The organism is Streptomyces sp. NPDC050759, from assembly GCF_044456945.1.
Taxonomy (GTDB): Bacteria; Actinomycetota; Actinomycetes; order Streptomycetales; family Streptomycetaceae; genus Streptomyces.
Genome location: NZ_JBITGI010000007.1, coordinates 57,672 through 171,728, shown reverse-complemented (window position 1 = coordinate 171,728; position 114,057 = coordinate 57,672). Strand labels below are relative to the sequence as shown.

Annotated in this window: 97 protein-coding genes and 10 pseudogenes (2 of these 107 running past the window's edge); 61 read left to right on the top strand and 46 right to left on the bottom strand. The window is 70.0% G+C overall.

All coding sequences use genetic code 11. The features are described from left to right. Both ACIBJB_RS22230 and ACIBJB_RS22225 read left to right on the top strand, forming a co-directional pair. Positions 1-882: the 3' portion of a hypothetical protein gene (locus tag ACIBJB_RS22230; protein ID WP_398932827.1), read on the top strand. It extends 204 nt beyond the left edge of the window; the window shows 882 of its 1,086 coding nt (coding positions 205-1,086); its start codon lies off the left edge, out of view; the stop codon is at positions 880-882. Positions 883-1,012: 130 nt separating this feature from the next. Further along, positions 1,013-1,594, top strand: coding sequence for a GNAT family N-acetyltransferase (locus ACIBJB_RS22225; RefSeq protein ID WP_398932826.1), 582 nt, complete (start codon positions 1,013-1,015; stop codon positions 1,592-1,594). Between the two features lie 29 nt (positions 1,595-1,623). Here the strand turns inward: ACIBJB_RS22225 and ACIBJB_RS22220 are convergent, their stop codons facing one another. Further along, positions 1,624-3,150, bottom strand: coding sequence for an amino acid permease (locus ACIBJB_RS22220; protein ID WP_398932825.1), 1,527 nt, complete (start codon positions 3,148-3,150; stop codon positions 1,624-1,626). A 256-nt stretch (positions 3,151-3,406) separates the two neighbouring features. Between ACIBJB_RS22220 and ACIBJB_RS22215 the strand changes: the two genes are divergently transcribed. The 3 genes from ACIBJB_RS22215 (at position 3,407) to ACIBJB_RS22205 (ending at position 5,972) form a co-directional block, all read left to right on the top strand. Next, the gene (locus tag ACIBJB_RS22215) at positions 3,407-3,997 is read left to right on the top strand and encodes a PadR family transcriptional regulator (RefSeq protein WP_398932824.1); all 591 of its coding nucleotides are present in this window, start codon (positions 3,407-3,409) and stop codon (positions 3,995-3,997) included. A gap of 212 nt (positions 3,998-4,209) precedes the next feature. After that, a complete protein-coding gene (locus ACIBJB_RS22210; RefSeq protein ID WP_398932823.1) occupies positions 4,210-5,199 on the top strand; it encodes an ATP-binding cassette domain-containing protein in 990 nt (329 codons plus the stop codon). Next, positions 5,196-5,972, top strand: a complete 777-nt coding sequence (locus ACIBJB_RS22205; protein WP_398932822.1) for an ABC transporter permease — start codon at positions 5,196-5,198, stop codon at positions 5,970-5,972. The genes ACIBJB_RS22210 and ACIBJB_RS22205 overlap by 4 nt, the downstream gene beginning before the upstream one ends. 97 nt (positions 5,973-6,069) lie before the next feature. On the opposite strand, the gene ACIBJB_RS22200 is transcribed toward ACIBJB_RS22205, so the two are convergent. Continuing rightward, positions 6,070-6,915, bottom strand: coding sequence for a siderophore-interacting protein (locus ACIBJB_RS22200; protein WP_398932821.1), 846 nt, complete (start codon positions 6,913-6,915; stop codon positions 6,070-6,072). A gap of 93 nt (positions 6,916-7,008) precedes the next feature. Then, positions 7,009-7,938: a 5'-3' exonuclease H3TH domain-containing protein gene (locus ACIBJB_RS22195; RefSeq protein ID WP_398933042.1), complete on the bottom strand. Its 930-nt coding sequence runs from the start codon at positions 7,936-7,938 to the stop codon at positions 7,009-7,011. A 194-nt stretch (positions 7,939-8,132) separates the two neighbouring features. On the opposite strand from ACIBJB_RS22195, the gene ACIBJB_RS22190 reads away from it, so the two are divergent. The 4 genes from ACIBJB_RS22190 (at position 8,133) to ACIBJB_RS22175 (ending at position 13,376) form a co-directional block, all read left to right on the top strand. Further along, a complete protein-coding gene (locus ACIBJB_RS22190; protein ID WP_398932820.1) occupies positions 8,133-9,200 on the top strand; it encodes a glycine betaine/L-proline ABC transporter ATP-binding protein in 1,068 nt (355 codons plus the stop codon). Further along, positions 9,193-11,799, top strand: a complete 2,607-nt coding sequence (locus ACIBJB_RS22185; protein ID WP_398932819.1) for an ABC transporter permease/substrate binding protein — start codon at positions 9,193-9,195, stop codon at positions 11,797-11,799. The genes ACIBJB_RS22190 and ACIBJB_RS22185 overlap by 8 nt, the downstream gene beginning before the upstream one ends. A gap of 294 nt (positions 11,800-12,093) precedes the next feature. Beyond that, on the top strand, positions 12,094-12,663 hold the full coding sequence (locus ACIBJB_RS22180; protein WP_398932818.1) for a helix-turn-helix domain-containing protein: 570 nt from the start codon (positions 12,094-12,096) through the stop codon (positions 12,661-12,663). After that, entirely contained in the window at positions 12,660-13,376 is a 717-nt protein-coding gene (locus ACIBJB_RS22175) for a helical backbone metal receptor (protein ID WP_398932817.1), read from the top strand. The genes ACIBJB_RS22180 and ACIBJB_RS22175 overlap by 4 nt, the downstream gene beginning before the upstream one ends. On the opposite strand, the gene ACIBJB_RS22170 is transcribed toward ACIBJB_RS22175, so the two are convergent. Then, a complete protein-coding gene (locus tag ACIBJB_RS22170) occupies positions 13,288-14,412 on the bottom strand; it encodes a TDT family transporter (protein ID WP_398932816.1) in 1,125 nt (374 codons plus the stop codon). The two genes, ACIBJB_RS22175 and ACIBJB_RS22170, sit on opposite strands and share 89 nt — an antisense overlap. Before the next feature lie 70 nt (positions 14,413-14,482). On the opposite strand from ACIBJB_RS22170, the gene ACIBJB_RS22165 reads away from it, so the two are divergent. Beyond that, positions 14,483-15,409: a LysR family transcriptional regulator gene (locus tag ACIBJB_RS22165; RefSeq protein ID WP_398932815.1), complete on the top strand. Its 927-nt coding sequence runs from the start codon at positions 14,483-14,485 to the stop codon at positions 15,407-15,409. Between the two features lie 217 nt (positions 15,410-15,626). On the opposite strand, the gene ACIBJB_RS22160 is transcribed toward ACIBJB_RS22165, so the two are convergent. Beyond that, positions 15,627-16,319 carry a gamma-glutamyl-gamma-aminobutyrate hydrolase family protein gene (locus ACIBJB_RS22160; RefSeq protein ID WP_398932814.1) on the bottom strand — a complete coding sequence of 231 codons (693 nt, stop codon included), beginning with the start codon at positions 16,317-16,319 and terminating at the stop codon, positions 15,627-15,629. 67 nt (positions 16,320-16,386) lie between these two features. Then, positions 16,387-17,124: a FadR/GntR family transcriptional regulator gene (locus tag ACIBJB_RS22155; protein ID WP_398932813.1), complete on the bottom strand. Its 738-nt coding sequence runs from the start codon at positions 17,122-17,124 to the stop codon at positions 16,387-16,389. A 95-nt stretch (positions 17,125-17,219) separates the two neighbouring features. On the opposite strand from ACIBJB_RS22155, the gene ACIBJB_RS22150 reads away from it, so the two are divergent. From ACIBJB_RS22150 to ACIBJB_RS22135, 4 genes are read left to right on the top strand one after another with little or no spacing between them, the layout of a single operon-like run. Beyond that, positions 17,220-18,578: a glutamine synthetase family protein gene (locus ACIBJB_RS22150; RefSeq protein ID WP_059207870.1), complete on the top strand. Its 1,359-nt coding sequence runs from the start codon at positions 17,220-17,222 to the stop codon at positions 18,576-18,578. A gap of 11 nt (positions 18,579-18,589) precedes the next feature. Further along, positions 18,590-19,972 carry an aldehyde dehydrogenase family protein gene (locus tag ACIBJB_RS22145; RefSeq protein ID WP_398932812.1) on the top strand — a complete coding sequence of 461 codons (1,383 nt, stop codon included), beginning with the start codon at positions 18,590-18,592 and terminating at the stop codon, positions 19,970-19,972. Continuing rightward, entirely contained in the window at positions 19,969-20,760 is a 792-nt protein-coding gene (locus ACIBJB_RS22140) for a 3-oxoacyl-ACP reductase (RefSeq protein ID WP_398932811.1), read from the top strand. The genes ACIBJB_RS22145 and ACIBJB_RS22140 overlap by 4 nt, the downstream gene beginning before the upstream one ends. A 21-nt stretch (positions 20,761-20,781) precedes the next feature. Then, a complete protein-coding gene (locus ACIBJB_RS22135; protein ID WP_398932810.1) occupies positions 20,782-21,549 on the top strand; it encodes a DUF2510 domain-containing protein in 768 nt (255 codons plus the stop codon). A gap of 1 nt (position 21,550) precedes the next feature. On the opposite strand, the gene ACIBJB_RS22130 is transcribed toward ACIBJB_RS22135, so the two are convergent. After that, a complete protein-coding gene (locus tag ACIBJB_RS22130; protein ID WP_398932808.1) occupies positions 21,551-22,753 on the bottom strand; it encodes an amino acid deaminase/aldolase in 1,203 nt (400 codons plus the stop codon). Positions 22,754-24,341: 1,588 nt separating this feature from the next. Between ACIBJB_RS22130 and ACIBJB_RS22125 the strand changes: the two genes are divergently transcribed. Then, on the top strand, positions 24,342-25,145 hold the full coding sequence (locus ACIBJB_RS22125; RefSeq protein WP_398933041.1) for a hypothetical protein: 804 nt from the start codon (positions 24,342-24,344) through the stop codon (positions 25,143-25,145). Continuing rightward, entirely contained in the window at positions 25,142-26,326 is a 1,185-nt protein-coding gene (gene mycP, locus ACIBJB_RS22120; protein WP_398932807.1) for a type VII secretion-associated serine protease mycosin, read from the top strand. Before ACIBJB_RS22125 ends, mycP begins: the two co-directional genes overlap by 4 nt. A 13-nt stretch (positions 26,327-26,339) precedes the next feature. Here mycP and ACIBJB_RS22115 read toward each other — a convergent pair whose 3' ends face one another. Beyond that, the gene (locus ACIBJB_RS22115) at positions 26,340-27,338 is read right to left on the bottom strand and encodes a serine hydrolase (protein WP_398932806.1); all 999 of its coding nucleotides are present in this window, start codon (positions 27,336-27,338) and stop codon (positions 26,340-26,342) included. 150 nt (positions 27,339-27,488) lie between these two features. On the opposite strand from ACIBJB_RS22115, the gene ACIBJB_RS22110 reads away from it, so the two are divergent. After that, positions 27,489-28,220 (top strand): SseB family protein, encoded by a 732-nt coding sequence (locus ACIBJB_RS22110; protein ID WP_398932804.1) that lies wholly within the window; start codon positions 27,489-27,491, stop codon positions 28,218-28,220. A 1-nt stretch (position 28,221) separates the two neighbouring features. Here the strand turns inward: ACIBJB_RS22110 and ACIBJB_RS22105 are convergent, their stop codons facing one another. Beyond that, entirely contained in the window at positions 28,222-28,596 is a 375-nt protein-coding gene (locus ACIBJB_RS22105) for a DUF1844 domain-containing protein (protein ID WP_398932803.1), read from the bottom strand. 332 nt (positions 28,597-28,928) lie between these two features. Between ACIBJB_RS22105 and infC the strand changes: the two are divergent. The 10 genes and pseudogenes from infC (at position 28,929) to ACIBJB_RS22055 (ending at position 39,696) form a co-directional block, all read left to right on the top strand. Beyond that, positions 28,929-29,625: pseudogene (gene infC, locus ACIBJB_RS22100) on the top strand (translation initiation factor IF-3). 110 nt (positions 29,626-29,735) lie between these two features. After that, complete coding sequence (gene rpmI, locus ACIBJB_RS22095; RefSeq protein WP_057614273.1) at positions 29,736-29,930, top strand: 50S ribosomal protein L35; 195 nt, start codon at positions 29,736-29,738, stop codon at positions 29,928-29,930. A gap of 101 nt (positions 29,931-30,031) precedes the next feature. Further along, positions 30,032-30,415, top strand: coding sequence for a 50S ribosomal protein L20 (rplT, locus tag ACIBJB_RS22090; protein ID WP_020132316.1), 384 nt, complete (start codon positions 30,032-30,034; stop codon positions 30,413-30,415). 97 nt (positions 30,416-30,512) lie between these two features. Beyond that, entirely contained in the window at positions 30,513-31,358 is an 846-nt protein-coding gene (locus ACIBJB_RS22085) for a TrmH family RNA methyltransferase (RefSeq protein WP_398932802.1), read from the top strand. Between the two features lie 48 nt (positions 31,359-31,406). Continuing rightward, complete coding sequence (locus ACIBJB_RS22080) at positions 31,407-32,519, top strand: ATP-binding protein (protein ID WP_398932801.1); 1,113 nt, start codon at positions 31,407-31,409, stop codon at positions 32,517-32,519. A gap of 151 nt (positions 32,520-32,670) precedes the next feature. Beyond that, a complete protein-coding gene (gene pheS, locus ACIBJB_RS22075; protein WP_212672070.1) occupies positions 32,671-33,792 on the top strand; it encodes a phenylalanine--tRNA ligase subunit alpha in 1,122 nt (373 codons plus the stop codon). Next, positions 33,792-36,290, top strand: coding sequence for a phenylalanine--tRNA ligase subunit beta (pheT, locus tag ACIBJB_RS22070; protein WP_398932800.1), 2,499 nt, complete (start codon positions 33,792-33,794; stop codon positions 36,288-36,290). The genes pheS and pheT overlap by 1 nt, the downstream gene beginning before the upstream one ends. A 161-nt stretch (positions 36,291-36,451) precedes the next feature. Further along, positions 36,452-37,537 carry a PP2C family protein-serine/threonine phosphatase gene (locus ACIBJB_RS22065; RefSeq protein ID WP_398932799.1) on the top strand — a complete coding sequence of 362 codons (1,086 nt, stop codon included), beginning with the start codon at positions 36,452-36,454 and terminating at the stop codon, positions 37,535-37,537. Positions 37,538-37,741: 204 nt separating this feature from the next. Then, complete coding sequence (locus ACIBJB_RS22060) at positions 37,742-39,082, top strand: transcriptional regulator (protein ID WP_306984057.1); 1,341 nt, start codon at positions 37,742-37,744, stop codon at positions 39,080-39,082. A 74-nt stretch (positions 39,083-39,156) separates the two neighbouring features. After that, on the top strand, positions 39,157-39,696 hold the full coding sequence (locus ACIBJB_RS22055; protein WP_037715720.1) for an NUDIX hydrolase: 540 nt from the start codon (positions 39,157-39,159) through the stop codon (positions 39,694-39,696). A 34-nt stretch (positions 39,697-39,730) separates the two neighbouring features. Here the strand turns inward: ACIBJB_RS22055 and ACIBJB_RS22050 are convergent, their stop codons facing one another. Both ACIBJB_RS22050 and ACIBJB_RS22045 read right to left on the bottom strand, forming a co-directional pair. Further along, a complete protein-coding gene (locus ACIBJB_RS22050) occupies positions 39,731-39,988 on the bottom strand; it encodes a hypothetical protein (protein ID WP_057614266.1) in 258 nt (85 codons plus the stop codon). 210 nt (positions 39,989-40,198) lie between these two features. Then, positions 40,199-41,074 (bottom strand): 3-hydroxybutyryl-CoA dehydrogenase, encoded by an 876-nt coding sequence (locus tag ACIBJB_RS22045; protein WP_387727736.1) that lies wholly within the window; start codon positions 41,072-41,074, stop codon positions 40,199-40,201. Positions 41,075-41,256: 182 nt separating this feature from the next. On the opposite strand from ACIBJB_RS22045, the gene ACIBJB_RS22040 reads away from it, so the two are divergent. Continuing rightward, positions 41,257-42,516, top strand: coding sequence for a glycoside hydrolase family 10 protein (locus tag ACIBJB_RS22040; RefSeq protein WP_398932798.1), 1,260 nt, complete (start codon positions 41,257-41,259; stop codon positions 42,514-42,516). Here ACIBJB_RS22040 and ACIBJB_RS22035 read toward each other — a convergent pair. Then, entirely contained in the window at positions 42,485-42,685 is a 201-nt protein-coding gene (locus ACIBJB_RS22035) for a DUF1918 domain-containing protein (protein WP_037715145.1), read from the bottom strand. The two genes, ACIBJB_RS22040 and ACIBJB_RS22035, sit on opposite strands and share 32 nt — an antisense overlap. Positions 42,686-42,779: 94 nt before the next feature. Then, a complete protein-coding gene (locus ACIBJB_RS22030; RefSeq protein ID WP_398932797.1) occupies positions 42,780-43,691 on the bottom strand; it encodes a DMT family transporter in 912 nt (303 codons plus the stop codon). Between ACIBJB_RS22030 and ACIBJB_RS22025 the strand changes: the two genes are divergently transcribed. The 3 genes from ACIBJB_RS22025 to ACIBJB_RS22015 all read left to right on the top strand — a co-directional run bounded on the left by ACIBJB_RS22025 (position 43,690) and on the right by ACIBJB_RS22015 (position 46,278). After that, complete coding sequence (locus ACIBJB_RS22025) at positions 43,690-45,153, top strand: PLP-dependent aminotransferase family protein (protein ID WP_398932796.1); 1,464 nt, start codon at positions 43,690-43,692, stop codon at positions 45,151-45,153. The genes ACIBJB_RS22030 and ACIBJB_RS22025 overlap by 2 nt on opposite strands. Before the next feature lie 17 nt (positions 45,154-45,170). Beyond that, positions 45,171-45,611 carry a GNAT family N-acetyltransferase gene (locus tag ACIBJB_RS22020; protein WP_398932795.1) on the top strand — a complete coding sequence of 147 codons (441 nt, stop codon included), beginning with the start codon at positions 45,171-45,173 and terminating at the stop codon, positions 45,609-45,611. Between the two features lie 73 nt (positions 45,612-45,684). Beyond that, complete coding sequence (locus ACIBJB_RS22015; protein WP_398932794.1) at positions 45,685-46,278, top strand: histidine phosphatase family protein; 594 nt, start codon at positions 45,685-45,687, stop codon at positions 46,276-46,278. 31 nt (positions 46,279-46,309) lie between these two features. Here ACIBJB_RS22015 and ACIBJB_RS22010 read toward each other — a convergent pair whose 3' ends face one another. After that, complete coding sequence (locus ACIBJB_RS22010; protein ID WP_398932793.1) at positions 46,310-46,804, bottom strand: DUF6314 family protein; 495 nt, start codon at positions 46,802-46,804, stop codon at positions 46,310-46,312. Between the two features lie 138 nt (positions 46,805-46,942). On the opposite strand from ACIBJB_RS22010, the gene ACIBJB_RS22005 reads away from it, so the two are divergent. Then, entirely contained in the window at positions 46,943-49,420 is a 2,478-nt protein-coding gene (locus tag ACIBJB_RS22005; protein WP_398932792.1) for an alpha-L-arabinofuranosidase C-terminal domain-containing protein, read from the top strand. On the opposite strand, the gene ACIBJB_RS22000 is transcribed toward ACIBJB_RS22005, so the two are convergent. Then, positions 49,407-49,844 (bottom strand): carboxymuconolactone decarboxylase family protein, encoded by a 438-nt coding sequence (locus ACIBJB_RS22000; protein WP_398932791.1) that lies wholly within the window; start codon positions 49,842-49,844, stop codon positions 49,407-49,409. The genes ACIBJB_RS22005 and ACIBJB_RS22000 overlap by 14 nt on opposite strands. Positions 49,845-50,027: 183 nt before the next feature. Here ACIBJB_RS22000 and ACIBJB_RS21995 point away from each other — a divergent pair, with 183 nt between their 5' ends. Then, positions 50,028-52,610 (top strand): YfhO family protein, encoded by a 2,583-nt coding sequence (locus ACIBJB_RS21995; RefSeq protein ID WP_398933040.1) that lies wholly within the window; start codon positions 50,028-50,030, stop codon positions 52,608-52,610. A 124-nt stretch (positions 52,611-52,734) separates the two neighbouring features. On the opposite strand, the gene ACIBJB_RS21990 is transcribed toward ACIBJB_RS21995, so the two are convergent. The 4 genes from ACIBJB_RS21990 to ACIBJB_RS21975 all read right to left on the bottom strand — a co-directional run bounded on the left by ACIBJB_RS21990 (position 52,735) and on the right by ACIBJB_RS21975 (position 56,548). After that, a complete protein-coding gene (locus tag ACIBJB_RS21990) occupies positions 52,735-53,445 on the bottom strand; it encodes a hypothetical protein (protein ID WP_398932790.1) in 711 nt (236 codons plus the stop codon). 228 nt (positions 53,446-53,673) lie between these two features. Continuing rightward, a complete protein-coding gene (locus ACIBJB_RS21985) occupies positions 53,674-54,057 on the bottom strand; it encodes a RidA family protein (protein WP_398932789.1) in 384 nt (127 codons plus the stop codon). A gap of 60 nt (positions 54,058-54,117) precedes the next feature. Beyond that, on the bottom strand, positions 54,118-55,611 hold the full coding sequence (locus ACIBJB_RS21980; protein ID WP_398932788.1) for a carboxylesterase/lipase family protein: 1,494 nt from the start codon (positions 55,609-55,611) through the stop codon (positions 54,118-54,120). A gap of 22 nt (positions 55,612-55,633) precedes the next feature. Further along, the gene (locus ACIBJB_RS21975; protein WP_398932787.1) at positions 55,634-56,548 is read right to left on the bottom strand and encodes an MBL fold metallo-hydrolase; all 915 of its coding nucleotides are present in this window, start codon (positions 56,546-56,548) and stop codon (positions 55,634-55,636) included. A 688-nt stretch (positions 56,549-57,236) separates the two neighbouring features. On the opposite strand from ACIBJB_RS21975, the gene ACIBJB_RS21970 reads away from it, so the two are divergent. Continuing rightward, positions 57,237-57,644 (top strand): hypothetical protein, encoded by a 408-nt coding sequence (locus ACIBJB_RS21970; RefSeq protein ID WP_398932786.1) that lies wholly within the window; start codon positions 57,237-57,239, stop codon positions 57,642-57,644. 20 nt (positions 57,645-57,664) lie between these two features. On the opposite strand, the gene ACIBJB_RS21965 is transcribed toward ACIBJB_RS21970, so the two are convergent. Further along, entirely contained in the window at positions 57,665-59,914 is a 2,250-nt protein-coding gene (locus ACIBJB_RS21965) for an FUSC family protein (protein WP_398932785.1), read from the bottom strand. 310 nt (positions 59,915-60,224) lie between these two features. Here ACIBJB_RS21965 and ACIBJB_RS21960 point away from each other — a divergent pair, with 310 nt between their 5' ends. Further along, entirely contained in the window at positions 60,225-63,008 is a 2,784-nt protein-coding gene (locus tag ACIBJB_RS21960) for an AAA family ATPase (protein ID WP_398932784.1), read from the top strand. A gap of 346 nt (positions 63,009-63,354) precedes the next feature. Here ACIBJB_RS21960 and ACIBJB_RS21955 read toward each other — a convergent pair whose 3' ends face one another. The 3 genes from ACIBJB_RS21955 to ACIBJB_RS21945 all read right to left on the bottom strand — a co-directional run bounded on the left by ACIBJB_RS21955 (position 63,355) and on the right by ACIBJB_RS21945 (position 66,426). Continuing rightward, positions 63,355-64,818, bottom strand: a complete 1,464-nt coding sequence (locus ACIBJB_RS21955) for a UvrD-helicase domain-containing protein (protein WP_398932783.1) — start codon at positions 64,816-64,818, stop codon at positions 63,355-63,357. A gap of 294 nt (positions 64,819-65,112) precedes the next feature. Next, positions 65,113-65,991, bottom strand: a complete 879-nt coding sequence (locus ACIBJB_RS21950) for a DUF6083 domain-containing protein (protein WP_398932782.1) — start codon at positions 65,989-65,991, stop codon at positions 65,113-65,115. A gap of 162 nt (positions 65,992-66,153) precedes the next feature. Then, a complete protein-coding gene (locus tag ACIBJB_RS21945; protein WP_398932781.1) occupies positions 66,154-66,426 on the bottom strand; it encodes a helix-turn-helix transcriptional regulator in 273 nt (90 codons plus the stop codon). Positions 66,427-67,041: 615 nt separating this feature from the next. On the opposite strand from ACIBJB_RS21945, the gene ACIBJB_RS21940 reads away from it, so the two are divergent. The 4 genes and pseudogenes from ACIBJB_RS21940 (at position 67,042) to ACIBJB_RS21925 (ending at position 69,621) form a co-directional block, all read left to right on the top strand. Continuing rightward, complete coding sequence (locus ACIBJB_RS21940) at positions 67,042-67,602, top strand: hypothetical protein (RefSeq protein WP_398932780.1); 561 nt, start codon at positions 67,042-67,044, stop codon at positions 67,600-67,602. A gap of 225 nt (positions 67,603-67,827) precedes the next feature. Then, positions 67,828-67,977, top strand: a pseudogene (locus ACIBJB_RS21935) (hypothetical protein); the annotation flags it as partial. 1,200 nt (positions 67,978-69,177) lie between these two features. Then, a complete protein-coding gene (locus ACIBJB_RS21930; RefSeq protein ID WP_398932779.1) occupies positions 69,178-69,267 on the top strand; it encodes a transposase family protein in 90 nt (29 codons plus the stop codon). A 48-nt stretch (positions 69,268-69,315) separates the two neighbouring features. After that, entirely contained in the window at positions 69,316-69,621 is a 306-nt protein-coding gene (locus ACIBJB_RS21925; protein ID WP_398932778.1) for a hypothetical protein, read from the top strand. 595 nt (positions 69,622-70,216) lie between these two features. Here ACIBJB_RS21925 and ACIBJB_RS21920 read toward each other — a convergent pair. The 6 genes from ACIBJB_RS21920 to ACIBJB_RS21895 all read right to left on the bottom strand — a co-directional run bounded on the left by ACIBJB_RS21920 (position 70,217) and on the right by ACIBJB_RS21895 (position 77,346). Beyond that, a complete protein-coding gene (locus ACIBJB_RS21920) occupies positions 70,217-71,278 on the bottom strand; it encodes a catalase family protein (protein ID WP_398932777.1) in 1,062 nt (353 codons plus the stop codon). A gap of 265 nt (positions 71,279-71,543) precedes the next feature. Further along, positions 71,544-73,148 (bottom strand): cation acetate symporter, encoded by a 1,605-nt coding sequence (locus tag ACIBJB_RS21915; RefSeq protein WP_398932776.1) that lies wholly within the window; start codon positions 73,146-73,148, stop codon positions 71,544-71,546. Then, positions 73,145-73,495: a hypothetical protein gene (locus tag ACIBJB_RS21910; RefSeq protein WP_398932775.1), complete on the bottom strand. Its 351-nt coding sequence runs from the start codon at positions 73,493-73,495 to the stop codon at positions 73,145-73,147. The genes ACIBJB_RS21915 and ACIBJB_RS21910 overlap by 4 nt, the downstream gene beginning before the upstream one ends. A 534-nt stretch (positions 73,496-74,029) precedes the next feature. Beyond that, the gene (locus ACIBJB_RS21905) at positions 74,030-75,421 is read right to left on the bottom strand and encodes a PucR family transcriptional regulator (protein WP_398932774.1); all 1,392 of its coding nucleotides are present in this window, start codon (positions 75,419-75,421) and stop codon (positions 74,030-74,032) included. Positions 75,422-75,449: 28 nt separating this feature from the next. After that, positions 75,450-75,911 (bottom strand): flavin reductase family protein, encoded by a 462-nt coding sequence (locus ACIBJB_RS21900; RefSeq protein ID WP_398932773.1) that lies wholly within the window; start codon positions 75,909-75,911, stop codon positions 75,450-75,452. Between the two features lie 70 nt (positions 75,912-75,981). Next, a complete protein-coding gene (locus tag ACIBJB_RS21895) occupies positions 75,982-77,346 on the bottom strand; it encodes a PucR family transcriptional regulator (RefSeq protein WP_398932772.1) in 1,365 nt (454 codons plus the stop codon). Positions 77,347-77,489: 143 nt separating this feature from the next. On the opposite strand from ACIBJB_RS21895, the gene ACIBJB_RS21890 reads away from it, so the two are divergent. Together ACIBJB_RS21890 and ACIBJB_RS21885 are read left to right on the top strand one after the other, a co-directional pair. Next, entirely contained in the window at positions 77,490-78,692 is a 1,203-nt protein-coding gene (locus ACIBJB_RS21890; RefSeq protein WP_398932771.1) for an acyl-CoA dehydrogenase family protein, read from the top strand. A gap of 66 nt (positions 78,693-78,758) precedes the next feature. Next, on the top strand, positions 78,759-79,337 hold the full coding sequence (locus ACIBJB_RS21885; RefSeq protein WP_398932770.1) for a VOC family protein: 579 nt from the start codon (positions 78,759-78,761) through the stop codon (positions 79,335-79,337). Between the two features lie 776 nt (positions 79,338-80,113). Here the strand turns inward: ACIBJB_RS21885 and ACIBJB_RS21880 are convergent. The 3 genes from ACIBJB_RS21880 to ACIBJB_RS21870 form a co-directional block, all read right to left on the bottom strand. Beyond that, positions 80,114-80,533 (bottom strand): hypothetical protein, encoded by a 420-nt coding sequence (locus tag ACIBJB_RS21880; RefSeq protein WP_398932769.1) that lies wholly within the window; start codon positions 80,531-80,533, stop codon positions 80,114-80,116. Between the two features lie 574 nt (positions 80,534-81,107). Next, positions 81,108-81,590, bottom strand: a complete 483-nt coding sequence (locus ACIBJB_RS21875) for a hypothetical protein (RefSeq protein WP_398932768.1) — start codon at positions 81,588-81,590, stop codon at positions 81,108-81,110. 311 nt (positions 81,591-81,901) lie between these two features. Beyond that, positions 81,902-82,249 carry a hypothetical protein gene (locus tag ACIBJB_RS21870; protein ID WP_398932767.1) on the bottom strand — a complete coding sequence of 116 codons (348 nt, stop codon included), beginning with the start codon at positions 82,247-82,249 and terminating at the stop codon, positions 81,902-81,904. Positions 82,250-82,772: 523 nt separating this feature from the next. Here ACIBJB_RS21870 and ACIBJB_RS21865 point away from each other — a divergent pair. From ACIBJB_RS21865 to ACIBJB_RS21850, 4 pseudogenes are all read left to right on the top strand, one after another. Continuing rightward, positions 82,773-82,906 (top strand): annotated as a pseudogene (locus ACIBJB_RS21865) (IS5/IS1182 family transposase); the annotation flags it as partial. Positions 82,907-83,008: 102 nt separating this feature from the next. Continuing rightward, a pseudogene (locus ACIBJB_RS21860) lies at positions 83,009-83,268 on the top strand (methionine adenosyltransferase domain-containing protein); the annotation flags it as partial. Between the two features lie 449 nt (positions 83,269-83,717). Next, positions 83,718-83,867 (top strand): annotated as a pseudogene (locus ACIBJB_RS21855) (DUF4396 domain-containing protein); the annotation flags it as partial. A gap of 118 nt (positions 83,868-83,985) precedes the next feature. Continuing rightward, positions 83,986-84,675 (top strand): annotated as a pseudogene (locus ACIBJB_RS21850) (LuxR C-terminal-related transcriptional regulator); the annotation flags it as partial. A gap of 80 nt (positions 84,676-84,755) precedes the next feature. On the opposite strand, the pseudogene ACIBJB_RS21845 reads toward ACIBJB_RS21850, so the two are convergent. After that, positions 84,756-85,653 (bottom strand): annotated as a pseudogene (locus ACIBJB_RS21845) (IS256 family transposase); the annotation flags it as partial. A gap of 289 nt (positions 85,654-85,942) precedes the next feature. Here ACIBJB_RS21845 and ACIBJB_RS21840 point away from each other — a divergent pair. From ACIBJB_RS21840 to ACIBJB_RS21820, 5 genes and pseudogenes are all read left to right on the top strand, one after another. Continuing rightward, positions 85,943-87,586, top strand: a complete 1,644-nt coding sequence (locus ACIBJB_RS21840) for a thiamine pyrophosphate-binding protein (protein WP_398932766.1) — start codon at positions 85,943-85,945, stop codon at positions 87,584-87,586. A gap of 27 nt (positions 87,587-87,613) precedes the next feature. Continuing rightward, positions 87,614-88,429: an SDR family NAD(P)-dependent oxidoreductase gene (locus ACIBJB_RS21835; RefSeq protein ID WP_398932765.1), complete on the top strand. Its 816-nt coding sequence runs from the start codon at positions 87,614-87,616 to the stop codon at positions 88,427-88,429. Positions 88,430-88,925: 496 nt separating this feature from the next. Beyond that, a complete protein-coding gene (locus tag ACIBJB_RS21830; RefSeq protein WP_398932764.1) occupies positions 88,926-89,819 on the top strand; it encodes a fumarylacetoacetate hydrolase family protein in 894 nt (297 codons plus the stop codon). A gap of 89 nt (positions 89,820-89,908) precedes the next feature. Further along, positions 89,909-90,327 (top strand): annotated as a pseudogene (locus ACIBJB_RS21825) (alpha-hydroxy-acid oxidizing protein); the annotation flags it as partial. Positions 90,328-90,413: 86 nt separating this feature from the next. Next, on the top strand, positions 90,414-91,904 hold the full coding sequence (locus tag ACIBJB_RS21820) for a long-chain fatty acid--CoA ligase (protein ID WP_398932763.1): 1,491 nt from the start codon (positions 90,414-90,416) through the stop codon (positions 91,902-91,904). A gap of 304 nt (positions 91,905-92,208) precedes the next feature. Here the strand turns inward: ACIBJB_RS21820 and ACIBJB_RS21815 are convergent. Together ACIBJB_RS21815 and ACIBJB_RS21810 are read right to left on the bottom strand one after the other, a co-directional pair. Then, a pseudogene (locus ACIBJB_RS21815) lies at positions 92,209-92,352 on the bottom strand (TetR/AcrR family transcriptional regulator); the annotation flags it as partial. 15 nt (positions 92,353-92,367) lie between these two features. Then, positions 92,368-93,051 carry a TetR/AcrR family transcriptional regulator gene (locus tag ACIBJB_RS21810; protein ID WP_398933039.1) on the bottom strand — a complete coding sequence of 228 codons (684 nt, stop codon included), beginning with the start codon at positions 93,049-93,051 and terminating at the stop codon, positions 92,368-92,370. Positions 93,052-93,162: 111 nt separating this feature from the next. On the opposite strand from ACIBJB_RS21810, the gene ACIBJB_RS21805 reads away from it, so the two are divergent. The 5 genes from ACIBJB_RS21805 to ACIBJB_RS21785 are packed head-to-tail and all read left to right on the top strand — an operon-like array spanning position 93,163 to position 99,267. Then, positions 93,163-94,305: a VOC family protein gene (locus tag ACIBJB_RS21805; protein WP_398932762.1), complete on the top strand. Its 1,143-nt coding sequence runs from the start codon at positions 93,163-93,165 to the stop codon at positions 94,303-94,305. After that, positions 94,302-95,240 carry a fumarylacetoacetate hydrolase family protein gene (locus ACIBJB_RS21800; protein ID WP_398932761.1) on the top strand — a complete coding sequence of 313 codons (939 nt, stop codon included), beginning with the start codon at positions 94,302-94,304 and terminating at the stop codon, positions 95,238-95,240. The genes ACIBJB_RS21805 and ACIBJB_RS21800 overlap by 4 nt, the downstream gene beginning before the upstream one ends. Positions 95,241-95,273: 33 nt before the next feature. Further along, positions 95,274-96,926, top strand: a complete 1,653-nt coding sequence (locus tag ACIBJB_RS21795; protein ID WP_398932759.1) for a bifunctional 3-(3-hydroxy-phenyl)propionate/3-hydroxycinnamic acid hydroxylase — start codon at positions 95,274-95,276, stop codon at positions 96,924-96,926. After that, positions 96,923-98,920: an acetoacetate--CoA ligase gene (locus ACIBJB_RS21790; protein ID WP_398932758.1), complete on the top strand. Its 1,998-nt coding sequence runs from the start codon at positions 96,923-96,925 to the stop codon at positions 98,918-98,920. Before ACIBJB_RS21795 ends, ACIBJB_RS21790 begins: the two co-directional genes overlap by 4 nt. Further along, a complete protein-coding gene (locus ACIBJB_RS21785) occupies positions 98,917-99,267 on the top strand; it encodes a DoxX family protein (protein WP_398932757.1) in 351 nt (116 codons plus the stop codon). The genes ACIBJB_RS21790 and ACIBJB_RS21785 overlap by 4 nt, the downstream gene beginning before the upstream one ends. 70 nt (positions 99,268-99,337) lie before the next feature. Here the strand turns inward: ACIBJB_RS21785 and ACIBJB_RS21780 are convergent, their stop codons facing one another. Further along, positions 99,338-99,523, bottom strand: coding sequence for a hypothetical protein (locus ACIBJB_RS21780; protein ID WP_398932756.1), 186 nt, complete (start codon positions 99,521-99,523; stop codon positions 99,338-99,340). A gap of 309 nt (positions 99,524-99,832) precedes the next feature. On the opposite strand from ACIBJB_RS21780, the gene ACIBJB_RS21775 reads away from it, so the two are divergent. Then, complete coding sequence (locus ACIBJB_RS21775; protein WP_398932755.1) at positions 99,833-100,078, top strand: hypothetical protein; 246 nt, start codon at positions 99,833-99,835, stop codon at positions 100,076-100,078. A gap of 228 nt (positions 100,079-100,306) precedes the next feature. Here ACIBJB_RS21775 and ACIBJB_RS21770 read toward each other — a convergent pair whose 3' ends face one another. The 5 genes and pseudogenes from ACIBJB_RS21770 to ACIBJB_RS21750 form a co-directional block, all read right to left on the bottom strand. Continuing rightward, positions 100,307-101,371 carry a hypothetical protein gene (locus ACIBJB_RS21770; protein WP_398932754.1) on the bottom strand — a complete coding sequence of 355 codons (1,065 nt, stop codon included), beginning with the start codon at positions 101,369-101,371 and terminating at the stop codon, positions 100,307-100,309. After that, a complete protein-coding gene (locus ACIBJB_RS21765) occupies positions 101,368-102,543 on the bottom strand; it encodes a DUF4331 family protein (protein WP_398932753.1) in 1,176 nt (391 codons plus the stop codon). The genes ACIBJB_RS21770 and ACIBJB_RS21765 overlap by 4 nt, the downstream gene beginning before the upstream one ends. Positions 102,544-102,577: 34 nt before the next feature. Next, positions 102,578-102,736, bottom strand: coding sequence for a hypothetical protein (locus ACIBJB_RS21760; protein ID WP_398932752.1), 159 nt, complete (start codon positions 102,734-102,736; stop codon positions 102,578-102,580). Positions 102,737-102,962: 226 nt separating this feature from the next. Beyond that, a complete protein-coding gene (locus tag ACIBJB_RS21755; RefSeq protein ID WP_398932750.1) occupies positions 102,963-103,334 on the bottom strand; it encodes a hypothetical protein in 372 nt (123 codons plus the stop codon). A gap of 319 nt (positions 103,335-103,653) precedes the next feature. Beyond that, a pseudogene (locus ACIBJB_RS21750) lies at positions 103,654-103,946 on the bottom strand (2,3-dihydroxybiphenyl 1,2-dioxygenase); the annotation flags it as partial. A 131-nt stretch (positions 103,947-104,077) separates the two neighbouring features. Here ACIBJB_RS21750 and ACIBJB_RS21745 point away from each other — a divergent pair. After that, entirely contained in the window at positions 104,078-104,713 is a 636-nt protein-coding gene (locus ACIBJB_RS21745; protein ID WP_398932748.1) for a TetR/AcrR family transcriptional regulator, read from the top strand. 9 nt (positions 104,714-104,722) lie between these two features. Here the strand turns inward: ACIBJB_RS21745 and ACIBJB_RS21740 are convergent, their stop codons facing one another. Continuing rightward, entirely contained in the window at positions 104,723-105,505 is a 783-nt protein-coding gene (locus tag ACIBJB_RS21740; protein ID WP_398932747.1) for a DUF2993 domain-containing protein, read from the bottom strand. After that, the gene (locus ACIBJB_RS21735; RefSeq protein ID WP_398932746.1) at positions 105,436-106,197 is read right to left on the bottom strand and encodes a TetR/AcrR family transcriptional regulator; all 762 of its coding nucleotides are present in this window, start codon (positions 106,195-106,197) and stop codon (positions 105,436-105,438) included. Before ACIBJB_RS21735 ends, ACIBJB_RS21740 begins: the two co-directional genes overlap by 70 nt. 194 nt (positions 106,198-106,391) lie before the next feature. Between ACIBJB_RS21735 and ACIBJB_RS21730 the strand changes: the two genes are divergently transcribed. Continuing rightward, complete coding sequence (locus ACIBJB_RS21730; protein WP_398932745.1) at positions 106,392-107,999, top strand: MFS transporter; 1,608 nt, start codon at positions 106,392-106,394, stop codon at positions 107,997-107,999. A gap of 419 nt (positions 108,000-108,418) precedes the next feature. On the opposite strand, the gene ACIBJB_RS21725 is transcribed toward ACIBJB_RS21730, so the two are convergent. After that, positions 108,419-109,066 (bottom strand): TetR family transcriptional regulator, encoded by a 648-nt coding sequence (locus ACIBJB_RS21725; RefSeq protein ID WP_398932744.1) that lies wholly within the window; start codon positions 109,064-109,066, stop codon positions 108,419-108,421. Positions 109,067-110,227: 1,161 nt separating this feature from the next. Between ACIBJB_RS21725 and ACIBJB_RS21720 the strand changes: the two genes are divergently transcribed. Next, complete coding sequence (locus ACIBJB_RS21720) at positions 110,228-112,249, top strand: acetoacetate--CoA ligase (RefSeq protein WP_398932743.1); 2,022 nt, start codon at positions 110,228-110,230, stop codon at positions 112,247-112,249. Beyond that, positions 112,246-112,737, top strand: coding sequence for a hypothetical protein (locus ACIBJB_RS21715; RefSeq protein WP_398933052.1), 492 nt, complete (start codon positions 112,246-112,248; stop codon positions 112,735-112,737). The genes ACIBJB_RS21720 and ACIBJB_RS21715 overlap by 4 nt, the downstream gene beginning before the upstream one ends. Here the strand turns inward: ACIBJB_RS21715 and ACIBJB_RS21710 are convergent. Continuing rightward, the gene (locus tag ACIBJB_RS21710; RefSeq protein ID WP_398932742.1) at positions 112,637-112,933 is read right to left on the bottom strand and encodes an AMP-binding protein; all 297 of its coding nucleotides are present in this window, start codon (positions 112,931-112,933) and stop codon (positions 112,637-112,639) included. The genes ACIBJB_RS21715 and ACIBJB_RS21710 overlap by 101 nt on opposite strands. Here ACIBJB_RS21710 and ACIBJB_RS21705 point away from each other — a divergent pair. Then, on the top strand, positions 112,872-113,141 hold the full coding sequence (locus ACIBJB_RS21705) for a hypothetical protein (RefSeq protein WP_398933050.1): 270 nt from the start codon (positions 112,872-112,874) through the stop codon (positions 113,139-113,141). The genes ACIBJB_RS21710 and ACIBJB_RS21705 overlap by 62 nt on opposite strands. Before the next feature lie 589 nt (positions 113,142-113,730). Here the strand turns inward: ACIBJB_RS21705 and ACIBJB_RS21700 are convergent. Next, positions 113,731-114,057, bottom strand: the 3' portion of a protein-coding gene (locus ACIBJB_RS21700) for a Dyp-type peroxidase (RefSeq protein ID WP_398932741.1). It continues 1,008 nt past the right edge of the window; only the last 327 of its 1,335 coding nucleotides appear in the window; its start codon lies off the right edge, out of view; it ends in the stop codon at positions 113,731-113,733.

Genomic DNA, 114,057 nt, shown 5'->3' with positions numbered 1-114,057 from the left:
CTCGCTCCCCGTGGAACGGGCGACGGACTACAGATCGCTTCGGACTGGGTCTACTGCGGGTTCACACTCGACGACGTCCTGTTCGACCTGGGCCCAACGAACCGCAAGCCGGACGAAGTCGTCCCGATCGTCCTGCGACTTCTGCACGTAGCCGACCATCCGGAGACCGAGCCGGGCGCCGACCCGTTCATGCGCGCGCTACAGGACCTCTCACTGCGCATCCGTGCGGTCGCTTCGCCCACGGTCGTGCGCCGGTGGGCGGACGGCAACGCCGAATGGTTTCTCGCCGCCACCGGCATGGCCGGCTACCGTGCCCACGGCAGCGCACCCACATTGGCCGAGTACACGACGTCCGGCCCACGCGACCGCGGAGCCAAGGCGTCCATGGCCCTCATCGAGACAGCGGAGGGTACATGCCTGCCGAGTAGCCTCATGGAACAGCGGACCGTCCGCGCCGCCACCCAGGCCGCCTACCTGCTCGTCACCATCGGCAACGACCTCTACTCCTTCCGACGGGAGAGCACTGTGGGCATTCCTGTCTCCAACATCGTCGGTGTCCTGATGCGCGAGCACGGCAGCACTCCTGATGAGGCAGCCATCGAAGCCGCCCAGCTCCATGACCGCGTGATGGTCTGTTACCTGGCCCTGCGCGAGCGCCTGGAACGCCGGGCGGTCCCTGAACTGCGGACCTACCTGACCCAGCTCGACCATTACGTGCGTGGCAACCATGAGTGGAGTCACAGCGTGCCCCGCTACCACGACGAGTTCGGAGGAACTGGAGCCCCCGATGCTCCGGTCTGGGCGGACGCACCTTCGGTCCCTCAGCTCGAGGCGCCCTCGATACCCGCCATCGCCTGGTGGTGGGGGTGCGTCTCGTCCTGATGGACAGCCGTTCCACGGCACGTCGAGCCTCTGACGGACGATGCGACGACAAGGAGGTCGTCATTCGTCGGGGCTCGGCGGGCCGGAAAACCCTTTGAGCTCCCCTCTGGCGCATTGCAGGATGCGTTTCATGCCCTACCTCACCAGTCCAGTCCTGACTCCGGGCACCCTCTCCCGCACCGCCCAACCCACCCTCCCCACCGGCGACGGCCTGCTCCTGCGCCCCTGGCGGGCCGAGGACGCGCCCGCGGTCCACGCCGCGTTCCAGGACCCGGTGATGCACCAGTGGCACGCCCGTGCCGCCGACTCCGTGGACGAGGTCGGCGGCTGGATCGAGGAGTGGCGGGCGGCGTGGGCCCAGGAGAAGACCGCTCAGTGGGCCGTGGTGGACGCGGACACCGATCTGCTGCTCGGCCGGGTGGCGCTGCGAGAGGTCAATCTCCACGACGGGCAGGCCGAGATGGCGTACTGGACGACCGCGGGGGCGCGTGGGCGGGGTGTCGCGGCGCGTGCCACGGTCGTCCTGGCTCGCTGGGCCCTCGACGACATCGGGTTCCACCGTCTCGAGCTCATGCACGCCGTCCGCAACGAGGCCTCATGTCGTGTCGCGGCCAAGACGGGCTTCGTTCTGGAAGGGACCAAGCGGAGTGCGGTCCTCCATCCGGACGGTTGGCATGACATGCATCTGCACGCGCGGGTCCGGGGCGACTGAGCGGCTGCCAAGGGGACCAAAAGGGCCCGCTACCCCGTCGGCGTCCGCCCGCGAACTGCCCGCCACGCCACGCCCACTGCCATTGTCGCGGCCAGGAACAGCACGGTGAACCACTGGAAGTACCAGTGCCCGCCCGCCGGGTCGTACACCTCTGCCCGGGGCCAGGCCAGGTTGACGGTCATCAGGAGGCCGTAGAGGAGGGCCAGGGCGTTGACCGGGATGCCCCAGCGGCCCAGGGAGAACAGGCGGGCGCCCGTCTCGTCCGTGCCCTCCGACGTGAACTCCCCCCGCACGCGCCGGATCAGCAGCGGCCCCGTGACCATCGCGTACGCCAGGTAGAGCATCACGATGCAGGTCGTGCCGATCGCCAGGAAAGCCTCCGGGGAAGCGAAGTTGAGGAGCAGGAGCGCGGCGGCCAGGATGCCGACGACCAGGGCGGGGGCGGTGGGCATGCCCGTGCGGGGGTTCACCCGCGCGAGGCGGGCCGCGAACGGCAGTTGGCCGTCGCGGGCCATGGAGAAGAGCATGCGGCAGGCCGCTGTCTGGATGGCGAGGGTGGCCACCGCGATCGCGACCACCACGTCGGCCAGCAGGGCCTTGCCGACGCCGTCGCCCAGGCTGCTGGTGAGGACGTAGCTGAGGCCGTCGACCGACAGGTGCCCGTCGGTGAGGCTGGGGGCGGCGAGCAGGCCGCCCAGGACGAGCAGACCGCCGAGCAGGCCGGCCGCGCCGAGCGCCGTGAGGATCGTGCGGGGCGCGGTGCGGCGCGGGGCGTGGGTCTCCTCGCTCATCTCGCCCGCGCTGTCGAAGCCGATCATCACGTACGCCGCCGCGAACGAGCCCACCAGCAGGGCCCCCAGCAGGCCGCTCTGCGCGGCGCCCGTGGTGTGGAAGGTGATGCTCGGCGTGCGCTCGGAATGGGTCAGCAGGAGCACGATGATCAGGACCGCACCGATGATCTCGGCGGTGACGCCGACCCGGTTGACCAGGGACAGCACGCGGTTGTCGAGGATGTTCACGACGGTCGTCAGGACCAGCAGGATCACGCCGAGGAGTGCCGCGTTGGCCGCCCCGTCCGCCGAGGTCACCGCAGGGTCGGTGCCGATCAGCTGGAAGCCGGACCAGATCGCCGGGAGCACCAACTGCAGGGCGAGTGCCGCCGCCGCGACCACGACGATCTGCCCGATCACCATGATCCAGCCGGCGAACCAGCCGAAGGCGGGGGTGGAGAGGCGGGACGACCACTGGTAGATCGCGCCGGACAGCGGGTAGCGCGCCGCCAGTTCCGCGAAGCAGGCCGCCACCAGGAACTGCCCGACCAGGACCACCGGCCAGGTCCAGAAGAAGACGGGGCCGCCGAACGCGTACCCGAAGGCGAAGAACTGGAAGACGGTCGTCAGGACCGAGATGAAGGAGAACCCGGCCGCGAAGGACGCGTACCGGCCCAGGCTCCGGTGCAGCTCCTGGTGGTAGCCGAACTCGGTGAGGGAGCGGTCGTCGGGGGCGGGGGAGTGCGGGGGATCGGGACGGACGTCGGAGGGGCTGGCTGTCGTCACGGCGGCACCTGCCTTCGGCGGCATGAGGGCGGAGAGCGGAACAGCGGTGCGGGAGCTGAATTCCTGTCGGGTGACAGAAATTAAGGAGGCGCTGTTTCGGGTGCGTGACGCAGGCATGTCGAAGTGGCTCCCAAGTGCTCACGCCCTTGCGTATACCCTCCATACGCGATACATCGTGTCTATTGACCGCCCCCGTAGGTCGCGATATGTTCGGACGCGGATATTCGGGTACGAGGTTCGGATGCGAGGTGGAGTCATGGGGCGTCGCAAGCTCCGCAACCCCCTGGCGCTCGCCGTGCTGGCGACGCTGTGGCAGAAGCCGATGCATCCCTACGAGATCGCCCAGACCCTGCGCCGGCAGGGCAAGGACGCCAGCACGAAGATCAACTACGGCTCGCTCTACACCGTCGTCCAGAGCCTCGAGAAACACGGGTTCGTCGAGGTCACGGACGTGGAGCGGCAGGGCAACCGGCCCGAGCGGACCGTCTACGGCATCACCGCGGCCGGGCGCCAGGAGACGACCGAGTGGATGTCGGACCTGGTCGCCTTCCCGGCCAAGGAGTACCCGATCTTCGAGACCGCGCTCTCGCTGCTGGGCGTGCTGCACCCCGACGAGGTGGTGCCGCTGCTGGAGGAACGGCTCGACGCCCTGGAGGTGCAGATCGCGAGCGGCCGAGGCGCTCTGGAGAAGCTCTACGAGACGCTGCCCCGGCTCTTCCTCGTGGAGAACGAGTACCAGCTCCACATGGTCGAGGCGGAGGCGGCGTGGGTCCGCGGCTTCCTCGACGAACTCAGAAAGGGCACGCTGCCCGGCATCGACGAGTGGAAGGCGTTCCACGACCAATGACCTGACGAGAACAGGCCCCGGCACGGCTGTTGCAGCAGCCCGCCGGGGCCTCGAACCCCGAACTGAATCCGCCCTGAGGCACATCCAGGCGATCGAGGTGCGGCATGCCCAGGATAGCCCGGTGCTCCTCAAGCGGATCAGTCGTCATCCGTCGACCAGGACAGTCGACGAGACCCGTCCATCGGATCCGCTCACCCAGGAGGACACCTCCCATGAACACCCGTGCGCCCGCGATCGAGGCGCGTCAACTGATCAAGACCTACGGCGGTGAGGTCACCGCCCTCGACGGCATCGACGTGGTCGTCGAGCGGGGCAGCGTCTTCGGCCTGCTCGGCCCGAACGGCGCCGGCAAGTCCACCACCGTCAAGATCCTCACCACCCTGGCCCGCCCCGACTCCGGTTCGGCCACCGTCGCGGGCCACGACGTGCTGCGCCACCCGGACCGGGTCCGCCGGGCCATCGGCGTGGTCGCCCAGGGCTCCGGCGCCGACCCGGTCGCCACCGGCCACGAGAACCTCCGACTCCAGGGCAGGCTCTACGGCTTGAGGGGCGCCGCGCTCGAACGCCGGGTGGAGGAGCTCCTCGACCGCTTCACGCTCGCCGACGCCGCCCGGCGCCCGGTCAAGGGCTACTCCGGTGGCATGCGACGCCGACTCGACGTCGCCCTCGGCCTGGTGCACCGCCCCGAGGTGCTCTTCCTCGACGAGCCGACCACCGGACTCGACCCCGAGGCCCGCAGCGCGATGTGGGACGAGATCGGCCGGCTCGCCGGTGAGGAGGGGCTGACGATCCTGCTCACCACGCACTACCTCGAAGAGGCGGACCGGCTCGCCGAGCGTGTCGCCGTCGTCGACCGGGGCCGGATCGTCGTCGAGGGCACTCCGGACGCGCTGAAGGGCGAACTGCGCGGTGACGCGGTCCACTTGGAGCTGCGCGAGCCGCTCGGCGACGCGGGCCGCACCCTGCTGACCGGCGCCCTGCGCGGGGTGCCGGGCGTGCACGAGGTGCTGGCCGACGGGCACCGCGTCAGCGTCCGCGCCGACGACGGGGCCGCCGCCGTACCCGCCCTGCTCGCCGCCCTGGAGCGGGCCGGGGTCAGGGTGGCCACCGCGACCGTCGCCCGTCCCTCGCTCGACGACGTCTATCTGCGCTACGCGGGCCGCCGTTACGCGGAGGCCGAAGACCTGGTGGGTGCCCGATGAGCATGGCCGTCTCCCAGACCTGGTACATGACGCAGCGTCAACTCATGGTGTTCGTACGGCAGCCCGCGTACGCGATCATCACCCTGGTCCAGCCGGTGATCTGGCTGTTCCTGTTCGGCAGCCTCTTCAGGAAGGTCGTCGAGCTCGGCGGTTTCGGTACCACGTCCTACCTGGACTATCTGGTCCCCGGTGTGGTGGTGATGAGCGCGCTCAGCTCCAACATGTGGGCGGGGATGACCACGCTGGACGAGATCCAGCGCGGCACCCTCAACCGCTTCCTGACCACTCCGGTCAGCCGGGCCGCGCTGATGAACGGCAACGTCGTCAACAACGGCCTGGTCACCGCCTTCCAGTCGGTGGTCATCGTGCTGCTCGGGCTGCTGGGCGGCGCCGACTACCCGGGCGGGGTCGCCGGGATCGCCGTCCTGGTCCTCGCCTCGGTGCTGCTGGGAACCGTCTTCGGGGCGCTGTCCAACGCGCTCGGCATGCTGGTGCGGGAACGGGAGTCGATCATCGGGATCAACACCTTCCTGCTGCTCCCGCTCACCTTCCTGTCCAGCGCCTTCATGGCGCCCGCGCAGATGCCCTCCTGGATGCGGCACGTCGCCGACTTCAACCCGTTGAACTGGGCGATGGTGGCGGGCCGTTCGGCCCTGTCCGCGGACCCGGACTGGGGCGTGGTGGCGGGCCGCGGGGGAGCGCTGCTCGGGCTGGCGGTCGTGGCGGTGTGGCTGTCGATCCGGACCTTCCGGTCGTACCAGCGGTCGGTGTGACCCCTCGCGGACACGACGAAAGGGGCGGCACCTTCGAAGGTGTCGCCCCTTTCGGAAACGTATGCCTGAGCGGCCGTACGCCTGAGCGGCCGTACGGCTAAGCGGCCGGCGCCGCCCCCTCCTGCTCCGCCTCGATGCGCGCGTTCCAGTCCCGCTTGGAGGCCTGCCAGCCGTCCTCGTTGTGGCCCAGGCGCCAGTAGCCGGAGATCGACAGGTCCTCGCGCGGGACGCCGCGCTCGACGCGCAGCAGATGGCGCAGCTGCTTCACGAAGTGCGCCTCGCCGTGCACGAACGCGCACAGCCGGCCCTCCGGGAACTCCAGCGCGCGCACTGCCTCGACCAGCGACTCCCCGACCGGGCGGGAACCGCGGTGCAGCCACACGACCTCCACGTCGGAGTCGATCTTCTGCTCCTCCTCGGGCCCGGAGACCTCGATGAAGGCGTGCGCCCGGGCGCCGTCCGGCAGCGCCTCCAGGGAACGGGCGATCGCGGGCAGCGCGCTCTCGTCACCGACGAGGAGATGCCAGTCGGCGTCCAGGTCGGGGGCGTAGGCGCCGCCCGGGCCCATGAAGCGCACGGTCTCGCCCGGCTGGACGCGCATCGCCCAGGGGCCGGCCAGGCCCTCGTCGCCGTGGATCACGAAGTCCAGGGTGAGCTCGCGGTGTTCGGCGTCCCAGTGGCGCACGGTGTAGGTGCGGGTCACGGGCCACTGCTCGCGTGGGAACTCCTCGCGGATCCGCTGCATGTCGAAGGGCTCGGGATAGGTCGCGCCCCCGGCCGGGAAAAGGATCTTGACGTAGTGGTCGGTGCAGGTGTCCGCCGCGAAGTCGGCGAGTCCGTCGCCGCCGAGCACCACGCGCTGCATGTGCGGGGTGAGGCGTTCGGTGCGGACGACCTGTGCGGAGTGAGGTTTCCGCGGCTTGCGTCCCGGTCCTTCTGCCATGGCGGCCTCCCAGTTCCCTGTGCTTAGGCTTACCTAAGTTAGCATCCGCCCCCCTGGCGATGGCATGCCACTCATGGAAAGCCCGGGCAATATTTATGCGCTGAGTGTCGCCATCAGCCGCTGCAGTGATCCACCCAGCCCCCATCGGTCTGCCAGCTTCTCCAGTGCCGCGGGATCGCGCGGCGTGCGCGGAACCGCGGTCTCCACCTGCGGCAGCGGGACGTCACCGGCCACCAGCACCACCTTCGGTGCCACGGCGACATACGGCCGCGACTCGTCCAGCCGCTTGCGCTGCGACGGTGTGAGCTTCGCCTTCGGGTCGTCGACCGCGGCCATGACGCCGGCCAGGTCGCCGAACTCGGCGAGCAGCTTGGCGGCCGTCTTCTCGCCGATACCGGGGACGCCCGGCAGGCCGTCGCTCGGGTCGCCGCGCAGTGTCGCCAGATCCGCGTACCCACGGCCGTCGACGCCATACTTCTCGCGCAGCCAGGCCTCGTCGGTCAGCTGGAGCGTGCCGACGCCCTTGAGGGGATACAGCACGCGCACCTCGCGCTCGTCGTCCACCAGTTGGTACAGGTCGCGGTCACCGGTGACGATGTCGACCGGGCCCGTCGCCCGCGCGGTGAACGTGCCGATCACGTCGTCCGCCTCGTAACCGGCCACGCCCACCCGCGCGATGCCGAGCGCGTCCAGGACGGCCTCGATGACGGGCACCTGCGGCGAGAGCGTGTCCGGCACCTCCTCATCGTCCGGGCCGCTCTCGTGCTCCTCGGCGACGCGGTGCGCCTTGTAGGAGGGGATGAGGTCGACCCGCCACTGGGGGCGCCAGTCCGCGTCCATGCAGGCCACGAGCAGGTCGGGCCGGTGGTCCCTGACCAGGCGGTCGATGAATTCGAGGAGGCCGCGCACGGCGTTCACCGGTGTGCCGTCCGGTGCCTTCACCGACTCCGGCACGCCGAAGTAGGCACGGAAGTAGAGAGAGGCGGTGTCGAGGAGCATCAGTCGTCCGGTCACGCTTCGCATCATGCCGTACGGCACCGACACCGGCCGTCGTCCCTTGCCTCGACCGGCGGGTGTGAGCGTCCTGTGAACTGGACCACTGGTGTGTTTGACCGAAAGGCATCAGGGCAGGCGCCGCCCCGGAGCGAGGCAGGTTGCACCTTCAACTGTCGCGGCCCTTCGTCTCCCCCCAGTGGTCGAAGAGACGAGAGGCACGCGTGTCATCAAGGCTTGAGGCAGAGCAGCTGTACAAGGTGTTCGGAAGACGGCCCGGCGAGGCCGTCGAGCGGCTCCGCGAGGGCGCCGACCGGGAGGGACTGCGCGCCGAGGGCACCACCGCCGCGGTGATCGACGCCTCCTTCACCGTGGAACCGGGCCAGATCTTCGTCGTCATGGGACTGTCCGGCTCCGGCAAGTCCACGCTGCTGCGCATGCTCAACGGCCTCCTGGAGCCGACCGCGGGCCATGTCCGCTTCGACGGCCAGGACCTCACCGCGCTCACCGACCGCGAACTGCGCGCCGTACGCGCGAAGAAGATCAGCATGGTCTTCCAGCACTTCGCGCTCTTCCCGCACCGCAGCGTCCTGGAGAACGCCGCCTACGGCCTCGCCGTCCAGGGCGTCGCCAAGGCCGAGCGCGTCGAGCGGGCCACCGAGGCCCTGGAGCTGTGCGGCCTGGGGGGCTGGGAGAAGTCCTGGCCCGACGAGCTGTCCGGCGGCATGCAGCAGCGCGTGGGCCTGGCCCGCGCCCTCGCCACCGACGCCGACCTGCTCCTCATGGACGAGTCCTTCAGTGCGCTCGACCCGCTGATCCGCCGGGACATGCAGGACCAGCTCCTGCAGCTCCAGCAGACCCTGAAGAAGACGATCGTCTTCATCACCCACGACCTCAACGAGGCCATGCGGCTCGGCGACCGGATCGCCGTGATGCGCGACGGCCGGATCGTCCAGACCGGCAGCGCGGAGGACATCCTCGTCCGGCCCGCCGACGACTACGTCGCCTCCTTCACCAAGGACGTCGACCGTTCCCGCGTCCTGACCGCGTCCGCCGTCATGGACACGGACGTGCGCGGCGACGAGGCCGAGTGCGGCTGCGCGAGCGACAGCGACTGTGAGACCGCGACGCCCGACACGCCGTTCACCGAGCTCTGCGCCATGAGCGCCCGGTCGGCGCATCCGGTGGCCGTCCTGGACGAGCACCGCACCCTCGTCGGCGTGGTCCGGCAGCAGCGACTGCTCGGCTTCCTCGGCGACGACCAGAGCGACCAGGCGGTGGCCCATGCCTAGGATCCCGCTCGGCGACTGGGTCAACGACACCGTCGACTGGCTGCTCGACCACGTGTCCTGGCTCTTCGACTTCCTCAAGACCGTCTTCACCGGCACCTACGACGGTATCGACGCCGTCCTCCAGGCGCCCCAGCCCCTGCTGCTCGCGGGCATCCTCGCCGTGATCGCGTTCTGGCTGCGCGGCACCCTGGCCGGCCTCCTCACCTTCGCGGGATTCGCCTTCATCGACTCCCTCGAACTGTGGGAGGACGCGATGACGACCCTCTCGCTGGTCCTCGTCGCCACGATCATCGCGCTGGTCATAGCCGTCCCCGTGGGCATCTGGGCGGCCCGCTCGAACCGGGTCAGCGGCATCGTCCGCCCCGTCCTGGACTTCATGCAGACGCTGCCCGCGATGATCTACCTCATCCCGGCGATCCTGTTCTTCGGCACCGGCGCCTCCGCGGGCATCGTCGCCACCCTGATCTTCGCGCTCGCCCCCGGTGTCCGCATGACCGAGCTCGGCATCCGCCAGGTCGACAAGGAGCTCGTCGAGGCCGCCGAGGCGTTCGGCACCACCCCTCGCGACACCCTCCTGCGCGTCCAGCTCCCCTTGGCGCTGCCGACGGTGATGGCGGGCGTCAACCAGGTCATCATGCTCGGTCTGTCGATGGCCGCGATCGCCGGCATGGTCGGCACCGGCGGCCTCGGCGGCGACGTCAACGAGGCCATCGGCCAGCTCAACGTGGGCCTCGGCTCCGAGGCCGGTGTCGCCATCGTGATCCTGGCGATCTACCTCGACCGCATGACCAGCGCGCTCGGCACCCAGGTCTCCCCGCTGGGCCGCCGTGCCGCCGCCAAGGCGCGCACGACCCAGGGGCTCAGGATCTGGTCGTACCGCCCCCGTCCGCAGGTCGCCGTGATCGGCGTCGTCGTCCTCGCCCTCGTCGCCGGCGGCATGGGGGTCTTCGGCGGCACCTCGGGCGAGGCCACGGCAGTCTCCGGCAGCAAGGACGTCGGCCAGGGCAAGAAGATCAGCATCGGCTACGTCCCCTGGGACGACGGCGTCGCCTCCACCTTCCTCTGGAAGGAGATCCTGGAGGAGCGCGGCTACCAGGTGGACGCCAAGCAGTTCGACGCCGGGCCGCTCTACACCTCCCTCGCCTCCGGCAACGCCGACTTCATGACCGGCGCCTGGCTGCCCACGACCCACGAGCAGTACTGGAAGAAGTACGGCGGCAAGCTCGACGACCTCGGCGCCTGGTACGACAAGACGTCTCTCGAGCTGAGCGTGCCGTCGTACATGAAGGACATCAACTCCCTGGCCGACCTCAAGGGCAAGGCCTCCCGGTTCGGCGGGAACATCACCGGCATCGAGTCGAGCGCCGGTGAGATGGCCCTGCTGAAGAGCAAGGTCCTGAAGGCGTACGGCCTCGACAAGGAGTACAAGGTCGTCGACAGCTCCACGCCCGCCATGCTGGCCGAGCTGAAGCGGGCGTACGCGCAGAAGGACCCCATCGTCGTCACGCTCTGGTCGCCGCACTGGGCGTACAACGACTACGACCTGAAGAAGCTCAAGGACCCCAAGGGGGCCTGGGGCTCGGGCGACGGCATCCACACGGTGGCCCGCAAGGGCTTCGCGGACGAGAACCCGGTCGTCGGACAGTGGCTGAAGGGCTTCAAGCTGAACGAGAAGCAGCTCACCAGCCTGGAGGCCGAGATCAACAAGGCGGACAAGGGCAAGCAGCAGGACGCCGTGCGCACCTGGCTGAAGCAGCACCCCGGCCTGGTCGACAAGCTGGCCCCCGTCCAGAAGACGGCGGCGGAGACCAAGCGCCCGGTGAACGTGGCCTGGTTCCCCTGGGACGAGGACATCGCCGTCACGTATCTCTGGAAGAACGTCCTGGAGGCTCGCGGCTACAAGCTCAACCTCAAGCAGATGGACGTGGGCCCGGTCTACACCGGCCTCGCCTCCGGAGACCTGGACCTCAACTTCGACGCCTGGCTGCCGTACGCCCAGAAGAACTACTGGGACCAGAGCAAGGACAGACTCACCGACCTCGGCACCTGGTACGAGCCGACCTCGCTGGAGGTCGCGGTGCCGTCGTACGTCAAGGGTGTGAAGTCCTACGAGGACCTGTTGGGCAAGGCCTCCCAGTTCGACGGGAAGATCATCGGCATCGAGCCGGGCACCGGCGAGATGAACCTCCTCAAGAACAAGGTCCTGCCCGGCTACGGCCTCGACAAGGAGTACAAGGTCGTCGACGGCTCCACGCCCGCCATGCTGGCCGAGCTCAAGCGCGCCTACGCCAAGAAGCAGCCCGTGGCCGTCGTCCTGTGGTCCCCGCACTGGGCCTACAGCCAGTACGACCTCACCAAGCTGAAGGACGACAAGAAGCTCTTCGGCGAGGGCAACACGATCCGCACCATCGCCCACGAGACGTTCCCCTCGCGGTATCCGCAGCTCACCAAGTGGATCAAGGGCTTCCATATGAGCGAGAACGAGCTCGGTACCCTGGAGGGTGAGATCAACAGGTACGGCCAGGGGCACGAGGAGCAGGCGGTCGCCGCCTGGCTGAAGGAGCATCCGGGGATGGTCGGGCGGATGACACCGTCATAACCGCTCCGGGAGCACGGTAAGGATCCGGCCAACCACATAGAGCTACGCCAATGCCTGAACTTCGCTGCCGACAAGGGGACTTGAGCGGCGGGCGACGGGTGAGGGCCCGGCTTCCGGCCCCCTGGTGATCCGCCGGGGGGCCGTTCGGCTGGCGTGAAGTGTGAGGTACGGTCGCACGCCGTGTGACATCGATGTGACGGCCGCATGAAACGGTTTGCCGAACATGCGTAGGGTGCAGACAACTCATCAGGGGACGGGTCACAGGACCGACGAGCGGAGGAGGGAGCCGGAGCCATGGGCGACCACAAAGAACAGCCCCTTCGGGTCGGCGCGGCCGTGCGCCGCAGGCGCCGCGCGCTGGAGCTCACCCTCGCCGTCGTGGCCGAGCGCAGCGGCCTCTCGGTCCCCTTCCTGAGTCAGATCGAGAACGAACGCGCCCGCCCCAGCCGCGGCTCCCTGGAGAAGGTCGCCGACGCCCTGCGCACCACGGCCGTCGAACTCCTCGCCGCCGCCGACCCGGCGTGCAGCGTCGACGTCGTGCACGCCGAGGGCCCGGAGCCGGACTACGCACCCCGGATGCGTTCCCTGGTGCGCGGTCACCACCAGATGCACGCCCAGGAGTTCACCGGCGACCATGACGCGGGGCGTGAATTCCAGTACCGCAACGACCAGTTGCTGTACGTCGCCGACGGCGCGGTGGACGTCGAGGCGGAGGGGCGCGCCTACCGGCTGGGCCGCGGCGACACCCTGTACCTCACCGGCGGGGTGCGGCACCGCTGGCGGGCCACCGTGGCGGACACCCGTGTGCTCGTCGTCGCCGTGGCCGAACACATCGAGGCGGTCCGGGACCGGCCCCGGCGGTGAGAGTCGTCTCCCTGGTCCCCTCGCTGACCGAGGCGATCGCCCGCTCGGCACCGGGCGCCCTGGTCGGCGCCACCGACTGGTGCACCCATCCGGCGGACCTCGACGTCACCCGCGTCGGCGGCACCAAGAACCCGAAGCTCGACCGGATCACCGCCCTCGCCCCCGACCTCGTGATCGCGAACGAGGAGGAGAACCGGGAGCCGGATCTGGCCGCTCTGCGGGAGGCGGGTCTGGAGGTCCTGGTCACCGAGGTCCGGGACGTCCCGCAGGCCTTCCGGGAGCTGGCCCGGGTGGTCGAGGCGTGTGGCGTCGTACGGCCGCGCTGGCTGGACGAGGCCGAGGAGTCCTGGTCGGCGCTCACGCCCGCGGCGCACCGCAGGACCGCCGTCGTACCGATCTGGCGGCGGCCGTGGATGGTGCTGGGCCGGGACACCTTCGCGGGCGATGTGCTGTCCCGCCTGGACGTGGACCACGTGTACGCCGGCCACGAGGACCGCTATCCACGCATCCCGCTGGAGGAACTGCGGGCGGCGGCACCGGACCTGGTCGTCCTCCCCGACGAGCCGTACCGCTTCACCCCCGAGGACGGCCCGGAGGCCTTCCCCGGCCTGCCCTGCGCACTCGTCAGCGGACGGCACCTGACGTGGTACGGACCCTCACTGGCAGAGGCGCCAGGGGCGCTGGGCGAGGCCCTGCGAGCAGCGCGCCGCTGACGATCCCGCGCACGGTGTGCAGGGCGGCGGTGGCCCAGGCGGCGACGAGAACGACGTACAGCCCTGTGGCGAGCCAGTCGTAGACGACGAGTCCCGTGTGCCGGGCCAGCGCCTCGGCCCCCGTGACACAGGTGCCGACCGGGAAGGTGAAGGCCCACCAGGTCATCGCGAACCGCATCCCGTGCCGACGCGCACGGACGACGTGCGCGGTGGCGAGCGCCAGCCACAGCAGCGCGAACCCCATGACGGGAACGCCGTACAGCACCGCGAGGACGCCGAAGCCCTGGCTGTAGGGGGCGGCCACGACACCGGGGGCCACGTCCGCGAACGTGCCGACGGCGGTGGTGGACTGGCCGAGCGGGCCGAGGACCAGGAAGAGGGTCGGGGTGAGGACGAGGGGGAGCGGCCCGCCGGTGACGATCCGGGCGAAGACGAGCGGCAGCATGACCAGGGTCGCGAGAAGGCTGAGCCCGAACATCGCGAAGCAGGCGAGGAGCAGGGTCTCGCGCGGCTGACCGGCCGGGAGATGCGGCACGAGGAGCGGCCCGAGCGCGGCGGACACCATGGGCGCGACGAGGGGGAGCAGCCACACGGGTGTGGCCTGCCGCGGCTCGGCTTTCTGCCGTACGGCCATGAGGTACGGCACGGTGATCGCGGCGGCGAGTCCCACGGCCGTACCCGCGGTGAACAGCACGGTGTCGAGGGCGACCGCGGCCGTCGTGCCGATCCAGTACCGGCCGACGGTGAGGGCCCCGCCGCCGACGGCCAGCAGGGCCATGGCGAGACAGCCGTAGAAGGGGGCCATGGCGGGGTCGAGAAGGTGGGCGCGGGCCTGGTCGGCGTGGTGGCGCCAGTGCAGGGCGCGGGCGCAGAGGAGGGTGAGCAGCAGGGCGAGGGACAGGAGCCAGACGGCCGCGCAGATCGTGCGCAGGCCGGGGAGGTGCACGGGGAGCGCGCTGCCGGCGGTGGCGACGATCGCGGTGCCCATGACGGAGGCGTACCAGTTCGGCCCGAGGTGACGGACGGCGGTGACCATGTCCCCACGGTGTCGTTCGGGGCGGACGGCGACCAGGGAGTATGGCTCTATGAGGGCATAAGCTGTCTTTATGAGCGGTGTGGATCAGCAAGGGGCGGCGGTGGGCGGCGGGCTGGCCCACCGGGTACCGGATCTCGGGGCGCTGGAGCTGCTGCTGGCCGTGGCGCGGCTCGGGAGCCTCGGCGGGGCGGCGCGGGAGGTCGGCATCACCCAGCCCGCGGCGAGCAGCCGGATCCGCTCGATGGAACGGCAGCTGGGAGTGGCCCTCGTCGACCGCTCGCCCCGCGGCTCTCGGCTCACGGACGCCGGGGCGCTGGTGACGGACTGGGCGCGGCGGATCGTGGCGGCGGCGGAGGCCTTCGACGCGGGGGCGCAGGCGCTGCGGGTCCGGCGCGACTCCCGGCTGCGGGTGGCGGCGAGCATGACGATCGCGGAGTATCTGTTGCCGGGGTGGCTCCTCGCCCTGCGCGCGGGGCGCCCGGACACGGCGGTGTCCCTGCACGCGGGGAACTCGGCGACGGTGGCGGAGCGGTTGCTGTCGGACGAGGCGGACCTGGGCTTCGTGGAGGGGCTGACGGTCCCTCCCGGCCTCGACTCGGTGGTGATAGCCCACGACCACCTCATCGTGGTGACCGCCCCGGGACACGCGTGGGCGCGCCGCCGACGCCCTCTGGCCGCCACCGAACTGGCGACGACACCGCTGATCCTCCGCGAGAAGGGCTCGGGCACCCGGCAGGTCCTGGACGCGGCTCTGGGTGGGCTGGCCCGCCCGCTGATCGAACTCTCCTCGACCACGGCGGTGAAAGCGGCGGTGGTGAGCGGGGCGGGTCCGGCGGTCCTGAGCGAGCTGGCGGTGGGGGAGGAGCTGACGATGCGCCGACTGGTGCGGGTGCCGGTGGAGGGGGTGTCGCTGGCGCGTGATCTTCGGGCGGTGTGGCCCACGGGGCACCGGCCGGTGGGCCCGGCGAGGGACCTGCTGTCGCTGACGCGGGCGTAGGAGGTCTCCTCGCGGGGCGAAACCCCTGGCGGGTCGGCGGAGTCCAGACTCCTTGGCGGGTCGGCACGGTCGAAAACACTTGGCGGGTCGGCACGGTCGACCCTGACCGGCTACTTCCTGTACCACTCCCTGCTGCCCGCGCCGCCCGGCATTCCCACCGTCCGGGCCTTCCAGCGGGCACAAGGCGACACGGCCCTGGCCTGGCTCCGGCGGCGGCTCAGCCGGCGTTGACGGCCGCCGCCACCAGCCCCCGCATCACCCGCAGGTCCGTGCCCATCTCCGGATGCCACTGCACACCCAGCACCCAGGGCGGGCCGGGGAGTTCGATGGCCTCCACCGTGCCGTCCGACGCGTGCGCCGACGCCAGCAGGCCCTCCCCGAGGCGGTCCACCGCCTGGTGGTGATAGGCCGGTACGGAGGTCTCCTCCGGGGCGAGATCGCCGTACACGGTGCCCGGTACGGGCTTGACCGGGTGGTGGCCGAAGACGCCCGGCACCTCCGCGTGGCCGTTGATGTGCTGGACGAGCGTGCCGCCGAGAGCGACGTTCAGCAGCTGCATGCCGCGGCAGATGCCCAGGAGGGGGACACCGGCCGCCAGCGCCGCCTGGATCAGGGCCAGCTCCCAGGTGTCCCGGGCGCGAGCGGGCGGGCCCGTGCGGGGGTCGGGGGCGGCGCCGTAACGGACCGGCTCGACGTCCGGGCCGCCCGCGACGACCAGACCGTCCAGGCGGGCCACCGTCGCGGCCGCGTGCTCCGGTGCGTCCGGCGGGAGCATCGCGGCGAGACCGCCCGCGCGTTGGACGAGCCGCGGATAGCCCGCCGGCAGCAGTGCCGCCTCCAGCTCCCATACGCCCCAGCGCGCGCCGGCCTCGAGATACGTGCTGACACCGATCAGCGGTCGTACGGTCACACGGCCCTCCCAGGCTTGCAATGGCCCACGCGCATACCTTTGCTCCTGACGGTGTCAGGAATCAAGGTCACGCCAGGAAACCGCGCAGCAGCGCCGCCGTCCCCGCGCAGTGCTCCCGCATCATCTCCCGCGCCCCGTCGGCGTCCCCGTCCAGCACCGCCTCCACCAGTGCCGCGTGCTGCCGTTGGGAGTGCTCCAGGTTGCGGACCAGCAGCGGGATGCAGTCCAGGAGGTCGTTCACCGAGGCCCGTACCGCCGCGTACTGGGCGGTCAGCGTGGGCGAGCCGCACAGTTCCGCCAGCGTGAGGTGCAGCAGCGTGTCCAGGCGCCGGTAGTCCGCCAGCGGGGCCTCCTGGGTGGCCGCCAGGGCCTCGCGCAGCCGCTCTGCCTGCTGGTCAGTGAGGCCGTGCGTCGCGCACAGACCCGCCGCACCCACCTCCAGGACCTCCCGGAAGCGCAGCACGTCCTCGATGTCCGCCTCGGCGATCCGGCGCCGCAACTCCTCCTCGCCGACCGCGTCCTGCGCACGGGGCAGGACGAACGTGCCGCCGTACCGCCCGCGCCGCGACTCCACCAGTCCCTGGTCCTGGAGCACCTTCAGCACCTCGCGCAGCGTCACCCGGCTGATCCCGAGCCGCTCCGCGAGCTCCCGCTCGGCCGGCAGCCGCCCGCCCCCAGGCACCAGGCCGAGCCGCACGACCTGGAGTATCTGCTCCAGCGCCTCCTCGAAGCCGTTGCCCGCCCTGACCGGCCGCAGCACCGGCGTCAACCGGTCGTCCGGGCCGCCGTCAGCGTCCACCGACATATGGCCGAGCCCCCTTCCCAAGCAATGGTTCAGAGCAATACCTTATGGCTCCCGGCCCGGTCGGAAAAACGCGCAGCAGCCGAAGGAGCTCTCCCGTGGCAGACCGCACACCCCCGCTCGGCGTCGAGGAGCTGCATGCCCTCGTCGCGAGCGGTGAGATCGACACCGTCGTCCTGGCCTTCCCCGACATGCAGGGCCGGCTCCAGGGCAAGCGGTTCGCCGCCCGTTTCTTCCTCGACGAGGTACTCCACCACGGCACCGAGGGCTGCAACTACCTCCTCGCCGTCGACACCGAGATGAACACCGTCGACGGCTACGCGATGTCGTCCTGGGACCGGGGGTACGGCGACTTCGCCATGCGCCCCGACCTGAGCACCCTGCGCCGCGTGCCCTGGAACGCCGGTACGGCCCTGCTGGTCGCCGATCTCGCCTGGGAGGACGGTTCCCCGGTCGTCGCCGCGCCCCGCCAGATCCTGCGCCGCCAGCTGGAGCGGCTCGCCGAGCTCGGCTACACCGCCCAGGTCGGCACCGAGCTGGAGTTCATCGTCTTCAAGGACACCTACGAGCAGGCCTGGGACGCCAACTACCGAGGGCTGACCCCGGCGAACCAGTACAACATCGACTACTCGGTGCTCGGCACGGGACGCATCGAGCCCCTGCTCCGCCGTATCCGCAACGAGATGGCGGCCGCCGGGCTCACCGTCGAGTCCGCCAAGGGCGAGTGCAACCCCGGCCAGCACGAGATCGCCTTCCGCTACGACGAGGCCGTCGTCACCTGCGACCAGCACGCGATCTACAAGACCGGTGCCAAGGAGATCGCCGCCCAGGAGGGCGTGTCGCTCACCTTCATGGCCAAGTACAACGAGCGCGAGGGCAACTCCTGCCACATCCACCTCTCGCTCGCCGACGCCGCCGGCAACAACGCGATGGCCGGCCCGGACGGGATGTCGGACGTGATGCGGTACTTCCTCGCGGGGCAGCTGGCGGCCCTCAGGGACTTCTCGCTCCTCTACGCCCCCAACATCAACTCCTACAAGCGGTTCCAGCCGGGCTCCTTCGCCCCCACGGCCGTGGCCTGGGGCCACGACAACCGCACCTGCGCCCTGCGGGTCGTGGGACACGGCCGCTCGCTGCGCTTCGAGAACCGGCTGCCCGGCGGGGACGTCAACCCGTACCTCGCGGTCGCCGGGCTGGTCGCGGCGGGGCTGTACGGCATCGAGCAGAAGCTGGAGCTGCCGGAGGCGTGTACCGGCAACGCCTACACCGCCGAGTACGCGCACGTCCCCACCACCCTGCGCGAGGCGGCCGAGCTGTGGGAGAACAGCCCGATCGCCAAGGCCGCCTTCGGCGACGAGGTCGTCGCGCACTACCGCAACATGGCCCGCGTCGAGCTCGAAGCCTTCGACGCGGCGGTCACCGACTGGGAGCTGCGCCGCTCCTTCGAACGCCTGTGAGAGGTACTTCCTTGTCCGCGTCGTCCTACGAGCACGAGCTGACCGTTCTCAACCCGGCCACCGAGGAGGTCGTCGCCACCGTCCCCGCCGCCACCGCGGCCGACGTGGACGAGGCCGTCACCAGGGCCGCCAAGGCGCAGGCGAAGTGGGCCGCCCTCGCGCCCGCCGACCGGGCCCGGCTGCTGCGCCGGTTCGCCGACGTCGTCGACCAGCACGTCGAGGAACTGGCCCGGCTGGAGGTCCGCGAGGCCGGTCACCTCCTCGGCAACGCCCGCTGGGAGGCGGGCAACGTCCGTGATCTGCTGGCCTATGCGGCCGGGGGAGTGGAGCGGCTGAACGGCCGCCAGATCCCGGTCGCCGGCGGCCTCGACGTCACGATCCTCGAACCGCTCGGTGTCGTCGGGGTCATCGCGCCCTGGAACTTCCCCCTGCCCATCGCGGCCTGGGGTACGGCCCCCGCGCTCGCCGCCGGCAACGCCGTCGTCCTCAAACCCGCCGAGACGACCCCGCTCACCGCCCTGCGGCTCGCCGAACTCGCCCTGGAGGCAGGGCTCCCGGAGGGCCTGTTCCAGGTACTGCCGGGCCACGGCCCGGTCACCGGCACCGCCCTCGTCCAACATCCCGGCGTCGCGAAGATCGTGTTCACCGGCTCCACCGCCACCGGCCGTGCCGTCATGGAGCGCTGCGCCCGCCAGGTCAAGCCCGTCACCCTCGAACTCGGCGGCAAGAGCCCCAACATCGTCTTCGCGGACGCGGACCTGCGCACGGCCGTCGACCCCTTCTCCTTCCTCGACAACTCCGGCCAGGACTGCTGCGCCCGCACCCGGATCCTGGTCCAGGAGTCGGTCTACGACGAGGTCCGCGAACTGCTCGCCGACGCGGTGAGCGCCGTGGTCGTCGGCGACCCCGCCGACGAGAAGACCCAGATGGGCCCGCTGATCTCCCGCCGGCAACTGGACCGCGTCCGGGCACTGGTCCCCGCCGACGCCCCCGGCCTGCGCGGCAGCGCCCCCGACGGGCCCGGCTTCTGGTTCGCGCCGACCGTCCTCACCGGCGAGGCACCCGACTCCGAGGCCGCCCGCGAGGAGATCTTCGGCCCGGTCGCCGTCCTGCTGCCCTTCACCGACGAGGAGGACGCGATCCGGCTCGCCAACGACACCCCGTACGGCCTCTCCGGCTCCCTGTGGACCCGCGACCTGGGCCGCGCCCTGCGCGTCTCCCGGGCGGTCAAGGCGGGCAACCTGTCCGTCAACTCCCACTCCAGCGTCCGCTACTGGACCCCCTTCGGCGGCTACAAGCAGTCCGGACTCGGGCGCGAGCTCGGCCCGGACGCCCTGACCGCCTTCACCGAAACCAAGAACGTCTTCATCAGCACGGAAGGCCCCGCGCAGTGACCTCTTCGACCGATCAGATCGTGTGCCGTCGTCTCGTCGGCCGCACCGCCGTCATCACCGGAGCCGGCAGCGGCATCGGTCTCGCCACCGCCCGCCGGCTCGCCTCCGAGGGCGCCCACGTCGTCTGCGCCGACGTCGACGAGGCCCGCGGCAAGGCGGCCGCGGACGAGGTCGGCGGGCTCTTCGTCAAGGTCGACGTCACCGACCAGGAGCAGGTCGAGGCCCTGTTCAAGACGGCGTACGACACCTACGGCAGCGTCGACGTCGCCTTCAACAACGCGGGCATCTCCCCGCCCGACGACGACTCCATCCTGGAGACCGGCCTGGAGGCATGGAAGCGCGTCCAGGAGGTCAACCTGACCTCCGTCTACCTGTGCTGCAAGGCGGCGATCCCCTACATGCGGCGCCAGGGCAAGGGCTCCATCATCAACACGGCGTCCTTCGTGGCGAGGATGGGGGCGGCCACGTCCCAGATCTCCTACACCGCCTCCAAGGGCGGCGTGCTCGCCATGTCCCGCGAACTGGGCGTGCAGTTCGCCAGGGAGGGCATCCGCGTGAACGCCCTCTGCCCGGGCCCGGTCAACACCCCGCTGCTCCAGGAGCTGTTCGCCAAGGACCCCGAGCGGGCCGCGCGCCGGCTCGTGCACATTCCGGTCGGCCGGTTCGCCGAGGCCGAGGAGATCGCCGCCGCCGTCGCCTTCCTGGCCAGCGACGACTCCTCCTTCGTCAACGCCAGCGACTTCCTCGTCGACGGCGGCATCTCGGGGGCGTACGTCACACCGCTGTAGGTCTCGCCCTACAGTGCCCCCATGAGCAGGAGGCTCCCGCCCGGCTGGTACCCGGACCCCGACGCTCCGCACCTGGAGCGCTGGTGGGACGGGACGGCCTGGACGGACCACCGGCGCGCCCCGGAGGGCCCCGGACCGCCACGGCCGGCCGGCGGGGCCTCGGGACGCGCGAAGGCCGTGGCCCTGACGACCTCGGGGGTCGTCCTCGTCGCCGCGATCGTCAGCGGGGCGTTCGCCCTCGCCCGGGGCGACGGGGACGACGTCGTGGCGGACACGGCACCGACGGTCGCGACGCCCCCGCCTTCCCCGCCTTCCACGGCCTCCCCGGCCCCGTCCCGCCTGGACGACGAACTCGACGGCATCAGCCTGCCGTTGCCCGACGGCTGGATCCCGGCGAAGTCCGTCACCCGCGACAACGTCGTGATGACCACCGGCGGCGGCAGGGTCTTCACGCACACCCTGCCCGCGAACCCCGGGGCGTCCCCGGAATCCGTCGCGAAGAAGGACATACGGCTGGCCGCCGACAGTTCCTACGTCGGCATCCGCAGCCACCGGGTCGTCGGATCCGAGCGCGTCGCCGTCGCCGGATGCACCGGATACCTGGTGCGCTGGCGGGTGAGGACGGCCCGGGGATCCGAGGGTTACGTCCAGTCGCTGGCCTTCACTCCCGCCCCCGGCGGACCCAAGGACGCCGTCGTCGTCCGCTTCGCCTTCGACGCCCCTCCTGACGGACCGCCGCTTGCCGACATGGACCGGATCACCCACGGGATCCGGTCGCTCGGCCGTTGACCTAGAGGAACGTGTGGCCTTCCCCGCGGTACGTCGGGGCGGTCGCCGTCACCGTGTCCCCCTCGATCAGGTGCAGCCTCTCGAACCGCTCGCACAGCTCACCGGCCTTGGCGTGCCGGAACCACACCTTGTCGCCGAGCAGCAGATCGTCCGCGGGCGCGCCGAGCAGCGGGGTCTGCACCTCGCCGGGCCCCTCCTGCGGGTCGTACTTCAGCCCCTCCGGCAGATACGGCACCGGCAGCCGGTCCGGTCCGGCCGCGCCGGAGGCCGGGTAGCCACCGCCGAGGACGGTCACGACGCCGACCCCCGGCCTGCGCACGACGGGCTGGGCGAAGAGGGCGGCCGGACGTCCGCTGAAGGACGTGTAGTTGTCGAACAGCCTCGGGACGTACAGCCCCGACCCGGCGCCGATCTCCGTGACGGCGTCCTCCGCGGCGGTGTGCTGCACACTGCCCGTGCCACCGCCGTTGACGAACTCCAGGTCCGGTACGACGGCCCGCACCGCGCGCACGACCGCGGCGCGCCGCTCGGCGAGCTCCCGGCGGGCGGTGGCCTGCATCAGCCGGACGGCCCGGGAACGCAACGGCCGTCCGGCGACCGAGTCCCCGACACCGGCGATGTGCCCCTCGTAGGCCATGATCCCCACGACCTGGAACCCGGGGCGCCGGGCCACCGCGCGTGCCATGTCGGCGACCTGGGCGGGGGAGTGCAGCGGCGAACGCCGGGCACCGACCCGCACCTTGCCGCCGAGCAGCTTCAGTGAGGTGTCCAACTCCAGGCAGACCCGGATGACTTCGGTGCCGCCCGCGCGGGCCCCGTCGATGAAGGCGAGCTGCGCCGGGTCGTCGACCATCACCGTCACGGCGGCGGCGAGCTTGGGATCGGCGGCGAGTTCGGCGTATCCGGCGCGATCGGCGGAGGGATAGGCGAGCAGGATGTCGTCGAAGCCGCCCCGGGCCAGCCACAGGGACTCCGCGAGCGTGAAGGACATGATGCCCGCGAACCCATCCTTCGCCAGGACGCGTTCGAGCAGTGCCCGGCACCGCACGGACTTGCTGGCGACGCGGATGGGTTTCCCCGCCGCCCGGCGGACGAGATCGTCCGCGTTGGCGTCGAAGGCGTCCAGGTCCACGATCGCGAGGGGGGCGTCGAGATGGGCGGTGGCCCGGTCGTAACGGGCCCGGTCGGCGGCGCGCGCAGTCATGAACGAAGAGTGCCAGACAGGATTACCGCAGGGTAGGGGGACGTTCCGGGCAGATACCCCCGGCCTGGTGGACTGGTTCCCGTTCGCCCAGGAACAACCCGTAGAGTGACGCGCACGCACGCAGGGCTGGTTGCCCCCGTCGCCGCCGCGCCGGGATGCCGGCCCTTCCGTGCGGGTATGCGTGCCCGGACGGCCGTCTTCCCTGCCGGCGGCTCCGACGAGGGCCCGCGCACGACCGAACGGCCCGGACATGAGGAAACGGGGGGGCATGAGCACCGAAGCACGCCGCGCCTCGATTCCTCCGCGCCCGACGACCCCACCGAGACCGGCCCAGCCGCCGGCGGTGGGCGAGGACGGGCCGGGCTCGGAGCCGTCCGAGGAGTCGGCGCGCCGGGAAGCCGTCGAGCCGGGCCGGCGGGAGATCGTCGAGCCGGGCGGGCGGATGAGCGAGGACACCGACTGGCAGGCGTTCGGTGAGCGAAGCCGACGAGGCCCGGGAGCGCAGGGGCGGGCGACGTTCGGCGGGTTCGACTGGCAGGGGTCCGGGGAGGACGGCGCACGGGGGTCCGGCGGTCCCGACCCGTCGGGTCGCCGGGCACCCGGTGACGCGGGCCGACAGGACGCCGCCGCCACGGCGGGCGGGGAGCGGACCCGGGCATCGGGTGCCACCGGTCGGCCGCCGATACGAACGACCGACGACGCGGGCTCCGGCCCCACACCACCCAACGGTGAGGCATGGTCAGCGGCGGACGGCCGCGGGGCCGAGGGCGCACCATTCCCCGCCGCCGACGCACCGGCGAACCCTCGCACCGGCACGGGGCGGCCCCAGCCCCCCTCCGACACCGACGCCCGCTCCGGCCCCCGGAACTCGACCACCCCGTTCCCCGGCAGCACCCCGCCTCCGCCCCCCGCCTCGGCCCGGTTCCCGGACACCCCTCCGGCGCCGGATCCGCACACCGCCGGGGTTCCCGCGCAGGGTTCGCCGTCGGTGTCCGGTGTCGTACCGCCCCGGCCCGGCACTCAGCCCTCCGTGCCCCCGCGTCGTAGCGACGCCCCCGCCGAGAGCGCGTCCGAGACGACGTTCCGGATGCGGCCGGTGCCGGCGGCCGGTGACGGACGTACCGGCTCGGCGTCCGCGCCTTCCGCGTCGCGAGGGGCTTCCGGCGGCACCGCCGTACCGCCCGTGCGCGACGCCCGCCCCGGCTCCGGCTCCGGCTCCGGTCGTCCCGGAGCCGATCCCGACCGTCCGGGCGGCGCCGCAGGGCCGCAGGCCGGTGCGCGGCCGGGTGCGCCCGCCCGCCCCGGATTCCCGCCCCGCCCCACGCGTGAGGCGCCGGGCGCCAGTGCCCTGCGCATGCCCCCGGCGCCCGCGGGGCCGCCGACCACGCCGCCTGCGCCCACCAGCCGGCCCTCCAGGCCCTCGGCGCCCGGCTCCCGGCCTTCCACACCCGCAGCACCTCCCGGCCGGCCCTCCACGCCTCCGACCCCCGCAGAATCGTCGGCCGCCTCCCTCGCACCCGACCCCGCCCTCTCCTGGAGCGCCCCCATGCCCCCGCATGCCGGAACGTCCGGCAACGGGCGGCCCGTCGTGTCGTTCGGCGAGCCTGAGGTCGGCTACAAGGAGCGGTCGTGGGGGGTACGGATCCCTCCCCGGATCGCCGCCGTGGCCGCGTGTGCCGTGCTCGGGCTCGGGCTCATCGGCGGTGCCGTGACCGGGAGTTGGCTGATCGGGGACTCCGGGGACGAGGGCGGCGGCGACAGGTTCGCCCAGGCCGGTGAGCTGTGGCACAGCGTGCCCGTCGACCAGCTGTTCCCGCCGACCGTGGACGGCCAGGGCGCCGGGCCCGGCGGAGCCGACCGCACCTGGACACGGATCGCCGTCGCCCCCGACAGCGGCTGCACGAACGCCTTCGACCCCCTGCTGCGCAAGGCCCTCGCGCCCGTCGGCTGCGAACGCCTTCTGCGCGCCACCTACACGGACGCCACCCAGAGCTACGTCACCACCGTCGGCCTCCTCTTCACCGACGCCGACGCCACCGCCATGCGCGAACTCGACACCCGCTTCACCCGCGACGGCCTGGCCGACCGCACCGACCTGATGCCCCTCCCGTACGCCGCGAAGAACACCCTCGCCGCGGACTTCGGCGCGGCGCAGCGGGCCTCCTGGACAATCTCCGTCCTCACCGACGCCCCCGTGGTCGCGTTCGCCGTCTCCGGCTGGGCGGACGGCCGTACGGTCGACACCCCGGAGCCCGCCGAGAAGGCCATGGAGTCCGGCGACACCACCCCCGCCGCCCAGGCCGGTCTCGGCAACGAGGCCCAGGGGCTGGCCGACCGTGTCGAACGCGCCCTGCGCAAGACCGTCACCTCGCCCCCGGAGCAGTCCTCATGAGCGTCACGACCCGTCGGGCAGGTCTCCTGAGCGTCCTGCTCGCCGCCTCCGTCGCCCTCGTCCCGCCCACCGCCGCGCACGCCGACGGCATCCGCGCCAAACAGTGGGCCCTGGACGCCATGCACACCCAGGAGGCCTGGCAGACCACCAAGGGCGCGGGCGTCACCGTCGCCGTCCTGGACACCGGCGTCGAGAACGACCACCCCGACCTCGTCGGCAACGTCCTCACCGGCAAGGACATGATCGGATTCGGAGCCGTGCGAGGGCAGCGGCCCTGGGCGCGGCACGGCACCGCCATGGCCGGCATCATCGCCGGTCACGGACACGGCGTGGGCAACGGCGACGGTGTCATGGGCATCGCCCCCGAGGCCAAAATCCTCCCCGTCCGCGTGATTCTCGAGGACGGCGACCCGGCCCGCGCCAAGGCCCGCAACACCCGCGGCAACGCCCTGGCCGAAGGCATCCGCTGGGCCGCCGACCACGGCGCCGACGTCATCAACCTCTCCCTCGGCGACGACTCCGCCTCCGCGCACCCCGAGGCCGGTGAGGACGACGCCGTCCAGTACGCGCTGGGGAAGGGCGCCGTCGTCGTCGCCTCGGCCGGCAACGGCGGCGAGAAGGGCGACCACATCTCCTACCCGGCCGCCTACCCGGGCGTGATCGCCGCCACCGCCGTCGACAAGTTCGGCACCCGCGCCTCCTTCTCCACCCGCCGCTGGTACGCCACGGTCGCGGCCCCCGGTGACGACGTCGTCATCGCCGACCCCGACCACAAGTACTACGAGGGCTGGGGAACCAGCGCCGCCTCCGCGTTCGTCTCGGGCGCGGTCGCCCTCGTCAAGGCCGCCCACCCGGAGCTGACGCCCGCACAGATCAAGAAGCTCCTGGAGGACACGGCCCGCAACGCCCCCTCGGGCGGCCGCGACGACTCCCGCGGCTTCGGCTTCGTCGACCCCGCGGCAGCACTGAAGGCCGCGGCCCGCCTCAAGCCGCAGGGACTGCAGCCCGCGTCCTACGGCGAGAAGTACTTCGGCTCCGGCCCCGACTCCGCCAAGTCGGAGAGCGACACGGCCAGTTGGGCGGCCCCGCTCGCGGGCGGCCTGGGCGTGGCCCTGCTGGTCACCGGGGTGGTCCTGTGGCGCGGCCGCCGGGGCCCCCGCCGGTCCTACGAGGGCTTCTGAGCGGGGCGAAGCCTCAGCGGGCCGCCGCACTCGTGGCGTTCGCCGACGCGGATGCCGAGGCATCCTCTCCCGCGAACACCGACACCGCCGCCTTCGCCGCCACCTCCACCAGCGAAATCCCCTTCGCCTGTGTGGAACTCCCCTTCGAGAGAACGGCCACCAGATACGCGTGGCCGTCCACCGTCACCCGTCCGATGCTGTTGATGTCCCACAGCCCGGTCGTGCTGCGCGGCAGCCACCCGTTCTTCAGCGCCCACCCGGAGCCGTCGGCCGCGGCCGACACCCCCCACTGCTGGTCGGCCTCTATCCGGCCCATGAGCCCCTGAAGATACGACCGCGAGGTCTCGCTGAGCTCCGAGTCGTCCCCGAACACCTGCTGGAGCAGGGTGAGCTGGTCGGCCGCCGTGGTCTGGGTCAGCCCCCACAGCGCCCCGTCGCCGCCCTCCGTGCCGGTCAGCCCGAACTTCTTGTTGGCCGCGTCGAGCCCGGAGGCCCTCCCGATGATGTCCCACAGCGCCGACGCCGCGGTGTTGTCGCTGTTCTCGATCATCGTGGTGGCGTACGCCTTCTCCCGCGCGCTGAGCCGTGTGCCCGCCTCCTGGTGGCGGAGCAGCAGCGCCGCCAGGATGTCGACCTTCACGATGCTCGCCGTGTCGAAGGCCCCGTCGCCGTGCACAGCGCTGTCGCCCGACTCCAGGTCGAGCACCGCCGCCGAGACCTTCTCGTCGCCCGTCACGCGCACCGCCTTCATGGCGTCGGACAGCCGCGCGTCGAGATCCACCACCGGCTCCGTCACAGCCGCCGCCTCCTCAGTCGTGGCCGCCGGCGAGGGCGAGAACGACGGCGTCGGCGCCGACGATACGGTGCCGCCCCCGGAGTGCGCCTGCGCCTTCACGTACACGGTCCCCCCGGCCGTGACGCCGGCGATGGCGACGCAGGCGAGCGCGGTGTACATCAAAGGTCGCAGGGGGAACCTGCGGACGCGGCGGCCGGCGGCTGCGGAGGACTCCATGCCGCCGATCGTCGGGCCGCCGACTGTGCGGGCCGTTAGACGGACGTTAGAGCTGTGTCAGCGAACTCTGAGAAACCCGTGAAAGCGGTCACGGGCGGGTTTCCGGGCCCGCACAACCGCAGCAGCAAGCCCGCTATAGGGTCGGTGACCGTGGCGAACAAGAACATTCCCGACCCCGGCTTCTCCGACGACGACGGCTCCGCCGATCCCCGGCTGAGCGCGGCGCTCGCGGCCTGGGCCGAGGACCGCGCCGCCGTGGGCCCGGTCCTGGACGCCCTCAAGGGCGCCCGGCTGCTCGTCCCCGTGGTGGCCGTGCTCGGCGAGGTCGAGGAGGACGAGAACGGGCTGCGCCGCGAGAAGACCAGCGACATGGCCGTCCCCACCCTCAAGGCCGGATCCCGGACCGCCCTGCCGGCCTTCACCTCCACCGCGTCGCTGGCCCGCTGGGACCCCGAGGCCCGCCCCGTCGCCGTACCCCTGCACCAGGCGCTGCAGGCCGCCGCGCACGAGAAGGCCGACACGGTCGTCCTGGATCTGGCGGGGCCGGTGCCCTTCGAGCTGACCGGCTCCGCGTTGCTCGCCCTCGCCGAGGGCCGCGCGAGCGCCGATCCGCTGGCCGACCCGGCCGTCATCGGGGCCGTGCGCGACGCCGTGGCCGCCGAGCCCGCCGTGCTCCGCGCCCACCTCGGGCCGGGGCAGGCCGACGGCACCCTGGCCCTCGTACTGGAGCCCTCCGCAGCGCCCGCGGACGCCGCGCGGGCCGTCGCCGAGCGCCTCGCCGCCGACGAGACACTGAGGGCCCGCCTGGTGCGGGGCCTCGACCTGGCACTGCTGCCGGCCGGGGCCACGCCTCCCGGCGAGCCCTTGTACGTACGGGGATGAGCTAGCCGTAGATCGGCCCGGTGTACTTCTCGCCGGGGCCCTGGCCCGGCTCGTCCGGGACCAGGGACGCCTCGCGGAAGGCCAGCTGGAGGGACTTCAGGCCGTCCCGCAGCGGGGCCGCGTGGAAGGAGCTGATCTCCGTCGCGCTCCCGTCCAGCAGACCGGCGAGGGCGTGGATCAGCTTGCGGGCCTCGTCCAGGTCCTTGTACTTGTCGCCCTCCTCGGTCAGACCGAGCTTCACCGCGGCGGCGCTCATCAGGTTGACGGCGACCGTCACGATCACCTCGACGGCGGGGACCTCGGCGATGTCGCGGGTCATCTCGTCGAAGTCGGGGGAACCGGGAGAGCCGGCGGACGCGGGAGGGGTGTCACTCATGGCCCCCACGATAGGGCCCGGCGCACGGCGGTTCGCACCACCCCCGGGTTGCTGCTAACCTTGTGTAACGACCGGCTGGACATTCGCGTGTCCGGCCCACAAGTGGAGGCTCCGAACTCCCACCTGACCGTCCTCCGGGGCGGCGGGTCACCCCGGTCAGGCGGCCACCATCGTTCCGTACGGACGATGGAGTCGCCCGAAAGTGCGCCCCGCGTCATCGCGGCGGTGCTCCGGCAGTGTTGGAGCCCCGTCTGTGATCCGCCGGGGCATTTTTTGTTCCTCGGCGCGGTTAGGTCTGACAAAAGACATACGCGGCTGTCCGCCAGACCGCCGTGTGGTGCTAACCGAGGAGGATCCATCAGCGCCGAGCCCCGCATCAACGACCGGATTCGCGTTCCCGAGGTGCGACTTGTCGGTCCCAGTGGCGAGCAGGTGGGCATCGTCCCCCTGGCCAAGGCACTGGAGCTTGCGCAGGAGTACGACCTGGACCTGGTCGAGGTCGCGGCGAACGCCCGTCCGCCCGTGTGCAAGCTCATGGACTACGGGAAGTTCAAGTACGAGTCGGCCATGAAGGCCCGTGAGGCGCGCAAGAACCAGGCGCACACGGTCATCAAGGAGATGAAGCTCCGGCCGAAGATCGACCCGCACGACTATGACACCAAGAAGGGTCACGTCGTCCGGTTCCTCAAGCAGGGCGACAAGGTCAAGATCACGATCATGTTCCGTGGTCGCGAGCAGTCCCGGCCCGAGCTGGGCTACCGACTGCTGCAGCGTCTCGCGGAGGACGTCCAGGACCTCGGCTTCATCGAGTCGAATCCGAAGCAGGACGGCCGAAACATGATCATGGTTCTCGGTCCGCACAAGAAGAAGACCGAGGCGATGGCCGAGGCCCGCCAGGCGCAGGAAGCCCGCAAGGCAGACGCGAAGGCCAACCCCGGCAAGTCGCAGAACGCCGCGGAGGACGACCACGTCGAGGACGAGGCCGAGGTCGAGGTCGAGGCCCCGGCAGAGGCTTCCGCCGAGGCGTGACCCCGGGGGACGCGAGTCCCCAGGACACAAACCGATACAAGAGCGACGCTCACCGTGCCCGGTTTCAGGACCGGGCACCGGAGCGCCACCGACGAGGAGAGAACGGCGCTATGCCGAAGAACAAGACGCACAGCGGTTCCAGCAAGCGCTTCAAGATCACCGGCTCCGGCAAGGTGCTCCGCGAGCGCGCCGGCAAGCGCCACTACCTCGAGCACAAGACGTCGCGCCTGACGCGGCGCCTCACCGGCAACGCCGAGATGGCCCCGGGCGACGCCAAGAAGATCAAGAAGCTTCTCGGCAAGTGACGTACCCGGCGCCTTCACCGAGCGCCGTACGTCTGGACCGGGACCCCATCGATACCGGGCCGTGTGAGTCCAACCACGGCCCCGCTACAAGGAGTTAACAAGTGGCACGCGTCAAGCGGGCAGTCAACGCCCACAAGAAGCGCCGGGCGATCCTCGAGGCGGCCTCCGGCTACCGCGGTCAGCGTTCGCGCCTGTACCGCAAGGCCAAGGAGCAGGTCACCCACTCGCTGGTCTACAACTACAACGACCGCAAGAAGCGCAAGGGTGACTTCCGGCGGCTGTGGATCCAGCGCATCAACGCCGCTGCCCGCGCCAACGGCATCACGTACAACCGCTTCATTCAGGGTCTGAACGCGGCGAACATCGAGGTCGACCGCAAGATCCTGGCCGAGCTGGCCGTCAACGACGCGACGGCGTTCGCCGCGCTCGTCGAGGTCGCGCAGAAGGCTCTGCCGGCGGACGTGAACGCGCCGAAGGCCGCGTGACGCTGCGCCGGCCCTAGGCCGACGTGACTGTGTGGACCCGCAGGCTGTGATGCCTGCGGGTCCGCTGTTTCCCGGAACACATCCGAAGGTGAAGAGCATGCCCCCCGTCGCCCCCGAGCTGATCTCCCCCCGTTCCCCCCGGGTCTCCGCCGCGCGGCGGCTCGCCAAGCGGAACTTCCGGGGGAAGGAGCGGCTGTTCCTGGCCGAGGGGCCGCAGGCGGTGCGGGAGGCCTCCGGGCACGGTCTGGTGGAGCTGTTCGCCACCGTGGAGGCGGCGGAACGGTATGCCGACATCGTCGGAGAGGCCCGGTCCGTCGGAGCCCGGGTGCACCTCGCCGACGAGGACGTCATCGCCGACATCTCGACGACCGTCACCCCGCAGGGGCTCGTCGGGATCTGCCGGTTCCTCGACACCCCCTTCGAGGAGATCCTCGCCGGCCGGCCCCGACTCGTCGCCGTGCTCGCGAACGTGCGGGACCCCGGGAACGCCGGCACCGTGCTGCGGTGCGCCGACGCGGCCGGTGCCGAGGCCGTCGTACTGACCGACGCGTCCGTCGATCTCTACAACCCCAAGGCCGTACGGGCCTCCGTGGGCTCCCTCTTCCACCTGCCCGTCGCCGTCGGGGTGCCCGTGGAGGAGGCCGTCGAGGGGCTCAGGCGGGCCGGTGTGCGGATCCTCGCCGCCGACGGGGCCGGGACCGACGACCTCGACGCCGAGCTCGACCAGGGCACCATGGGCGGGCCGACCGCATGGGTGTTCGGCAACGAGGCCTGGGGGCTCCCGGAGGAGACCCGCGCGCTCGCGGACGCCGTGGTGCGCGTCCCGATCCACGGGAAGGCCGAGAGCCTGAACCTCGCCACCGCGGCCGCCGTATGTCTCTATGCGTCAGCCCGTGCACAGCGCGCCCCCGGAGGGTGCCGCTCCGTCACCGAGAACCAGTAAGGTGACCAGCTCGGGGGCCCTGCGCCGTCGGAGAGGTGGGGTACGGGGATGAGTGTCGGCACGAGGAGCGCCCAGGACGTGCCCGGAGCCTGTGGTGCCGCCGAGCTCGGCATCGATCCCGACCAGCTGCCCGACGGCCTCGTCGTCGCGGACGAGCAGGGCCGCGTGATCTGCTTCAACGCCGCCGCGGCCCGGATCACCGCCCTCCCCGCCGAGGACGCCCTCGGACAGCGGCTGGAGAAGGCGCTCCCATTAGAGGACCTCGAGGGACGGCGCTGGTGGCAGCTGACCGATCCGTACGGCGGCCTCGCCATCCGCAGGCGACAGCCCGAACGGAATCTGCTGCTGCCGGGCGGCCGTGAGGTCCTCGTCTCCGCGCAGTACGTGCGCACCCGGCCGACCGGACCCGTCCACCGCGTCGTCATCGCCCTCCGGGACACCGAGGCCCGCCGCCGCACCGAGCGCAGCCACGCCGAGCTGATCGCCACCGTGGCCCATGAACTCAGGTCCCCGCTCACCTCCGTCAAGGGCTTCACCGCGACCCTCCTCGCCAAGTGGGAGAGGTTCACCGACGACCAGAAACGGCTGATGCTGGAGACCGTCGACGCGGACGCCGACCGGGTCACCCGGCTCATCGCCGAGCTCCTCGACATCTCCCGCATCGACTCCGGGCGCCTGGAGGTCAGGCGCCAGCCCGTCGACATCGGCGCCGCCGTCGGGCGCCACATCCAGGCCTACGTCGCCGCCGGCCTCGCCGCCGACCGGTTCCTGCTCCGCCTCGAGCAGCCGCTGCCCGCGCTGTGGGCCGACCCCGACAAGATCGACCAGGTGCTCAGCAACCTGCTGGAAAATGCGGTGCGGCACGGCGAGGGAACCGTCACGATTGACATCACGCCCACGGCGTCCCCCCGCGAGGGGGAGGACACCGGCACGTCGGTCACGGTGAGCGACGAGGGTCCCGGCATCCCGGAGGAGTCCATGAACCGCGTCTTCACCCGCTTCTGGCGGGGCAGCAAGCGCGGTGGCACCGGCCTCGGGCTGTACATCGTCAAGGGCATCGTCGAAGCCCACGGCGGCACCATCACGGTCGGCCGCGGCCCCCAGGGCGGCGCCGAGTTCCGATTTACGTTGCCCGTGAGCGCTCCGGCCTACCTGACCTGAGACCGGCCTGAGCAGCCCGCGGGCGTATCCGTACACCTCCACCCCGTTAGACTCGGCCCTTGGCACCCATGTGTCCCATGGACGGCCCTCTGACCTCTGAGTGAGTCGGTGACGGGGACCTTCAGCCAGCCAATCGGAAGCACGGGAAGAGATGTCGGCACCGAACAAGTCGTACGACCCTGTAGAGGTCGAGGCCCTGAAACCGGAAGAGATCGAGCGCATGCGGGAGGAGGCGCTCGCCGCCTTCGCCGCCGCGGACTCCCTCGACGCGCTCCAGGAGGCCAAGGTCGCCCACACCGGGGGCACCTCCCCGCTGGCCCTCGCCAACCGCGAGATCGGCGCCCTGCCCCCGCACGCCAAGGCCGCCGCCGGCAAGCTCGTCGGCCAGGCCCGCGGCGCGGTGAACAAGGCCCTCGCCGGCCGTCAGGCCGAGCTGGAGGCCGAGCGCGACCAGCGCGTACTGGTCGAGGAGGCGGTGGACGTCACACTGCCGTACGACCGCGTACCGGCCGGCGCCCGCCACCCGCTCACCACGCTCTCCGAGCGCATCGAGGACGTCTTCGTGGCCATGGGCTACGAGGTCGCCGAAGGCCCGCAGGTCGAGGCCGAGTGGTTCAACTTCGACGCGCTCAACATCGGCCCTGACCACCCGGCCCGCGGCGAGCAGGACACCTTCTTCGTCGAGGGCCCCCAGGGCGGTACCGAGTCCGGTGTCGTACTGCGCACCCACACCTCGCCCGTGCAGATCCGCTCGCTGCTCAGCCGTGAGCTGCCGGTCTACGTGATCTGCCCCGGCGTCGTCTACCGCACCGACGAGCTGGACGCCACGCACACCCCGGTCTTCCGCCAGGTCGAACTGCTGGCCGTCGACGAGGGCCTGACCATGGCCGACCTCAAGGGCACCATGGACCACATGGTCCAGGCGCTGTTCGGCGAGGGCATGAAGACCCGGCTGCGCCCGAACTTCTTCCCCTTCACCGAGCCGTCCGCCGAGATGGACATGGTGTGCTACGTCTGCCGCGGCGAGTCCGTCGGCAACCCCGACCGCCCCTGCCGTACCTGCTCCTCGGAGGGCTGGATCGAGCTGGGCGGCTGCGGAATGGTCAACCCCAAGGTGCTGACCGCCTGTGGCGTGGACCCGCAGAAGTACAGCGGCTTCGCCTTCGGGTTCGGCATCGAGCGGATGCTGATGTTCCGCCACAACGTCGAGGACATGCGAGACATGGTCGAGGGTGACGTCCGGTTCACCCGGCCGTTCGGGATGGAGATCTGATGCGGGTCCCGCTTTCTTGGCTGCGGGAGTACGTCGACCTGCCGGCGACCGAAACCGGCCGTGACGTCCAGGCCAAGCTCGTTTCCGCAGGGCTCGAGGTCGAGACCGTCGAGCACCTCGGCGCCGACCTCAAGGGCCCCCTGGTCGTCGGCCAGGTGCTGACCATCGAGGAGCTGGAGGGCTTCAAGAAGCCGATCCGCTTCTGCACGGTGAACGTCGGGCAGGCCAACGGCACCGGTGAGCCGCAGGAGATCGTCTGCGGTGCGCGGAACTTCGCCGTCGGCGACAAGGTCGTCGTGGTGCTGCCCGGCGCGACGCTGCCCGGCGGCTTCTCGATCTCCGCCCGCAAGACCTACGGCAAGACCTCCCACGGCATGATCTGCTCCGGCGACGAGCTGGGCATGGGTGACGACGGCAGCCACGGCATCATCGTGCTGCCGCCGGAGACCGAGGTCGGCAAGGATGCCATCGAGCTCCTGGAGCTGGTCGACGAGGTCCTGGACATCGCCGTCACCGCCAACCGCGGCGACTGCCTGTCCATCCGGGGCGTGGCCCGCGAGGCCGCCATCGCCTATGGCCTCCCGCTGAGCGACCCCGCCCTCCTCGACGTGCCCGGCCCGAACGCCTTCGGCTACCCGGTGCAGGTCTCCGACCCGCTCGGCTGCGACCGCTTCACGGCCCGTACGGTGACCGGCCTCAGCCCCGAGGCGCGCTCCCCGCTCTGGCTCCAGCGCCGTCTGCAGAAGGTCGGCATGCGCCCGATCTCGCTCGCCGTCGACGTCACCAACTACGTGATGATGGAACTCGGCCAGCCGCTGCACGCCTACGACCGCTCCCTGGTCCAGGGCACCATCGGCGTGCGCCGGGCCGCGGAGGGCGAGAAGATCGTCACCCTCGACGGCGTCGAGCGGAAGCTGCACGCCGAGGACCTGGTCATCACCGACGAGCGCGGTCCGATCGGCCTCGCCGGCGTGATGGGCGGCGCCAACACGGAGATCGCCGACCACGCGTCCTCGCAGGGCACGACGGACGTGGTCATCGAGGCCGCGCACTTCGACGCCGTGGCCATCGCGCGTACGGCCCGTCGCCACAAGCTGTCCTCCGAGGCGTCCCGGCGCTTCGAGCGCGGTGTCGACCCGCAGGCCGCCGCCGCTGCCGCGCAGCGCACGGTCGACCTGCTGGTGCTGCTCGCGGGCGGCACCGCCGAGGCCGGTGTCACCGAGGTCACCGCCCCGTCGGCCCCGCACACCGTCAGCGTCCCGGCGGACCACCCGGACAAGGTCGCGGGTGTCTCCTACGGCCGCGAGACCGTCGTACGGCGTCTTCAGGAGGTCGGCTGCGACGTGTACGGGCAGGACGAGCTGATCGTCACCGTGCCGTCCTGGCGTCCCGACCTCCAGGACATCAACGACCTGGCCGAAGAGGTCATCCGGCTGGAGGGCTACGAGAACCTGCCCTCCACGCTGCCCAGGCCGCCGGCCGGCCGTGGCCTGACCCACCGCCAGCGGCTGCACCGCAGGGCCGGGCGGGCGCTCGCCGGTGCCGGGTACGTCGAGGCGCCGAACTACCCCTTCGTCTCCGAGCAGGTCTTCGACCAGCTGGGCCTGGAGGCCGACGACCCGGCCCGCCGTGTCGTCAGGCTGACCAACCCGCTGAACGACGAGGAGCCCGCGCTGCGCACCTCGCTGCTGCCGGGGCTGCTCGGTGCCCTGCGGCGCAACGACGGGCGGGGGTCGCACGATCTGGCGCTGTTCGAGACCGGGCTGGTCTTCCTGCCGCGCTCGGAGCAGCGGGTCGCCGCGGTGCTGCCGGTGGACCGGCGTCCCACGGACGCGGAGATCGCCGAACTGGATGCCGCGCTACCGGAACAGCCGCGGCACGTGGCCGTGGTGCTCGCCGGTGCGCGGGAGCAGGCCGGCTGGTGGGGCAAGGGCCGTCCGGCCGACTGGGCCGACGCGGTCGAGGCCGGGCGGCTGGTCGCGCGTGAGGCCGGCGCCGAGCTGGTCGTGCGGGGCGGTCAGTACGGGCCGTGGCACCCGGGGCGGTGCGCCGAGTTCGTCGTCGGCGACACCGTGGTGGGTCACGCCGGTGAGCTGCACCCGCGGGTCGTGAAGGCGTTCGGGCTGCCCGCGCGCACCTGTGCGATGGAGCTGGACCTGGATGTCCTCGAGGCGGTCGGCGGCGACACCCCGCAGGCGCCGGCCATCTCCACGTTCCCGGTGGCCACGCAGGATGTCGCCCTGGTCGTCGACAAGTTCGTGCCCCATGCCGAGGTCGAGACCGCGCTGCGTGAGGGTGCGGGCGAACTCCTCGAAGGGATCCGGCTGTTCGACGTGTACGAGAACGAGGAGCAGCTGGGGGACGGCAAGAAGTCGCTGGCCTATGCGCTGCGGTTCCGGGCCGGGAACCGGACCCTGACCGTGGACGAGGCGTCCGCGGCCCGGGACGCGGCGGTCGCCCTCGCCGGGGAGCGTACGGGAGCTGTGCTGCGCGGTTGAGCGTGGCGGAGAGTGTGGTCACCTCACTGCGGTCACCTCACTCAATAGGGTGAGTTCCCCCGGCGATCTGGCCCTTTTGGCCCATGTGGTCGACAGAATCGGACCGGCCTTTCGAGGTCGGTCCGATTGCGTGTGCAGGGCCTAGTTGGGGGGCCATCGGCATGATGTGCTTGAGGGCTGCGGTGCCTCGTGTCGGGCGTGCCGCTCGCCTCGTGGTCCGCAGAGGCCACCGGAAGACGCGCCGCGTGCTCACGCTCGGGCTGCCCACCGTGTGGGGTGCCGTCGCGGTCACGTACAAGCTGACCTGCCCGCTCGCGCAGCAGAACGGCCTGGCCGCGCGGGTCGCCAGCAGCGCCGTGTTCTTCGCGGTGGGCACCGGACTGATCATCCATGTCCGGCGCGCCCTGCTGCGTGAGCTCAGACAGGCCCGCCAGGTCGCGGGTGCCGCCCAGAGCGCGCTGCTGCGGCCGTTGCCCCCGCGCATCGACGGACTCACCGTGGCCGCCGCCCAGATGTCCGCCGACCGGGGCGCCAGCATCGGCGGCGACCTGTACGAGGCCGTCGCCACGGAACACGGGGTACGGGTCGTCATGGGCGATGTCCGCGGCCACGGCCTCGCCGCCATCGGTACGGCCGCCGCGGTCCTCGGCAGCTTCCGCGAAGCCGTCCACGACGAGCCGGAACTGGCCGGGGTGCTGCGCAGACTGGACCGTGCGCTCGCCCGGCACCTGCGCGAGCGCGCCGAACGGGACGGCACGGTCGCCGAGGAGTTCGTCACCGTACTGCTGCTGGAGATCGGTGGGGACGGCGAGCTGCGGGCACTGAACTGCGGCCATCCCTGGTCGTACCTGGTGAGTGGCGCAGTGGTCGAGCCACTCTCCTGCGCGGACCCCCTGCCCCCTCTCGGCCTGTTCCCCTTGCCCTGCGAACTGCCGGTGCTGGAGTGCGGTCATCTGCTGACGGGGGAGACGCTGGTCCTGCACACGGACGGTGCCGAGGACGCCAGGGATGCTCATGGCCGGTTCTTTTCTCTGCCCACGGTGCTCCAGGAGGCTGTGCGAGCCACACCTCAGGCGGTATTGGGCACAGTGTTCACAGCCCTGCTGGATCATGCGGGTGGCACACCCAAGGACGACGTGGCCTTACTGGTACTGAGAAACGACCGTCAACGCCAATCCACCTCAGGGGCGCGGGGAACTGCGCGACCAGCCACAACGCACCCGCAGCCGACAACACACCTCACCTGAACCCCGGTCGAGCCCACGGCCGGGCCACCGCACTGTACGAGGGGGAGCCGGCGGCCCGGCCGGCCTCTTGCGAGGTATTTCAGTCAACCGGGCGGAAACTCTCCGCAACAGTGCGCACACGCTGCGGATTCGAGCACTCCGTTCACACCCCGTGTGAAGACGAACCCACTAATCTGACGGCACCGAGCCACCCGGGGGGCATATATGCAGCCCAACACTCTGCTCGACGCGATCCTCGACGAAGCCGGGATCTCGCACGCCGGGCTTGCCGCACATGTGAATCAGGCCGGGAGGGCACGCGGCCTCGCGCTCAGGTACGAACACACCGCCGTGGCACGGTGGTTGAAGGGCCAGCGCCCGCGCGGTCAGGTGCCCGACCTGATCTGCGAGGTGCTCGCGGGGCGGCTCCAACGCCCCGTCACCCTCGACGACATCGGCCTCGGCGTGCCCGGCGAACCCTCCGCCCCGCACGGCACCTCGCTGTCCGGTTTCGTCGAGCGGGCCACCGCCCTGTGGCGCTCCGACGAACAGCAGCGCCCGCACATCCTGGGCGCCCCCGCGGTCACCGGTACCCCCGCGGTCATGCCGGTGTGGGAGTGGGAGAACCCGCCCGAGGACGTCGACGTCTCCCGAGGCGGCCGGCACCGGGTCACCCACTCCGACATCGCGATGCTCCGCGCGGCCCGCACCCACTACGAGCAGATGTACCGCAAGGCCGGCGGCATAGCGACCCGCACCCGGATCGTCGGCTTCCTCAACGCCGAGGCGGCCCCGCTGCTGCGCGGCAGCTACACCGACGAGACGGGCCGCCAACTGCACCGCGCCACCGGCGGGTTGGTCGCCGTCGCCGGGATCTGCGCCTACGACTCCGACGCCCACGGCCTCGCCCAGCGCTACTTCCACCAGGCCCTCAGGCTCGCCAAGGCCAGCGGCGACCGCGGACTCGGCGCGTATGTCATCGCGCTGCTGGTCAACCAGGCCCTGTTCATGCGGGAGTACCGTCAGGCCGTCGCCTTCGCGGAGGCCGCGCTGCGGGCGGCCGGCAAGCACATCACCCCGGCGCTCGCCTGCGATCTCTACGCGATGCAGGCCAAGGCGTACGCCCACCTCGGCGACGGTACGACCGCGCTGTCCTGCATCCGGCGGGCCGAGCAGGCCGCCGAACGCATCCGGCGGGGATACGAGCCCGACGAGACCGGCTATGTCCAGCCGGGCCTCGTCAACGTGCAGGTGGCGGAGGCGCTCCTCAGCCTCGGCGAGCTCGCGGCGGCGGCCGCGCACGCCGCGGCCGCCGTAGACAACCCGGCCCACGACCGGGGCCGGGTGCACCGCCTCGCCATGCTCAGCACGATCGAACTGCGTCAGGGCAACGCCGACAAGGCGGTGGCCACCGCCGTACAGATGGCGGAACAGGCCCGGGGAATGGAGTCCCAGCGCCTGCGCGACAGACTCAGAGCGGTCCGCGAACACCTGGTCCGCAGCGGCTGCGCGGGCACCGCCGAGGCAGCCGAACTGATCGACGGCGCACTGCGCGTACCGCTGTAGGAGGGCACGCGTACGCCGACAGTCACAGTCCCTGCTGCGATATTGCCACTTACTCGACGGAAGGTGGCAGAACCGTGCAGTGGACGAAACAGAACGAACAAACTGTGTATGAAAACCGCTGGTTCAGCGTCAATCTCGCCGATGTCGAGCTGCCGGACGGCCGGCATCTCGACCACTTCCTGATACGACTGCGGCCGGTCGCCGTCGCCACGGTGGTGAACGAGGCCAACGAGGTGCTCCTGCTGTGGCGCCACCGTTTCATCACCGACAGCTGGGGCTGGGAACTCGCCGCGGGTGTGGTCGAGGACGGCGAGGACATCGCCGTCGCGGCCGCCAGGGAACTCGAGGAAGAGACCGGCTGGCGACCGGGCCCGCTCCAGCACCTCATGAGCGTGGAGCCCTCCAACGGGCTCACCGACGCCCGGCACCACATCTACTGGGCGGACGAGGGCGAGTACATCGGGCACCCCGTGGACGACTTCGAGTCGGACCGCCGGGAATGGGTCCCCCTGAAGCTCGTTCCCGACATGGTCGCCCGTGGGGAGGTCCCGGCCGCCAACATGGCGGCCGCGTTACTCCTGTTGCACCATCTGAGGCTCGGTCAGGACACCTAGCTACCCTGATCCCCCACCCGAGCGTCCCGAAGCCTCAGTGGCCGAGGGCCTGCCAGATCGCCACGACGAGCGCGCCCACGGCGGTGATCGCCGCAACCGCGGGCAGCGGCCAGCGGGCGTGCTCCAGGGCGATGATCCGTGCGCTCAGATCGTCGATCTCCTTGTCCGTCTCCTCCGTACGGTGACTGAGCAGAGCGAGGCCTCCCTCGACGCGTGCGTACGCGACATCGAGGCGGCGTCGTAACTCTGCGAGTTCTCCATGGATCACGGGATGCTCCGGTTCGGCGGTCACAGGTCCGCTCCTTTCCGTAGTCGTCACATCCCTTGCATGCGCATGAAGAGTCAACTCGCCTGGTGGGCGCGTGGGGAGAGTGTGCGACGGGCATATGCGGGCCCGGCGCGCACACGGTGTGTGAATGACACGGGCCCGGCACTCGGAGGAGTGCCGGGCCCGTGTTCGTAGCACTGTGTCATCAGCACCCTGGAACGGACAGGGTGCGGGTCAGTCGTAGGTGTAGAAGCCCGAGCCGGACTTCCGGCCGAGCCGGCCCGCGTCGACCATGCGCTGGAGCAGCGGGGGAGCGGCGTACAGCGGCTCCTTGTACTCCTCGTACATGGAGAAGGCGACCGAGGCGACGGTGTCCAGGCCGATCAGGTCGGACAGCTTCAGCGGGCCCATCGGGTGGGCGCAGCCCAGTTCCATGCCGTTGTCGATGTCCTCGCGGCTCGCGATGCCCGACTCGAACATCCGGATCGCGGACAGGAGATACGGGATCAGCAGCGCGTTGACCACGAAGCCGGAGCGGTCCTGGGCGCGGATCGCGTGCTTGCCGAGCAGCTTCTCGGCGAACTGCTGGGCGCGGGCCAGCGTGCCCTCGGACGTCGTGAGCGCCGGGATCAGCTCGACGAGCTTCTGCACCGGGGCCGGGTTGAAGAAGTGGATGCCGACGACCTGGTCGGGCCGCGAGGTGGCGACCGCGAGGCGCACCAGCGGGATGGACGAGGTGTTGGAGGCCAGGATCGCGTCCGGGCGGGTCACCACCTGGTCGAGCACCTGGAAGATCTCGGTCTTGACCTGCTCGTTCTCCACGACGGCCTCGATGACCAGGTCGCGGTCGGCGAACTCGCCGAGGTCGGTGGTGAAGCTCAGACGTGCCTGCGTCTCCGCCAGCTCGTCGGCCGTGATCTTGCCGCGTTCGGCGGCCTTGGTCAGGGAGTTGAACAGCCGGGTGCGGCCGATCTCCAGGGCCTCGCCGGTGGTCTCGGCGACCTTCACGTCCAGGCCGGCGCGGGCGCACACCTCGGCGATGCCCGCCCCCATCTGGCCGCAGCCCACCACTCCGACGCGCGCGATGTCTCCCGCCGGGAAGTCCGTCACTTCGTCCCTTTCGCTGATCTTCACCTGGTGGCAGGTCGGCCGTCGTCCGGTTCCTGCTCCGTTCGTGCACGTTACTCCCAAGTATCGATGATCGATCGTCTGGGTCCGTCATCCGTCGGGCATTCTGGGGCGCGGAGACGATCCGTGACCGAGCGGATCCATGGTGTTGGGGGAGTGTGCACATGGGGCGTCTGTCGCGCCGGGCCTTCGCGTTGGCCGCGCTGTCGACCTTGACCTCGGCCTCGGGAGCGGCGGCGGCACCGCGGCATCCGAGGCGGGCGACTGGCGAGATGCGGGGTGTGTGGCTCGCCACCGTGTCCAACCGGGACTGGCCGTCCAAGCCGGGGCTGACCGCCGCACAGCAGCGCGCGGAGCTGATCGCCCACCTCGACCGGGCAGCGGCGGACCGTCTGAACGCGGTGATGTTCCAGGTACGGCCCACCGCCGACGCCCTGTGGCCCTCGCCGTACGAGCCCTGGTCGCAGTACCTCACGGGGACCCAGGGCCAGAATCCCGGCTGGGACCCGCTCGGCACGGCCGTGGCCGAGGCGCACCGGCGGGGCCTGCAACTGCACGCCTGGTTCAACCCGTACCGCATCGCCAACCACGCCGACCCGACCCGGCTGGTCGCCTCCCACCCCGCCCGCCGGCACCCGGACTGGGTGGTGACGTACGGCGGGAAGCTCTACTACAACCCCGGTCTGCCCGAGGTCCGCGCCTTCGTCCAGGACGCGATCCTCGACGCGGTGCACCGGTACCCGGTGGACGCGGTCCACTTCGACGACTACTTCTACCCGTACCCGGTGGCCGGCCAGACCTTCGACGACGACGCGGCCTACGACGCGTACGGCGGCGCCTTCGCGAACCGGGCCGACTGGCGGCGGGACAACATCGACAAGCTGGTCCTGGAGACCGCCGCCCGCATCAAGCGGATCCGGCCCACCGCACAGTTCGGCATCAGCCCCTTTGGAGTGTGGCGCAACGCCGCCACCGACCCGCTCGGCTCGGACACACGCGCGGGTGTGCAGTCGTACGACGACAACTTCGCGGACACTCGCAAGTGGGTGCGCGAGGGCTGGATCGACTACCTCGTGCCGCAGCTCTACTGGAACATCGGCTTCGCCGCCGCCGACTACGCGAAGCTGGTGCCCTGGTGGGCGAGGCAGGCGCAGGGGAGCAGGACGAAGCTGTACCTGGGCGAGGCCCTCTACAAGGCCGGGGACCCGGCGCAGCCCGCGGCCTGGCAGGACCCCGCGGAACTGTCCCGGCACCTCACGCTCGCGCGCGACCACAAGCAGGTGCGCGGACATGTCTTCTTCGCCGCGCGGGAACTCGCCTCGGATCCGATCGGGGCGATGGCGCGGGTGGTCGCCGACCACTACCAGGTGCCGACGGCTCCCCCGCGCCGTGTCACCGGCCCATCTGCTGGAACCGGTGCCTGATCTCGGTGTCGGGGCCGGGTGAGCACACGCCCTCGTGCCCGTCCTCGAAGCGGACGCGGTACGGGGGGTTGCCCTCCTGACCCATCACTTCGACGATCTCGCCGACCTTGTCCTGCTGTCCGACCACCCTGCCGTGCTGGACAAGCTGGTCGCCCACGGTTGCACGCATCGTCTGGGGCCTCCTCACCAAGAGCGGGAGCAGCGGTCCGTGGCCCTGATTTTACGGCGCGGGGGCCCGGTTGGGACCGGCGCGTGCGCGCCGTTCAGCCCCGCGCCCGCTGGGTGACGGCGATGCACACGAGCACCGCCGCGGCCGTCAGCGGGGCGGCCACCGTCAGGTGCTCGCCGAGCAGCAGCACCGACCACACCAGTGTGAGCAGGGGCTGGGCCAACTGCAACTGGCTGGCCTTGGGGATCCCGATCGCCGCCATGCCCCGGTACCAGACGACCAGGCCGAGGAACTGCGAGCCCACCGCCACCCACAGCAGCCCGGCGACGCTGTGCGCGGTGAGGTGCACCGGTTCGTACGACAGCGCGAGCACCGCCGCCGGCACGCCGATCGGCAGGCACAGCACCAGCGCCCAGGCGATGACCTGCCAGCCGGGCATGACCCGGGCCAGCCGGCCGCCCTCGGTGTAGCCCGCGGCGCACACCAGGAGCGCGGCGAAGAGATACAGGTCGGCGGTGGTCAGCGCGCCCCCGCTCTGCTGCACGGTGAAGGCGACCACCGCGGCCGCGCCCGCGAGGGCGGCCGTCCAGAAGGTGCGCGAGGGGCGGGTGCCCATGCGCAGGGCCGACAGCAGCGCGGTCGTCAGGGGGAGCAGCCCCACCACGACGGCGGCGTGCGCGGTGGTCGACGTCTGCAGGGCGAGCGTGGTCAGCAACGGGAAGCCGACCACCACGCCGACGGCGACGACGGCGAGCCCCGGCCAGTCGTGGCGGCTCGGCATCGGGACGCGCAGCGCCGACAGACAGCCCGCGGCGACGAGGGCCGCGAGAACGCTGCGCACCGCGACGAGGGACCAGGGCCCGAAGCCCTCGAGCCCCCACGCCGTGGCGGGGAAGGTGAGGGAGAAGGCGGCGACGCCGAGGGCGGCCTGGAGGGTGCCGAAGCTCTTGGTGGGAGCGGTGACCGCTATCCCGGTCGGCGCGGTAGCGCTACTCTGTGCTCTCATGCACGAGAGTAGCAGCGTCACCGAACTGGCAGAACAGCTGCGGCGAGAGCTCGACCGCTACTCTCCCGGTGGAAAGCTCCCGTCGAGCCGGGCCCTGGTCGATCGGTTCAGGGTCAGCCCGGTGACCGTCTCGCGTGCCCTCGGCCGGCTCGCCGCCGAGGGGCTGGTGGTCACACGGCCGGGCGCGGGTGCCTTCCGGGCGGCGACGTGCCCCTTGGCCGCTCCGGCCGGGGACACCTCCTGGCAGGAGGTCGCGCTCAGCGCGGACGGCGCCGCCGACCTCGTACCGCGCTCGGTGGACGCGTCGGGTGTCCTGGTCTCACTGGCCGCTCCGCCGCCCGGGGTGGTCGAGTTCAACGGCGGCTATCTGCACCCCGGTCTGCAGCCGGAGCGCGCCATGTCCGCGGCCCTGGCCCGCGCGGGCCGCCGCCCCGGAGCCTGGGGCCGACCGCCGACGGAGGGTCTGCCGGAACTGCGCGAGTGGTTCGCGCGGACCATCGGCGGCGCCGTCACGGCCGCGGAGGTACTGATCACCGCGGGCGGCCAGTCAGCGCTCACCACCGCCTTGCGCGCACTGGCCCCGCCCGGTGCGCCCGTGCTCGTCGAGTCGCCCACCTATCCGGGCATGCTGGCGATCGCGCGCTCCGCCGGCCTTCGGCCCGTCCCCGTCCCGGTGGACGCGGACGGCGTGAGACCGGCCCTGCTCGCCGACGCCTTCCGGGCGACCGGCGCCCGGGTGTTCGTCTGCCAGCCGCTGTTCCAGAACCCGACCGGCGCGGTGCTGGCCCCCGAGCGCCGGGGCGAAGTGCTGCGCATCGCCCGCGAGGCCGGCGCCTTCGTCGTCGAGGACGATTTCGTACGACGGCTCGTGCACGAGGACGCCGGCCCGCTGCCGCGTCCGCTGGCCGCCGACGATCCCGACGGAGTCGTCGTCCATGTGGGCTCGTTGACCAAGGCGACCTCGCCCAGCTTCCGGGTGAGCGCGCTCGCCGCCCGTGGCCCGGTGCTGGAGCGGCTCCGCGCGATCCAGATCGTCGACACCTTCTTCGTCCCGCGCCCGCTCCAGGAAGCGGCCCTGGAACTCGTCGGCTCCCCGGCCTGGCCCCGTCATCTGCGCACGGTCTCGGCGGAGTTGAAGGCCCGCCGGGGCGCCATGACCGCCGCCCTCCGCCTCGACCTGCCCGAACTTGCCCTCCCGCACATCCCGTCGGGCGGCTACCACCTCTGGCTCCGCCTCCCGGACGGCACGGACGAGACCGCGCTGACCGCCGCGGCCCTGCGCGCGGGCGTCGCGATCACCCCCGGCCGCCCGTACTTCAGCGCGGAACCCCCGGCGGGCCATGTCAGGTTGAGCTTTGCGGCGGTGGCCGGAGCGGGGGAGATCGCGGAAGGGGTATGGCGCCTCCGCACGGCCTGTGACGAGGTGCTCCCGGCGAAAAACGCTCGACTCCGCCGTCCGTGACTGCCAACGTCACGCCCATGACCGACACCCCGCCCCTCGCCGAGGGTTACGAGATCTCCACCGACCCCGACCGCATCGACGCCGGGCGGGTGCACCACTGGCTGTCGACCGACGCGTACTGGGCGATCGGCCGGCCGCGGGAGAAGCAGGACCGGGCGATCGCCGGGTCGCTCAACTTCGGGGTGTACACGGTGGAATCAGGGGATCAGGTGGCTTATGCCCGCGTGATCACCGACCTGACCACTTTCGCCTGGCTGTGCGACGTGTACGTGGACCGGTCGGTGCGGGGCGAGGGGATCGGTACGGCGTTGGTCGGCGCGGTGCGCGAGCACCTGCGGCCGTACGGCCTCAAACGCATTCTGCTCGCCACCCACGACGCCCAAGAGGTGTACGAGAAGCTCGGGTTCGCGCCGCTCGCCAATCCCGGTCACTGGATGGCGCTCGTCTTCGGGCAGTGAGCCCCGGCGCACCCTGGGTAACTCCCCGGTAACGCCTCTTGACCTGCGCACTTCCACAGCTCACGATCGCCGCATGCAACTTCGGGTCACGTTCGTCGCCGCCGCGCGCAGCTCCTCGCTGCTCGCCGAGCGCTTCGAGGACGACCGTCCGCTCGACCAGGCCGGCTGGGACGAGGTGCTGGGCGTGGCGCACGCCCTGCTGCCGCTCGCGGCGGCCGAACTGCGGTACTGCTCGCCCACTCCGCGCAGCCGTGCCACCGGGGACGCCCTCGGGTACTCCCCGCTGGTCCAACTCGCTCTGCGCGACTGTGACATGGGGCGCTGGCGCGGGCTGACCCTCGGCGAGGCGATGGCCCGCGAGCCGGAGTCCGTGGACGCCTGGCTCGCCGACCCGCGGGCGACCCCGCACGGCGGCGAGTCGCTGCTGACCTTCATCTCGCGGGTGGGGGAGTGGCTCGACACCCGGCCGGTGGAGGACGGCGGCCGGGTCGTCGCCGTCGCCGAGCCTGCCGTGATCCGGGCCGCGCTGGTGTACGCGCTGAAGGCCCCGCCGTCGACCTACTGGAACATCGACGTACGTCCTCTGTCGGCGACCACCGTGACCGGCAGGGCCGGCCGCTGGAGCCTCCGTTTCGAGGGTGCCCCGGCCCAGCCTGCGAGGACGTGACCAGGGGCTCGGCGTGGTGGGCCGCCGGCCGTCATGTGCGGGTGCCCGTTGAGCCGTCGGCCGCCTTGTACCGGTGGCCGCCGGCGGTCTCACGCGTGTAGTCGGTCGTCAGGACCAGGTCCTTCGCCGGGCCGCCGACCCGCCAGACCGTGCGCCAGTGGTCCGCGTCCAGGACGCCGAACTCGCCGCGGTAGAGGTCCGCGGCGCAGGGGTGGTCGGCGACCTGATGCCCGGACGTGAGGTCCAGGCGGTTGAAGGGGCGCCCGTCGGAGAAGCGGACGTCGGCCGTACCCGGTGTCCCGCCCGGCAGGAAGCGGAGGGTCCGTTCCGCGGGGCGCGGGACGCCTCGCCAGACGAAGACGCCCGACTCCTGGGACAGCAGCCCACCGCCCTCCAGTCGGCCGAAAGCGGTCGTACCGGAGAACTCCCCTTCGTCTCCGCTCGCCAGATCCCGCACGGTTCGCTCGGTCCGCCAGGTCCCGGCCAGATACGCCAGCACATCCACCACTGGCCAGAACTCGCCCATCCGTCCCTCACTTCCGACACTTTCGGTCCCGCGCGACCCGTTGACGCTCCCCGACACCCTCCCTATCTTGCCGTTCGAAGTGCTGATCATCGTCTGATATTTCGAACGTCACCTTCGACACAGAGCCGCGGAGTATTCATGTCACGCACCCGCTGGAGACTCGGTCTCGGTGCCACCGCCTTCCTGGTGGCCGCCGGTCTGGTCCCCGCCCCCGCCCATGCCGAGGACGTCACCGACTACGCGATCGCCGTCGACCCGGCCGCCAAGGGCGCGAAGATCGACGACACGATGTACGGCGTCTTCTTCGAGGACATCAACCGGGCCGCCGACGGCGGTCTGTACGCCGAGCTCCTGCAGAACCGGTCCTTCGAGTACTCCACCGCCGACAACTCCTCATACACCCCGCTGACCTCGTGGACGGTCTCCGGCGCCGGCCAGGTGGTGAGCGACGACGGCAGCCTCAACGAGCGCAACCGCACCTACCTCTCCCTGACTGCCGGTTCGTCCGTCACCAACGCCGGATACAACACCGGCATCCATGTGGACGAGGGCAAGAAGTACGACTTCTCGGTGTGGGCCCGCGCTGACGCCGGTACGGCTCTCACGGTCTCCTTGCAGGACACCGACGGAACGCTCGCCACCGCCCGCGAGGTGGCTGTGACGAAGAGCGGCTGGGCCCAGTACAAGGCCACCTTCACCGCGACGAGGACCAGCAGCAACGGCCGCCTCACCGTGGCCTCCTCCGCCGCGGCCGCCCTCGACATGGTGTCCCTCTTCCCGCGCGACACCTACCGCGGTGAACCCAACGGCCTGCGCAAGGACCTCGCCGAGAAGATCGCCGCCCTGCACCCGGGCTTCGTGCGCTTCCCCGGCGGCTGTCTGGTGAACACGGGGTCCATGGAGGACTACAGCGCGGCCTCCGGCTGGCAGCGCAAGCGCTCGTACCAGTGGAAGGACACCGTCGGCCCGGTCGAGCAGCGCGCGACCAACGCCAACTTCTGGGGCTACAACCAGAGTTACGGCCTCGGCTACTACGAGTACTTCCGCCTCTCCGAGGACATCGGCGCCATGCCGCTGCCCGTGGTCCCCGCCCTGGTGACCGGCTGCGGTCAGAACAAGGCCGTCGTCGACGAGGCACTGCTCAAGCGGCACATCCAGGACACCCTCGACCTCATCGAGTTCGCCAACGGCCCGGCGAACTCCACATGGGGCAAGGTGCGGGCGAGGATGGGCCACGCCAAGCCCTTCCACCTCACCCACATCGAGGTCGGCAACGAGGAGAACCTGCCGAACGAGTTCTTCGCCCGGTTCAAGGAGTTCCGCGCCGCCATCCAGGCGAAGTACCCGGACATCCAGGTCATCTCCAACTCCGGTCCGGACGACTCCGGTTCGACCTTCGACACGGCCTGGCAGCTCAACAAGGACGCCAAGGTCGACATGGTCGACGAGCACTACTACAACAGCCCGCAGTGGTTCCTGCAGAACAACGACCGCTACGACTCCTACGACCGCAGCGGCCCGAAGGTCTTCCTCGGCGAGTACGCCTCCCAGGGCAACACCTTCAAGAACGCCCTCACCGAGGCGGCGTTCATGACGGGCCTGGAGCGCAACGCCGACGTCGTCAAACTCGCCTCCTATGCCCCGCTGTTCGCCAACGAGGACTACGTCCAGTGGCGCCCGGACCTGATCTGGTTCAACAACCACGCCTCCTGGAACTCCGCCAACTACGAGGTCCAGAAGCTGTTCATGACCAACGTCGGCGACCGCGTGGTGCCCTCGACGGCCACCGGCACGCCCTCACTGCTCGCCCCGATCACCGGAGCCGTGGGCCTCTCGACGTGGGCGACGACGGCGGCGTACGACGATGTGCAGGTCACCGGAGCCGACGGGAAGACCCTGCTCACCGACGACTTCAGCGGTGACGCCTCGCAGTGGACCCACACCGGTGGCGGCAGCTGGAGCGTCCAGGACGGGCAGTACGTGCAGACGGACGTGAACGCCGAGAACACCATGGTCTCGGCGGGTGACCCGTCCTGGCACGACTACGACCTGAAGGCGAAGGCCACCAAGAAGGCCGGCAAGGAGGGCTTCCTCGTCGCCTTCGGCGTCAAGGACACCGGCAACTACTACTGGTGGAACATCGGCGGCTGGAACAACACCCAGTCCGCCGTCGAACAGGCCGTGGACGGCGGCAAGTCGACGCTGATCTCCAAGGCCGGGTCGGTCGAGACCGGCCGTACCTACGACATCGACGTCAAGGTGCGCGGCCGCCAGGTGACCCTCTACCTCGACGGACAGGAGTGGGGCAGCTTCACCGACGACAAGCCGGCCGAGCCGTTCCGCCAGGTGGTCACCAAGGACCAGAAGACCGGTGACCTGATCGTCAAGGTCGTCAACGCCCAGAACGCGGCGGCCCGCACGGCGATCGACCTCGGCGGCGCCAAGGTCGCCTCCAGGGCCCGGGTGACCACCCTGGCGGCCGGCCCGGACGCCGTGAACAGTGAGACGGCGACCGCGGTCGCCCCGGTGCAGTCCACCTTCGACGGAGTCGCCGGGAAGTTCTCGTACACCTTCCCGGCGAACTCGGTCACCTTCCTGAGGATCAGGCAGAGGTAGCCGACGGGCCGGCGGGCTGCTGTCCGACGGGCAGCAGCCCCCGCTCGCCGAACACCTTCTTCGCCACGGCCGTGGCGTTCAGCGCCCTGGGGAACCCGCAGTACCCGGCCGACTGCAACAGTGCCTCGACGATCTGCTCGGGGGTCAGGCCCACGTTGAGGGCCGTGTTGATGTGCACCTCCAGCTGGGTCTCGCAGCCGCCGAGCGCGGTGAGCATGCCCAGCGTGACCAACTGGCGGTCGCGCGGCGCCAGTTGCGGGCGCGAATAGATCTCGCCGAAGCCCCAGGCGATGACCTGGTGGCTCATCTCCGGGCTGATGTCGGCGAGTGAGTCGACGACCAGCTGTCCTACCTCCGGATTGACGCTCCCCAGCATCTCGAGGCCGCGCGCGAAACGCTCCTCGCGGGTGGTGCTCTCGCTCATGTCGACTCCCTCCGCCCGTACGTCCCCCTCGGCAGCCGTTGGCTTCCGGGTCGTACGGAATTCACCTCACCGCCATCGGCGGTCGGACAACCAACCGTATGCACCCCTCGTCTAAATCGGCGCAGCAACAACGCACGGGGTGAACGCCCCGGACGGGGGCTTGAATTGACCAGCACACAGGGCGTGCGACCGACCATCCCGCCCGAACCGAAGACCGCGGACGAGCACATAGGTGAGCGGCCGCCGCCCGGACCGGGGCAGGCCGCTCTGCTGGCCGCGGCGATCACCGTCGTCGTACTGTGCGCTGCCGACGCCGTCGCCCGCAGCTATCCCTTCGGGCCGCGCACCCGGAACGTCAACGACCTGGGAAACCAGTACGTGCCGTTCCACGCGCACCTGTGGGACCTGCTGCACGGGCGGAGCACCGGCGGGCTCCTCGTCAACTGGCAGTCGGGATTCGGCACCAGCTTCCTGCCCGACCTCGGCACCTACCTCACCAGCCCGTTCGCCCTGCTCGTGGCGGTGTTCCCGAGGGACGAGATCGACCTCGCGGTGTACATGATCACCGTGCTGAAGATCGCGTGCGCCGGTGCCGCCATGGCCTGGCTGCTGCTGAGGCTGCGTCCCGGACGCTGGTGGGCGGCAGGCCTGCTGGGCGCGTCCTACGCCCTGTGCGGCTGGACCGTGGCGACCGCCTCGTACAACCTCATGTGGCTCGACGGGCTGATCGCCCTGCCGCTGCTGTGCCTGGTCGGCGAGTGGATCCTGAGCGGCCGGCGTCCGCTCGTCGGGGTGCTGGTCGTGACGGCCGCGTGGATCGCCAACTTCTACACGGCGTACATGGCCACCCTCGCCGCCGCTCTGGTGCTCCTGCTGCGGCTGTGGCTGGCCGACCTGCCCCGCCGCCGCAGGCTCACCGTCGCGGGCCGGGCCGTCCTGACCTTCGCGCTCGGCATGGGTCTGGCCGCACCTCTGGTGACGGTCGTCTACTTCGGCAGCGCGCACGCCTCCGAGGGCCGGTTCACCCGGTTCGCTCCGGTGGGCACGCAGGATCTGCTGGCCCGGCTGCTGCCGACGACGTACAGCTTCGGCTCCCCGGCCCTCTTCGTCGGCACCACGGCCCTGCTGCTCGCCCTCGCCCTGCCCTTCCACCGTGCCGCACCCCGCCGGGTGCGCGCCGGGTGGCCGCTGCTGGTGCTCGTCGTGACCCTGTCGATGCAGTGGGGCCCGACCCATCTGCTCTGGCACGCCTTCGCCGCCCCGCAGGGCAGTTCGTACCGCCAGACCTTCGTGGTGTGCGCACTGCTGGTGATCGCCGCCTGGCACACGCTCTCCTACGGCCCCCTCGACCGGCGGGCCCTGGGCGCGGCGGCCGGACTGCTCGCGCTGATCGCGGTCGTCGCGAGCGGCAGCGGGCTCGTCCGTTCCTTCGCCTGGCCGGTGTTCCTGATGGCGGCCCTGGGCGCGCTGCTCGGGCTGATCCTGCTCGACCGCAAGCGGCCCGTACTGCGCATGGCCCCGGTGGCGTTCGCCGCCGTACTGCTCGTCGGAGCGCAACTGGGCGAGGCCACCGCCACCGACGCCGTGGCCACCCGGATGCGGTTCGGCCACATGGACGACTACGCCCCCTGGGGCGACCGCCAGCAGGAGCAGGCGGACGCGATCGCGCAGGCCGACGGCTGGCCCCGCTACCGCACCGACCCGGGCCGGGAACCGACCGTCGGCAACGACCCGCTGGAGGTCGGCGGGCAGGGCGCCCAGTACTACAGCAGCCACACCTCCGCCGTGCTCAGCAGCACGCTCACCGCCCTCGGCGGCGGCTGGACCTCCGGCGGCCGCAGCCTCCAGAGCCTGGACAACGCGGTGACGGACGTCCTCTTCTCCGTCGGCGCCCGGGTGCACTCCCCGCCGGACCCGCATCAGAACTGGTTCCCCCAGGACGGCACCGGGGAGACCGTGACCCGCGAGGACGTCCCGCCCCTGGTGACGGTACGGCCGTCCGCCGCGACCGGTGCCTTCGGGCCGTCGCCGTACCGCAACCAGGAGCTGCTGCTGGGTGCCCGCGTCTACACCCTGCCCCGCGTCACCGTCCTCAACGGCGCCGGCAAGCGGCCGTACCGCAGTACCGACCGGCGGCAGGGAGTCCGTATAGGTGCCAGGGCGACGATCACCGCCCAGTGCCGGGCGGGCAGCGAGGTCTACCTCTGGGCGCCGTACTTCGCGGGCACGGCACGGCTCGCCGGACCCTCCGCACACGGCCTGACCGGACGGTTCCGGGCCGACTGGCGGCCCCTCACCAAGATCGCCGCCATGCAGCGGCTCGGCACGGTCCCGGACTCCGGGCGCCTCACGATCGAGCTGTCCGCGAACCGGCTGGGCGTCGTGCCGGACCAGGCGGTCGGCTGCCTGGACACCGGCCGCCTGCACACCGTCGTCCGACAGCTCAAGGCCACCGGCGCCACCAAGGTGACCGTCTCCGGCTCCGGCGGCACGGTCCGCGCCCAGCTCCCGGCGGGCAGCAAGGGCGTCGCCGTCGTCGCCGCACCCCGGATCGCCGGCTGGCGCTGCGCCGCCGGTGACGCGGCCGCCGTACCCGCGAAGGAGTACCACGGGCTGATCGCCGTGCCGCTCGACGGCACCTCGTCGAGTGTCACCTGCAGTTTCCATCCGCCCGGTCTGCGGCTGGGGACGGCGGTCGGGGGCGGTGCGCTCGTCGCTCTCGCCGGGCTCGGGGTGTTCGGGGCCCTGCGTCGGCGGAGGGTGTGACCGCCGCTGATCAGAGAATTCCGTCGGTGCCCCGGATCGTTTCCCGCTGCCCCTGGCCGTCCCGTCATCTGCTCAGGGCCCGGTCGGTGTCGTACTCCGAGAACCGAACGAATTGTCGCGCCCTTCACAGACTGCATCTCCCGGCGGCGAGTGCCGTGATCGCGCACTCCGCGGCGTGCCGTGCCGCGAGCGCGGAGGGGAAGGGCCCGCAGCCGTGGGAGGCACGGCCGGCCGATCCGTTGGTGATCCGCCACTGCCAGGCGGTGCTCGCGGCAGGGGCCGAAGGGTGGTGCCAGACGGGCTGTGCGGCGGAGGGTGCGTTCTCCGCCTGCCGGACCACCACGTCGTGGACCACTCCGCCGATCAGGGCCGAGGCGCGCCTTGCGTGGTCGTCGGTGGTCCAGTGGAGGGGGGTCGGGGTGGACTCCGACACTTCCAGGAGGACGTCGGTGAGGTCGGCCAGAGTCCGGTACAGCGCGGCACGAACCGCGTCGGTGTGCTGACGGCCCCACCGGCATGGGGTCCGTTCGGCGAGTTCGTCCACGATGGCCTGCGCGGCGAGTTCGTCGAGAGGGTCGGGCTGTGCGAGGCGTTCCCGCGCCAGGGTCGCGGCAGCGCCCCATGCGAGGTCGTCGCGGGTCATGCCGGTGTCGCGGGCCAGCGTCCAGAGGCCCGCTGGGCCCAGGTCGTCGACCGTGTGCTGGATGCAGCGGGCGCCCGCGTCGGCCGCGGGCGGTACGTCGGCGTTCAGGAGGCCGGCGCGTACCTCGGTGGCCGCGCTCACGTCGCCCGGTTGCAGCGCGCCCGGCGGCAGCGCGGCCGCAGTGCGGAGCACGCGCTCGTGGACGCGACGTGCCGGATGAGCGCCTGGGGGTGGCGAGGGGCATCCTGACAGGGAGCAGAGGGCGTCCAGCAGGTCCGTCGGCACAACTCTCAGGTTGATGCACGCCTTCGACAGACGGCCGTCCATCCTGTCCTCCCCCTTTCCGCTCTCCGGGATGGCCGGCTGGTCCGGCGCGGTTCCCCTTGAACCGCGCCGGAACAGCCTTGTTCTGTGGCTGTGTCAGTCGTCCAGCACGGCCAGGGCGTCGATCTCCACGAGGAGTCCCGGCGGGAGCTGCATGTACACGGTGGTGCGGGCGGGGAAGGGCTCGCCGACGGCCGCGGCATACGCCTCGTTCAGCTCGGGCAGGTGGGCGGGGTCGGTGAGGTGGACGCGGAGCATGACGACATCCTCCAGGCCCGCGCCGGCCGCCTTGAGCACGGCGGTGACATTGCGCAGGACCTGTGCGGTCTGCTCGGCGACGGTGGCGCCGACGACCGCGCCGGTGTCGGGGTCGAAGGGCAGCTGTCCGGAGACCTGCAGGACGGGGCCCTTGCGGATGCCCTGGGAGAGCGGGGCCGGGAGAGAGGGGGCGTTCTCGGTGGTGATGACGGTTCTGGTCACGGGGTTCCTTGAAGCGGTGGTGATCCCTGAAGGGGTGAGCAGGCAAAGCACATACGGGCGTCAGGTCCAGGCCTGTCGTTCCCGGCTGCGGGGGTCGTCGATCTGGGTCCACTCGGCGTCGATGTGCATCGTGGCCCTGCGCTCGGTGTCGTAGGGGTCCCAGCCGGGGTCGCCGGTGGCGGCGAACCGGATCCAGGTCTCGTGCATGCGGTCCGCGAGATCCGCGGGGGGCTTGTCGGGGCCGAGCAGGGCGCCGGGGCCGTTCAGCTCGGGCCGGTCCGCGAGGTCGAAGACGAAGGGCAGCTCGACCGCGTGGGTGGCGCCGAGCTCTCCGTCCAGGGCCCGGGAGCGCCAGGCGAACTCGTACGCGTAGGTGGCGGACTCCGGATGGGCGGCATGGGCGCCGGCCAGAGCGCGGCTGCCCGCGCCGAACAGGGCGTCGGCCATGATGGCGGACCGCAGTTCCGCGTAGGAGGCCTCGGGGCGGGACTTGCGGTAGGTCTCGACGAGCCGCGCCGGATCCGGGTGCGAGCGCGCCGCCGCCTCGTCGACGTCGGCTGCGGTCGAGCTGGCGTACTTGCCCACCGGGACCAGGTAGAGGTTGCCCTCCTCGGTGTTGGTGCCGACGAGCAGGTCGACGTCGGCGGCGAGGCCGGCGGCGACGGATGCGGCGGGCTGGGTGTCGAGGACGAGGCTGAAGGGACTGAGGCCGATCAGCGGGTCGCCGTGGGTCTCGGTCCGCAGGTCGATGCCCGCGAGCCGGGAGGCGGCCTCGACCAGGCGCTCGTCGGAGATGTCCGCGAAGGCGTCGACGTGCGGTTCGATGCCCAGGGCCTCGGCGGCCGCGGCGGTGACGCGGGCTGCCTGCTCGGTGCTGAACGCGCCCAGGCCGCTGCCGCTCTGCACGATCGCCCTGCGGAACAGACCCGTGGCCTCCGCGGTGGCGAGGACGCCGCCGACGATGGTCGCCCCGGCCGACTGGCCGAAGAGCGTGACGTTGTCCGGGTCACCGCCGAACCCGGCGATGTTCTCCCGCACCCAGCGCAGCGCGGCGACGACGTCGAGCAGACCGCGGTTGGCGGGGGCTCCGGGCAGGTCCAGGAACCCGGCGATGCCGAGCCGGTAGTTGAGCGTGACGAGGACGACGCCGTCGCGGGCGAAGGCGGAACCGTCGTACATCGCGGACCGCGTCGATCCGGCGACGAATCCGCCGCCGTGCACGAACACCATGACCGGCAGGTCGCTCCGCGCGACGGCGGGCGTCCACACGTTGACGGTGAGGTAGTCCTCGCCCCGGCTCCAGCCGGTGCCGAAGTAGGGGGCCATGTCGATGCTGCCGAGCTTGCGCTCGGACTGCGGCGCGTTGGGTCCGGGGACCCTGGCGTCCCGTACGCCGTCCCACGGCTCGTGCGGCTCGGGCGGCGCGAAGCGGCCGGCGCCCAGGGGCGGGGCGGCATAGGGGATGTTCAGGAAGGCGGCGGTGCCGTCCTCCCGGCGCAGACCGCGCACGGCTCCCTGCGCGGTGGTCACGACGGGTTCGGGGTGGTGGTTCATCTCTGGTGCCTCTCCGCGGGCTTCAGCCCTGCTCGGTGTACGGGGTGAAGGGCGCCCAGCCCTTGATGGCGAAGGTGCTTCCCTCGCGTACGACTTCGGTGGCGCCGTGCCCGCCCAGGTGCGCGGGGATCACGAGCGCGTTGTTGTCGGCGGCCCAGCCCAGCACCTTGCGGCGGGTGGCGCGGGCGCCGGCGGGGTCCTCGCAGAAGCAGCTGTTGGCGTCGGGCTCCAGGATCTGCACCGGGCTGTGCAGCATGTCGCCGACGAACACCGCGCGGTCCGCGCCGGAGGTGAGAGTCAGCACGGAGGAGCCGGGCGTGTGCCCGGGAGCCGTGTCCAGGCGCAGGTTCGCGTCGATCTGGTGGCTGTTCTCCCACAGGTGCGTCAGGCCGGCCTGGTGCACCGGGGCCACGCTGTCCTCGAAGACGTTCTGGTTGCCGCGGCCGAGCAGCGGCTGGTGGCCGTTCTCGGGGTTCCAGAAGTCGAAGTCGTCCTTCGGCATCAGGTAGGTGGCGTTGGGGAAGGTGGGCACCCAGCTCCGGCCGTCCAGGTAGGTGTTCCAGCCGACGTGATCGATGTGGAGATGCGTGTTGATCACGATGTCCACGTCCTCCGGTTGGACACCGGCCCGGGCGAGGTTGGCCAGGAAGTCCGTTTCGCGGTGGCTCCAGACCGGGGCGTAGGGACGCTCCTTGTGGTTGCCCACGCCGGTGTCGACCAGGATCGTCCTGCCCTCGCTGCGCAGCAGCCAGGTCTGGATCGCGGAATTGACGATGTTGGTCTCGGAATCCACGAAATGCGGGGCCAGCCAGTCGGTACCGCTCTCCCAGACTTCCTTCGAGCTTTCCGGGAAGAAGGTGTCGGGCGTCATTTCGACGGAACCGTAGTATTCCCATACCCGGGTGATGGAGACATTGCCGAGGGTGATCTGTTCCATGGGATTTCCTTGGAATTCGGGGGATTTACTCAACCGTACGAGCGACCCCGGTGGGCACGGTATCCGTCACGTGACTGCACCTGTGTGTACAGCTCTGAGAACAGGCCTTTCCCCTTATGCAGATGCCGACCTCTCTGCGGTCACGAGGCCGGAGCCGGGTCCGTATCGGGCCGCTTGCCGGTCGTGTCCTGCGCGGTGGCCGCCGCGGTTTTCACGTCGGCGGCTTCGACGACCTGCCGATCAGCGAAAAGCAAGGATGTCCGGCTGCCCGGTAGTGCGTTCTGCCGGGGTGCCGGCTTGCCTTTGGGCGACGAGGCCGAGCGCATGTGCGCATTCACCGACTACGACGTGCTGATCCTCGACCGGACCTGCCGGTGGTGACGGGCAACGAGGTGTGCAGCAGACTCAACGAGCGGACGGAGCGTTGAGCCGCCGCGCCCCGAAGTCGCCACCGGTCGTCCTGAGTTGGGCGGCATCGTCCTGGGACGAGAATCTCAACCCCCCGCACCAGCGCGGTCCGTGCCACCGTCAGCCGACTGCGCGTCAAGCTCGGCAACCCGGACGCCATCACCACGGACACGGGTGAGGGTCACCGCCTGTGCGGATGAGCCCGCTACGGGACGGCGCAGCAGGTCCGGAGCCTAGAAGTGGTCGCATCCGTCCGCGACCGGGCGGCCACGGAAGACGTGTGCCCCCGCGTTCCGATGGCCCTGACGTCTGTTACGGCTACGAGTTCGCCCCGCCGCGACTGCCGGCCGACGCCATCGGCCTCCGGCTGACCGACCGCACCGTGCGCGTGGTGCAGGACACGGTTCTCCAGCAGTTGCTGCTCTGGTCCGGGATCGGGCCGGCACTGATCGCCCTGCTCACCGGATTCATGGGCTGGTGGCTCGCCGGCCGGGCCCTCGCACCGGTCCCCGCCATGACGGACATCGCCCGCCGGATCAGCGAACAGCACCCGCACGAACGCCTCGCGCTCACCGGCCCCGACGACGAACTGCACAGGCTCGCCAGCACCTTCGACAGCATGCTCGACCGACGGGAGAAGTCCTTCGAGAGCCGACTCACCGTCTCGGTCACGTCCACCGGCACCTGACGACCACTTGGTCTATCCGGCTAGGCGCGTGCGCACCGGTCGGTGAGGACGGCGCAGCTCACTGCGGGAGCCTGGGCCGGGCCGTGGGGCAACGGGATGTCCACGCTCTCGGAGGGGACCACGGTGGTGCGGTCGGGGTCCGAGGCGAGTGGGTCCAAGGCCCGTACGAGCGTGGTCAGGGTCGCGTCGAGGCGATCGATGTGCAGCAGCAGGCGGTGCTCCGGCGACGGCCAGTTGCGGCCCACGCGTTGCTCCTCCGAAAGCCGGGACAGCGCCCTGACAGCCGTGGGGCGTGCCAAGTCGGAGGCGGCGCCCGGTCCATGACCGGCGACGCGGATCAGGTGGGTCACGGTCTTGTGCGCGCGTTCGGCCGCGGCGGTGAGGCCGGCGGCGCACTCCGGGACGTGGCCCGCCGGCAGACGTTCGGCCGTGGCGGCCAGGCTCCGTACGTGGTACGCGCCGGCTTCAAGAAATTCCAGCAGGTGGCGGACGTGGTGACGGCGCCGGCGCTGCGGAGTGAGCGGATGGGTGAGGGGCAGGCAGGCCTTGCGGAACGATTCCAGTGCCTGGTCGAGGTCGTGTGCCGCGCGGACCCAGCCCGTCGGGGCTTCCGTGTTCGTGCCTCCTGCCGCGACGGTCCGAAGGAGGCGGTCGAGGACGCGCAGGAAGCCGACCAGTTCGTCGTCACTGGCCCGGCGGACCGTGGTGGGAAGCACGAGGACGGCCGCAAGGATCCCGCAGGACACTCCCAGCGCGGTCTCCTGGACACGCAGGAGCAGCACGTGCGGCGAGAAGGTGTCCATCAGCGCGAGCAGCATGCCGAGCGTGCCGGTGATGAAGAACGTCACGGCCCAGTAGGCGTGCGACGGGGTGTAGAACATCCCGAACATGCACAGCAGGAGCAGGACCAGGAGGACGGGGCCGTCTCCGCCGACCAGGGCGGCAAGGCCGTAGCCGAACACCACGCCTAGGACCGTGCCCGCCAGCCGCCTCAGGCTCTGCAGCAGTACCTCGCCGGTGCTCTCGTTCTTGATGAACACGACCCATGCGGCCGCGACGGCCCAGTACCACAGGTGCGGCGACAGGAGATGACCGCCCGCGATGGCGAGGGCCGAGGCAGCCGTCACCTGAAACGCCTGGCGGGTGGCTCCCCGCTTCAGGCTGTCGGTGTCCGTGTCCCTGTGCGGCAGCGCCCCGAAGGTGGGTGAGGCCTGCTTGCGTGGAGGTGTCCGGCGTCCGGCCGGGCGGACGCGTGGGCCGAGAACCCGCAGGGCTTCGGCGAGTTCGTCGACCGCGGGGAAGCAGTCCAGCACGAGTGCGGAGCCGGTCGGACGGTTCGCCAGGCCGCCTTCGTACGCCTCTGAGCACCGCTCGGCTGCGCAAGTGGTTCCCACGGTGGGCTGGTGCCGGAGAGCCCGGATCCGCTGGGCGAGCCGCTGTCGCGCCGTCCGTTCCGCCGGATCGTTGCGTGCCGCCGGCGTGCGCATCGCACGGACCGCCAGTACGGCCAGGCGCTGCGCGGCCACCTCCACCCGGCTGAGGTGCGGCAGCAGGGCCTCGGTGTCCTCGTCGGCGGCGCGCTCGTCGAGGAAGTCCTCGATCAGCAGCACAGACGCGTGCAGTGCGTCGAGGCGGTCCTGCAACGATCGGCTCCGGGTGTCGATGTCCTGCCCGGCGGCGATCATCGCAGCCGTGTCCCGCAGGACGTCGTGCAGACGCACGTCGAACGCGTGCCGCAGCCGCCTCAGGGCTTCGGACGCCGTGATGGGGCCGACGCAGTACCAGACAGCCGTGACGGCCGCGAACGCCACGAGTACCGATGCCCCGAGCTGCGGAAGGCGGTCTGCCCGGGCCTGCGTGAACTGAGACAGCAGGAAGGCCATGAAACCGAAGATCCCCAGGCCCAGACCGCGCGGGCCGAACCGGCGGGCCTGAACGGCGAGGTGGATCACCACAAGGAAGATCAGCCCGGCTGCTGTCGGATACGGCGTCAGCGCGGCTCCGGCGGACAGAGACGCGAGGGAGAGCGGAACGCCGAGTCCGAGGGTGATGAGCTGGTTGCGCGGGTGCAGGTCGCTGACGGCCAGTGACGTCGTCATCGCGGTGAAGCCGCCGACCACCAGCGCCGTCTCCGGCGCTCGCAGCGCTGTCAGCACGGCAAGGGTCGCTGCGGTGCCGACTACGGCGCGCATCGCGGAGGTCAGACGCATGAACCCGGGGTCGAAGGCGGCGAAGCGGTCCCACAGCGATGTCGTAGTCCTTGCCACCATGGGGATCTCCGGAGGTCCTTTCGCATGTCCACGGCCATGCGGGAGCCTTCGGGTTCTGACCGGCCACCGCCCGCGTCCCCAGTCTCGGCATGCGGGGTTCCGTCCGGTATGCGTCACGTGACTGCATCGGTGCTGGTCGGCCACCGGACGGGGCGTTTGCGCCTGCCGGCCGGTTGTCCCGCCGTGGCGATCCCGAGGCCGACGGTGCGGAGACCTACGGCTCGAGGCCTGCGGAGGTCTGCGGTCGCCTCGCCACGATGTCCGCGCGGCGACGCTACTATCCGGGGTATCTCAATTCCCTGGAGCATCCGTGGAAAACGATGGAAAGGCTCGTGGGGACCGGCGCTCGACGCGGAATTCCGGTCTGGCACTGGTCGGCCGGGAAACCGAGACCGCAGAAATAGTCCGGCGGGTCGGCGCCGATCGGTCGCACAGCGACGTGTTGATCCTCACGGGTGACCCCGGCGCCGGAAAGAGCACACTCCTCGGCATCGCGGCCGACAGCGCACGGAGCGCGGGTGGCCGAGTGCTGCGAGCGGTGGGGAGCGAATCCGAGGCCCACCTCGGATTCGCGGGTCTTCATCAGATGCTGCGCCCGGTACTCGGTGAGACGGAGGATCTGCCGTCGCGCCAGCGCGCCGCGCTCCGCTCGGTCCTGGGGCTCGAGGAGTGCGCGGAGACTCCCGACGCGATGGTCGTGGGTCTGGCGGTTCTGACCTTGTTGTCGGACCTGGCGGAGACCGCCCCGCTGCTGGTGGTGGTCGACGACGCGCAGTGGATCGACCGCGGATCCCTGGACGTTCTCTCCTTCGTGGCGCGGCGCATGGACAGCGAGCCCGTCACGCTGCTGCTCGGAGTCCGCACCGCGGCCACGCTGCCGGGTTTCGACAAGGGGTACGAGCGCCTCGAACTCGGCCCGCTGGACGGTGCGGCGGCGAACCGACTGCTCGACCGGCAGCCCACGCCGCCCACCGGCCGAACCCGGGTGCGGATCCTCGAGGAAGCGGCAGGCAACCCGCTGGCCCTGGTGGAACTCGCCCACGCCACCGCGGTCCGCAACCCCGAGGGGAGCAGTGTGGAGGGCCCGCTGCCGGTCACCGACCGACTGGAGCGGATCTTCGCAGGGCACGCGGCCGACCTGCCGGAACCGACCCGCCGTGTCCTGCTGCTGCTCGCTGCCGCCGACGCGGCGGACGCGCAGGCAGCCGCCATGGGGCTGTCCGAGGCGGACGACAAGGCATGGGTCCCCGCGGACCGGGCCGGTCTCGTACGCCAGGACGGATCCGGGATCGTTTTCCGTCACCCGCTCGTCCGCTCCGCCGTCTACCATGCCGCGTCTTTCCAGGAACGCCGCCAAGCGCACCTGGCTCTCGCGGAACTGCTGCGCGAGGAGCCCGACCGCCGCGCCTGGCATCTGGCCGCCGCGACGGTACGCCCCGACCAGGACGTATCGGCCGCCTTGCAGCAGACGGCCGACCGGGCCCGGCGCCGGGGCGGCTTCGCGGCCGCCGCCGCGGCCCAGGAGCGCGCCGCGGAACTCAGCCCGCACCGCGAGGACCGGGCGCGCCTGCTGGCGGATGCCGCTGCCAGCGCCGTCTTCACCGGTCAGCTCGGCTGGGTGGAGCACCTGGCCGCCGCAGTCCGAGAGTGCACCGACGACCCGGCACTGCTGGGCAAAGCCGCGCTGGCCGCCGGCCGGCTCATGTCTCTCGGCCCCCGTCACACAGCAGCCTTCGCGCTGCTCATGCGCGTCGCCGACGAGGCGGCGAACGCCCGGTCACCGCTAGTACTCGACGCGCTGGCCGCGGCAGCGGTGGTCCGCTACTACTCGGGCGCGGAGTCCCAGCAGCGACAGATCCAGAGCCTGCTCTCCGGCATGCCCGACGATGCCGCCGGAGCGGCGCTGCACGCATGGGTCATGGCCGTCTCCGACCCCGGCGGCGCAGGAGCGTCCCTCGCGCCGGTGCTGCCCGAGCTCATCGCCGAGGCCAAGAGCGACGCCCAGCGCCTGACCGCGCTGGCCATCGTCGCCTGGCTGCTCGACCAGACCGCCCTCGCCGCCAGGACCTTCGACGAGGCGTTCGACCAGTGGCAGGCCCACGGCCCGCTCCCGGACGGGCTGGGATGCGCGGCCGGCTGGACCCGCCTGGAGCAGGGCCGATGGGCCGAGGCCCGCTCGGTTGCTGCCGACATCGCAGCCATGGCATCGGCCGCCGGACTCGACCACGCCGAGGCGTGTGCTCAGGCACTCGACGCCACAGTGGTCGCCCTGCTCGGCGACCCGGCCGCCGCACGCCGGCTGGCCGAGCGAGCCCTGTCTCTCGTCGACCCGCTGGAGAGCCGCTCCGTCGCGGTCTTCGCCCGCCGGGCCCTGGGAATGGCGGCCGTGGCCGAGGGCGACTACGACACCGCATACATACAGTTCCGCTCCGCGTTCACCGACGACGGCGATCCGGTCCACTACCACGTCTCCTACACCGTCCTGGCCGAACTTGCGGCTGCGGCCGTTCGCCGAGGACGGCAGGAGCACGCCGCACAGCTACTGGAACGCTCGGCACGGCACCTCGGTACGGGCATGTCCGCACGGGTGGCCACGCTGATCGACCGTGGCCGCGCCCTGCTGGCGGATCCCGAACACGCGGAGCCGTTCTTCCAGGCCGCGCTCGCGCAGCCCGCGGGTGAGCAGTGGCCGTTCGAACGGGCGCAGACCCGGCTCGACTACGGGGAATGGCTCCGGCGCCGGCGCCGTATCGCCGAGGCCCGTCCCATGCTGAGCGCCGCCCTGGAAACCTTCCAGCGCCTCGGCGCGCGGCCGTGGGTCGAGCGGGCACAGGCAGAACTGCGCGCCGCCGGCATCGAGGCGACCGACATCGTGCCCAGTGCCTTCTCCGAACTCAGCCCCCAGCAGCAGCAGATCGTCCAACTGGCCGCCCGCGGCCTGACGAACCGCGAGATCGGGGAAAAGCTGTTCCTCTCACCGCGCACGGTCGGCTCCCACCTCTACCGGGTCTTCCCCAAGCTGGGCATCACCGCCCGCTCGCAACTCCGCGACGTACTCGAAGGCACCCTGTCAGACACCGGCGTCCAGAGCTGACAGCCGAATCCGCCGCGGATCCGCGCTGACGCGCGTGCCCTGCCGGGCGTCTCCCGACTGTGACCGAGAACCCTAGTTGGCAAATCATGGACTGAGACGCGCAGGTCACGCTCGAGTGGAGAAGTCTTGTTGGCGAATCATGAGAGAGATAGTTGGCAAATCATGGTCGCGCATGTTCACTCCCTGTCACTGACAGTAGCTCTACCTGCGACGACACCAGCGAGGTGAATGCGCCGGAATGCGCCGGATACGTCTTCCGACATGTCGGACTGGGCTGGCTAGGCCGCCGCTAGGCCACGCTGATCGTGGGCGGTTGGGGGAATCGGCTCCCTCGGGGGCTGTGGCGTCATCCGCCTTCGTTGGCCGGGGCAGTGGCGTTCCATGCCAGGCCGCCGAGGTCGAGTTGGTGACGTGCGCGAGTAACGGCGACGTAGGCGAGACGGGCATCCGTGTCGCTTACATTCGCGGCCTGGGCAGCCGCGCTTGTGCCCGGGTCGGTGTCCTTCGGCTGGGGAAAGTCATTGCCGATCCTGACGGTCGTCCATTCGCGGCCTTTGGCTTTGTGGGCGGTGGAGACGGTGACGTCGGCGTGTGCTTCTTCGGTGAGTTCGGACACGGCGGCGAGGATGGCGTCGGGGCCGTGGGTGTCGACGAGGTCGACGAAGGGCTGTAGGTCGCGGCCGGCCGGATCGTAAGCGGCGTAGTCTTGCAAGTCACCCCAGGACGAGAACAACACCAGTTCGGGGTGATGAGTGCGGCGCCCCTCCTTCAAATCGCGTGCAGCAGAAGAGAGTTGTGCCAGCTGCTGGCCTCCTCGAGTGAGGGCGACGCGGTGACCTTCGCTGAGCAGGCACAGAACCTCTGTCATGGCGCCGATATTGGTGCGGCACAGCACGGCGTCAGGGTGGTCGACGCTGCTGACCTCTGCGGGAACGCTGGTGGTTCCCGTCAACCGGATGGGAGCACCGGCAAGCGCGAGCCACCGGTTGGCCTCGTCGGCGATCCGCGGTCCGAAGCGGAACGAGCGGGTCAGGGTCAGCTGTTCGGCGTCGAAGCCGGTCATCACGTCAGTTGCGCCCCGCCAGCCGTAGATGGCCTGGGCGGAGTCGCCGACCATGACGAGCTGGGTGTGGTCGCGCTGCGCGATGAGCACTTGCTCCAGCACCGGGTTGGTGTCCTGGGCCTCATCGAGAAAGAGGAAGTCGGCCTCGATCTTCGGCCCGGTCAGCGCCCACATCTTGAGGTAGTGGTCGTGCTCGAAGCGGACGACGCCCTGGCCGGGGCACTGAAGGTCTGCCCATGCCTTTGCCGCGAAGGGGAGCACGAGTTCGGTGAACTGCCGGTGGTCGGCGGGAACGTCGAGGCCGCGCAGGTGCGGCACATGGTGGGGGGCCAGAGCGGCGTCGGCGGAGTGGCAGAAGCGGGTGACGGTGCGCAGCACGTAGTGAGACAGGGTTCTTGGGCTGATCTCGTGGTCGGCGATCCGCACGGGCCGGAGGATGCCGAGGGACTGTCCGGTCTTCCAGGCTGGTTGGCGGGGGCTGTTGAGCCGGTCGGCATAGCGGTGGCCGAGTGCGGCGAAGGCGGTGGCGTGGGCGGTGCGGCACTGCACTGTGGACGGGAAGCGGGCTGCGGCGTCCCGCGCAATGTCCTTGTTGAAGGCCAGGTAGCGGCCCTGGCGTTTGGTGTCGGTGGCGAGCAGGCACAGCGTGCTGGTCTTCCCGGTTCCGGCTCCGGCCTGCAGCGCGAGGTGTCGGCCGGCGCGGAAGGTGTCCGCTGCGTGGATCTGTTCGTGGGTGGGGGTGTGCAACGTGGGCTCCTTGGGATGGGAACGGTCGGGACGCGGCGCAGCGGGTGGCTGTCTCTCGCGGGGGAGGCGACGACGGGTTCAGTGCGGCAGACGTACCTGCAGAAGGCGGCCTGCGGCGCATGCCAGAACTTCTTCCGGGGTGTGTGGGTGAGCGGCGCTGCATCTGCCATTCGAGGCGGTGGTGCCGCTGGCGTTGCTTGTGCGCGAGGTCGGCCGTGATCCGTTGGTGGGCCCGGTGAGGTTCCCGAGCGGTGGCGGGCCGGGTCAGGACGATCTCGACGGCGTACTGATGCGTCAGGGCCGGACCCGCCGGGGTGCGGGGCCGCCGGGACGGCGCCCGTGCGTGGGCAGGCGGGTGTGGATGTGCTCGTGGTGGCGGAGTGGGTCGAAGGGTTCCCAGTCCGCGACGGCGAGGTCGCCGGCGGTGGACGCGGCGGCATGGTCCCGACACCGTTGGGTGCGGCAGCGCAGCTGTTCCTGGTACGGAAGCGCGGACAGGCTGTAGACGGCCATGACATCCGACGGCAGCGCCAGCTGACCGTGGTGCGCGGTCACGGGTACCAGGGTCCACACTCCGTGCAACCCGCTGGAGCCGAGGATCTCGGCGGTGCAGCGGGTTCGGCGCCGGGTCTGGGCGACGCACTGGATCTCATCGACGGGACGCGAGGCCAGGTAGCGGACGAACAGCAGCTGCACGACGGGCCGAGCCGGACGGCAGACGGCCTCGCCCGCCGGCCCGTCGGCCCGTGTGGCAGGCGGAGCGAGAACTCCGGTGTCGAGCAGACGGCGCGTGCACAGGGCAAGGGACCGGCGCAGCCCGGACAACTGCGGCGCGGCCGTCGGCGTCGGGCGGGCTGGGCACAGCACCTCATGGGCCAGCCGGCACCAGCTGCTCCCGTCGCCCGCGGGATGGGCGATGCCCCGGCTGACGTGCCAGCGGCAGAACTCCGGCACCCCGGCCACCGGCAGTTCGTACGGATGCAACTGCACCAGTCGGTCGTCGGTCCTTGGGTACCACTCGACCGGATTGCCGCATTCGCGGCAGGAAGCGTTCTGGCCGCAGCGCAGCAACCGGCTGGCGCTGTCAGGGGCGATACGCAGGGATCGCCGCTGAGGCGTACTCGCGCGGCTGCCGTCCCAGCGCCGCGCAGAAGGAGAGGAGGGAGAGTGCATGTGGGCGAACCTGCCAGCCGACACGCCCCACCGGAGGCACCCGGCCCGGATGTGCCCCCGGGTAGAGCAGCGCCGGGCGACAACAGTGCGAATGACGGCTCACGCATTCGACGCCGCGTTGCCGGATCGGGTGAACTGCCGTCGGCGGTGTACAGGCCCGGTTCAGCTGTCGGAGCTGTCTTCGGTGCCGGGTAGGTCGTGCTCGTGGCAGAGGCTGGCGAAGAGCTCGTCGAACGGTGTGTCAAGGGCGTGTGCGAGGGCGTGCCATGTCTTGAGGGTGCCGACGGTGCGGCCCTGCTCGATTTCGATCAGAGTACGCCTGGCCAGACCGCTGCGGGAGGCGAGTTCGTCATAGCTCCAACCGCGCTCAGCCCGCAGACGCCCCAACTCCAGTCGGAGCGCGTTGAGGTCCGGATCGGGTGGCAAGATCGTCACCCAACCATCCGACGGTGCAGACCCCTGCCCTGTCAGTGCAGACCTCTGCCCTATTTCTCCCGAAGGCTCCACAGGCAGGAGGGCAGGGGTCTGCACTACGGTGTCGGCCGCCCCGCCGTACGGCACGGTGGGGTTGGCGCCGGATCGGAAAGGGAGGGGCACACGCCCATGAGGCTGCGCACCGTGTGTCAGGCGCCGCGGACCTGGACAGTGGAACTGAGATGTCAGACCGGCGGGCTCGTCCTCGTTTGCCAGCACTGCCCTCAGGACGGCCGGCGGGTCACGGCGGAGTCTGCGCGCTCGGCGGCCCTGGCCCATCTCGCCCACCATGCCCGCGGTGATCTGAGGGCGCCTCACCTGCGGATCTGCCAGTGTCACGAGCGCGGCTGCCGCTGGCACCGCCGCCACCGAGGGTGCGCGGGGGCCATCCGCCTGCTCCTGGCCTGTGAACGCGGCGGCCGCGTCTGGCGCCTCGCCGACGCGTGCGGCGCCTGTGCCGCGGCAACCACCCAAGCCGCCGTCGTGCCCGACACCGTGTTGGCCGCACCGTTCCACCCGGCTTCCGTGCGGCCGCGCGGCCCCCGGCCCTGCCGGGGGCCGGGGGAACGTGTTCGCGTGGGCGAGATCCTCAGCTACCTGGCTGCGGCCCTGCCCGCGGACGTGTCCGCCGGGGCGAGGCTCCTCGCCCTGCAGTGCGCCCTGCGTATGAACGCGTACATGCACGTCGAACTCCGCGCGGGCCTGCTGCGCAGCCTTTGTATCGACGCGGCGCAGGCTTGTCGCGAGTTGGAGCGGGCGCAGTGGGTGAGCGTGGTGAACGGCCCCGGAGCAGTCGGGATGGCTGCGGAGCTTCGCGATGCCACGCTGCTCACCCAGTCACCGGCCCGCCCCGACCGGCGGCGCGCGGCCGACTGGGCACTGCGCATAGGGTGCCCTGCCCGGATCGGTGGGGTAGAGCCGCGGCTGCGGCTGGCGGGTGTCTATCTTGCGGCACGCAGCGATACGTCTTCGGGAGAGGGGCTGAGTGAATGCGACCGGATCATCCGTGACTGCGGCCTGCACGATGAAGGGTTCCATTGCGTGATCAGCCGTCTGACGGCCAACGGCATTCTGGAGGGGTGGCGGATCTGCCCGGATTCAGGCGATGTGCACTGGACGCTTGCGGCGGGGCGGTGAACGGCGGCCCCTTGCGGACCGTCACTCGTCGGTCGCGGGCATCAGGCGGGTCGTGCGGACCTCCATGGGGTCGCGGACAGCTCTGCAGCTGGCCGGTCCCGTGCATGGGCGTGTCGAGTTGCCGCTGCATGTTGCCGCTCCTCGGGGCGGCCTTGTTCCAGGAGGAGCTCCCCGGCGGCTGGGTGGTCCTCCAATGGCGGATGACCGCGCCCCCACACCGGAGACGCCTTCGGGTTCCCCGCCAGCGGCAACCCGGTCGATATCAACGGCCAGGACATCATGCGCATTGTTGACGGAAAGATCACCGAGATCTACCACGTCGAAGAAATGCTCAAGCTCACCCAACGGATCGGCACCGGCACGCAGTCGGCGTGAAGACCGAGACCTTCTCGGACAACGCCAGCTCCCGAGCCTCGATCGGCAACCATCCCCTCAAGGCGATGAGAAGGAGGTGATGACGGGAGCCCGGACGCTCCCGCTCTTGGTGGGGGCGAGTTCCGCGGTGGCCCTCGGACCGGCGGCGTACTCCTTGACCGTCCACCGACCTTCGGACCCACCGAGATTTCAGATCATCGAGGCATCTACCACGTCCACCCTATTAGGGCCGTGGCGGGTGGATGGTCGACCCATCACCACCATAAAAATCCACGTGGCACACGCCGTTGGCGTCGCAGGTGACCCGGTCCAGCGCCGCTGCGGGCTGAACGGATACGCCCAGCCCGATCAGAGCCACTGCTATACCTGTCACTGCAGCGCCTACGAACTGACGTTTCGTATTACTCGGTTTCATGAGACCTCCTGGTCGCAAGAAAGGGATGGACTCCAAAGCGTCTGCGCCGGATGCAGGCCTCTGTTCGCAGGCTCGACAACTGTCTTTCATGCGCAGTCGCCACAGGTGCTGGGTCTCGCCGATCGAGGAGTTGCTGAAATCGCCAGTTTGGACAGTGCGCAAATTGGCCCAGTAATCCGCTATGAACCGCGAGATGTATCACCGTGGAGTTTCATTGCTCGAACAGCAGGGCCGCCCCAGCGCCATGTTGACGATTGAATCGTGGCTGATGATGTCATCATCTGTCAACGGGGGGCCAGGCGGGGGATGGTGAAGGCCATGTGCTGGTTCGGGGTAGCTGCAAAGTCTCGTCGTTGAGCATGTGGCTTTGGAGGTGGCAGCCGACACCGGTTGCCGACGACTTCGGGCAGCACTTGTCGATCGCCGGACCGCAAAATGTTGATGAGAACTGGGTTCTGGCACAGATCTCAGGGAGCGGTCGCTGAGGGTGACCGCGGTGTTCGATTGCGATGCACCGATCGGGTGTGAGACCGAGTACGCCGCGCCGTGGAACGGTAGACAGTGACACTTCGGCAGATACCTGTAGGCATCCGTTGCTGCGGCTGTGGCTTGTGACAGTGCTGGTCATGCAGGCCGACGCATCGTTCTGGAACTCGCTGGTTTTCGACGGGATCGACGAGCTTGCCGTCGAGGCGGTGACCGCCGCCTTCGGCACAGTCGACGGGGTGGCAAGAGACTGAGGGGCCGGAGCATCGTGCCCTGACTGCAACGGCTTCTCACGTCGGGTGCACGACTCCTACCAGCGCAGGCTCAGAGATCTCCCGCTCGGTGAGTTCCGCGTCGTGATCCTGCTGACGGTCCGACGGTTCATCTGAGGCTCGGCCCACTGCCCGCGCCGGACGTTCGCCGAGCCGTTCACGCAGTTGACCAGCCCGCAGGCACGCTTCGCCCGCCGGCTCAACCGCACCCTGGAGCGGATCGGGTTGGCGCTGGCCGGACGGGCCAGCTCCCGGCTGACCACCCAACTCGGTTTCGACGCAGGGAGGATGACCTTGCTTCGCCGGGTCATGGCGCTGCCGGATCCGCAGTCCAGCACGCCGCGGGTGCTGGGCGTCGACGATTTCGCCACCCGGCGCGGACAGTCGTACGCCACTGTGATCACGGACGGCGAACGCCACCGCCCGATCGACGTTCTTCCCGGCCGGGAAGCGGCACCGCTCGCCGCGTGACTCACCGCGCATCCCGGCGTTGAGATCATCTTTCGGGACCGAGCCGGAGCCTACGCCGAGGGAGCCCGGCTCGGCGCCCCCGATGCCCTCCAGGTCGCCGACCGGTTCCACCTGTGGCAGGGCCTTGGCCGGGCGTGAAAACCTGCGTCGCCGCCCACCTCGAGTGCCTCCGCGTCCCGACGCCGCCCACGCCGCCGAACACGGACATGCCGCAAGGAGATCCGGGGCCTGCCGGCCGCCGGGCCCAGCGCAAGAAAGCCGCCATGTCCTGGTACCTGAACTGCTCAAGCAGGGCTACTCCCGGCGGGCGATTGCCCGGCGCCTGGGCTGGGGCCTCAAAACTTTGCTGCGCTATGCGAGTGCCCCGCACTGGCAGAACACCCTCCGCAAGAACCGCCCCAGGCCCAGCCGGTTGGATCCCTATAAGCCCTACCTGGAACGACGGTTCACCGAAGGCTGCACCAGCGTCACTCGGCTGCACCGCGAATTGCTAGCCGAGGACGCCCCCGTCACTTATCAGATGGTCCGCGCCCACATCGCCTCCCTGCGCGCCTCTCCATCCCAACGGTTCGCGTACGGAGAGCTTCCCTCCTGATCAGGCGGGAAGCTCCTTGATGTTGGAGGGCTCCTGCGGCTGGATGCCGTTGAAGCGGTGGCGGAAGTCGCTGGAGGCGGGGTAGGCGGCTCGGTGCGACCGCATGATGGAGCCCAACGGCCGGTGGGCTTGCAGTGCGTGCCACGGGCTGAAGGAGAGGACGTCGTCGACGTGGCGACAGCGGGCGTCGCTGTAGGCGTCCTGGGGCGGCAGATGCATGACCGCCACGGTCTCGTGCGGTGACAGTTCCTCCGGCCACAGGACGGAGGCGTCCTCCACGGGCATCCGTTCGAGGTCCGTGCCCAGCTGGGCGCGGATGTCGTCGGCGCTGTCGTGGGCGAAGAAGTCGGCGACGAGGTCGCGCAGTGCCGACTCGCCGGCCTTCTTGTCGACCTGGCTGCCGGTGAGGGCCCGGACGTTCGCAGAGCGGGGCGCGGCGGAGATCTTGGCGACGTGGTCGCCGTAGCGCAGCTCGGCCATGGAGTGGAAGGTCCAGCCGAGGCTGTGGTGGTTGGCGGCGGCCAGGGTCTCGACGGCCGGTGGGAGCGGGCGTCCGACGCGGGTGAGTGCCTTGGCGGCGACGCGGGCGGCCGCGCCGGTGAGCTGGAGCTGCTGGTCGCTCTGGCTGGGCTGCTTTTCCAGCAGGTCTTGGAGTTTGGCGTACTCGGCGATGTTGCCGAAGGGCAGGGTGGGGCGGTTGACGAGGAGGAAGTCCTGGGTGGTGTGGCCGTCGTCGAGGGCGCGGGGGCCGGGCGCGCCGATGACCTTGATGGCGATGCCGCGCTGGACGGGGACCTGGTCGGAGCGCAGGTCGCCGGGTGCGGAGGAGAAACGGACGATCACCGAGTAGGTGGCCGGTTCGGCGAAGAGGCCCTGGGCGAGAGGGGCCGAAAGGCCGGACCGGACGCGCAGTTCGCCGGCGAGGACGCCATGGCTCTTGGCGTGGGCGTCGCGCAGGCCGTGCCGGTGTTTGTCGGCGAGATCGGGGCTGTAGCGGACGTATGAACGGGTGTAGTCATGGGGCCTCCGCGCGAGGGTGAGGGGCAGATGTTGCCGAGCCACCGGATGGCGGAGAGGCCGGGCATGAAGAAGTACTCGCGGCCGAGCAGGGTGTTGAAGGACTGGATGCTCTGCGCTCTGCGGGCGGGGCGCCAGGCAGCGGCAGTTCTTGCCGGTCACGCGCCGGCGTCGCCGCCTCGACCGTGCATCGGCGTCACATCGACGCCATGTCGCATCGGCTTTCGCGGCAGGTCGAAGCCGGGTCGCAACTCCCCGTCGGCCTCCGCCTGAGGGCCGAGAGCATCCCCACGTTCTGGAAGAGGTGTACTCACGCCGATCCGACCGGTTCGCGGCCGAGAAGCATCGCGGTCCGCAGTTCGGCATAACCCCGATCAGAAGATCCACGGCTCAGCTGACTACCTGCCCAGCCGAGGAGGAAGCCGACGGGGATCGAGGCCAGGGCGATGTTCTGCAGCGGGAACCAGTGGAAGTCCCGACCCGGGAAGAGAGCCAGGGGACTGCCGGAGACCGCGGGTCCGAAAGCTTCGAGGACGGCGCAGCACACCAGTGATCCGTACAGGGTCCACAAGAGTCCTACTCTGGTGAAGTTCTTCCAGAACAGGCTGTACACCAGCGCGGGCAGCACCGCGGAAGCTGTCAGCGCGGCGGCGAACGAAGCCAGGGACACCATGCTCCAGTCGTGCAGCGCGACCGCCAGGCACACTCCGCACACCCCGAAGACCATCACGGCTGTGCGCGCCACATGCATCTCGCGTCGTTCGCTGACCGGGCGACGGCTCAAACCCGCGTAGAGGTCGTGGGCCAGCGAGGCCGCGGCGGCAAGAGTGAGGCCCGCCACGGTGCTGAGGGCGGTGACGAACACGGCGCAGGCAACCACGGTGAACAGCAGCCCGCCGCTCACTCCGGCGAGGGTGTCGACGAGGGTGAACAGAGCTGTGTCGCCATGAGGATCGTCCGACGTGATGGCGCCGGCGCCCACCATTGCGGCCGCGCTCAGGCCGGTGAGCACCATGAAACCGTGGAAGGTGGTCATCACGACGACGGCGGAACTGGTGGCACGTCGGGCTGCGGGCCCGTTCCGAGTAGCGCTCACCCGCATGAGGATGTGCGGAAACACAGCCGAGCCCAGGAGGACGGTGAGGCACAGGGAGACGAAGTCCAGCCTGCCGGTCGTCGTGTCCCCGTACAACAGCCCTGGGGCGTAGAAGGAGTCGGCACCTCCGCCGCTCCGAGCCGCGGCGTCCAGCATGGCGCCGAGGTCCCAGTGTGAGCGGCTCAGCGCCAGGCAGCTCACCGCCAGGACGGTACCGAAGACGATCACCACTTTGATGATCTCGATCATGCTGCTGCCGCGCATGCCACCGAACGCGGCGAAGGAGACGATCAACAGCCCGATGAGAACGGTGCAGACCTGACCGGCCCCCGGAAGGTTAACGTCCAGGACGTAGGCCGTGACATCACCGGCCACGGTGAGCTGTACGACGGTGAGGGGCAGACACACGGCGAGCGTGATCACCGCGCCAGCGGCCCTGGTCGCCGCACCCGCATGCCGGAGATCCAGAACAGCCCCCAGCGTGAACCGTCCAGTGTTACGCAGCGGTTCGGACAGGAACAGCAGCACGCCCAGGGCAGCGACGGCGCTGACGGCGACGAGCATGCCGTCGTACCCGCCCAGGGCGACCATGCCGACCGAGCCGAGCAGGGCTGTGGTCGGAATGGAATCGCCGCACAGCGCCAGAGTGCTCTTGGCCACCGTGAAAGACCGGTTGGCCGTAAAGAAGTCGGCCACCGTGTCGTTGCCCACGCCTGCGACCAGGCAGAGGAGAAAGGAGACGATAACGACGAGCAGGAAGGCCATCAGGGGCGTGAGAAGGCTGGAATCCGCAGCCGCGAGGATGGCGCCGGTCTTCACCGCCGCCCCCCGGTGCCGGACCCGAATTCCGCTGCCCGACCACGCAATTCGTCAGCCTGCCGGTCACACTGACCTCGGCAGGCACGGTCGTACCAGAGAGCTGTCGCGATGATGGCCAGCACCCCGATGACGAGCACCAGCATGCCGACGGTGAACGCGCCGGCCACCGCGGCTGTGAGACGGCTTCCCAGGAACAGGGCAAGCAGGAGGGGAACTGCGACAGCCGTCAGGTTGAGTACGAGCAGGCGGGCCCTGAGTCGGCCCGACAGCCACCACAGGCGGTACAGGGCGTCGTACTCGGGTGCTGCTGCGGGTCTGGAGGCGCGCGGGTAGTCATGGATGTGCAAGGGATCAGCTCTCTGGGCGACGGTCAGGGGGCGACAAGACGCAGACCGCTTCCGGTTCGGACTCCGAGAGCCGCGTCTTTGGGGCTTTCGCCTCCCAGGGCCCTGTCCTCTCCGCGGGACAACGGACCCTAAGGTGAGGAAATCATCAGCGACGATGGGTTGATCGTCAATAGAGCGGGCACCTCAATGGCGAGAACGTCCTCCCGGATGTGGCGCTGGTCCCGGCGATGACGGACCCCCGCTCCGTCGTAGACGATCATCACGCCGACAGCCGTCCGCGACCTGCTGAGCACCGACGCCTCGCTCACACCAGCCCTGCGACCAGCGGTTCAGTCAGGCGATCACATTGACGATCGCGCCAGTAGACGGTCTCACCACGTAAGGCCGCAGGACCTTGAAGCCGGTGAAACAGGGCAGGCAACACAACTGAAGTTGACACAGAACCCGAGACGAAGAAGGTCGATAGATACAGATCCGCTCTATGCGGCCGGCGCCCAGTTCGCGGCACGTATCAGCCCTTGCGTCGTTCGCATATCAGTCTGCGGGTTGGTGAGGGGTTCTCGGTGTTGAACGCGGTGCGCGGCGGGGACGGCTCGCGCCGCCGGGCCAAGGCCGGCGGCCCTGCGCGGATTCCAGATCAAGAGTGCGGGCGATCTCCAGGGCCAGGCGCAGTTCCATCGGGTCGCCGATGGAACGGCCCAGCAATTCCTCGGCCTTGCGGACGCGGTAGGTGACGGTGTTGCGGGCGATGTGAAGCTGCTCGGCGGAGTTCTGGGGACTGCGCTCGCAGGCCAGGTAGACGCGCAGGGTCTCGCGTAGCTCTCGGGTGCGATCGTCGCCGGCCAGCAGCGGCCCGAGGACGTCCTGGGCGTACCAGCGAGCCTGCTCGTCGTCCGTGGTGGCCAGGCACAGCGTCCGTATCTCGGTGTAGTCCCACCACCATCCGGGTCCAGACATAGTGGCGACCCGGTCGGCTTCGCGTGCTCCCAGGTGGCCACGGCGCATTCCTTCAGGCCCGTATGCCACCGGCCCGGCGGCCACCCGGATCCCGGGCGGCGGCCGCAGCAGCCGGACTGGGTCGCAGTGGCCCGGCCTGGGGCTCGACCGCCAGCCTGCCCAGGCCCACACCTGGCCGGGGACGACCGCCAGGCTGAGCCATCCGTCCGGGGTCAGTGCACGGGACAGGTCCTCGGCACAGCGTCGCAGGTCGGCGCCGGTGACGTGCCGGTCGCCCGCCGTCACCACGAACGCCTGGTGATGGCGGGCCAGTTCGTACCCGAGCGCCACGGAGGCCGTGTCGGCGGGGACAGCGTTGCCGGCCAGCAGATCCTCTACGATGCTGCGGCGTTGGGCCTCCCAGCCCGCCTCCCAGCGGACCCGCTCGGCCAGGTACTCCTCGGCCATGCGGCTGGCATGAGCGTCGGCATAGGCGAACAGCAGGTCGCTCACTCGATGGCTCTCAACGCGGCGCACGGGCTCGGGCAGGGCGTCGATGACGGCGTTGAGGGCCTGGTGCAGCCGGGCGTGGCCGATCCGCACCCCGCGCAGTACCCGGTCCAGAGGGATTCCCCGGCGCGCGAACTCCGCGCCGCCCGCGATGGCCTCCTCCGGGGCCACCTGCTCGGTGACCGTCTCGTCGCCGGGTGGGACATCGTCCAGCAGGTTGCGCAGGGCCAGCAGCACGGTCGACTCGACCGTCGATCGCAGCGTGGCGAACGGGGCTGGACCGCCGCCGTGTTCGGGCACTCTCTGGATGATCTCCTCGGTGATCTCCAGCGCGGTCTGCACGCCCCAGGCCACCGGTCCGGGGCCGAGCACCGCTGTGGCAACCGCGATGGTCACCGCCGAGCAGGCAGGCTCCGGAGCCCCCTGCGGGGTGTCCCGCGGGGCGAGGGGCACGATCCAGTCGTGCGGGACGCCGGTCATCCACCCAGTCTTATCAGCCCGGGTCGTGTCAACCCAGCGCCGCCAGTTCACCCCGGAAGAACACCAGCGGCTTGGCATCGCCGACCGCGTGCGCCCCGCGGACCAGACCGGCCACCGCGACATGGTCACCGACCGCGTGCAACGCGTGCAGTTCGCAGTCCAGCCAGGCCAGAACGCCGTCCAGCAGCGGGGAACCCAGCGGACTGGTGGTCCAGTCCCGTCCACCGAACCGGTCGGCGTCCCGGGCGGCGAACGCGGTGGCGATCTGAGGCTGCTGCGCCGACAGCACGTTCACGCAGAATCTGCCCGTCCGCTCGATCAGCGGCCAGGTGGTGGAGGAGTTTCCGGCGAAGAACGACACCAGCGGCGGGTCCAGCGACGCCGAGGTGAACGATCCGACCGTCATCCCGACCGGAACACCCTCGTGCAGCGCGGTGACGACCGCGACGCTGGACGGCACGTGCCGCATGGTCTCTCGCAAGGCGCTCATGGCCCCACTGTGCGTGGCCTGCCGACGGCTTCGCTTGGCTTTCGGGCACCAAGTGGCGCCGGTGTTCTGGTCACGGCACCAGTCCAGCCTTGACGTACATGTGCCGCATCGGGCCCGGCCGGTCGCCGGGCCCCGCCCCCGACCGGTTCGTGGGACTGGCGTCCAACACACTGGGAAACCGCATGACCTCCAACGCCAGCCGTACCTCCAGCGGATCGACCGTACGGCAGGCGCCGAGCAGTTCCTGGGCCCGTTTGACCCGGTAGGTGACGGTGCTGCGGGCCACCGCGAGCTCTTCGGCGGTGGTCTTCAGGCTACGTCCCGACGCGAGGTAGCAGCGCAGGGTGTCGCGCAACTGCGCCGACCAGTCGTCCGACGCGGCCAGCGCGCCCAGCGTCTCCCGCACGTACCAGCGCGCCTGTTCGGTGTCAGCCGTCAGCAGACACGCGGTCCGTATGTCCGCGTAGTGGGGCGCGCAACGGTCTGCCGGTCTGGTCACGGTGATCCGCGCGGCGTGTCGCGCGCCCAGATGGCTACGCTGCATTCCTCGCAGACCGAAGGACGGCGGACCCGCCGCTGCCCGCCACCCGTGCGGCAGGCTGGGCGGCCACGACACCCGGTCCGGCCGGACACCGCATCCGACCCACATCCACACCGCCGCGGCGTGACCCGCCACCTGCAAAAGCCCGTCGCCCCCACAAGCGGCTGTCAGCCGCTCGGCCAGCACGTCGGGGCTCGTGCCGGTGTCGGCCGGGCCCTCACGCCACAAAATCACGGCCATGTGGTACTGGTCCAACGGGTAGTCCAGGATGCGTTCGGCGGCCGCCGGGTCGGCCTGTTCACCCGAGATGATCGCCTCGACCAGGCGGCAGCGTGCGGACTCCCGGCTGTCCTCCCACCGGCCCCGCTCCGCGACGTACACCTCCGCCAGTTCACCCGACAGCAGGTCGGTTTGCTCGAACAGGACCTCGGTGAGCCGCCTGGGCAGCTCGCAACCGGGCGCGGCATCGCGCAGGGCCCGGTGCAGGAAGGCGTGCCCCAGCCGCACCCCGCGCAGTACCCGGTCCAGCGGGATGCCACGGCGCACGAAGTCTCTTACGGCTTCAACCACTTCGTACGGCACGCCGTACGGGGTGCGCCGCCCGTTGCGCTGCCCGGACCCGCCCGTGTCCGCTCCGTCCGCGTCCGCCAGGCCGCACAGGCAGAGCAGCACCACTGCTTCGGCCGTCCGGCGCAGCGTCTCGAACGGCGCGGGCCCGACGCCGTTCTCGGGTACACGGCTGATGATGTGCCCGGTGACGGCTTGGGCGGTGGCGACCACCCACCGCACCGGCCCTTCACCCAGCAGCCGCCGGGCCGGGTCGAGCGTGACCGCGTCGCAGCACGGCTCTACCGACCGCGGACCGTCCAGATCCCTCAGCCACGAGAACTCCATCACCCCACTCCACCACCGGCGTGTTCGGCCGGGGAGAGCGGCTGGTGCAATCCCGGGCCTCCGCTTTGGGCCGGCAGACCAAGCGAGAGCGCTGCCGAAAGCCGTGAAATCAGCGGGAGCCCAGGAACCTGAGGAGGCATCCCGTGCCCGTTGCCGACGACTTCCCGCTGCAGTACAGCCCGTCGATCGACGCCGACCTGGTACGCCGCGCCCGCGATCTGGGCCCGCTGATCGCAGCGAACGCGGCGAAGGCCGATTCGGAACGCAGCTTGCCCGAGGAGAATGTCGCCGCCCTCACCGAGGCCAGTCTGTTCAAACTGACCGTGCCGCGCCGCTACGGCGGCCACGAGACTGACTTCGCCACCTACCTGGCGGTCAGCGCCGAGATAGCCCGCTCCTGCGGGTCGACCGCCTGGGTGTGCACTCTGATCAACATCTGCAACTGGGCCGTCGGCGGCGCCCCCGACAAGGTACGGGAGGACGTCTTCGGCGCCGCCTCTGATGCCCGCGTCTGCGGTGTGCTGGCCCCAAGCGGCACCGCCACACGCACCGGCGACGGATTCAGCATCACCGGTTCATGGGGCTTCACTTCAGGCTGTATGCAGGCCACCTGGGCGTTGATGGGCGTCCAGGTCACCGACAAGGACGGCAAGGTCGTCCAGTTCGGGAACGTGGTGATGCCGATGGACCGGCTGACGATCAAGGACACCTGGCACGTCGTCGGGATGCGCGGCACCGGCAGCAACACCGTCATCGCCAAGGATGTCTTCGTTCCGGCCCACCGCTTTCTCCCGCTCACCTTCGGAGCGGACCAGGTCGACAACCACCCCGCCGAGCCGCTCTACCGATCCTCCCTTGTGCCGGCCCTATGCCTGGTGCTGGCCGGGCCCCAACTCGGGCTGGCGCGCGCCGCCCTCGACCACACCTTGGCCACCATCGGCACGCGCGGCATCTCGTACACCTTCTACGACCAGGCCATCCAGGCGCCCTCCACCCAGTTCCAGGTCGCCCAGGCAGCCGAGCTCATCGACACCGCGGCCCTGCACGTCTTCCGTTCGGCCGCGCATATCGACCAGGCGGCGCTCGAGGGGCGGGCGATGAACGTCACCGAGCGGCTGCGCGTCCGTATGGACACCGGCTATGCCATCGCCCGTTGCCGACAGGCCATCGACCTGCTACTTGACGCCAACGGCGCCTCCAGCTTCGCCGAGTCCAACCCCCTGCAGCGCATCTGGCGCGACTCCAGCACCGCGGCCCGTCACGCCATCGCCAGCCCCAGCGTCAGCGCCGAGGCCTACGGACGAGCCCTGCTCGGCGTGGAGGAGCAGATGACACCCGTCATTTGATCGAACGCCTGTCGAAAGGCATCGGAGCACTGCTCCGCGCGAGTCCCCGTGATCCAGGAGAAGCTGATGAGCCGCATCACTCCCACCGCCTTCGTGCACATCGTCTACCGCACCCACCGCTTCGACGCCATGCTCGAGTGGTACCGGAAGGTGTTCGACGCCCACGTCCAATTCCAGAACGACACGCTCGCGTTCCTGACCTACGACGAGGAGCACCACCGCTTCGCCTTCATCGACCTCGCCAAGTTCGTCCCGGACTCCGAGGAGAAGAACCGCACGGGCCTCGTCGGGGTGGATCACGTCGCCTACACCTTCGACTCGTTGCGTGACCTGCTCAAGAACTGGGAGCAGCTGAAGGGGATGGGCATCGAGCCGTACTGGTCCGTACACCACGGCATCACCGCCTCGCTGTACTACGGCGATCCGGACGGCAACCAGATGGAGTTCCAGGCCGAGAGTTACTCGACCGCCGAAGACGCCAACGCCTTCATGAGGGGGCCCGGATACGCCGAGAACCCGATCGGTGTCGAGTTCAGCCCGGAAGACTGGCTCACGCGCCTGCGCGCCGGCACCCCGGAACGCCACTTCCTGATCCGCGAGGTCCACCAGCCGGTCTCGCCGCCTCGTTTCGCCGCCCCGAACTGACTGGCGGCTGTTTCCACGCGGGCGCCCGGGTCCGGTCGCCGAGTAGCGGCGTCGGAGCGCGGCGTTCCCGGGCGCTTGACCGCACGAGGGCGCACAGTCGCGGCTTGGCCGATCGGGGCGTTTTCCGCGGTGTTGGTGGATCACTTCCTACTTGTGTGGTGCTGCGGGTATTGCTGGGTCCGCCTGTTCAGCTCGGCCGGCCAGCTGGTCACCACCGGCCGCCGCCAGATCCTCCGCCTGGCTCACCACTGGCCATGGACCCATGTCGTCACCGGCGCCCTCGGACGGCTCGACCAACTGCCCAAGCTAGTCTGACCGGCAGTTTTCTCGTCCCTGCGAGCAGCACCACCTCCACCAGGTGGGCGGGGTCGGCTCGGTCGGCACGAGGACTGTGTGCGAAGCGCGTGAAGCAGGCGCGCCGCTCTCAGGCACGGCCGCCCACTCCGTCCGTCCTGTCCGACGGATACCGGCGTACCGTCCGGGTGATCGGTCGCATTCCCGTACAGATGCGCGAGGCGATCGCACTACCGAGCGGCCGAGTTGAACTGGACGGGCGCGGGCACGCACAACAGGGCCTCCCGGAACCGCTCGGTTCGATTCGCATCCCCGAGCTGCCGAGAGGCCCTGCTTTCATGCGCATACCGCCGGGTGATCACCCGACCAGGCACCCCGTTCGACCCGCGGGCTCCAAGGTCGGTTGAGATACGGCTTTTCTGGGCGACACTCAAGATCCGTGCTGCCGGCGGTTCCCTCAGGGGCCGAAGGAGGCGTCAGGCCTACTTCGTGAGGTCGAGCCAGTAGTTCGTGAGCGAGTCCGCCTTGGGGACGACCTTCTTGTAGTGCAACTGGTCATTCGCCGTACGGCCATCGCAGTTGACGCTGTACCCCCACGACTCGACGGTGTCACCGTTCTTGACCAGGCCAACCGCCTGCCACCCAGCCTGCTGCGAGTTGATGCACCTCGCGATGTACCCCTTCTCCCCGTACGGGGTGCGCGTCACGACGCTGAAGGAGTTGGTGTCGGAGGGAACATAGACCTGAAGCTGGTGGTAGCCGGGGTTGTTCCGGTCGTCCGCCTGCGCACTGCCGGTCATCAGGACGGTTGAAGCAACGGCGAGAGCCGCGGTCATCGCGACGGTCGCCCCGGTGCGGATCGTCTTTCGCCCTGCCCCTGCGTGTCCCAGGTTCATTGTCATCGGAATCCTTGCTCCTGTTCTTTTTCTTATCGTGACGGCAGCGGCGCCTGGTCGAAGCGCCGATGCGTTTTGTTCTTGAGGCAGATGACAGATCGACATTGCCCAAGAGCCGCCGAGACTTACTTCACGCCTCGACTCGCAGATCTGACTGCGTCTTTTCGGATACGGAATATCCAAAAAACTATCTGGGTGGGCAACCAGGCTTCCAGGCCGGCAAATCCGTCGCGTCCGGTTTGTGTGGTGGCGCAGTACGGCATGCCAGGCCCGGGCGGCAACATTCTTCACCCCGCACGAAGCCGCGCCGTGATCACCTGCGACTTGCACCGCAGCATTCAGGATGAGAGCGGCGGGGTCGCACAAAATTCTTGAAATGATTGCGGGGGAGTCTGGTACTCACCGTGAACATTGCAACTAATGGACGACAGGGATGCCGACCGATGAAAAGAACTCCCAGGCAATTACCTGACGTCGAGCTTCCCGCGCTACGACCTTGCCCAGGACAGCGAAAACAGCGAGGTCGTCCGTCGTGCGGTACCCGCCGAAAGCTGTACGGAAGAACTGACCGGCTGGGCTGTCAGCGGAGATCCACCCAGAAGTACTGGAGGTTGTCGGACGGAACGGTGAGCCTGCGCTGCTTCTGGATTCCCGTCGTGCAGTCACTTGAGGTGAAAGTGGCGATGGTCATGGCCGCGTTGTCATCAAACAGTGGGCTCGCATGCTGGAACGCTTCACCAACTCCCTGCTTACCCCTACCCTGATTGAGGTAGACCTGGAAACCTTCATCCTGCTTGACCCAGCCCCCGGTGTTGTTCTTGTACATATAGCAGGCGTCGATGAGGCCCTCGACGTAGCCTCCGCCGAGGCCCGGGGCTTGCCAGCTCGCGCCGCCCCTGCCGCCGACGAAGATGGACTGAACGTCACTGCGGGAAGCCATGGCCATCTTGTGGCGGCCCCCCAAGGCCGCAGCTGGACTGGCCGTAAGTGGCAAGAGAAGGGCGGCGACGCCGACAGTGACTCCGGCGAGTGCGCCGATCCGAGGGAAAAGCCGTTCCTTCATTATTCCGCATCTCCTTGTCGGTAACGGCGTGAAGCCGGTACCGAATCCACTAAGGTGTTCCTTCAAGTGTCTTATTGATCCGAAACCTAATCGGTTTCATTCGACGATGTAGTGGGGGGAGTCCGCTCCACTAAATCTCAGTCGACCGCTCAGGCCGGGGCGCACCTGAATGACCGAGGCCGGCGACACGGCGTGAGGACGGCAGCAACGGCGCAGGCAGGCTCCATCACTTGTCAGAACCAGCCGCTGTGGATCAGTACTAATGAAGAGCCATGACGCCGCAGCTAGGTCACTATCACGTGAGCGTCGTCTCAGTACTTCGCCAAATCGATCGTCATGTCGCCCGTCACTTTTACGCTCGCTTGCTTCAGTATGTCACTGTCCTTTTCGGTACACTGGGAACCCCGATACTCCGAGAGGCCAATAGTAAGCAGGGGGACATTGCTTACCTTAGGGGAGAGGCCTGCGCCGATTTTCACCGTGTTACCGGAGTAACTACCGTCATTCCCAAAATACAGGCAGTGTTCGTACCGGGCTGTGCTGTCCAGGAAGGTGACGGTTGCAGTCGCGGCCTGTGCATTTGCCACGGGCAAAGCGACAATAAACCCAGCGACCATTGCTGCCGCAGTCACGCATTTGAGCGAATTACGGAACCTCATGCGGAATCTCCTATTTTGACGTTGCGTCTCACCGAGGATACTGGCAGGCATTAACCGGCTACCGGCTACCGGCTACGCTTTGCGGTCCGGGCTCTCTATTTCGTGCCATCGTCCCTTGTCCGTCGCATTGCAGACCTTCACATGCACCGACGAATAGGCGCCCCTTGCGGCGTAAGCGGTTCCGGACATCGTCAGACCGGCGAGGCTGGCTGAAGACAGGGGAACTTTCACCACTTTTCCTTAGGCTGCTATCGACGCCGACACTTAGTGCATGAAATGTCAGTTGCGAATGGCGGACTGGGGCTGGGGAATTGGGCAGAGAGTGCGGGCCAGGCGGGCCCGCACAACAGCGTGTGCGGGACTCGCACCGCCGCCGCCTCAGCGTCATGCTGGCGATATGGTCATGACTGATCATGTCATCATCCGCGCGGAAGATCGGACAGGGATGGTGAAGGCCATGTGCTGGTTTCTGGTAGCTGCATGGTCTCGTTGTTTAGCGAGCACCGCTTAACCAGGTGATGCGCAGCTCGCCCTGCTGTTCGGGGTGTCGAAGTCGGCGGTAGACCGCATCATCAATCACCTCGCGCCCATGCTCGCGCTCCTGCCGAGCAAGAGATCGCAAGCGCGCTCATCGTCGAGGGCGCCGTCGTACCCACGGGCATCGCGAAGGCGTGTTCGGAGCTGAACGCGTGTCGCAGAGGACATCACCGATGATGCGCCGAAGCCATCGTGATCAGGCCGCTGGGCCTGAGAGGGGACGGGCTGACGATGGGCGACGCCGGCCTCGCCGGCCGCAAGATCATCATCGACAACTGCGGTGGCGTGGCCGGCCATGGCGGCGCCTTCTCCGGCAAGGGCCCGTCCAAGTCGACCGCTTCACCGCGTACGCGGTGCGCTGGTGTGCAAGAACATCGTCGCGGTCCGGCCTCTCCTCCCGCTGCGAGGTCCAGGTCCTCTACGCCATCGGCAAGGCCGAGCCCGTCGGCCTCTTCGTCGAGATCTTTGACTCGTTGTTCGTGTCGTCAGGGCGTACAGGTGATCGCGCTCGAACACGGCGTGATTGCCCGCTGTGAGATCAATCGACCCGCTGCAGCAACTACACGCAGGTTCGGCACTCGGACGACCTGGCAAGTGGTCGCTCGCTCACGAGGGGCCATGCGGCCACTCGGAACCGGCATGCGGCCTTCGATGCCCCCCGCATGGTCACCCGTTGACAGATGATGACATCGTCAGTAACGATTGAATCGCCAACATGCCGCTGAGGCGGTTGCGGTTCGTTCCCCGTACGCGCTGTTGCGTTGCGCGGACCCGCCTGGCCTGCCTTCTGCTCAGTCCCCAGTCCTCGCAGCTGACATTTCCTGCATTGAGTGTCGGCGTTTCCGAACACTTGAGGGGCAGTGGTGACTGGGTAAAACAGTGGCCACCTGGGGCGCCCAGGCGGACTCAGTCCCGGCATCATCGCCCTCGCCCCGGCGCGATGGACGCCCACCTGTCCGACGGACTGTTTTGGTCGGCCCTGCTGGGCGGCTTCGCGATCGCTTTCCTGATCACCATGCCGGTCAACAAGTGGATGATCGGCCGCGGCAAGGGTCACGCGGTCGTCCACGCCCACCACTGACACCTTCGCCACTACATGACGCGGCGTGATCCACACCAAAACAGAAACGACAGCGTTTCGATGGACTTCACCTGAACGAAGCAGTTTCGTTCAGGTGGTTGAGAGAGGCACACTCGGCATGACGTCCGTACTCGTGGTCACCCATCAGGCGCTGCAGCGCCACGGCTTCCGGATGCTCCTCGCGGCTGAGCCCGACCTCACGGTCGTGGGCGAGGCGTCTGGCGGCTTCGAGGCGGTCCGCATGAGCGCCGAACTGCGTCCCGACGTCGTCCTGATGGACGCCCGCCTTCCGGAGAGCGGCGGCATCGAGGCCATCCGCCGCATCACCCGGCCCCCCACCCTCCCCCACTCGTCCGATGCCGTCAGAGCCGTCCACAACCCCCCGCAGGTCCTGACGCTGATCAGCGCGGGCGGCGAAGAGCAGGCCCAAGCCGCCCTGCGCGCCGGAGCCCGCGGGTTCCTCCTCGAGGACGCCACCCCGGACGAACTGACCGCGGCCGTCCGCATCGTCGCCACCGGGGAGGCCGTCATCACCCCCGGCCTGACGCGCGCCCTCATCGACGCGGTACGTCAACAACGCCCCTTGCACCCCACCAGGCGGGAGGTCGGCCTCGACCGCCTCACCGGACGCGAACGCGACGTGCTGATCGCCGTCGCCCACGGCTGGTCCAACGCGGAAATCGCCGCACGGTTGTCGATCGCCCCGACCACGGTGAAGTCACACGTCAGCAACATCCTCGGCAAGATCGGCGTCCACGCCCGGGTCCAAGCCGTGGTGTTCGCCTACGAGTCCGGCCTCGTGCGGCCTGGCTTGACACCGGTCCCGGTTCCGGCCGAGAGACTCCACGGCACACCACCGCAGCCTCTCCCCAACCAGCCATTCGGCCTGGGAGTGAACTCCTCCCAGGCGTTCTCCCACAGCTTCACGATCGCCGGATACTTCCGGCCCCAGGCATCGGCGAACTCGGCGAACCGTTCCAGGGCCACCTCTTCGGTGGGAGTGGTGTAGAGGGGCTTGAGTAGCGATCTTGTCCCAGTCCTGGCGGGCGGTATAGCGGAAGGAGTTCCGCAGCAGGTGCACCACGCAGGTCTGCACGATCGTCTGCGGCCAGACGGTCTCCACCGCCTCGGGCAGGCCCTTGAGCCTGTAACAGACCAGCAGGAGAGCGTCTCTGACGCCACGGTTCCTGATCTCGATGAGGATGTGCAGCCAGTACTTGGCGCCCTCGCTGCCGTCACCCGCCCACAGCCCCAGAATTTCCCGCCGGCCCTCGGTGGTGACGGCCAAGGCCACGTAGATGGGTCGGCTGGCGACCGCGCTGTCACGGATCTTCACGTGGATGGCGCCGTTGAAAACCACCGAATAGACGGCGTCAGGGGGGCGGCTCCGCCATTAGGCCATGCCCTCCAGGACCTTGTCGATGACGGGCCTGGACCTGGCCGGTGGTCAAGCCCTTGGCGGCCAGCGAGATGCCTATCTCGTCGACGCCCGTCAGATGCTTCTGCCGCTCCTTGACGATCTTCGGTTCGAAGGATCCGTCACGATCGCGGGGCACGGATCTCCCACCGGGCCGACATCGGGTCAGGACGGTTTGGAGCGTTTGCGGTTGCGGGAGTCGCCGTCGTCCTTGCTCGCGAAGTCGTGCTTCCCATAGCCGAGGTGGTCGGTGATCTCGCCTTCCAGGACAGACTCGAGCAGCCGCTTGGTCAGCTGCTGCAGCAGCCTGCCCTCGCCGGTCAGCTGCAGGCCCTCGGCCTGGGCCCGGCCCACCAGTGCGTCGATCAGCGGCGCGGGTTGGTTCCGCGTCTGTGGCGTTGGTTGCGGTTGGGCTCGGTTGCCGTCGAAGTCGACCGTTCGCCGGGATCGATCGGTGAAAACGCTGGGGCCGCCGTCTCGGTGACGTCGGTCGTTCAGTCCGTCTTCACTACCCCGCGTGCGTTCCACGACTTGGGGTGCGCGACCCAACGGCCAGCCCGGTTTTGGGCCCACAGACCAAGACCGCCGTGGAACGGGGAGGTTGACTCGACACCGTTGGAAAGCCCTTCGGTAAGCCACAAAGGCGTGGAGGACAGAGATGATCGGCGCTGAAGCGCTGTGCACCATGCTGGACGAGTACGAGACGACGCACTTTTTCTACGTCCCGGTGCTCTCACCACCGATGATCAAGGAAATGCTCGCCCGCGGCATTCAACCGGTCGTGCCCCACGGCGAGATGGCCGCCGTCTACATGGCGGACGGCTACGCCCGCGTCGGCGGCCGGGTCGGAGTCTGCGGATCGCAGACCATCGGATCGTCGAACCTCGCCGCCGGCCTGCGGGAAGCATGGGTGGGTCGTTCGCCCGTGCTCGCACTGACCGGAGGGCCCGACTCCGATACCCGGGGCCGCAACTTCTACCAGGACCTGGACGACCGCGACGTCTTCCGCCCGGTCACCAAACACCAGGCGGTCGTCGACCGCGGCGACCGCCTGCCCGACGTCATCCGGCAGGCCTTCCGCATGGCCACCACCGGGGCGCCCAGGCCGGTACACATCGGCCTGGCCGGCTTCTGGGGAGCGGTGACGCTGGAGGACGTACCCGGGGATGTCTCCGTCGATGTCCGGTTCGGCGCGGTGCCGGCACTGCGCAGCAGCGTGGACCCCTTGCTGCTGGAGCGAGCCACTGCGGTCCTGAACGCGTCCGCGCGCCCCATCGTTCTGGTCGGCGGCGGGGCCAGGCGTTCCGATGCAGCCCCCGCCCTGCGCGACCTGCTCGACCGCACCGGGCTGCCCGCGGTCACCACGCTGAACGGGATGGGGCTGCTTCCCGACACCCACCCGTCGTATCTCGGAACGGCCGGCGACTATGGGCGGGACTCCGCCAACCAGGCGCTCGCCGAGTCGGACTGCGTGCTCGTCGTCGGCAGCTCCCTGGGCAGCATGTCGACCAAGAACTGGCAGCTCATCTCCCCCTCGGCGACGGTGCTGCAGATTGACGTGGACGAAGTGGAGATCGGCCGGAACTACCCGGCGACCGTGCCGCTGCTCGGAGACGCGGCGCTGGTGCTCGAGCAGCTGGCGGGTCGGCCGCTGAAGAAGGTCGACACAAAGTGGCGACTGCGGGTTCATGAGCTCCGCGGGGAATGGGAGAACCACACCCCCCGGCTGGAGCACTCGCTGGACGAGCCCCTCCGGCCGGAGGCCCTGCTGTACCGGCTGTCCCAGGCACTGCCCGACGACGCCGTCGTGGTGGCCGACACCGGCCACGCCGGGGCGTGGTGCGCCCGCCACCTGCGGCTGGGACAGGGGCACACCTTCGTGCGGGCCGCCGGATCGCTGGGCTGGGGACTGCCCGCCGCCATCGGCGCCAAGTGCGCGACTCGCGACCGGCCGGTGGTCTGCTTCACCGGCGACGGCGGCCTCTACTACCACATCGCCGAACTGGAGACAGCGGCCCGCTACGACCTTCCGATCGTCGTGGTCGTCAACAACAACGTCGGGATGAACCAGGAGAGGTCCCTCTGGGACGCGGGCACCGACCAGGAGAAGAACTGGAAGTTCTCCGACGTCGACCTGGTGGCCGTGGCCGAAGGATTCGGGTGCGCGGCCGAGCGCGTCGAACGGGCCGACGCCCTCGAGACCGCCCTCGCCCGAGCGATCGCCTCCGGACGCCCCACGCTCCTCGACGTTCGCACCGATCCGGCGATCGCATGCCCGCCCAGCTGGTCCCCCACCACCTGATCACTTCACCCCAGGAGTTCTTCACCCATGAGCAAGATCTGGTTCATCACCGGCTCGTCCCGCGGCCTCGGCCGCTGCATCGCCCAGGCGGCGCTCACGCGCGGCGACCGGGTCGCGGCCACGGCCCGGGACCCCCGCGCCCTCGCAGACCTGGTCGCCGACCATGGCGACGCGGTGCTGCCGCTTCCCCTCGACGTGACCGACAGGGCCGCCGCGTTCCATGCCGTCCACCGCGCCCACGAGCACTTCGGACGGCTGGACGTCGTGGTCAACAACGCCGGCTACGCCCTCGGCGGCGCGGTCGAGGAACTCGGCGAGCAGCAGCTCCGCGACCAGCTCGAGACCAACTTCTTCGGCGCCGTATGGGTCACCCAGGCCGCACTGCCCCTGCTGCGCGCCCAGGGCAGTGGCCACATCGTCCAGATCTCCAGCCTCAGTGGCGTCCTGGGCCGTCCGGTCATGGGCGGCTACTCGGCGGCGAAGTGGGCGCTGGAGGGACTCACGGAAAGCCTCGCCCGGGAGGTAGCCCCGTTCGGGGTCAAGGTCACCCTGGTCGAGCCCGGGACATTCGCCACCGACGCGGGCTCCTCCGCCGTCCATGCCGCGCCGATCGACACCTATGAGCCGACACGCCAGAAGGTGCTGGCCATGTTGCAGAACTCCAAGGCTGGGGATCCGGCAGCCGCGGCCCGCGCGCTGCTGAAGATCGTCGACTCCGAGGAGCCCCCGCTGCGCATCCTCTTCGGTGCACACGCCTACGAGTCCACCCAGCGCGTCTACGCCGAGCGCCTGAAGACCTGGACCGAGTGGGCGGACCTGTCCTCCGAGGCAGACGGCGCCTGAACACACCGGACAGCAACGACATGCAGTCAGCCATGGATGACCCCGTCGGTGCCCGGCAGCTGACGGGCTCTCAGGTCAACCGCAGGGGTGCTGTGGCCGACCACTCGGCGAGAACCCGAGCGAATGCTCCTGTACAACGCCGACGGCTGGATGAGCGCCCTGCTCACGGCCGACCCCAGCGCTCCATGCCGAGCGAGGAGAGCATCCTGCCGCCTTCCTCGAATCCCTCGCTCTCCTGGATTCCCTCGGTGCTCCCGGCGGGACGGTGGCGTACGCGCGCCGCTGGGAACGCACGGCGGACGGGTCGGTGCTCCATCAACGGTGCAGCCACCATGCGCCGTGGGTGGGTACGACCCTGGAACGCGTCGCGCGGCACGCCGCGGACGAACTGGAGTTGACGACTCCGTACGGGGCTTCCAGCTGGCCATGCGCTGGCGCCGCGCCCATGTCTGACACCGATCCGACCACCCTCACAACCCTTTCCCGGAGGTATGCCGTGCGCACAGCCAATCTCGACAACCGACTCATCCTCGTCGACGACGACGGCGCGGTGGATGTGGAGAAAGCCAGCAGCGGCCTGTTCTCCGCAGACCCGCAGGCCGTCTTCGACCGCTGGAAGGAATTCATCGCGTGGGCGCAGTCCCCGGCCGCGCTGCAGGCGGAGCGCATCCCGGTGGACGAGAGCCGTCTCGGCCCGCCGGCGCCCCGCCCGCGGCAGGTTTTCGCCGTCGGGCTGAACTACGCCGCACACGCGGCGGAGTCCAACGCGGACATGCCCACGTATCCGCCGATCTTCACCAAGTTCCCCACGTCGCTGACCGGGCCCAACGACACCGTCACGCTGCCCAGCGCCTTCGTCGACTGGGAGGTGGAGCTGGTCGCCGTCATCGGCATCCGTGCTCAGGGGGTGCGGGAAGAGGACGCCTGGCGGCACGTGGCCGGACTGACCGTGGGCCAGGACCTCTCCGAGCGCCTGGTCCAGCTGACTCCGCCCTCACCGCAGTTTTCGCTGGGCAAGTCGTTTCCCGGCTTCAGCCCGACCGGGCCGGTCCTGGCGACCCCGGACGAGTTCGACAATCCGGACGACCTGGCGATCGGCTGCGCGTTGAACGACGAGACCATGCAGGCGTCCCGCACCAGCGGCATGATCTTCTCCATTCCCCGGCTGATCGCGTGGATCTCCGCGATCTGCCCGATCCTCCCCGGCGATCTCCTGTTCACCGGCACCCCGTCCGGCATCGGTGGCGCCCGCAACCCGCGCCGCTTCCTCGCTCCCACCGAGGAACTGCACAGCTGGGTCGAAGGCATCGGTTCCCTCCGCAACCCTCTGGTCGCCGGCCCCACTTACCCGGACGGGCTGGTCCCCATGCCCGAGGGTCTGAAAGGCTGATCCTTTGACCTCAGGGATTTTCCGATCGCCGTGAGAGTCCGACATCGACCGGCAACACATCGGGGCCCGTGACCGTCGGTGCCTTGAGAAATCCCCTGACCTGGGACGACATGCCCTGCTGCGTTCCCTCATGACATTGCCGCTGATCCTCAAGGGGACCTGCCACCCCGAAGACGTACGCGGCGCCAAGGACGTCGGTGCCAACGGCATCTGCTGCTCGACCCGCAGGGGCCGGCAGGCCAACAGCGGCCTGCCGGCCCTCGACGCGCTGCCCGGTGTGCTGGACGCCGCGGACGGTCTGCCCGTGCTGTTCGACTCAGGTATGCGCACCGGCGCGGCCTTGGTCAAAGCTCTCGCTCTCGGCGCCACCGCCGTAGGCGTGGGCCGACCGTACGCCTACGGCGTGGCCCTGAAGGGTCCGGCGTGCATCCACGTACTGAACGCCCTTCTCGCTGAAGCCGACCTCATGGCCGTCGACGGCTACCCGACGCTCGCGGACCTCACCCCCGCAATCGCTGCGGCGAGTGCGCTGAGCACCACGCCCGCGCGGGCATCCCCTCGGACGCCGACCAAGCAACCAGAAAGAAGTAGACGGTGACCAATCTCGCCCACAACCTGATCCGCACCGCCGCGGCACACCCCGACAAGGCAGCCATCCGCCTGGACGACCAGGTGACCGACTACCGGTCGCTCGACGAGCACAGTGCCCGCGCGGCCTCCTGGCTCACCGCCCAGGGCGTCGGCCCCGGCGACCGGGTGGCGATCCTGCTGCCCAACATTGCGCAGTTCGCGGTCCTCTACTACGGCATCCTGCGCTCCGGAGCGGTCGCCGTCCCCATGAACCCGCTGATGAAAGCCGGCGAGATCGGCTACAACATCGAGGACTGCGGCGCCCGTGCACTGCTCACCTGGGGCCCGTCGATGGCAGAGGCCAACGCGGCGGCCGGGCAACTGGGCATCTCCTGCACCGATGTCACCGCACCCGGCTTCATCGCCGCACTCGCCGCTGCCGAGCCGATCCCCGGAGTCGTGGACCGCAGCAGTGACGACGCCGCCGTGATTCTCTACACCTCCGGTACCACGGGCCGCCCCAAGGGTGCCGTGCTCACCCACGACAATCTGCGCGGTAACACCGAGACGGTCAGCCGCCTGCTCGCTCTCACCGGCTCCGACACCGTCTTCGGCGGCCTGCCGTTCTTCCACGTCTTCGGCCAGACCTGCGGGCTCAACGCAGCCGTCCTGGTGGGGGCCTGCGTGACCCTGTTGCCGCGGTTCGATGCGGCAGCCACGCTGTCGATCCTCGTCCGCGATGACGTCACCGTCTTCGAAGGCGTGCCCACCATGTTCCTCGCGCTCCTCGCGGCCGCGGAAGCCGCCGACGGGGCCGCGGTCGGGAACATCCGGCTCTCCGTCACCGGCGGATCGGCGATGCCCGTCGAGGTGCTGCACCGTTTCGAAGCCGCCTTCGGATGCCCGGTCGCCGAGGGCTACGGGCTGTCCGAGACCTCGCCGGTCGTCACCTTCGGCTTGATCGACGGGATACGTAAGCCCGGCTCGATCGGCACGCCGATCGACGGTGTCGAGGTGCGGCTCATCGACGAACAGGGCAAGGAGGTCACGCAGGGCCAGGTGGGGGAACTCGTCGTACGCGGTCCGAATGTGACGCCCGGTTACTGGAACAGCCCCGAGGCCAACGTGGCGGCCTTCGTCGACGGCTGGTTCCGCACCGGCGACCTCGCCCGGTGCGACGACGAGGGCTACTACTTCATTGTCGACCGCAAGAAGGACCTGATCATCCGGGGCGGCTACAACGTGTACCCGCGGGAGATCGAGGAGGTGCTCTATCAGCACCCGGCAGTTGCCGAAGCCGCTGTGATCGGCGTACCTCACGAGGCGTACGGGGAGGAGGTCGCCGCCGTGGTCACTCTGAAGCCCGGCGCCGAGGCGACCCCCGATGAAATGCGCCAGTTCGCCAAGGACCGTGTCGCGCCGTACAAATACCCACGCATCGTGCGACTCGCGGAGCAGCTCCCGAAAGGACCCACCGGCAAGATCCTCAAACGCGCCCTCACCCTGGAACCCTGACAGGACGCCGGCGATTCGGCTCGCAACATCCATCGGATCGGCCCTGAAGCGGAAAACCGCCCCCCTGCCCGCAACGGCGTGACCCAGAGCCGACACCCGGGCCAGCCACACCTCAAGCGGATGTTCATTTCGGTGCGGTGAGACGGGGAGACAGTCGGTGCGTCGGAGAGGGGAGTGGGGTGGGATGTCGCTGGCGCGGACGGGGAGCGCTGGGCTCCGCCAACGCTGCGGAAACCTTCGTCGCGCGTTCACGTTGTCGGGTTGGCCGGTGGCTGTTCTCCGCCCGGTTGTTCTGGTTCTTGTGGCGGACCACGCCGGCGGCCTGCGCGATCTCCTCCAGGGTGACGTCGGGGTTCCGACCGAGTTCCTGCCGGGTGGCGGCGAGGATGCGGGCTCGGTTGGAGCGCGTGTTGCGGCGCAGCGGTTCGCGGACCACAGGCTTCGACACGCTGTTCCGCCCTCCTCAGTCGAGGTCGGGCAGCGGACGCTGGGCGACTTCGTGGGCGTCCTCCCAGGAGGCGCCCAGCATGCGCAACAAGATCTCGGCCAGGTTTGAGGCGGCCTCGTCCCCGTCGACGTCCGGCCGGGCGAACCGCAGTTCCAGCAGTGCCGGCAGGGAGCCGCCCAGGGCGGCCACCGCCACAGTCGGGTCGGTGATGGTGAAACGGCCGGTGGCGACGCCGACCTCCAGGTCGCGCAGTGCGCGCTGTGCCAAGCCCGAGTCGGAGTGGATGTGACTGAGTCCGCGATGGCGCAGCACCTGCATCAGCTCGGGCCGGGAGCCGACCAGGCGGGCGCTCAGACGAAAGCCGGCCGCGACGAGCTGCGCCGAGTCGTCGATGCCCTTCAGGTGCTCGTCGAAGGTCTTCCCGAACTCTTCGAGGGCGTCCGTCACCGCCGCGTCGAACAGCTCCGTCTTCGATTCGAAGTGGTTGTAGGAGGAGCCGAAGCCGAGGTCCGCGCGCTCGGCGATCGTTTGGATGCTCGCGCTGGTGTCTCCGGTCTCGGCCAGGATCTGCCGGGCGGCACGGACGAACGCCTGCCGGGTCTCGGCGCGGCGACGTTCGAACCGGTTGCGGGACGGGGCTGACGTCGACGTGCGTGCGAGTTCAACAGCAGGGTCCTCGGCATCACAGTTCTGATAGATCAATCAGCTCACTTTTGGCGAATTCATCATCCTGCTCGAGTCCGCCTATTGACGATTGCACGGTCAGAGCTGATGATTTCCTCATTACGGCAATGTTGCTTGGAGGGCACCGTGTCCCAAACACACCTCGACGACGAGGTCAAAACAGCTCACCAGGACCTCCACAGCGAGCAGGGCGCCCTGCGCGGCGAACACCCCGGGCGCTCCCGCGATCCGCTGATCAAGGTGGCCGATCTGGCCTGGCTGGAGTTCGAGAAGCCCGACCTCGACCGCGCGGAGGTCTTCGCCCGTGACTTCGGCTTCGGAGTCACCGCCCGCGATGAGCGGGCGCTGTGGCTGCGAGGCACCTTCGCCGGCTCGCCCTGCATGGTGATCCGGCGCGGCCGCACCTCCCGTTTCATCGGCCCGGCGTTCCGCGCGGCGGAGCGGGCCGACCTGGACCGGCTGGCCCGGGCCACCGGATCCGACGTGCGGGACGTGGACGCGCCCGGCGGCGGCAAGGTGGTCGACCTGCTGGACCCCTCCGGCCTCCCAGTGCGGGTCGTACACCACGGCGAGGAACTGCCCGCGCTGCCCGAGCAGCGGCCGCTGCTGCTCAACTCCGGCACGGATCACCTTCGCAGGAACGTCACGCAGCGCCCGGCGCGCGAGCCGGCACGCATTCAGCGGCTGGGTCATGTGGTCCTTCAGACGCGGGTGTTCGCCCGTGCCCTGGACTGGTACCTGGAGACCCTCGGGATGATCGTCAGCGATTTCCACTTCCTGGACGGCCAACGCGAGCGCGGCCCGGTCATGGCGTTCATCCGCTGTGACCAGGGAAGCGTCGCGGTGGACCACCACACGCTGGCGATGCATCTGGGGCCGGGGACGGGTTATGTCCACTCCGCCTACCAGGTCACCGACCTGGACGCGATCGCGGCGGGCGGGGAGTACCTGGCCGAGCGCGGCTACCGGCGCAGCTGGGGCATCGGCCGGCACATCCTGGGCAGCCAGCTCTTCGACTACTGGCGTGACCCGGACCGCTTCATGCTGGAGCACTTCTCCGACGGTGACCTCTTCTCCCGCGACGTCGAGCCCGGCTGGTCACCCATGTCGGCGAGCGGCCTCGCGCAATGGGGACCGCCGGCGACCCGCGACTTCCTCGGCGCCAATCCGTCCCCCGCCAAGGTCCGCGAAGTGCTGCATGCGCTGCGCGGCGACAACGAACTCGACCCGGCCCGGCTGATGGGCCTGCTGAAAGCGATGAACTCATGACCACGAACGTCCTGCGCACCGCCGACGGCTGGTGGGCCGCCCTCGGCGACCGCGCCATCCGCGTCGACACCAAGGCCACCACCACCGCCGAGCTGCTCGCCGACCGCGACGCCGTACGCGAGGCCGTGGCGTCGGGCGAGCCGGGCACGCCCGTCGCCGACCTGGTCGTGCTCTCCCCGGTCACCACGCCCTGCCGGGTGGTCGCCCAGATGGTCAACTACCGCAGCCATGCCCGCGATTCGGGCTTTACCGGCGAGATCCTGCCCACCTTCTTCCGCAAGGCGTCCGGCTCGGTCAGCGGTCCGCACGACGCGGTCGTACGGCCTTCCCATGTGAGGTTTCTGGACTACGAGGTGGAACTCGGCCTGATCATGGGCGCTTCCCTGCCAGTCGGCACCGTGGTCGAAGAGCGCGACCTGCCGTCGTACGTCGCGGGGCTCGTGGTGACCAACGACGTCAGCGCCAGGGACGTCCAGCTGACCAAGGGGCAGTTCTACGAAAGCAAGTCGTACCCCACCTTCACGCCGACCGGCCCCCACCTGGCGCTGCTGGAGCCGGAGGACTTCGCCCGTCTTCTGGATCTGCGGCTGAAGCTGTCGGTCAACGGTGAGCTGCGTCAGGACCGCACCCTCGCCGACATGATCGTCCGCCCGGCGCAGGCGCTCACCCTGCTCGCCCGCTTCCAGACCCTGGATCCCGGTGACCTGCTGCTGACCGGCACGCCCGGTGGCACCGCCCTCAAGGCCCCGCCGAAGGCGGTGGAGAAGATCGCCGCGCTGCTGCCGCCCGCCGTCAAGTGGAAGGCGTTCTTCAAGAGTCAGGCCAGGAATCCGCACTACCTCCACCAGGGCGACGTGATCACGGCGACGATCGCGACCCCCGACGGGCTTATCGACCTGGGCGAGCAGCGCACCCCCGTGGCCGACGCGACCTGACCGACACGACCCGAAACCCGAATTGAGCCGCACATGACCGTCGAACCTGCTGCCCGACCACGGGAGACCGCCCCCAGGCCGGGACACGTACCCGTGGTGATTGTCGGAGCCGGGCCCGTGGGCGTGACCGCCGCCCTCCTGCTGGCCCGGCGTGGTGTGAGGACCGCCGTCCTCGAACGTCACCGCGATGTCTATCCTCTTCCGCGCGCCGTCGCCACCGACGACGAGGTCCGCCGCATCCTCCAGGCGGCAGGAGTCCAGGAGGAGTTCGCCGCGATCGCCCGACCCTCGCGGGGGCTGCGGCTGCTGGACGCCCGGCACCGGGTGATGGCCGAGTTCCCACGCTCCGCGCAGGGTGCCTACGGTTTCCCGCAGACCAGCATGTTCGACCAGCCCGAACTGGAGCGGGTGCTGCGCGGCGCCCTGGCCCGCACCCCGGAGTCCGAGCTGCGCGGTGGGGCGGAGGTCGTCGGCGTGGACCAGGACGGTGACGGTCCGGTCCAGGTGACCTACCGCGACGACGAGGGTGAACACCTGCTGCGGGCGGACGCCGTCCTTGGCTGCGACGGTGCCAACGGCCTGATCCGCGACGCCGTCGGCGCCGCGTGGGAGGACCTGCACTTCGAGGAACGCTGGACGGTCATCGACGTGCGTACCAGCCTCCCCGTCCGCTGCTGGGAAGGTGTCGAACAGATCTGTGATCCGCGGCGGCCGGCGACGTTCATGCGCGTCGGCGAAGACCGCTACCGCTGGGAGTTCCGGCTCCGCGACGGGGAGAGCCTCGACGGCGCGCACGGCCGGGAGCGGCTGCGGGAGTTGGTCGCCCCTTGGGTGGACCTGGCCCACGGTGCCGACTTCGAGGTGGTGCGGCAGGCCCAGTACACCTTCCGGGCGCTCATCGCCGACCGCTGGCGTCGGGGGCGTGTCTTCCTCCTCGGTGACGCCGCGCACCTCACCCCGCCGTTCATCGGTCAGGGGCTGTGCGCGGGACTGCGCGACGCCTACAACCTGACCTGGAAGCTGACGCGTGTCCTCCAACACGGTGCTGATGAGCGGCTGTTGGACACGTACGAGAGCGAGCGCAAGCCGCACGCCCGTCATGTGATCAGGCTTGCGGTGGCCATGGGCTGGGCCATGACCGGAGGGCAGGACGGCGCCGCCGCCATCCGCCGCGGCATCCTGGGTGCGGCCGTCCGTATCCCTGGCCTGACCGCGACGGCTTCCCGCGACCTCAGCCCGGCCCTGACCACCGGGCCGCTCGTACGCCGTCGAACCCTTGGTGCCGGCCGCGGTCTCGTGGGCCGTTTCTGCCCGCAGCCGTGGGTGAACACCGACGGGCGGCGCGCCCGCCTCGACGAGCTGCTCGGCGACTCCTTCGCCGTGCTGACCGCCGTACCGCTCTCTCCCTCGCTGAAGGCGGTCGCCGACGGGCTCGGTGCCCGGGTTCTGTCCGTGGCAGACCTCGGAGATGACGGCAGTCTCACCGCCTGGCTGCGCGAGGGGAAGGCGGACAGTGCGCTGCTGCGGCCGGACCGCATCGTGATGGACGTCGTCCCGTCCGGCGGTCGCACCTTCACGGGTACGGCCGACTGGGCATCCCTGCTGCACACCACACGAAGCCCCTGTCCTTGTTCCCTTTCCCGACGGACCGTTGCGAAGAGCCTGTTGAGGAGCACCACGCGATGAACACGCAGGACCCGGCCCCCTTCTTCACGCCTGACCCGGAGGCGGCGGCCGCCAGCCGCATCGTGGACTTCGCCCGCTGGGCGGGCCAGTACCGGGGCGTGGAGGCCGGCGCCGACTACGCCGCCCTGCACCGCTGGTCGGTCACCGACCTCGAAGGTTTCTGGGGTGCGGTGTGGGAGTACTTCCACATCGACGCCGCGAGTGAGTACGACCGGGTGCTGGCCGAGGAGAGCATGCCCGGTGCTCGCTGGTTCCCCGGCGCCATCCTCAATTACGCCCACCACGCCCTGCGCAACCTCGCGGACGACGACGCGGCGATCGTCGCCCTCGACGAGTCCGGTTCCGGGTACGAGGTGACCGGGAAGCGACTGCGCTCCCAGGTTGCCTCCGTCGCTGCCACCCTGCGTGACCTGGGCGTCGGCGAGGGCGACCGGGTCGTCGGCTACCTCCCCAACACCCCGCACGCGATCGTCGCCTTCCTCGCCGCCGCGAGTCTCGGCGCCGTCTGGTCGGTGTGCGGCCAGGACTACGCCCCCAAGGCGGCCGCCGACCGATTCGCCCAGCTGGAACCAACCGTCCTGATCACCGCCGACGGCTACCTCTTCAACGGCACCGCGCACGACCGCCGCGAGGCGGCGCTCGACCTCGCCCAGGCCCTGCCGACGCTGAAGGCCACCCTGCTCGTGGACCACGTAGGTCTGCCGTGGCCCTCGCGGAACTACCCGTCGCTGGTCGTCCCCTGGGAGGACGCCTCCACTCGCACGGAAGAACTCACCTGTACCGCCGTACCGTTCGACCACCCCCTGTGGGTGGTCTTCTCGTCCGGCACCACCGGCCTGCCCAAGGGCATCGTGCACGGCCACGGCGGCGTCCTGCTGGAACACCTCAAGACCCTGGGCCTGCACTCCGACCTCGGCCCTGGCGACCGCCTCCTGTGGTACACCACCACCCACTGGATGATGTGGAACCTGGTCGCCTCGACACTGCTGACCGGCGCCACCACGTGCACGTACGACGGCAGCCCCGCCCCGCTCGCCCGCCCCGACGTCCTGTGGGAACTGGCCGCCCGCCACCGCGTCACGGTCTTCGGCACCAGTCCCCAATACCTCCTGGGCATGGCCAAGTTCGGCATCGACCCGTCCGTGCACGACCTGTCGTCGATCCGCGTCGTCGGCTGCACCGGCTCCGCGCTGCCGGCCTCCGCCTACCCCTGGGTCCGCGACCACGTCGGCGACGGTGTCCTGGTCGCCTCCATCAGCGGCGGCACCGACATCGTCTCCGGCTTCGCCGGCAGCGCACCCACCACCCCCGTCTGGGCGGGCGAACTGTCAGCTCCCCACCTGGGCGTCGCCCTGGCCGCCTACGACGCCGAAGGCGTCCCGGTCGTCGACGAAGTCGGCGAGCTGGTCGTCACCCGCCCCATGCCGTCGATGCCGCTGTACTTCTGGAACGACCCCGACGGCACCCGCTACCACGAGGCCTACTTCTCCTCGTATCCCGGCGTTTGGCGGCACGGCGACTGGATCACCGTCACCTCCCACGGCTCGGTGATCGTCCACGGCCGCTCCGACTCCACCCTCAACCGCAACGGCGTACGCCTGGGCAGCGCCGACATCCACGACGTGGTCGAACGCCTCCCGGAGATCACCGAAGCACTCGTCATCGGCGCCGAGGAACCCGACGGCGGCTACTGGATGCCGTTGTTCATAGTCCCGGCGGCCGGGGTGACGCTGGACGACGCCCTGCGCGAGAAGATCAAGGAAGCGATCCGCACCGGCGCGTCACCGCGCCATGTCCCCGACGAGATCCTCGAAGTGCCGGCCATCCCCCACACCCGCACCGGCAAAAAGCTCGAAGTCCCCGTCAAACGCCTCCTCCAGGGCGCCCCTGCCGAGCAGGTCGTCAATCCCGCCACGCTGGACGCCCCGGAACTCGTCGACTACTACGCCCGCCTGGGAGCCGACCGCCGCAGTCGCAGGAGCGCCGAGGCATGAGAACTGCACAGATCGTCACCGCCGTCGTGCTGGCGCTGGTCTTCCTGCCGCTGGGAGTGGCGAAGATCGCCGCCGTACCGGTCATGCGGCAGGCGGCAGCCCACCTCGACAGGTCACAGGGCCTCTACTGCGTGGTCGGCATCCTGGAAGTCGCCGGGGCCGGCGGACTGCTGGCCGGCCTGGTTTGGGTTCCCCTCGGCGCAACCGCTGCGGTGGGACTCGCCCTGCTGATGGTGGCGGCGGCCGTGGTTCATCTGCGTCACGGCGACCCGCCCGCACGGGCCTTGCCCGCCGCCGTTCTGGCCCTGGCGGCGGTGGCGTACACCGGTCTGTCGATTGCCGCTTGACCTCAGCGCCCTGGCGCCCGAAAGGCCACCCCGCCGAATTTGAGCGGGGTGGCCAGAGGCATCTACAGGGTCAGGCGGGAGGCTCCTTGATGTCGGACGGTTCCTGCGGCTTGACCTCGTTGAGGCGGTGGCAGAAGTCGCGTGGACAGACGGCGTGGCGGGAGCGCATGAGGGAACCCAGCGGGCGGTGGGCCTCCAGGGCGTGCCGCGCGTTGAAAGACAGCACGTCGTCGGTGTAGCGGCGGCGCGGCGTCACTGTAGACGTCCTGGGCGGGCAGGTGGAGCACGGCCACGACCTCGTGGCGCGACAGTTCCTCGGGCAGCAGGACCGATATCGCGCAGGCTCGCCTCGTCTCCACGGGTCGGCCGGTGGGTGTCTTGACGTTCGCCCGCGGGGGCGCGGCGGAGATTTGGCGAAGGGTCGACGTGGCGCAGGGCGGCCATGCAGCGGAAGGTCTCGCCGAGGATGTGATAGCTGGCAGCGGCCAGGGTCCTGACCGCCGGTGGGAGCGGGCTCCGACACGGGCAGGGCCTTGGCGACGGCGAGGTTCACGCCCATGGCGACATGGCCGGGCTCGTGCCGGGTGACGGCGACCGGGGCTTCCGGTGCGAGCGTTCGCCTGTCGCGAGGGCGCAGCCGCAGGGTGAAGCCGGACGGCTTGAACGTCAGTGCTTCCTCGACGTGCGGCTGGTAGTCGCCCGGATCGGAGAACGCGAACCTCCGCAGGATCAGGGCGAGGGCGAGCCGGCCTCGGTGAGCGCGAACTGCCGCCTGATGCAGGCCCGTTCACCCGAACCGAAGGGCCGCTAAGCGTACGGGTGGTGCTGGGCCCTGTACTCAGGCAGCCAGCCGTCGATGTCGAACTCTTCGGGCTGCTCCCACGCCTTGGAACCGGGGTGCGAGGATGTGGTTCATCAGTCACTCCTGCGAGCCGACTGGTCCACGACACACCGGTCGGGATGGGGCGGACCGTGTGGTCCGCCCCATCCGCCTGGCTCGTCCTTGTCATCAATCGCACCGCCGTGGTCGCCGCAGCGGCTACGGTGCGCAGCGCGCCATCCGGTCGCGCACAGAGGTGGCTCGTTGGACCAGCGCGTACGAGCGTGCCGTCTGGCGCATAACCAGCGTCTGCAGGGCCAGTTGGAGCCCTCTGTCGACATCGGCTCCCGTGGTGAGCCAGAAGTCGGCCGCGTGATCTGCGTAGGCTTCCGGGTGCCGCAGAACCAACTCGTCGTAACGCGCTGCCGCGCAGTCGCGCCACGAATTGGCCTCTTGGTGGTGGCCGACCGCTCTCAGGGTGAGTGCCAATTGGGAGGAGTACTCCGGATCGTCGCTCGTCTTCACCAGGGGGCGCAGGCGGGCGACGGCGGCCTCGGGGTCTCCCAGGAGGAGGTCGACCTCGGCGAGGTGGCCGGCGGCCGGGGCGTAGCCCGGCACCCGGCGCCGGGCCGCGTCGAACCACGACCGGGCCGCAGGCTGGTCGCCCTCGCGCATCCACATCACGCCACGCCGGAAGTCCAGTTGCGCGAGAGGAAAGGGCGAGACACCCCGGTGGCTGCGTCGTGCCTCGCCGAACAGGCGCTCGGCCTCGATGATCTCCCCCCGCTCTGCCTGGAGTACGGCCAGGGTCCCCAGCATCGTGAAGTCGGACTGGAGGGGGGCCGCTCTCCTGAGCAGGGTCTGGGCTTCGGCGTAGCAGCCGACCGCCTGCAGGATCGCGGCCCGTTCTCCGTCCACAGTGGCCTGCGCCGCGCCTGCTCGACCCGCTGCGTCGAGGTCGGCCATGGCCTCGGCGAAGCGATGCAGGGTCGCCCGCGTCCGAGCCCGGGCCAGCAGGGCGGTGCTGTCCTCGGGCTCGTCGCGCACCAGTTGTTCGGCGAGCTGCGCGGCATGTTCGTAGTCGGCGACGCGACCCAGGAGGTGACCGCGCAGGGTGAGCAGGTCGACCAGAACCGCACTTTGTGCGACCGCGAAGTGGGTGGCGGGGCCCGCCCGGTGTCCTTGCGCCTTCAGGCTGTCGATCTGGGCCGACAGGTTGACCAGGGCTATGGTGCCGTTCGTCGTGACCGGCTCGTGGTCGCCCCGGACGGGCTGGGTCGTCATGCTGCTTCCTTCTCCGGCTCCGGCGGCGCCGAGACTGCGGCGAGCAAGGTCATGATGTCCGGCGGGGTCGGGTTCGGGGCCACCAGGTAGGGGAACTCGTGCGTGGCCGGCTGGGTCGCATGGTCGACGCCGTCACTGATGCGGGGGCCGGCGACGCCGTTGACGAGGAGCGTGTAGAGGGTGTCGACGATGTCGTCGTTGGGTGCCCGGCCGCCGCAGGTGGTGTGTTCGCGTCCGGCGAGCAGGGCGGTCTCGATCTCGAAGCAGCTGTTCTCGGAGAAGGGCTTCGAGACGTCGACGACGAGGAAGTCGGCCAGGAGCAGCTCGGTCAGCGGGTGCGCGCCCTCATCGTCCAGCGGCCAGACGCTCTCCCCCTCGAGGCGGTCGAAGAAGGCCAGATTGGCGTTGAACCGCGCGCGGTAGGCCCCGGCGTAGTCCTGCCGGACGGCGAAGGCGTCCTCCTCGTTGTAGAGGTCGCGGACGTCGATGTCGCTGTTGACGGGGTCGAACTTCTTGCTCGCGAGGATGACGTTCTTGATCTCCGGCCGGCCCACACGCTCCAGCCGGACAGGGCGTCCGCCGGAGGTCACGGTCTCACCCACGATGCCGAACAGGGGGCCGGCGTCCGGGCCGAACACGGCCTCGGTGTCGACCTCGATGACGATGCTCAGAACGTTCATGCCGTGCACGGGGTTGGCCGCGTCGGGCTGGAAGGCCAGTTTCTCCGTGGCGTCCGTGGCCACGACGCCCGCGAGGTTTATGAAGAACGGGTCGAGCCGTGGCCCGGCGAAGATCCTCAGCCCCTCTGCCTCGGTGGGCGTCTCGTCGCTGACGGGGAAGAGGATGTGTTCACCGTTCGGTGTCTTGCAGGTGCCTGTCTGCAACGGCTCGTCGCCGCTGGGGCCCTGGATAGGGGCGGCGAAGGTGAAGTCGAAGGCGTACTCGGTGTCGCCGACACTGAACGCGACTCCTTCGACCGCCCGCGTGATCGGCCGGACCCGCAGGCGGTAGGTGATCGCGTCGGAGAACAGCGCCGTGGGAGCGGCGGCCGGGAACGCGTCGAGGACGATCACCAGACGGCCGGGCCTCTCCGGGCTGGGGAAGGCGAAGACGTCGGTGACGTCGGACGCGGGATCGAAGAGGATGCGCGGTCCGGAGAAGTGATCCGCCATGAAGAACTCCTTGGTCTTGAAGGTGTCAGGGGTGTCAGGTTTCGAGGTCGGCGATCCAGCGCAGAGCGCGCAGGCCGAGCAGGAAGCAGTACTCGCCTCGGTTGACGACGAAGGCCGGCAGTCCTTGGAAGCGGCGGCGGATCGGCTTGCGGGGGAGGGCGCACTGGCCCTTGTCCTTCCCGCTGACCAGCAAGTCCTTCTCCGCGGGAGTGCCGATGAACTCCTCGAGAACGCTGCGAGCCGTAGAAGACGGTCGGCCGTGGAGTGGTACGGGGGGTCGGCGGCGACGCGGTCGATCGGCAGCAGCGTCCCATCAAGGATTCACGAACGTCTGCCTGGGCGCGCAAGTTGGCCACTTCGAGCCACCGACAGCGGTGCCTGCCGGCATTGCATGCTGGCAGGCACCGACCGGATACGGGCTACGCCCTAACCGTAAAGGTTTGTGTGCTCTCGTTCATCGCATTCGCTGGAATGTAGTAGTCGCCGGAGGTTTTGGGAGTCTGCCACCACGGCGGTTCCGTACGAACCGTTACCTTCTCGCCAATCTTCCACCACCACCAGCCGGTGTCGCACTTTCCCGGTTCGATATAGGGCCCGGTGTACGTCACCTGATAGTTATTCTGGTTCAAACCATCGATGAAGTACCACCGTCCCTTGTCCGTCGCATTGCAGACCTGCATGTGCACCGACGGATAGCCCCTTGCGGCCTGGGCGGTTCCGGACATCGCCAGACCGACGAGGCTGGCTGAAGCCAGGGCGACCATTGCGGTCTTACGCCAAATGCTAACCATTGGACTGTCACCACCTTTTCTTAGGTTGTTATCAACGACACTTAGCGCATGAAATCTCAGCTGCGAGTGGAGGGCTGAGGACTGGGCAGAGAACGCGGGCCAGGCGGGCCCGCGCAACAGCGTGTACAGGGCTCGAACCGCTGCCACCCCAGCGCCATGTTGACGATTGAATCGTTGCTGATGATCTCATCATTTGTCAACGGACGGTCGGGCGGCGGATGGTGAAGATCATGTGCTGGTTCCGGGTGGCTGCAGGGTCTCGTCGTTGAGCGAGCGACCGCTTGCTCAAGCCCGTCCGAGCGCCGAACTTGTGTGTGGTTGCCGGGCCGATGAGCCGGGATGTACGGCCACGGCGGATCACCATGTACGGCGAGCCGGCGAAGGTGCCGCGCCGTCACAGTTCGCTCTCGGCGCGCGCGGCGACCTGGAACCCGAAGTCCCGGGCGAAGACCTCGGCTCGGTCCACATCAGGCTTCTCGAACTCCAGCCAGACCAGGCCCGGCACCTTGATCAAGGGGTTCCGCGACCGCCCGGGGTGCTCGCCGCGCAGGGCGCTTCGTTGTGGAGGTCCTGGTGGGCCGTCTTGACATCGGTCCCGTGGGGGTGTTTCAGGCAGGGTGTCCGAGCAACATCGCCTGAGGAAACATCGACTATGACAGTTCTGTCGGCAAGGTGTTCGCGAGAAGAAATGATGGATGCATCAGAGATGCTATCGCCATCGTCCCGGCGGTTAGAATCAGCGCATGCCTACGACAGCCCCGCCCAGCAACCGGTTCGAGCGGCGCCGCGCCGAGACCCGTGGCGCGCTCATTCGCGCCGCCCGGCAGATACTCGCCGAGACCGGTGACACCGGCGCCAGCATCCAGGCGATCGCCGAGCGCGCCGACGTCGGCTTCGGCTCCTTCTACAACCACTTCCAGTCCAAGACTGAGCTGTTCGAGGCCGCGGTGGTCGACGCCCTGGAGGAGTTCGGCCAGAGCTTCGACAAGCGCCTGGCCGGGATCGATGACCCGGCGGAACTCGTCGCGACGGGCTTCCGGCTCAGCGCCCGCATGGCCGACTCCCACCCGGAACTGATGCAGGTTCTGCGCCGCCGGGGCCTGGGCCACATCCACTCGGACAACGGCCTGGCCCGGCGGGCACTGCGTGACGTGGAGGTGGGCATGGCCTCCGGCCGCTTCACCCCCGTGAACCCGACGGTCGCCCTGTCCGCACTGGGTGGAACCCTGCTGTCCCTGGTGGAGCTCAGGTTCGCCCGCCCCGAACTGGACGGCGACGAAGCCGCGGTCGACCTGGCAGAGATGGTCCTGCGCATGCTGGGCGTGCCACCGGACGACGCCCACGAGGTCGCCCGCCGCCCCCTGCCCGACCCCGCCTGACCCACCCTGCTACGCGGTGGCCGCGGAGCCCGGCCGGAAGGTGACCGACCGGCCGGTGAAGTCGGCCTCGATCCCGTCGCGCGTGGGAGTGACGGACCGCAGACGCAGCCCCGCGGGGACGTTCTCCAGCGGAACCGGCTCTTCCAGGGCCTTGTTCAGCAGGGCCGTCAGCGAAGCAGGCAGCTCGCCCCGAACGGGGCGGACATCCGTGAAGGCGATGCGGTTGCCCCTCGCCGCCGAGACAGCCGCGCTCACGGTCACGTCGCCGGCGAGCGGCATGGTGGCCGTCGCGTTGATCCGCCCCGCCTCGTTTCCCTGCGATGTCCGAACGCCGAGCGCGTTCGACACGTCGTCGTACGACAGGAACGCCGTGGCCTCGACACTGCGGGCGTGGGCCTCATCGGCGCTCCCCGAGGTCCTGAGTCCGTCGAGGCCGACGGTCAGTTTCGTCACCGGCAGAGGACGTGTCGTTCCGTTCGCCGGTATGTCATGGGCGGTCAGGTCGACGTGGTCGAGGCTGCTCCCGGCTAGCTGGGTCAGTACGGGGAAACCACTGACGTGCACGGTAGGGCGGTCCGCGGTTGCCATGCCGTCCTGAAACGCCGCGGCTATACGGCTCTCCGCGTGAGCCGCCACGATGCGGTCGACCGCGACGCTGCCGATCAGTGCTGCCGCCAGGGACGCGGCGACCAGTCGGCGCCGCCTCCTCGCGGCCGGGAGGCCTATGTGCACGGGGGTGTCTCGGTGGTAGGGATTGCCGACGAATGCGCCGTCGGGCCGGGGCCGGTCCATGGGAGTCCTCTCTGGAGGGGTGTCGAGAAGTTCAAGAAGGGCGCGTCCGGGACCTGCGCGCCGGCGCCCTCGGCCCCGAGGAGCTCGCGAACGCGGTCGGCGGCGCGGTCGCTTTCCACGCCCATCGCGATAAGGGCGGCGGTCGCGGTGTGCGTGCCGTCGTCGACCCAGGTCCCGGCGTTCACGCACTCCAGGAGTCCCAGCAGGTGCCCCTCCAGTGCTCGGCTCAGAGGTCCGGGCGGAACGCTGGTGTGGAAGACCCCCTGTCGCTGCCCTTGTGCGATGATCGCCGCCGCCGTCTCACGCGCGGGGGCCAGGACCGTGTCGACCCGCTCGGCCCCGAGGTCCTGGGGGGCGAGGCGCAGCAGCATGCGATAGCGGTCGCCGACGGGCCACACGGCGAGGACGAAGCGCGCAAGGGCCGTGTCGGCGTCCGCCGCGGGCACCTGCTGTGCCTTCAGTGCCTGTCGCAGAGTCTGCGAGGCGTCCTGCACCAGTCCCTCGACGAGCGCGGCACGGCCGTTGAAGTGGCCGTACACCGTGCGGCGCACCACGCCCGCAGCCTCGGCGATGTCACCGAGGCTGCTGTCGGGGTCACGGCCCAGTTGCTGCCTGGCCGCATCGAGGATGCGGGCCCGCGTGATGCGGGTCCGACTGTGCCCTGGGGTGTCTGCGGCGGGTGCGCGGGACATGACGGGACCTCCAGTCGACGAGGGAGCACACCCCGATAGTTGCACATTGGCGAGCAACTAACTAGTCTGCACATCAGTGGGCAATTAACGTGCCCTGGCGGCGCTTCGCAGGCCGACGGCCGCGCCGTGCACCGCCCACTCCGATGCATTCACCCGGAAGCCTCACCGCTTCACCTCCTGCCGAGGAGCCACCGATGCCGCTTTTTGTGAAGACACCCGCCGAGAAGATGACCGAGCCCTATCCACGGCGGTGGTGGGCCCTGCTGGTGCTCTGCCTGAGCCTGCTGATCGTGGTGATGGCGAACACCTCACTGGTTGTGGCCGCCCCGGACCTGACGAAGGACCTGGGCCTGTCCAGCAGCGACCTGCAGTGGGTCATCGACGGCTACACCGTCCCCTACGCCGCGCTGATGCTGCTGCTCGGAGCGGTCGGTGACAGGTACAGCCGCCGCGGCGCGCTGGTCCTGGGCCTGCTGATCTTCGCCGGCGGTTCGGTGATGGGCGGCCTGGTCGACGAGACCGCCCTGGTCATCACTGCCCGCGCGATCATGGGTGTCGGTGCTGCCGTGGTCATGCCGGCCACCCTTTCCCTGCTCGTGGCGATCTTCCCGAGGGCGGAGCGAGCCAAGGCCATCACGGCCTGGAGCGCCACCTCCGGCCTTGCCATCGCCGCAGGCCCGCTCGCCGCGGGATGGCTGCTGGAGGACCACGCCTGGGGCTCCACCTTCCTGATGAACGTCCCCCTCGCGCTCGTCGGCGTCGTCGGCGCGCTGCTGCTGGTGCCGCCGTCCAGGGCGGAGAGCATGGGCCGCATCGACTACGTCGGTGGTCTGCTGTCGATCGTCGCGGTCGGCTGCCTGGTCTACGCGACCATCGAGGGTCCGCACTTCGGCTGGGGTGCCGGCCCGATCACCGCGGCCGTGGTTGCCGGCGTCGGTCTGCTGGCCTTCGTCGCCTGGGAGCTGCGCCACCCCAACCCCATGCTGGACGTGCGCAAGTTCAAGGAGCGTCCTTTCAACGGGTCGATGCTCGCGGTGCTGTTCTTCTTCTTCGGCACCTTCGGCTCGATCTACTACTCCACCCAGTTCCTGCAGTTCGTCCTCGGCTACAACGCGCTGGAGACCGGCATCCGGCTGCTGCCGCTGGCCGGAGCCGTGTTCGTCGGCGCCGCGGTCACCGGCAAGCTGGCCCCCAAGCTGGGCGTGAAGCTGATGGTCGGCACCGGCATGATCATCGGCACCGCGGGTGTCCTCCTGCTCACCCGGATCGAGTCGGGCTCCACCTACACCGACTTCCTGGCACCACTGCTGCTCCTCGGCTTCGCCATTGGGTTGAGCCTGTCACCGGCCACCGACACCATCATGGGTTCCTTCCCTGAGTCCGAGCTGGGCGTCGGCGGCGGCGCCAACGACACCGCCCTGGAACTCGGCTGCTCCCTGGGCATCGCCGTCCTCGGCTCGCTTCTGGCCACCTCGTACAAGGACAAGCTGACCGACCTGGTCGGTGGCCACCTCCCGGCCGCCGCGATGGACACCGCCAAGGATTCGGTGGGCGGCGGCATCGCGGTCGCCGAACAGGTCGCCAAAAATCCTCAGGGTGGCACCCAGCAGGCCCAAACTCTCCTCGGGGCGGTGCACGAGTCCTTCGCCCACGCCATCGCCCACACCAGTCTGATCGGCGGCATCATCATGGCCGCCGGGGCGCTGATCGTCATCGCCGTCCTGCCCGGCCGCAAGCACACCGGCAAGCACCGTCAGGAACACACGGCGAAGGCGCCGGAGGAGACCGTGGACGCCGCCTGAGCCTCACGGCATGAACGCGGCCTCGGACCGCAGACCGGAGGCCGGACACCCGTCCGGCCTCCTCCACCAGGGACGGGCCGTGCCTGAGCGGCGCACGGCCCCGGACGGTGCCGGAGCGGGGACATCCGGCACCGTCCCCGTTCACTGCTCGCAGCCGACTTCTTGCTGTGCGCATCCCAGCGCCTCGCTCGTAGCGCCCAGCTTCCTGCCGTGCTCGGCCCGCGGTCACCGTGCCTCAACCACGCTCTGCCGACGAGGTCCGGAACCGCGCTCTGCCCGGCTTCCTCATCTTCCTGCGAGCGGCCTCGCTGCTCTTGTCGGCTTTCTTGCCGACGCCCGGGTCCTGTCCGGAGACGGCTTCGGAGCCCAGGGGGCCTCCGCGGACTCGACGGACCGCAGTCCGACAGCCGGGCCGTGGCTCAGCCCCCGGTGCCCACTTCCGAGGCGACCGCGGCCGCCGCGTCCTCTGCCACGGCACACGCCCGCTTCTCCGGTACCCCGGCCGCGATGAGCGTGGCGATCGCCACCTGAGTGCCGTCGTCCTCGAGTACCCCGGTGTTGATCTCTTCCAGCAGGGCGACCGTCATCCCTTCCAGGCCGGCGCTGAGCGCCGCGGGCGGTAGATGGGAGTGGAAGACACCAGCCCGCTGTCCCCGCTCCAGGATGGCTGTGACCTTGGCACGGGCGGGCTCGAGGATCTCAGCGACACGTTCTCGGCCCAGGTCCCGCTGGGCGAGCGCCAGGAGCATCCGGTATCGGTCACCCACCGGCCACATCGACAACGAGAAGTACGCAAGCGCCAGCTCGGGTGACTCCGTCGCCTTCGTTTCGACCGCCACAGCGGCTTGGAGAGCCTCGGCTGCCTCCTCGGCCAGGGCCTCCAGGAGCGCCGCCCGTCCGGGGAAGTGCCCGAAGAGAGTGCGCCGGACGACACCTGAGGCGCGAGCCAGCTCATCAAGGGTGATGTCGGGGTTGCGTCCGAGCTCCTGGCGCGCGGTGGCCAGGATGCGCGCCCGGTTGGACCGTGCGTTGCGTCGCTGCGGAACGCGGCCGACGGGCTGGGACACGGAGGAAACCTCGAAGGGGCCGGACGGGAAACGGACAGCCCCATTCTGGCACGCGAACCGCAGCATGAGCCGGGGTTCGCGTGCCGAGAGCTTCCCTCCTGATCAGGCGGGAAGCTCCTTGATGTCGGAGGGCTCCTGTGGCTCGATGCCGTTGAAGCGGTGGCGGAAGTCGCTGGAGGCGGGTAGGCGGCGCGGCGCGACCGAATGATGGACCCCATTAGAGCCTTGCGTGTTTCGGCGCGGCGTCGTTCGAACCGGTTGCTGGGCGGGGCTGAGGTCGGTATCTGCCGAGCCCAACAACGATCGCGATCGTTACTACATCTATGACAGATTTATCAGTTTGCGTGGACTTTGGTATTGACGACGAGCTGGGCAATGTTGATCATTTCATCATTATGGAAATCTTCTTTGAGGACCATGTCCCGGACCCGATGCCCCGGTCACCGCGGGGCCGGGGCATCGGCTGGCACACCCCTGGCAGTCGGCGTTTCGACCATCGGCGCGATCCACGACCGATTCATGCTCGAGCACTTCACCGACGTCGACCTGGTCTCCTGCGAGGTCCAGACCGGCTGGGGCTCCCGTGCCGGCAGACGGGCCGGCCCGATGGAGCCCGCCCGTTACTCGTGGCCCCCTGGGCACCAACCCGTCTACCGCCAGGCTCCGCGAGGAGCTGCCTGAGATGTGCGGTGACAACGAACTCGCCCCGGCGCGGCTGCTGGGCCTGGTGAAAGTGACGAACTCATGAGCCCGAACGTCCGGCGCACGCCCGACGGCTGGTGGATGGTTTTGTGGCGAGTGAGCCTTCACTGGTGACACCGGAGTTCCGCCTCTCCGCCGACGAGGCACAGGACGCCGAGCGAGCACGCCGGGCGGCGCCTTGTGCCCACAGCCGCGGGTGAGCGTCGACTGGACCCTCGTCCGCCACCACGACGTACTCCCTCCCTCTTCACCGCGCTGACCAAAGTCCCGCCCGAGCCCTCAGTGCGCGCCGTCGCCGCGGGTCTCGGCGCGCGGATCATCCACGAGGGCTGACCGTGCTGCTGTGCCCCGACCGCGTCGTCTGGAGGTCCCGGTCGGCGGCAGGGAGCCGCTGCTGTGCTCGTCCCACCGTCTGATCCCCACCGCAAGCCCCCGCCCTCCGCTGAGGAGTACCACGCGATGACCCTGTCCCTCATCACGCCGTCCCCGGACCCCTTCTGGCTGTTCGACCCGGAGGCCACCACGACCAGCCGCATCGCGGAGTTCGGCCGCTGGGTCAACTGGCACCGGGGTGTCCACGTCGCTTTCGACCACACCGACTACCGCGCCCTGCACCGCTGGTCCGTGACCGACCTGGAGGGCTTCTGGAGCGCGGTGTGGGAGTACTTCGAGGTCGAGGCGGCCACGCCGTATGAGCAGGTGCTCGCCGAGGAGACGATGCCGGGCGCCCGCTGGTTCACCGGCGCCACTCTGAACTACGCCCACCACGCCCTGCGCCGGTTGCCGGACGACGCTCCGGCGATCCTCGCGCTGGACGAGACGGGCGCCGGCTACGAAGTGAGCGGCGGCCGTTTGCGCGCCGAGGTCGCCTCGGTCGCCGCGACCTTGCGCGACCTCGGCGTGGGATCGGGGGACCGGGTCGTCGGCTACCTGCCCAACACGCCACATGCGATCGTGGCCTTCCTGGCCGCCGCGAGCCTCGGCGCGGTGTGGTCGGTGTGCGGGCAGGACTACGCGTCCAAGGCGGCCGCGGACCGGTTCGCGCAGCTCCAACCCACCGTTCTGATCGCTTCCGACGGCTATCGCTTCAACAGCACGGTGCACGACCGCCGCGACGCCACCCTCGAACTGGCGGGTGCCCTGCCGACCTTGAAGGCCATGGTGGTCGTCGGTCATGTGGGCCTGCCCTGGCCCGAACGTGCCTACCCGTCCCTGGTGGTTTCTTGGGAGGACGCATCCACGCGTACCGAGGAACTCACCTGCGCGCCCGTCCCGTTCGATCACCCGCTGTGGGTGGTGTTCTCCTCCGGTACCACCGGCCTGCCCAAGGGCATCGTCCACGGTCACGGTGGCGTCCTGCTGGAACACCTGAAGACCCTGGGCCTCCAGTCCGACCTGGGTCCCGGCGATCGCCTCCTGTGGTACACCACCACCCACTGGATGATGTGGAATCTGGTCGCCTCCGCGCTGCTGACCGGTGCCACGACCTGTACGTACGACGGCAGCCCCGCCCCTTTGGCTCACCCTGACATCCTGTGGGAGCTGGCCGCACGGCATCGAGTCACCCTGTTCGGGACCAGTCCCCAGTACCTGCTGGGCATGGCCAAGTTCGCTATCGACCCGTCCGTGCACGACCTGTCGTCGATCCGCGCGATCGGCTGCACCGGCTCCACCCTGCCCGCCGCGGCGTACCCCTGGGTACGTGACCATGTCGGCCACATCCAGATCGCCTCGACCAGCGGTGGCACCGACGTCGTTTCGGGCTTCGCCGGAAGCGCACCCACCACACCCGTCTGGGCAGGGGAGTTGTCCGCCCCCAACCTCGGCGTGGCGCTGGCCGCGTACGACGCGGAGGGTCACCCGGTGGTCGACGAAGTCGGCGAGCTGGTCGTCACCCGCCCCATGCCGTCGATGCCGCTGTACTTCTGGAACGACCCCGACGGCACCCGCTACCACGAGGCCTACTTCTCCTCGTATCCCGGCGTGTGGCGGCACGGCGACTGGATCACCGTCACCTCCCACGGCTCGGTGATCGTCCACGGCCGCTCGGACTCCACCCTCAACCGCAACGGCGTACGCCTGGGCAGCGCCGACATCCACGACGCCGTCGAACACCTCCCGGAGATCACCGAAGCACTCGTCATCGGCGCCGAGGAACCCGACGGCGGCTACTGGATGCCGTTGTTCGTGGTCCTCGCGGCCGGAGTGACTCTGGACGACGCCCTGCGCGACGGGATTCGCGAAGCGATCCGGGCTGGCGCCTCACCCCGGCACGTCCCCGACGAAATCCTCGCCGTTCCGGGAATCCCGCACACGCGCACAGGCAAGAAACTCGAAGTCCCGGTCAAGCGTCTTCTCCAGGGCGCTTCCGTCGAGCAGGTGGTCAACCCCGCCGCTGTGGATGCCCCCGACCTCATCGACTACTTCGCCCGGCTGGGCACTGAGCGGCGGGCCGCTCAGGACACCAAGGAAACGCCGTGAGCCTCTCCGTCGGGGCATATCGCGTCATCGGCGCGTCGAAACCCCGCCAGGTGGGTCCTCATGCCCACGGGCGCCGCCCAGGTTGTCACCAGCGCCGCCACCACAGCGCAGCCGCTCGCCGACCGGAAACAATCGTCGAGGCTGCGACGAGCACAGGAAGCGTCGGCGTCACCGACCTGGCGCTGGTCTCGCCCATCACGGGACCTGGCCCCGTCGTCGCGCAAATGACGAACTCCCTCTCGCATGTCAGGGACACCGGCGGAAATCCAGAAACCGCGACGCTGGCGTTCTTCCGCAAAGCGTCGGGCTCGATCAGCGGTCGCATCGACGACGTGATCCGGCTCGGCCATGTATGGCTGTTGGACTGCGAGGTTGAAATCGGCCTCGTCATCGGCACGGAGATGCCGGTCGGCACGCAGATAAGCGAGGAGAACCGGGCGTCACATTCGGCTCGCGCACGACGAGTTCCCCCACCTGGCCCTGCGTGACCTCCTTGCCTCGTTCGTCGATGAGCCGCGCCTCGACACCGTCGATCGGAGTGCCGATCGAGCCGGGCTTACGTGTCCCGTCGACCGAGCCGAAGGTGACGAACGGCGAGGTCTCGGACAGCCCATAGCCCTCGGTGACCGGGCATCCGAAGACAGCCTCGACACGGTGCAGCACCGACTGCAGCTTCAGCGACATCGTCGAGGCCGCCGGCGTGGTGCGCCGTACCGTTTACGACCACTTCGTCGGCCGGTCCGTCCTGGTCGACGGGCTCGTCGCGGACGCCGCCGAGGCGCGGCGCCACAACCTGACGGCCGTAACGGTCCCCGGTCCTGACGCCCCACCCGACGCCACCCCCGCGATGGCACGCTTCACCCTGGCCATGTGGCCTGTCGACGACCGCTAGCGCACGCTGCTGCGACTGGCGCCCCAGGATCTGGGGGCGGAACGCGTGAACGAGGTCCTCGGCCCGCTCGGGACATGGCCTTGGCGATCACCGAGCGAGGGCAGCGGCAGGGGGTGCCCACACCAGCATCCCGCCCGAGCCGCTCAGCCGGGCCCTCGAAGGGCTGGTGCTGGCGCGATTGGAGTGAACGCCGGGACCTGGAGCGACGACGGCACACGGACCGCGACGGCTGCGCTGATCGCCATGGGAGTGGATGGCGACCTCGCCGCCGCACAGATCCGCAGGATCAGCCGTGCCTCATTCGTAGGAAGCGCTCCGCTGGAGCGGTGATGTAAGGGGTGTGCCCACGACGGGGTTCCCACCGCTCAAGCGAAACAGAGAGGGGGATGAGCGCCATGTCGACACCGTCCCGCGTCCTTTACGAGGCGCCGTACCGGTTTGCCCCGAGTCGGAGGGGAAGATCGCGGGTTTGTCCGGCAGGGCGGGAATGCTTGAGGAAAGCAAGTCCGGCAGAGTGCTCAGCCGCTCCAGCTCACGGCCTCGCGTAGCGGAGGGCGGGTCACGGGTGCCGCAGCACAGGATCCTGATGTCAGGTGCTCAGCCAGCGGATGGCGGACAGGCTCGGCATGAAGAAGTACTCGCCGCCCAGCAGGGTGTTGAAGGACTGGATGCCCTTCACCCGGCGGGGCGGGGTCCCGGGCACGGTGAAGTAGGCGCCCTCGTCCTGCAACGAGATCATCGGGTCCTTCTCCTTGCCGAGGCCCACGAAGTTGCCGGAGCCGACCCACTCACTCTGCAGGAACTCGACGTTGTCGATCGCGCGGGCGCCCAGGGCGATGAAGTCCAGGCCGCGCGCCTGGCCGTCGTCCTTGAGCCGGTCGGTGGGCAGCGGGCGTCCGTAGGAGGTGCCGCGCCG

Coding starts and splice junctions, on each gene's coding strand:
- ACIBJB_RS22225 (WP_398932826.1), top strand. CDS start 1,013: ATGCCCTACCTCACCAGTCCAGTCCTGACTCCGGGCACCCTCTCCCGC.
- ACIBJB_RS22065 (WP_398932799.1), top strand. CDS start 36,452: ATGATGTGCTTGAGGGCTGCGGTGCCTCGTGTCGGGCGTGCCGCTCGC.
- ACIBJB_RS21775 (WP_398932755.1), top strand. CDS start 99,833: ATGGCCGGGCTCGTGCCGGGTGACGGCGACCGGGGCTTCCGGTGCGAG.
- ACIBJB_RS21835 (WP_398932765.1), top strand. CDS start 87,614: ATGAGCAAGATCTGGTTCATCACCGGCTCGTCCCGCGGCCTCGGCCGC.
- rpmI (WP_057614273.1), top strand. CDS start 29,736: ATGCCGAAGAACAAGACGCACAGCGGTTCCAGCAAGCGCTTCAAGATC.
- ACIBJB_RS21880 (WP_398932769.1), bottom strand. CDS start 80,533: ATGACAATGAACCTGGGACACGCAGGGGCAGGGCGAAAGACGATCCGC.
- ACIBJB_RS22005 (WP_398932792.1), top strand. CDS start 46,943: ATGTCACGCACCCGCTGGAGACTCGGTCTCGGTGCCACCGCCTTCCTG.
- ACIBJB_RS22080 (WP_398932801.1), top strand. CDS start 31,407: ATGAGTGTCGGCACGAGGAGCGCCCAGGACGTGCCCGGAGCCTGTGGT.
- ACIBJB_RS22210 (WP_398932823.1), top strand. CDS start 4,210: ATGAACACCCGTGCGCCCGCGATCGAGGCGCGTCAACTGATCAAGACC.
- ACIBJB_RS21790 (WP_398932758.1), top strand. CDS start 96,923: ATGAACACGCAGGACCCGGCCCCCTTCTTCACGCCTGACCCGGAGGCG.
- ACIBJB_RS21895 (WP_398932772.1), bottom strand. CDS start 77,346: ATGGAGTTCTCGTGGCTGAGGGATCTGGACGGTCCGCGGTCGGTAGAG.
- ACIBJB_RS21755 (WP_398932750.1), bottom strand. CDS start 103,334: ATGGTTAGCATTTGGCGTAAGACCGCAATGGTCGCCCTGGCTTCAGCC.
- ACIBJB_RS22085 (WP_398932802.1), top strand. CDS start 30,513: ATGCCCCCCGTCGCCCCCGAGCTGATCTCCCCCCGTTCCCCCCGGGTC.
- ACIBJB_RS22035 (WP_037715145.1), bottom strand. CDS start 42,685: ATGCGTGCAACCGTGGGCGACCAGCTTGTCCAGCACGGCAGGGTGGTC.
- ACIBJB_RS21795 (WP_398932759.1), top strand. CDS start 95,274: ATGACCGTCGAACCTGCTGCCCGACCACGGGAGACCGCCCCCAGGCCG.
- ACIBJB_RS22130 (WP_398932808.1), bottom strand. CDS start 22,753: ATGACTGCGCGCGCCGCCGACCGGGCCCGTTACGACCGGGCCACCGCC.
- ACIBJB_RS21735 (WP_398932746.1), bottom strand. CDS start 106,197: ATGTCCCGCGCACCCGCCGCAGACACCCCAGGGCACAGTCGGACCCGC.
- ACIBJB_RS22155 (WP_398932813.1), bottom strand. CDS start 17,124: ATGTCGGTGGACGCTGACGGCGGCCCGGACGACCGGTTGACGCCGGTG.
- ACIBJB_RS21875 (WP_398932768.1), bottom strand. CDS start 81,590: ATGAAGGAACGGCTTTTCCCTCGGATCGGCGCACTCGCCGGAGTCACT.
- ACIBJB_RS21840 (WP_398932766.1), top strand. CDS start 85,943: ATGATCGGCGCTGAAGCGCTGTGCACCATGCTGGACGAGTACGAGACG.
- ACIBJB_RS21730 (WP_398932745.1), top strand. CDS start 106,392: ATGCCGCTTTTTGTGAAGACACCCGCCGAGAAGATGACCGAGCCCTAT.
- ACIBJB_RS21965 (WP_398932785.1), bottom strand. CDS start 59,914: ATGGTGGCAAGGACTACGACATCGCTGTGGGACCGCTTCGCCGCCTTC.
- ACIBJB_RS22170 (WP_398932816.1), bottom strand. CDS start 14,412: ATGGTCACCGCCGTCCGTCACCTCGGGCCGAACTGGTACGCCTCCGTC.
- ACIBJB_RS21885 (WP_398932770.1), top strand. CDS start 78,759: ATGAGCCGCATCACTCCCACCGCCTTCGTGCACATCGTCTACCGCACC.
- ACIBJB_RS21745 (WP_398932748.1), top strand. CDS start 104,078: ATGCCTACGACAGCCCCGCCCAGCAACCGGTTCGAGCGGCGCCGCGCC.
- ACIBJB_RS22010 (WP_398932793.1), bottom strand. CDS start 46,804: ATGGGCGAGTTCTGGCCAGTGGTGGATGTGCTGGCGTATCTGGCCGGG.
- pheS (WP_212672070.1), top strand. CDS start 32,671: ATGTCGGCACCGAACAAGTCGTACGACCCTGTAGAGGTCGAGGCCCTG.
- pheT (WP_398932800.1), top strand. CDS start 33,792: ATGCGGGTCCCGCTTTCTTGGCTGCGGGAGTACGTCGACCTGCCGGCG.
- ACIBJB_RS22030 (WP_398932797.1), bottom strand. CDS start 43,691: ATGAGAGCACAGAGTAGCGCTACCGCGCCGACCGGGATAGCGGTCACC.
- ACIBJB_RS22195 (WP_398933042.1), bottom strand. CDS start 7,938: ATGCGAAGCGTGACCGGACGACTGATGCTCCTCGACACCGCCTCTCTC.
- ACIBJB_RS21870 (WP_398932767.1), bottom strand. CDS start 82,249: ATGAGGTTCCGTAATTCGCTCAAATGCGTGACTGCGGCAGCAATGGTC.
- ACIBJB_RS22200 (WP_398932821.1), bottom strand. CDS start 6,915: ATGGCAGAAGGACCGGGACGCAAGCCGCGGAAACCTCACTCCGCACAG.
- ACIBJB_RS21740 (WP_398932747.1), bottom strand. CDS start 105,505: ATGGACCGGCCCCGGCCCGACGGCGCATTCGTCGGCAATCCCTACCAC.
- ACIBJB_RS21975 (WP_398932787.1), bottom strand. CDS start 56,548: ATGGAACAGATCACCCTCGGCAATGTCTCCATCACCCGGGTATGGGAA.
- ACIBJB_RS21900 (WP_398932773.1), bottom strand. CDS start 75,911: ATGAGCGCCTTGCGAGAGACCATGCGGCACGTGCCGTCCAGCGTCGCG.
- ACIBJB_RS21980 (WP_398932788.1), bottom strand. CDS start 55,611: ATGAACCACCACCCCGAACCCGTCGTGACCACCGCGCAGGGAGCCGTG.
- ACIBJB_RS21710 (WP_398932742.1), bottom strand. CDS start 112,933: ATGTCGCTGAAGCTGCAGTCGGTGCTGCACCGTGTCGAGGCTGTCTTC.
- ACIBJB_RS22105 (WP_398932803.1), bottom strand. CDS start 28,596: ATGAGTGACACCCCTCCCGCGTCCGCCGGCTCTCCCGGTTCCCCCGAC.
- ACIBJB_RS21770 (WP_398932754.1), bottom strand. CDS start 101,371: ATGACGACCCAGCCCGTCCGGGGCGACCACGAGCCGGTCACGACGAAC.
- ACIBJB_RS22060 (WP_306984057.1), top strand. CDS start 37,742: ATGCAGCCCAACACTCTGCTCGACGCGATCCTCGACGAAGCCGGGATC.
- ACIBJB_RS22040 (WP_398932798.1), top strand. CDS start 41,257: ATGGGGCGTCTGTCGCGCCGGGCCTTCGCGTTGGCCGCGCTGTCGACC.
- ACIBJB_RS22020 (WP_398932795.1), top strand. CDS start 45,171: ATGACCGACACCCCGCCCCTCGCCGAGGGTTACGAGATCTCCACCGAC.
- ACIBJB_RS22135 (WP_398932810.1), top strand. CDS start 20,782: ATGAGCAGGAGGCTCCCGCCCGGCTGGTACCCGGACCCCGACGCTCCG.
- ACIBJB_RS22115 (WP_398932806.1), bottom strand. CDS start 27,338: ATGGAGTCCTCCGCAGCCGCCGGCCGCCGCGTCCGCAGGTTCCCCCTG.
- ACIBJB_RS22205 (WP_398932822.1), top strand. CDS start 5,196: ATGAGCATGGCCGTCTCCCAGACCTGGTACATGACGCAGCGTCAACTC.
- ACIBJB_RS21720 (WP_398932743.1), top strand. CDS start 110,228: ATGACCCTGTCCCTCATCACGCCGTCCCCGGACCCCTTCTGGCTGTTC.
- ACIBJB_RS22165 (WP_398932815.1), top strand. CDS start 14,483: ATGAGCGGTGTGGATCAGCAAGGGGCGGCGGTGGGCGGCGGGCTGGCC.
- ACIBJB_RS22000 (WP_398932791.1), bottom strand. CDS start 49,844: ATGAGCGAGAGCACCACCCGCGAGGAGCGTTTCGCGCGCGGCCTCGAG.
- ACIBJB_RS22215 (WP_398932824.1), top strand. CDS start 3,407: ATGGGGCGTCGCAAGCTCCGCAACCCCCTGGCGCTCGCCGTGCTGGCG.
- ACIBJB_RS21950 (WP_398932782.1), bottom strand. CDS start 65,991: ATGCACTCTCCCTCCTCTCCTTCTGCGCGGCGCTGGGACGGCAGCCGC.
- ACIBJB_RS21765 (WP_398932753.1), bottom strand. CDS start 102,543: ATGGCGGATCACTTCTCCGGACCGCGCATCCTCTTCGATCCCGCGTCC.
- ACIBJB_RS22185 (WP_398932819.1), top strand. CDS start 9,193: ATGCCTAGGATCCCGCTCGGCGACTGGGTCAACGACACCGTCGACTGG.
- ACIBJB_RS22180 (WP_398932818.1), top strand. CDS start 12,094: ATGGGCGACCACAAAGAACAGCCCCTTCGGGTCGGCGCGGCCGTGCGC.
- ACIBJB_RS21785 (WP_398932757.1), top strand. CDS start 98,917: ATGAGAACTGCACAGATCGTCACCGCCGTCGTGCTGGCGCTGGTCTTC.
- ACIBJB_RS21800 (WP_398932761.1), top strand. CDS start 94,302: ATGACCACGAACGTCCTGCGCACCGCCGACGGCTGGTGGGCCGCCCTC.
- mycP (WP_398932807.1), top strand. CDS start 25,142: ATGAGCGTCACGACCCGTCGGGCAGGTCTCCTGAGCGTCCTGCTCGCC.
- ACIBJB_RS22025 (WP_398932796.1), top strand. CDS start 43,690: ATGCACGAGAGTAGCAGCGTCACCGAACTGGCAGAACAGCTGCGGCGA.
- ACIBJB_RS21905 (WP_398932774.1), bottom strand. CDS start 75,421: ATGACCGGCGTCCCGCACGACTGGATCGTGCCCCTCGCCCCGCGGGAC.
- ACIBJB_RS22015 (WP_398932794.1), top strand. CDS start 45,685: ATGCAACTTCGGGTCACGTTCGTCGCCGCCGCGCGCAGCTCCTCGCTG.